The following is a 115,343-nucleotide window of genomic DNA, read 5'->3' as shown; positions in this document are numbered from 1 at the left end:
CGTCACCGAACGCCGGATCGCCTACGTGGCGGCCCTCTACGAGGAACTGGGTGCCACACCCGACCGCGCGCGGCAGCGGGCCCTGCTGGCCTTCTCCACCTGGCTCGGCTACACACAGCTCGTCCACGCGACCCCCGAGGCTCTGCCGCACGGCCCGGACGCCGAGGCCTACGTGGAGTTCGTCCTGGACCAGACCGTCACCCCCGAGGGGATCGACGACGGGGGCGGTCCCGCGAACGCTCAGTGAGTCCCCCGACCCCCGCGCCCGACCCCCGCCGGGCGTACCTCGCCGGGAGCCGGTGCTCAGGCTCCCGGCTCCCGGGTTCCCGGGCCCTCGGGGGCGGCGAACAGGACCAGGGCCAGGGCGGCCTCGCGGGGGACGGTCGGATCCAGGCCGGTCGCCTCGCGGAAGGCCTGGAGCCGGTTGACCACCGTGTTGCGGTGGCAGTAGAGCGAGGTCGCCGTCTCCTTGACCGATCCCGTCGCCGCGTAGTGGGACAGCGTCTCCACGAGCCGCGCGCGGTGCTCGGGGTCGAGTCGTTCCATGCCGCGCAGGTGCTCCCGGCCGAAACCGGGCAGCGCCTCACGGATCCGGTCGCGCGCCAGGGCCGACCACGCACGCGACTCCTGGACCAGCTCACCCGGGCGGGCGTAGCGGGCCAGCACCCGGGCGGCCTCCACCGCGGCCGGAACCGACGCCAGGCCGTCCGCCCCGGACACCCGCCCGCCGTTCACCTCCCGGGGGAGGGGCGGCCACCCCGCCCCGCCGCTCTCCCGGACCAGCGCGGTGCCCTCGTCGAACTCCCAGGTGAGGCACGGGTCGTGCTCGCGGTCCCGGACCAGGCGCCGCCAGGCCTCGTCCCTGGGCAGGCCGGTCACGAAGGCCACCTCGAACCGGCCCCGCTCGGGCAGGCCGAGGGTGCCCGCCACCTCGGAGGCCACCTCGGCGGCCCGGTCCCCGGCGTTCAGCAGACGGGAGAGGGCCTGCGCGGTGAGCGCGCGGGAGTCCCGCAGCAGTACGGCCTGTTCCTCCAGGAAGGCCACCTGCACGTCACCGATGTAGCGCTCCACGATGGTGAGGATCTCCTCGGCGTGCTGCACGAGGACGTCCGCCGAGCCCGCCCCTCCGGCGCGCGCCAGTCCGGCCCACAGCACGCGGAAGTCGAGCCGGACCGCCTCCAGCAGCCGTTCGCGCGCGACCCCCTGGCGGGCCCGGCGCCTGCCGAGCCGTACGGGCAGCCCGACCAGGTGGGCGGGGAGCGGCTGGCCCGCGATCTGGCGGATGAGCATGTCGAGGGTGTCGCTCGCGGTCGCGCGCAGGTCGGTGTCGGGCACCGTCCGTTCCCGGTACCCGCCGAGGCCGTCCAACCGCCGCAGGAAGTCGTCCACCAGGGCCTCACGGTCGGCGGCCAGCAGCGCGAGCGTGCGGGCCCAGGCTTCGGCGTCGGCACCGTCGGGCACCGGCTCGTGCTCGGAAACGTTACGCCCCGGCGACATGGCGGAAACACCAGTCTCCGGGGTCGGGCGCGGGGCGGCCTCGGCGTCCGAATCCGCCTCCACCAGGGAGTTCCGGGGGCGTTCGGGGTCCCGGTCGGGTCCGTCCGGTGACATGGCACTGTGCATTCGCACAGGGTAGCGGCGCAGAGCGTGGATGAATGCCGATTGATCCCCACCCACCACACCAGCACCATGAAGGCGAGACAAACGCGCTGTTTCCACAGCTCAAACGGAGACCCTCATGACCGCAAGCCCCAGCACCCCCACCGGTGTCGACCCCTCCTCGGGCCCGGCCCGACTCGAACCGGCGAAGATGCGGAAGATCGCCACCGCCAGCGTCATCGGCACCACCGTCGAGTGGTACGACCTCTTCCTCGTCGGCACCGCCTCCGCCCTCGTCTTCAACCAGGTCTTCTTCCCCGACCTCGACGGCGCCGTCGGCACCATCCTGGCCTTCCTGACCTTCGCGTCGGCCTACGTGGCACGAACCGCGGGCGCGGTCCTGTTCGGGCACTTCGGCGACCGCCTGGGCCGCAAGTCCATGCTGCTCATCTCCCTGATCACCATGGGCGTGGCCACCGTCGCCATCGGCCTGGTCCCCGACTACCGCGCGATCGGCGTCGCGGCCCCGCTCCTGCTGCTCACCCTGAGGCTCATCCAGGGCCTGGCCCTGGGAGGCGAGTGGGGCGGCGCGGTCCTCATGACCGTGGAGCACGCCCCGGTCCAGCGGCGCGGCTGGTACGGCTCGCTGGTGCAGGTCGGCGTGCCCGTCGGCACGCTCCTGGCCAACCTCGCCTTCCTCGGCGTCCTGGCCTCGGTCGACCACGAGGCCTTCCTGAACTGGGGCTGGCGCGTGCCGTTCCTGATGTCCGCGCTGCTCGTGGGCGTGGGCATCTACATCCGCCTGCACATCGAGGAGACCCCCAGCTTCCAGCAGGTCAAGGACCAGGGCGCCAAGGCCAAGCTCCCGTTCGCCCACCTGATGCGCAACTACTGGAAGCAGGTCCTGCTCGGCGGCGTCGCGACCCTGTCGACCGGGTCCACGTTCACGCTCCTGGTCACCTCCGGAGTCAACTACGGGACCACCGAGCTGGGCCACTCCGAGAACCTCATGCTGTGGGCCGTGCTGGTCGCCTGTTCCCTGGCGTTCGTGGCCATCCCCTTCTTCGGCCGCCTCTCCGACAGCCTGGGCCGCAGGCCCGTGATCCTGGCCGGAGTGGCCGCCGAGGCGCTGCTGGCCTTCCCGTTCTTCTGGATGCTCGACTCCGGGTCGGTGCCGCTGCTCTTCGTCGCCTACGCGATGATGATGCTGGCCTTCTCCGCGAACTACGGCCCCATCGCGACCTTCCTCGCCGAACAGTTCGGATCCAAGATCCGCTACTCCGGGCTGTCCGTGGCCTACATGCTCTCCGGCCTCCTGGGCTCCGCCGCCACCCCCGCCGCCACGGTGTGGCTGCTGTCCGTGTCCGGGCAGAGCTCCTCGATCGCCTGGTACATCGTCGCCGCGTCGCTGCTCTCGCTCGGCGCGCTGCTCCTGCTGCGCTCCCTCGCGGGCGGCAGCAGGTTCGACGAGGCCGAGGTGGACGCCAACGTCCGGAAGGCGGTGTGACGATGACCCCCGTCCGTATCGACGCGGTCGACGGCCTCGCCGCACCCGTGGGCGCGTTCTCCCACGCGGTGGTCGCCCACGGCTTCGTGTACACCTCCGGGCAGCTCCCGGTGGACGCCACCGGAAGCGCCCCGGACACCTTCGCGGAACAGCTCACCCGCACCCTCGGCAACCTCCGCACCGTCCTGGAGGCGGCGGGCAGCTCGCTCGACCACGTGGTCAAGGTCAACGGCTACCTCACCGACCCCGACCACCTCGACACCTACAACCGGGTCTACCGCGAGGTGTTCGGGCACACCCTCCCGGCCCGCACCACGGTGTGCGTCTCCCTGTGGGGCGTCGCCCTGGAGATCGACTGCGTGGCGGTCCTCGCGCACCGCGGGGAGGGGGAGCCCCGTGACTGAACCCGGCTCCGACACGCGGACGGCCGCGCTCCTGGCCGCCTTGGCGGACGTCGAGATCCCCACCCTCGGCCACGTGCTGGAGGAGGGGTTCTGCGACTCCGGCATCCGCCGCCTGACCCCGGTGCCCAGGATGGCCGGGGTGGCGCACACCGTCCGCCTGGCCACTCCCGACGCCCTCGCGGTCAACCGTGCCCTGGTCGGCCTCGCCCCGGGCGGGGTCCTGGTGGTCGAGGTGGTCGGCGGGGCGCACGCGCCCGTCGGGGCGGTCACCGTCGCCGCCGTGGTCGCCCGGGCCGGTGCGGGCGTGGTCGTGGACGGTCCCGTCACCGACCACTCCGCCCTGGCGGAGAGCGGACTGCCCGTCTACGCCCGGGGCACCACCTGCCGCACCACCAAGCGCCTGGGCACCGCCCTCGACGGGGTCGGCGCGCCCGTCACCGTGGGCGGCGTCCGGGTGCGCGGCGGGGACGTCGTCCTCGGTGACGAGAACGGGCTGCTGGTCCTGGACCCGCACACGTTCGACCCCGTCCTGGCCGAGGACGCCCGCCGCTCGGACCGGGCCGAACCGGAACTCCTCGCCCGCATCCGCGCCGGGGAACCGCTCGAAGGCCTCCTCGCCCTCTGACCCGCCGGCACCCGCGCCACCGCCCCCGCCCCGACACCACAAGGAAGGCCCCACCCACGATGTCCACCACAGGCCCCGCGCCGACGGACGCCGCCCGCTCCGCCGGTCACCTCATCGTCGCCCAGCTCGAACACGAGGGAGTCCGGCGCGTCTACGGGGTGCCCGGGGAGTCCTACCTCGACGTCCTCGACGGGCTGTACGACTCCGCCGTCACCACCGTGGTCACCCGCCACGAGGGCGGCGCCGGGTTCATGGCGCTGGCGGAGGGGCGGCTCACGGGTCTGCCGGGCGTGGCCATGGTCACCCGGGGGCCCGGCGCGGCCAACGCCTTCGTCGCGGTGCACACCGCGTACCAGGACGCCACCCCGCTCCTGCTGTTCGTCGGGCTGATCCCCGTCGCGGACCGGGGCAGGGAGGCGTTCCAGGAGTTCGACCTGACCGGGTGGTTCGGCAGCACGGCCAAGAAGGTCGTCACGCTCGACGACCCGGCGTCCGCCGCGCGGGTGGTCTCCGAGGCGGTCCACACGGCGCGCTCCGGCCGCCCCGGTCCCGTCGTGATCGGTCTGCCCGAGGACGTCATCCGGGTCCGGGTGCCCGGTGGAACCGTGGTGGAGCCGCGCACCGCCACGACCGGCCGCCCCTCCGCCGAGGCCGTGGCCGAGGTCGTCGCGCGGGTCGACCGCGCCGAGCGGCCCGTCATCGTGGTGGGTGGCGAGTCCTGGACCGACGCGACCGGCGCCGCGCTCACGGCCTGGGCCCGCGAGCGCCGGATCCCGGTGCTCGCGGACTTCCGCGCCTACGACGCCGTGCCCCACCGGGTACCGGGGGAACCGAGCCCCTACGCGGGCTCCCTCGGTTACGGCCGCGCCGACGCTGCGGCCGCCCTCTTCGACGGCGCCGACCTGGCCCTGTTCGTGGGCACGGCCCGCACCGACGTGCTCAGCGACGGCTACACCCTGGGCGGCGACGCCGAGACGATCCTCGTGCTTCCCGGTGACCCCCTCGGCCACAGCGGACGCGTCGACCAGCACCTGGCCGCCGCCCCCGCCGGGTTCGTCGCCGCGCTCACCGAGCACGGCGACGAGGCCGTCCGGCACGACGCCGACCGGATGGAGCGGGCCCGCGCCTCCCACGAGGCCTTCTCCACTCCCGAACCCGAGGGGACCGCCGACACGGAGGACGGTTTCGTCGACCTCACCGCCGTCATGGCGGTGCTGCGGGAGGAGCTCGACGGCGACGCCGTCGTCACCTACGGCGCGGGCAACCACGCGCTCTGGCCCGCCCGGTACCTGGAGCACCGCTCCAGCGGCTCCCTCCTCGCCCCACGCAACGGCGCCATGGGCATGGGCGTCCCGGCCGCCGTCGCCGCCTCCCTCGTCCACCCCGGGCGCCAGGTGGTCTCCGTGGCCGGGGACGGCTGCTTCCTCATGAACGGCCAGGAGATCGCGACGGCGGTCGGCTACGGCGCGTCCTTCGTCGTGATCGTCGTGGACAACGGCGTCTACGCCACCATCCGCGAACACCAGGAACACCACTACCCGGGGCGTCCCTCCGGCACCCACCTCACCAACCCCGACTTCGCCGCGTTGGCCCGATCCTTCGGCGGGTACGGAGAGACGGTGTCCACCACCGCCGACTTCCGCGCGGCCCTGCTCCGCGCGCGCGAGAGCGGCGGCCCCGCCGTCCTGCACCTGAGACAGGATCCCGCGGTCCGGTCTCCCTCCGCGTCCTGACCGCCCGCAGCCGACACCACCGTACGAACAGGGGACGACCCATGCCCACCAGCCGACCGACCACCGAGCCGACCCCGGCGCGGGACGAGGCCGACCAGCGCTTCCTGGACGACTTCGCGACCATGAGCACCTTCGGGGCCACCCCCGAGGGGGGCGTGGACCGCCAGGCCGCCACCGAACCCGACAACGCCCAGCGCCGGTGGTTCGCCTCCCTCATGGAGGAGAACGGCCTGCGTGTGGTCTACGACCGGATCGGCAACCAGTTCGGGCTGCTGGAGCGCGTCCCCGGTGCCCCCTACGTCGTCGTCGGCTCCCACATGGACTCCCAGCCCACCGCCGGTCGCTTCGACGGGGCCTACGGCGTGCTCGCGGCGGCGCACGCCGTGTTCCGCGTCGCTGCCGAGGAGCCCGCCCCGGCAGCCCCACCCGCGCACAACCTGGCCGTGGTCAACTGGTTCAACGAGGAGGGCTCCCGGTTCGAGCCCTCCATGATGGGCAGCGCCGTGTACACGGGCAGGCTCGACCTGGAGACCGCGCTGGCCACCCGCGACCGGGCCGGGACCACCGTGGCCGAGGCGCTGGAGCCCACCGGGTTCCTGGGTGACGGCGACGGCCCCCCAGCCGTCTTCTGCGCCGAGATCCACATCGAGCAGGGCCGGGTCCTGGAGGACTCCGGTTCCACGATCGGTCTGGTCAGCGCGTCCTGGGCGGCCAGCAAGTACGAGATCACCGTGCACGGGGAGCAGTCACACTCCGGGGCGACCGTCATGGCGGACCGTCGTGACGCGCTCCTGGGCGCCTCCCGCCTGGTCGTCGCCGCGCGGGAACTGGCGGACGCCTTCCCCGGCACCCTGCACACCGCCGTGGGAAAACTGGACGTCTACCCGAACTCACCGGTCGTGGTGGCCTCCCGGGTCACGCTCCTGCTGGACCTGCGCTCACCCGACGAGGACGTGCTGGCGCGGGCCAACGCCCTGCTGCTGGAGCGCGTGGCCGGGATCGAGGCGGAGAGCGGGGTGACCGTGGAGCGGCACCTGTCCCACTCCTGGGGTGTCAACCCCTACCAGCCCTCCGGCGTGGAGCTCGCCCGCACCAGCGCCGAACGCCTCGGGTTGAGCAGCGAGCCCATCATGACCGTGGCCGGGCACGACTCCATCAACATGAAGGAGCACGTCCCCACCGTGATGCTCTTCGTGCCCTCCGTCAGCGGCGTCTCGCACAACGTCGGAGAGTTCACCGAGGACGCCGACCTGCTCGCCGGGCTGGAACTGTTCACCGACGTGACCCGCCGCCTGGGCGCGGGCGAGCTCGGCCCCGCCACCACCTACGTCCCCGGAGAGGACCGTTCGTGACCGACTACGCCGTCACCGACCCGACCACCGGCCGTGTGGTCCGGCGCTTCCCCACCGCCACGGAGGCCGAGGTCGACGCCGCCGTCGCTGGGGCCGCCGCCTCCTTCCGGGACTGGCGCCGCCGCCCGGTGGCCGAGCGCGCCCGCTTCCTGGCGGCCGCGGCCGAGCTCCACCGCGAGCGGCGCGACCTTCTCGCGGCGATCATCACCCGGGAGATGGGAAAGACCACCGCCGAGGCGCTGGGTGAGGTCGACCTGTGCGCCGACATCCACGACTACTACGCCCGCAACGCCGCCGCGTTCACCGCCGACCGCGCCCTGGACGTGGCCGAGGGGTCCGCGATCGTGCGGACCGAACCGATCGGCGTCCTGCTCGGCATCATGCCCTGGAACTACCCGTACTACCAGGTGGCGCGGTTCGCGGCCCCCAACATCGCGCTCGGCAACACCGTGCTGCTCAAGCACGCGCCGAGCTGCCCCGAGTCCGCGGCGGCGATCGTCGACCTGTACGCCGACGCCGGACTGCCCAAGGGCGTGTACACCAACCTGTACGCCACCGAGGAGCAGGTGGCGCGCATCATCGAGCACCCGGCGGTGCAGGGGGTCTCGCTCACCGGGTCGGAGCGGGCGGGCCGGGCCGTCGGCGCGCTCGCCGGACGCGCGATGAAGCGGACCGTCCTGGAACTGGGCGGGTCCGACCCCTTCATCGTGCTGGCCGACGCCGACCTCGACCGGGCGGTGGACGCCGCCGTGGCAGGCCGCATGGGCAACGCCGGACAGGCCTGCACGGCCGCCAAGCGGATCATCGTGCTGGACGAGGTCCACGACGCCTTCGTGGCGGCCTTCGTGGACCGGGTCGCGGCCCTGCGGGTCGGCGACCCCGCCGAGGAGGGGACCGACCTGGGGCCGCTCTCCTCGGAGACGGCCGCGCGCCAGGTGATCGGGCAGGTGGAGGACGCCGTGGCCCACGGGGCGACCGTGCTGACCGGCGGCGACCGGCCGGACCGCGACGGGGCGTTCGTGCGGCCCACGGTCCTCACCGGAGTGGCTCCCGGAACGCGTGCCTACCGGGAGGAGATCTTCGGACCGGTCGCCGTGGTACACCGGGTCGGGTCCGTCGACGAGGCGGTCGAGCTGGCCAACGACACCCCGTACGGGCTGGGCAGCGTGGTCTTCGGCGCGGACGAGAAGGCGGCGCTGGCCGTCGCCGACCGGCTCGACGTGGGCATGGTGTCGGTGAACGCCCCCTCACGCACCCAGGCCGACCTGCCGTTCGGCGGGGTGAAGGCCTCCGGGATCGGCCGGGAGCTGGGGGAGTACGGCATGGCGGAGTTCGTGAACCGCAAGCTCCTGCGCGTGCCGTAGGGCGCGCACGCGAACGGGGGTCGGCGGGCACCAGCGTGCCCACCGACCCCCGTTTCGCGGTTGACGCGATGAGGCCGCCCGGACGTTCCCGGGGGACCGCCCGGTGAACTCGGGGAGTGGTCCGGGGACGAACCCCGGTGCGTCGACGACCTAGTCGTCGTCGCCGTCCGCGTCGCTGTCGGAGCCCTCGGGCTTGTCGGTGGAGGCAGCGGCGGCCTTCTTGGTGACGCGGCGCTTCTTCACCGGACGCGAGTAGTCGACGAGGGGCTCGTAGCGGGTCTCGTGCTCCTTGAAGCACTCCTCGCAGGAGTCGACCTCACGGACGGCACCCTCCCAGGCGAACTGGATGACCTCAGTCGCCTCGACCTTCTCCTCGCGGACGGCGTGGGGATCGCAGTACTTGCGCGTGAAGACCTCGGTGACCACGGCGGGGATTTCCCTTCGGTATCGCGTGAACTGTGCGGACCCTGTAATCATACACGTGTACGAACGCGGAAACGGGTGATGAGACCGGTTTCCGTGATGGGTCGGGGTCGCCCCGAAGCCTAGCGAAGTCGGAGGGGTCATCGCGCCGTCCGGTGGCGCGTGTGGCCCGGATGACCAGGCGGTCCATTCGGGTGACGATCCGTGATCCCGGTCTCCGTCGCGGGGCGCGGGCCTTCCGGGAACCGTTTCGCTACGCCGTTCCGTCCTTTCGTGTTCCGGTCCCGTATTCGTTCCAGCCGATTTGTGTATTTGGTGAACACGGCGCGGGGTCCGTGGTTAGTGTGAGTCCCATTCAGGGGTGAGGGGACGTCCGGTGACGGAGACGGGCCGCCCCGGGAAACCGGCCGTCGCGCCCCGTGCGGCGCGCGCCGAGGGAAAGGCCGGGTCCGTGGGGGAACGGATTCGGCGGCACACACAAGGGCCCCGCGTGCGCGGGGTGGATTCTCCGTGTTCGGGGGGACACTCGTGGTCGAGTACATGGAAGGCACGTCCAGAGGCCGTGGTGGTGACGCTGGGGAACCGCCCCGCGCCGGAGGCGGACCGGCGCGCGGTCGGGGCGGTGCGGAGAGGGCGCACGCGTGTGAACGCGTCTCCGTCGACCCGCGATTCGTGAAACTCCGAAGGAGATTCGCACTTCTGTCCTGGGCGGTGGTCGCCATCTTCCTGCTGAGTTACCTTTCCTATCTCCTCCTTTCCGCCTACGCGCGCGATTTCATGAGTGTGCGGATCACCGAGTCCGTCAACGTCGCCATGGCGATGGGGGTCGGGCAGTTCGCGCTCACCTTCGCGCTCGCCTGGGCGTACGGCCGTTTCTCCGCCCGCGCCATCGACCCCCTCGCGGAGGAGATCCGCGACCGTGCCCGGGCCGAGGAGACCCTCGACGGACGGGTGGCCGCCTGATGGACACCGTCCTGCTTCCGTTCACCACCGCGCTCGCCGGCCGGATCGAGGCCGCGCACGCCTGGACCATCGGCCTGTGCGCGGTGTTCGTCCTGGTCACCCTCGCCATCACGATCCGCGCGCGGCGCACCACCAGGGGCGCCGTCGACTTCTACGCCGGGGGGCGCGGCTTCTCCAGCACCCAGAACGGCCTCGCGCTGACCGGCGACTACCTCTCCGCCGCGTCCTTCCTGGGTATCGCCGGGATGATCGCCCTCCAGGGCTACGACGGCTTCCTGTACTCCATCGGCTTCCTGGTGGCCTGGCTGCTCGTGCTGCCCATGGCCCAGCTCACACGCAACACCGGCCGTTTCACCATGGCCGACCTCCCCGCCTTCCGCATGCGCCGGATGCGGGTGCGCCTGGCGTGCACGGTGTCGACGGTCACCGTGTGCGTGTTCTACCTGGTGGCGCAGATGGTGGGGGCGGGCGCCCTGGTCTCGGTCCTGCTCGGCCTGCACGACGGCGGCACCGTCCTGGGCCTGGACGCGGGCCGGGTCCGCACCGGCGCCATCGTGCTCGTGGGCGTGCTGATGATCGTCTACGTGATGTACGGCGGGATGAAGGCGGCCACCTGGCTCCAGATCATCAAGGCCGTGGTGTTGCTCACCGCGACCGGACTGCTCACCGTCCTCGTCCTGGCCCTGTTCTCCTTCGACCCGCGCGCGCTGCTCAGCGGGGCGGCCGAGGCCAGCGGCCACGGACAGGCCTTCCTGGAACCCGGACTGCGGTTCGGCGTCGAGGTCCCCGGAGACGCGGCCCGGACGCTCTTCAACAAGATGGACCTGGTCAGCCTGGGTCTGGCACTGGTGCTGGGCACCGTGGCCCTGCCGCACATCCTCATCCGCTTCTACACGGTGACCGACGGGCGCGCCGCCCGCTCCTCGGTCAACCGCACCATCGCCCTGGTGGGCGCCTTCTACCTGATGACCCTCGCCCTGGGGTTCGGCGCCGCCGCCCTGGTGGGGTCCGAGCGCATCACGGCCCTGGACCCCTCGGGCAACTCCGCCGTCCCCCTGCTCGCGGAGGAGGTGGGCCGCAGGGCCGCAGGGCCGGTGGGCGCGGCCGTGCTGCTCGCGCTGATCTCCGCCGTGGCGCTGGCCACCATCCTCGCGGTGATCGCCAGCCTCACCCTGGCCTCGTCCTCCTCGATCGCGCACGACCTGTTCGGCCACATCCTCATGTGGGGGCGTCCGCGCGAGTCCCAGGAGATGGGGGTGGCCCGCTTCTCCGCGTGTGTGATCGGCGCGGTCTCCATCGCCCTGGCGGTGGGCGCTCAGGGTCAGAACGTGGCCTTCCTGGTGGGGCTGGCCTTCGCGATCGCGGCCGCCGCCAACCTGCCGGTCATCGTCCTCACCATGTTCTGGCGCCGCTTCAACACACGGGGCGTGGAGTGGGGGATCTACGGCGGCCTCTCCGCGACCCTGCTGCTGATGCTGTTCTCCCCGGTGGTGTCCGGCAACACCGACCCCGTGACCGGAGAGAACCTGTCGATCCTGCCCGCCTGGATCGACATCCAGGTCTTCCCCATGGAGAACCCGGCCCTGGTGGCCGTGCCGATCGGCTTCGCCTGCGCGATCGTCGGCAGTCTGCTCTCACGGGAACGCGACAGCGCGCGCTTCACCGAGCTGCGGGTGCGCTCGCTCACCGGGTGGGGCGCCGACCGCGACTGACCGGCGGGGCCGGACGGCACCCTCAGCGGTGGTCGCCGGGGCCGGCGTCGGCGAAGGTGGCGGCCACGTCGTCGAGGAGGTCCGGGAGCCCCGGCAGGGCCCGGGCGAGGTCGTCCCACCCCTGCTGGAACGACGCGGCACCGGACTCCAGGGACCACTGCTCGGAGCGGCGCAGGGAGCGGCGCAGCGCCCACGCGGCCACCGCCACGATCGGGCGCGACAGGCCGACACCGTGCACATCCAACCGTCCCGTGACCGTCCACGTCCCGTCGGTTCCGGGCGAGGGGGAGGCCTCGCCGCGCGCCCGGACCAGCGGGTGCTCCACCTCCAGGGTCACCGGGGGAGGGGTCGCCGCGCCGGCGGCGGACGCGAACCAGCCGGGCAGGTCCAGCCGGACGCGTACCCGGGCGCGCAGCAGGTGCGAACCCCAGCGTGCCAGGGCACTCCGTACCGGGAAGCGCAGTTCCGCGTCGACGGCCAGGGTCTCCCGGGCGCGGTCGTGCACCACCCCGCCGGTGGTGGAGGGGGCCTCGCCGCCGTCCTCGGCGGAGGCCCCACCGGTCCCGGCCTCCTCACGCATGGCGAAGTCGACCGCGCACACCCCGCTCTCGTCCCACGAGGCCACGGTGAGGTCGGTGCCCACCCACCCCTCGCCGTCCGACGCGAAGACCGGCCGCCCCTCGGGATCGACCTCGGTGACCAGGTAGGTGCTGCCGGGTGCGAGGTGCTCCCCGGAGAGCAGTCGCAGGGAGGGTTCGGCCGCCTCGATCGCCGCCTCGTCCGCCAGGTCCTGGGCGGCGATCTCGCGCTCGGTGGAACCCGGCTCCCCGGTCCGCCCGGACTCCTCCCACGGGTCCGGCGTCCCGTGCTCGTGGGCGGTCCGCTCCCCCTGGTCGAGCGTGAGGCCCAGCTCCTCGGCCCGGAGCTCCAGGCGCCGCAGCTCCTTCTCCGACGGCAGGACCAGCAGGCCGTCCTCCCCGAAGCGCGCGCCGCGCAGGACCCCGTAGGCCGAGGACACCGTCCGTGCGAGGTCCGCGCGCCCCAGGGGTGTCAGGGCGAGGCTGTGGCTCAGACGGGGCATGGGCCCTCCGCTTCGAGTGGGTCGACAGTGGCCAGCCCATTGTGGTCCCCGCGTGTGGGGCCGGACAACCGTGGATCCGTCGTCGGCGTGGGGCACCATGACCGGTATGACCAGACACATCGTGCTGCTGCGCGGTATCAACGTCGGGGGACACCGCAAGGTGCCCATGGCCGACCTGCGCGCGCTGCTCACCGGGCTCGGGTACACGGACGTGGCCACCTACATCCAGAGCGGCAACGCCGTCCTCACCGCCTCGGAGTCCGACCCCGGGGTGGTGGAGGCGGCCGTGCGCTCGGCGCTGCGCGACCGTCTCGGTCTGGACGTGCCGGTGATGGCGCGCACCCTCGACCAGCTCCGCGCGGCGGTGGCGGCCAACCCCCTGACCGTGGAGAACCCCTCCGCGTTCATGGTGCTGTTCTGCTCGGAGCCGGTGGACACCGCCGCGCTCGCCGCGATCGACCCCGCCACCCACCCGCGCGAGCGCATCGCCGTCACCCCCACCGAGGTGTTCACCCACCACGAGCTCGGCGTGCGTGAGGCACGACTACCCGCCGTGGTCGCCCGGAACTGCCCGGGGGAGGTCACCGCGCGCAACTGGCGTACCGTCCTACGTCTGGTGGAGATGGCCGAGGACGCCTGAGGCGCCCGGATCCACGGGTGCGCGGCGACTGTCCGAGAGTAGTCATGGCAGGACGAGGACGGCGGCGGCGCCGTCACGACGAGGCGAGGGGTGGTGTCCGGTGCCCAGACGGTGGACCGTGATCCTGGGGGAGCGGGCGGACGCGGCGCGGCCGATCCGGCCCGAGGACTGCCACGGACTCCTGAACCGCTGGTGGCCGCAGCCGGAGTCCGAGCACGCGGCGGCCAAGCGCTGGGCGATGAACGGGTGGCCGACCCCCCTGGGCGACCGGCTCCATCACTGGACGCTCACCTGGCTGGACGACGACGCCCCGGCGCCCGTGGACCCCGAGGAGCTGGTCGGCCGGGTCCAGCGCGTCGGAGACCACCTGTTCGAACCCCTCTCGGTCACGCGGACCTTCGACACCCCGTACACCGCGATGCTCACCGCCGCGGACCGCCCGGTCGCCGTGCGCGCGGCCGAGGTACACACCCTCACCCCGGTGGTGACCACCACCCGCGACACCACGGGGGAGCGCGTCCCGCACGTGTGGCCCAACCCCCGGCGGCTCTTCGGGGCCGTGCACCGCTCCGGCGGCGGGATCGTCGGCGGCAGCGGCGCGGTGGGCGCGGTGGCTCGTTTCGCGCCGCCCGAACTCGCCACCCCCTGGCTGGAGGAGGCCCTGGCCGGACTGGACCGGGTCAGGCGCTCGGCGCTGCCGGGCGAGGAGGTGGGGCTGACCGAGCACCAGCAGGCGGAGAACCGGACCGCGCTGGGCTGGCGGGGCGGCCTGCGCCTGGACGTGGCCGACGGCCCGCTCAGCGAGGGCGCCGCCTTCGCGGTCCTCCTGGAGCTCCTGGAACTGGCCGGGATCGGCAAGCACACCGCACAGGGTTTCGGGGCGGTGCGGGTGGACACGGTCACCCGGGGCGGGGCGGCCGCGCGGGTCCCCGCCCCGCGTTCGGGCCGCCGCGTCGCGCACCGGATTCGACACAGCCGCCCGCGGCCGCTCGACAGCCGTGCCCGTGCGGCGTCCGAGGCGGAGGAGTTCGGGGGAACGCTGTTCGACTGACCCACAGACCGCCGGTTCCCGCCCGAGGACGGCGGGCGGGGACCGGTGCCCCACCCCGGCGGCCCCACGGCCGCCCTTCGCGGCTCCCACCCGGTGGACGGGGTGGGAGCCCCTTCTCGTCCCCGCCCGTGTCCCGACCCGGATGGTCACCCGGGTCGGAGAGTCAGGACGTGTGCTCGTGGGGTATCGGGCCCGGCGGGGTCCGCCCGTCACCCTCACGGAGGGTCCGGGCCAGCCCGAGCAGGTGCGGTACGAGGTCCTCCGGGGTCAGGGCGGGACCGGTCCGCTTGCCCGCCGAGGGGCGGTCGCGTTCGGATCGGGAGAGCCGGTCGTGTCTGCTCGGGGTCGCCATGGGGGGCCTCTCTGCTGTCGGGCGGGGGACGGTCCATGCACTGAGCTCTCTCGGACAGGGAACGGTGCCCTCCTGTCCCGGAGTGCGTGCGGGGGAAGGTGTGACCGGAAGGGGCCAACGGGGTGACGCGGGGCGGTGGCTGCTGGTATCGGTGGTGACGACGGCGTCACCGTCCGAGAGAGGTCAGCAGGACACCCGTTCCCGTGCGGCGCCCGCGCCGTTCCCGCCGTCCCCCGGCCACGAGGAGTCCGTCGCGGTGACCCAGGCCCCCGACCGCCGACCGACCGAACCCCACGACGACGCCCCGGACACCGGGGTGCTCGTCGGCGTCGACCTGCGCGGAATCCAGGCCTTCGTCTACAGCGGCCGACGCATCCTGGACGCCGTGGGCCGCGCGGCCCTGGTGGCCGAACTCACCGACACCTCCGACCCCGTCCACGGGGTCGGCGACCTCGTCCCCGAGGGCTGCCTGGTCCTGCGGGACGCGGGTGGGGCCCTGACCCTGGTGCTGCCCGACCTGGCGGCGGCCCGCCTCCTCACGGGGCGGTACACGCGCAGGCTCCGGGACCGGGCCGGGGGGTTGACCCCGGTGGTCGCGTTCGTCCCCTACGGGCGCGGGGCCGTCCCCGTCCCCGGGGAGCCGGTCGTACCGGACCTGGACGCGGCGCTGGCCGAGCTGCCCGTCCGGCTGCGCCGCGCCCGCCGCCACATGTCCGCGCTGCACACCCCCGCGCCGGGGTACGGGATCACCGCCGTGTGCTCGGTCAGCGGTGACCCGGCCGAGTCCGTGGACGGCAGCAGGCCCCTGGAGGACCCCTCAGGAACGGGCCGACGCCTGCACGAGCGGGTGACCGCCGACGTCGCCCGGGCACGGGGCATCGGCCGTCGCTGGCACCGCGCCCACAGCGACTCCTGGCTCGCGGGACTCGACGCGGACCTGGCCCTGCCGATGGAGGTGGACCGGCTCGGCCGCGATCACGGCGAGGTGAGCCGGGTCGCGGTGGTGCACGTGGACGTCAACGGTCTGGGGGAGCTCCTGGGGGAGTACCGCGAGAGGGCGGGCGTCCCCGGTGCGCCCGGATCCGGTGCGCTGGCCCAGCGGGAGCTGTCCACCCACATCGCCGGACTCACCGAGGGGCTGGCGCGGGCCCTCGTGCGCGCCGTGGCCGCCACGGTCCGGACCGCACCGGGGCGCCCGCCCGTGGTTCCCGGCGTCGGGACCGGCGGGGAACTCACCCTGGACCACCAGCCCCCCGGCCCGATCCTGCTGCCCGTACGGCCCATCGTCGTCGCCGGGGACGACCTCACGGTCCTCTGCGACGCGCGGCTGGCGCTGAGTCTCGTGAGGTACGCCCTGGAGTGGCTGGACACCGACCCGGAGCGGATCGGTGACCCCGGGGATCCCCGGGTGGCGCTGCACCGGGCGCTGTCCCGGGTCCGCCTGCCGGGCCGCACGGTGGTGGGCGCCGACGCACGCGCCCACGTCACGTGCGTGCCCACCGTGGGGGCGGGGATCGCGGTGCAACCCGTGGGCGCCCCGCTCTCGCTCGGCTACGACCTGTGCGAGGCCATGTGCGCCCTGGCCAAGGCGGGGCGGCGTACGGCGGTCGTCGCCGACCCCACCGCCGCCGAGGAGCACGCCGTGGCGTGGACCACCCGCTTCGACGGGGTCGACCGGGTCCTCGCTCGCACGGAGGCCGCCCGGGCCGCCGTGCCCGCGCGTACCGCGCTGCCGATGACGGGGTCCGCCTTCACCCGATTCCTGGACCGCTACCTCTCCCCGAGCGGCGGGCTGTTCTCGGACGGGGACTCCCACCACCGGGGCTGGCTGGTCTCGGCCCTGGTCCCCCTGCTGGAGTCCGGCGCCGACCCCGGCCCCGAGCTGGACCGCCGCTCCCGCGCGACCGGCCAGCCCGTGACGCTGCCCGAGGGGTGGACCCACGGTGAGCTCCTGGACGCGGTCGACGTGCGGGACCTGTACCTGGATCCGGGACTGACGGAGGGAACCCGATGAACGAGCCGGACCGGATCGTGGTGCGCCTGCACTCCCCGGCGCTGTTCGCGGGGGCCAGCGCGGACGGCACCGGTGCCGACACCGACGTGGTCACCGACGCGCACGGGCTCCCCCTTCTGCCCCGGCACCGGCTCGCCGCGCGTCTGCGCGTGGCGGCGGTCGGCGCCGCGACGGTCGCGCCCGACCTGTCGGGGGCGGTGGAACGGGTGTTCGGCAGGGAGGGCTCGCACGACGCGGACCGTGCGCTGCGCGTGGGGCACGCGCGCCCCGGGGACGCGGTGCGCGCCGCCGTCGCCCACGCCCTCGCGGGCCGTTCCGAGCCCGCGCGCGCCGCGCTTCGCAGGGCCGTCACCGACGCGCACACCACCCTGGAGTCGGGGGTGGAGATCGGACCGGACGGCGCGCCGGAGCCGGGCCGTCTGCGTACCCATCGCGTGCTCCTGCCAGGCCTGGTGCTCACCGCGCAGCTGACGTGGTCGGTACGCCCACGGGCGGTGGACTGGCGCTGTCTGGCCCGTGCCTGCCTGGCCACGGACCAGATCGGTCTGCGCTCCACCCGCGGGCGGGGGCGGGTCGACGTGTACCTGTCCGGGCCCCACGACCCCGACCCCCGCGCCACCACGCTCGCCCTGGCACGGCCCCCCGGACGACGCCCCCACCCGGAGGACCCGGGCGCGACCACCGGGCGCGGGACGCGGGCACCCGAGGCAGTACGGGGGGCCGGGACGTGAACACCGACCCGTACCAGGACCCGGCCGAACCCGTCAGCGCCTACCTGCCCCTGCGGTACGTGCTCACCGACTCCGTCGCGGTGCGGACCGGCTTCGACCCCCTGCGCGTCGACACCGAGACCACGGTGAGCGGGCGCGCCCAGCGCGGCATGCTCGCGGCGGCGCTTCGGCGCGCGGGCCTGGAGGAGGAGCTGCGCACGTGGGTCGCCCGTGGCGACCTGATCCGCTTCGCACCCGCGCACCCCCGGTTGGAGCAGCACGCCCGCCCCGGCGTTCCGGTGGTCGCGTATCCCCCGCCCGCGTACCTGTACTCCCCGGGCAAGGACGGCGACGCCCTCGTGGACCTGTTCGCCGAGGGAACCGACCGACCGGGGGTGCCCCACCGCGCGGTCCGGGACCCGCTCACCCCCGACCGCTCCCTGCGCGCGGCCGTGCGCACCACCGCCGAGCGCTACCTGGGCCGGGGCGCCCCCTTCTTCACGACCAGCATGGACCCGGGCCAGGTCTTCGAGGCCCGCTGGCAGCTGCGCGGCCCCGACCACGCGTACCTGCGCGGGCTCGCGGCACGCGTCATCGAGGTCCTCACCGCCGCTGAGGGCACCCTGACCCTGGGGTCCGGTGGAACGCGCGCCCACGGCGGGGTCACCGTCGAACCGGTGTGCCCGGACCGTCCGCTGTCCCCCGACCGCGTGGAGCGGACCGGCCCCGGCCGGTCCCCGCGCTCGGGCCAGGACGTGGACCTGGTCCTGCTCTCCCCTGCGCTCCTGGTGGGCGAGCAGGGTCAGGACCGCCCGCACGCCCTGGTCCCGGCCGTACGCGAACTCCTCGCCCGGCGCCTGCCGCACACCCCGGTCACGGTGGTCGCGGCGCACGTCGAACCGGTCCTGGTCGGGGCGTACCACCGGGGCTACCGGGGTCCGATGACCCAGCGCTGGGCGGCGGCCCCGGGGTCGGTGGTGCGGCTGCGTCCGGGCGGGGGACTGACGACCGCCGACGTTCGCGACCTGGAGGCCCACCCCCTGGGCGAGCGCCTGGTGGACGGCCACGGCCAGTTCGCCCTGCTGGAGCCGCCCCCGCCACGCCCCGTCGCGCTCGTACCGACCTCCGCGCCCCTCCCCGCGCGCCGGGCGGGCACCGTCACCCTCTCCGACGGGCGGGTCCTGCCCGACCCCACGCCCCTTGATCCGGGGCGGGACGCGGAGCTGGACTCCCTGTACGACGAACTCCTGTGGAACGCCGCCGCCGCCTCCGTGCGCGCCCACGCCCGTGCCCTCGCCTCCTCGGGCACACTGGCGCCGCTCACCCCCAGCCTCCTCGGGCGGCTGCGCGAGGTCCTGGTCCGCCCGCACGACACCCCCGACGAGGCGCTGACCGCGCTCGGCCACACCCTGGAGGGCTCGGACGAGGAGAGCGACACCGTCCACAAGGTGCTCAGGGAGAGGGCCGTGCGCGCCCTCCAGCGCGCCCGGGTGGCGCGCCCCGGACCGGGCCGTCCGCTCACCGTCCACACGTGGCTGACGGGGCTCTCCGCGGGACCCGCCGCCTGGTGGCGGGAGAACCGTCCCCGATTCGATCACGACTCCGCCTACGCCAGGGCGCTGGCCGCCGTGGACCTGGCCACCCCGGACGGACTGCCGTCCGGAACCCGGGAGAGCGGTCTCTCGGCTCGGGCCGAACACTGGGAGCGCCGCGCCTCGGCACGGCTGTCCCTGCTGCTGGTGTCGTCCTGGCTGGCCGAGGCGGCCCGGACGCTGCGCGCGGAACAGGACCGGACGTGACCGCCGACCACGACCCGCACGGGCCCGGCCCCACCGGAGTGGTCTGGGAGTGCGCGGTCCGGCTCCGCCTGCTCACCGACTCCCACGTCGGCGCGGCCCGGGCCGGGACCGGGCAGGTCGCGGAGAGTGACGTGGACCTGCGACTGGACCGGGATCCACGGGGCGGGGCGCCCCGACTGCGGGCCACCACCCTCGCGGGACTGCTCCGCCACGAACTCCTCGCGCGCACGGCCGATCCGGAGGGTGCCGCCGCGCTGCTGGGATCGGGGGACGCCCCGGGGGCGGGCGCCCGCTCCAGTGCGCTGGACCTGGACGACGCGTACGCGGTCCTTCCCGGGGGCGGGGCGGTGTCGGTTCGGGTGGGGACCCGCGTGGACCCGGCCACCGGCAGCGTGCACCCCGGGCGCATGTGGCAGTGGGAGGTCCTGCCCGCCGGAACCGAGTTCACCGCGCACCTCAGACTGAGAGCGGCCGATCCCGCCGGGGAGGCCCGACTGCTCACCCTGCTGGCCCTCGCCGCGCGGGGGCTGGCGGACGAGGGACCGGGCATCCGGATCGGGGGGCGCACGGGGCGAGGCCTCGGCGCGGTCCGTGCCACTCGCTGGGCCGTCCGCCGACACGACCTCACCGACGAGGAGGGGTGGTTCTCGTACCACGCGCGTGACTGGCCGACCCGCTGGCGTGAGGCCGACCGGGCCCTGGACGCCGCCGACCCCGACGCGGACCTGGTCGGGGGACTCCGCGCGGAGCTGAACGGGCACGGGCAGTGGGCCACGGCCGCCCTGTTGTCCGAGGCGGTGGTCGTGGACCGACGGCGCCGGGCCGAACTGCGCCTGGAACTGCACGTGGCCGAACGCCTCGATCCCGTGCCCTCGGGGCGGGACCCACGTCCCGCGACCCTGCTCATCGCGGACACCCCGACGGACACCCTCGCGGGCGAGCGCACGACCCCGGCCGACCGCGTCCACCGGCGGCGCCCGGCGGTCACCGGGGACGGCGAGGCGACACCGCTCCCCGTCCTCGGGGACACCGCCCTGTTCGCCCTGTTCAAACGGATCGGGGAACGGCTGGTACGGGACGCGGCCGAACACCTGTCGGGGGAGGGGACCCGCTGGCCGGAGTGGCACGCCCACTGGTGGGGCGGCGACACCGGCCGCTGGCCCGACTCCCGGCCCGCCCCCTCACGGATCCGTCTCCGCGCCACCCCGACCCTCACCGGCGGCGCCCCGGTGACCACCACACGCCTGACCGTCGACTCCCTCTTCGGGGACGCCGTGGACGGGCACCTGTTCACCACCGAGCTCCACAGCGGGGGTTCGGCCCCGGTCGTGCTGGACGTCACCGCCCCCGACGACGCCGTGCTGGGGCTGCTCGCCCTGGTCGTGCGCGAGCTGGCCACGGTGCCTTTGGACACCCTCGGGGCGGGCGCGGGCAGCGGCAGCGGACGCCTGGTCGCCACCCGGGCGGTTCTCGCCACCCACGAGGGGGACGGTTCACCACCCCACGAGGTGGACCTGGTCCGCGCCCTCACCGAACCGGACGGCCCGGACGCCGCCACCGCCCGTGGATGGCTCCCCGAACTGCACCGACAGATCACCCGTGCCCCACAAGCCGGGCCCGACGACGAGGGGGACCCCTCATGAACCCGCACCCCCACGAACCCCCGGCCCCGGTCGGAGTCGACGTGCGCCCGCTCTCCGAGGACGAGGTCGACGGGGTCCTCGACGACGTGTTCGTCCGGGGGCGGCGCTGCCGTGCCCTCGACGCCGCGGGTCCCCCGGACGGCCCGCAGTGGCTGCTGGCCGAACTCGGGGACGGGCGGATCACCGGTGCCTGTCCCGAGTGGCGGTGGCGCAGGTCGGACGCCCCGCCCACCGAGCACCTGTCGGCACCGTCGCTGGACCCCGGCGCCGACCGGTGGCGGGTCCTGGAGGTGCTGGTGTTCGGCCCGCACGCGCAGATCCGCCTGGGTGAGGGCGCGGAGGAGGGCTGGGTCGGCACCGACGCTCCGGAGCGGCCCCCGGAGTGGCTGCGCCCCCGCGACCGCTCCTTCCTGCTCCAGGGATGGGGCGGTCCCGAGTTCAGCCGCACCCTGGAGGGGCGGGTGCCGCTCGCGGTCACGCGGGAGCCCTCCGGGACCGAGGCGGTGCTCCCGGTGGCCTGGACCGACTTCTCGGGGCTGATCCGACCGCAAGGGGCGCTGGAGAGCACGGGCACCTGGCTGACGGTCCGGGAGTACTGGGCCGCCGACCCCGTGACCGGCGCGGTGGGTGTGGCCTACCACCGGCTGACCGGACTGACGTCCGGATCCAAACCCACCGGCCCGGAGTTCGACGTCGGTACCGGGACCCTGGTCGAACCCCGGGGCGGGGAGCGCTGATGGCGGGCCCCCGCCGCGCCACGGCCCCCTACGGTCTGGTCCGGTTGGCCGAGACCCCCGTCCCCGCCGCCGCCCTGCACCCGGACCACGACACCGCGTCCCTGCTCCGCTCGCACGACCGCACCGTCGAGGGGACCCACTCGGGCTGGATCGACCTCACCCTGACCACGCTCACCCCCACGTTCGTCGGCCAGGCCCCGGGCCGGGAGCGGGCGGCCTCCTCCGCCCGTCTCCCGCACGGGGACCGCTCCCTCCCCCTGATCCCCGGATCCACCCTGCGCGGACTGGTCCGCAACACGCTGCGCATGCTCACCAGCGGGGAGAGCGGCCCGGTCAACACGCCCATGCTGTTCTTCCGGGCACCGGTGCGCGTGGACTCCGGCGGTGCTGACGGCTCCCCCTCGACCCGCGCCCGCCAGGTCATGGCCCGGCAGCACGACCACTACCGCAGGCGCCGCGCCGGGCACCGCACCCGACAGGGCTTCCTGTACCGGGACCCCGACGACGGGGGCTGGTACGCCCTGGAGGTCCCCGCCACCGCGCTGGAACCCGAACCCGGCCGCGGCCTCAAGGTGTCCTTCGACGTGCTCCGGGAGAGCCTGCGCACCTGGGACTTCGGAGTGGCCGAGTTCCCCGACCCACCCCGGGACGGCACCTACGTCCCCACCACCCACGAACACCACGGGCGCCTCCAGCACCGCTGGGTGTACGCGGTCCACCTCCGGGGACGGCGCGGGGTCGCCGCCGTGGCCCCCGACGAACCCGGGGCGCGCGCCCACCTCGCCGCGCACGGCGGTTCCGGCGGGGTGATCCCGGCCCTGCTGGTCCTCACGGGAAGCGCGGCGCAGGAGCGGCGCAACGCCTACCTGTTCCCCCGCCCGGACGACCCGCGCGCCGGGCGCCTGCCCGTCCCGGAGTCCCTGGTGGAACTGTTCGAGTCGGCGGCGCAGGTGACCGGGTACCAGCGGGCCGCCTTCCCCGACACTCTGGGCACCACCGGCGAACGGCCCGACCGCCCTCCGGTCGGTGGGAGCACGGGCGGCGGACTGCCCCGGAGCGGCCTGGAACCCGTCTGGTTCGACCTCGACCCCTCCGGCCGGGTGGTCTCCTTCGGGAGGTCCGGCGGTTACCGGGTCGCGGTCAGCGACGACGACCCGATTCGCCGTGCCCTCCCTGCGGACGTGCTCGGGCCCCAGCACGGTGATCCCGACCGGCCGGACCGGGCCGGGCGGACGGTGGACGTGTGCCGAGCCCTGTTCGGTGACACCGACGTGTTCGCGGGGGAGGCCGGGGCGCTCAAGGGCCGGGTGTCCTTCGGAGACGCGCTGGGGGACGACGGCGACCCCGACTACCCCGACGGCGCCGCGCTCCGGGTGCGGCTCCTGTCCCCGCAGCGCGGCTGCTTCGCCAACTACCTCGTCCAGGGCCCCGAGACCCCGGGGGAGCGGTCGGACGTCATCACGTGGTCGCACGAGGGCCGCATCCGCCTGGGCGGGTACAAGACCTACCTGCACCGGCACGACCCCCGCCTGGGCTCGCCGGTGCGCTACGACGAACGCGCCCAGTCCGACCTCGGGCTCACGGTGCTGCCCCGGGGCTCCGACGTTGAACCGCCCCAGGACACCCAGCGCGACATCGTCCCCCTGCGCGACGGCCTCGCCCTGCGCTCACGCGTCCTCTTCACCAACCTGACCGACGCCGAACTCGGCGCCCTCCTGCGGGCCCTGTACCTGGGCAACCCCGTGGACGGGGGCGACCCGCGCGACCCCGAGCACGCGCACCGGATCGGGATGGGAAAGTCCCTCGGCATGGGTAGCGTCCACGTGCTCCCCGAACTCCACCTGGTGGACCGCCGGGCCCGCGCCGCCGACCTCTCCCTGGCCCCGACGTCCGGGGTGACCCGCGCCGCTCCCGCTCGGGTGGCCGCGTTCCTGGACGCCTTCTCCACGGCCCTCGCCCGCGACCGTTCCGCCGACGACTGGCGCGCGGTGGACCAGGTGGTGGACGTGCTCCTGGCCAGCCGGTGGCGGGGACGGCTGCCGTTCGAGGAGACCGCAGTGATGTCCCTGCGCCAGTTCGCCGAGTACCCCGTGCTGCCACCGCTCACCGAGCGGTTCGGGGTGCCGGGCACGCGGTGAGCCGACCCCCGCCCGTGGGCGCGCGGGGACCACGATGCCCCGGTCCTCGCCCGGAGGTCGAACAGGGTCCCGGACCTCGGAGACCGGTACCGGTCCGCACGCTCCTCGGGTGCGCCGGGCCCGAGCGTGCCGCCGGACGCCGGTCCGGCGAGCGCCGGTGCCGCGCCCGGCCGATGCCCCCTGGCTCGGTCCGCCCGGGTCAGCCGCTCACGTCGGCCAGGGCCTCCAGCAGGTCGGCCCGGCGGTCCGGGTCGTCCTGGGCGCCCCGCCACAGCATCGGCGCCTGGGGTCCCTCGTCCAGCAGACGGCACAGCAGGGCGTCCAGGGAGCCGCGCGGGTCGGCGTCGAAGGCGGCCCGGTGGGCCTGCGCCTCGGCGGCCAGCTCGCGGGCGAGCCAGACCAGCCACGCCCGCTCGGTCTGGCGCAGTACCTCGCGCCGGGGCCCGTACGGGTCCGGGTCCCCGTCACCGTAGGAGTCGCCGCCCTCCTCGTCGGGCAGGTCGGGGATGGGCGTGTAGGGGGCGCTGCGGGCCCGTCCACGGGCACGCTGCACCAGCTCGAAGTGGCCGGGCATCGCCACGGCCATCCGTCCCAGTACTCCGGTGAGCCGCCGGGCCAGGTCCTCGCCGCTCAGGCCCGGGAGAAGGGTGCGCAGGTGCAGGCGGCGTCGCTGGTCCGGGGTGCGTCCCGGGTCGGCGTCACGGCCCGCGGCCAGTTCGGAGAGCTTGCGCAGCAGGTAGTCACCGGTGGCGGTGGAGACCATCGGGGGCTCCCTGACCGCCGTGAGGGGCCGCCCGTGCAGGTCAGCGACGGGGACGGCGCTGCCGTCCTCGGTGAAGGACACCGACTCCCCGGGGTGGACGTCCTCCGGCAGGTCGGCGGCGGGGTTGCCCCATCCCGCGGTGAGCACCAGCAGGGCCAGTGCCTCCTGTTCCACCACGTCGGTGGCGACCCGCGCGACGTCGCGGCGCTGGGCCCAGCGCCGGGGACGCTCGGAGAAGGCGCAGCGGACCTTGCCGTTGGGCGCGGGCTGCGGGTAGACGCGGCGCAGGTTCTTGTACGAGCGGTCCCGGCGAACGTCGTCCAGGGCGTCCCGCAGTCGGTGCGCGGCGGTACGGTCCACGGACGCGCGCACGCCGGAGGCCTCCCTGGCCGTGCGCCCGCTCTCGGGCACGGCCTTGGCGCCGACGGCGTCCGCGTCCGGAAGGACGCTCCGGCCCCGCGTGGCCGCTCCGCCCGTGACGGTGGCCATGCGTGTGGCGATGACGCTGGTCGGCTCTCCCCGGTGCCTCGCGCACGGGCAGTGCTCGAAGCACAGGTCGACGTAGTCGAAGAACTGCTCGGAGTGACCGGCGCAGCCCTGCGCTGTTCCGTCCGAGGAGCAGGGCCCACACCCCAACACACGCGTGAACACGCGCAGGAAGGCGGCCGAACCGAACAGTTCCACGGCGGAGCAGTGGTGCTTGCTCACGAACTCTTCTCCCCGGGTGTGCCGGGGCCGGGACGCTCCCCCAGCCCTTCCGGGGAAACGCGTGGCGAGTCGTGAGCCTGCGGGTGACACTCCTGCGTGAACGGGAGGTCATGCAACAAAATATTGCCTTCGGGCACGCACTGTCAATTGTCGGTATGGGCTCTGAATGAGAAAGTGATTCGGTGTTATCCATAAAACGGTCACGAGTAACAGCGGCCCCAGAATTCACTGATCCGGTGTTCACCGGGCGAGCGGCAGGTGTCCGAGAGATGGCGGTGAGGGCCTCGGAGCGGGGTGCGTCGCGCCCGTCCCGGTGAAGCGGGCGGCCGACAGGGAACGAGTGGTACGGGAGGTCGCTGGATGTCCGTGGTCAATCTGACGCCGCACGAGGTGACGGTTGTCGACGAGCACGCCCGCGTGATCCGCACGTGGCGGGGATCGAGCGAGCCGGCGCGGGTCGAGGCGGTGCGGGTCCCCCTCAGCGAGGTGGAGGGGGTGCCACTGCTCGCGGAGGAACGCACCCGGGCACGGCTGCCCGCCCCGGCCGAGGGGGTCTGGTTCATCGTCTCCTCCGTGGTGAGTTCCGCCCATCCGGAAAGGGACGACCTGCTGGTCCCCTCCGACCTCGTGCGCGACGACAAAGGGGTGGTCACCGGGTGCCGTTCCTTCGTGCTCACCTCGGTTCCGGTGCGTGCCCACGGTTACCAGTGCGGGCCCGCGTGCAGGGTGGGAAAACCGGTTACCTGAGCCATTCTCGGAACGGGTGAGTACTGTGGTCCCGTTCCTGTCGTCGGGGGACGGCCGACATCGGTGCGTCCGGAAGGGAAACCGTGGACGCACCCCGAGTCGCCGTCGTCCTCGTGGGCCAGAACCCCACCCCCGCCCTCCTCTCCTCGCTGACCCTCCCGGTCGACCAACTGCTCCTGGTCTGTAGCGAGGGAACCCTGCCCGTGGCCCGCCGTGTCGCCGACGCGGTCGGCCGCATCGCCCGGGAACGGTCCGTGCGCGTCCTCAGCGTGGGCCCGGACCCGCACGACCCCGCCTCCGTCACCGGTCTCCTGGACACCGTCAGCCGTGCGCTCGGCCAGCGCCCCTGGTACCTCGACTACACGGGCGGCACGAAGGTGATGAGCGTGGCCGCCGCGCTGCACCACGAACGGTCGCTCCCGCCGCACGCCCGCGCCTGGCGGTTCTACCTGGACTCCCACAGCGACCTGCTCCGCAGCGCCGACTCCGCCCGCCCGGACCATCCGGTGAGCTGTCAGGGGGTCGACCTGCGGACCCTGGCCGGGGTGCACGGCGCCCAGTGGGTGAGCGACCGCGACCCCGCGCCGCTGCGCCGCTTCCTGCGCGGAGGGGACGCCGCCCTCGCGGACGCCCATCCGAACCTGCCCGAGAGCGAACGCAACGGGATCGCGGCCGAGGCGCGTGTCCTCTCCCACCTGCGCGGCCTGCTGGGCGGGCGGCCCGACAGCGAGGTGCTCGGCTCCCGTCGCGTGGCCGACCCCTACCGCCCCGGCGGGTCCGTCGCGGACTTCGACATCCTGGTACGCCACCGTCACCGGGTGCTGTGCGTGGAGGCCAAGACCCGGGCCGAGGACGTGGTGGCCCGCGCGGGCTGGACCGTGGCCAAGGCCCGCCGGGTCTTCGGCGGGGCCACCCTCGTCCTCTTCGTCTACTCCGGCCCCGTCGTCGAGGACCTGCGCGAACGGGTCACCGCCTACAACCCGGCGCTCACCGGCCGCAACGTCCACGTCTGGAACCTGGACGACCTGACCGAACGCGTCAGCACCTTCGCTGCCCTACGGGACGCCTTCTTCCCGAGCCTGGCCGACGCGCCCCCACCGCCCGCGGTCCCCGCCGTGCTCCCGAAGGCCGTCCCGCCCGCCACCGCCGAGGGTGACGGCCCGGACCGCCCCGACCCGCCCGAACCCCCCGCCCGGCACCCCGGCCCCAGGGACGGGCCACTCCTGGTCACACCTCTGGGCGGCAGCCGACTGGGCGCCCTCGCCGCACTGCACGCGCACCGCCCCTCCCGCGCCCTGGTCCTCCCCTCGCGCCAGAGCCTGCGGGCCCGGGTACGGGAGGCCGCCGCCGGGGCGCTGCGCGCCGCCGAACGCCCGGACGCGGCCCCGGCCGACGCGGACACACTGCGCTCCGAGGGCTACCGCGACCGGGTCCGGCTGCCCGCCCACCCGGTGGACGGCTACGACTCGGGAGCGGTCCAGCGGGCCGTCCAGGAGTGGATCGCACGCGAACGGAAGGGCGACCAACCGGTGGTCGTCGACATCACCACGGGGACCAAGGCGATGAGCCTCGGACTGGCCAGGGCCGCCCGGCACGGCGGCGCCTGCGCGACCTACCAACTGCCCCGGGACCGGGCCGTGGTGTGCCTGACCCACGGCCGGCGGGAGCTGGAGGGCCGTGCCCGGATCGACTGGTCGCTGGTGCTGTCCGGGTACGCGCCCCTCACCGTGCCCCTGGCGGAGGTGGTCACCGGTCCCGCCCGCGACCAGGTGGACGTGGAACTGCTCGACCTGGCCGCCACGGCGCTCGGGGCGGCCGCCTCGGGCACGACCGGCGTGTGGTGGGACGTCTCCCTGGCCGACGAGGAGGGGTTCCTCACCGCGCAGGAACGGCCCGGCCTGGTCCTGACCTTCGACGACCGCGCCGTCGGACTGGCCGCACCGGCGCGCAGGCGGCGTCGCACGGCCGACGGCCCCCTGCGCGACGTGAGCCCGGGGGCGTGGGCCCAGAGCGTGTTCGCGGCCACCACCCACCTGAACGTGCGCTGTGACGTCGCGGGCACCGTGGTGGCCCTGACCCGGCCCGGCCGGGACGTGAGCCGGGCCGGTGAACTGGTGGACTGGATCGCCCAGCCCGCACCGGACCGGGCCCCGGGCCTGCGCTTCGGGGATCCCCTGTACCCGCTCGTCGTCGAGGTCGACCCGGAGAACGGAGCCGACTCGTCCGGAACCCTCACCACGGACGCGAGCAGGCTCTGAGACCGGAGTGATCCACGTCCCTTTCCGGAACCGGTGCCCCGTTCGCGGTGTCCCAACCGGTGCCCCAGGATGGGGTCGCGGCCGTCCGGCCGCGCGTGGAGCGGAACGGCGGGGCGGGCGAGGCATGAGGATCACCAGGGGTCGTGTTCGGGGGAGTGCGCTGGGAGGCGTGCTCGTCCTCCTGCTCGCCGGGTGCACCGCACCGGACGACGGGGGAGCCCCGGCGGCCGGGCCGGAGGGCGTCGACTGGGCGCCCTGCCTGAGCCAGGAGGAGCTGGAGGAGGCGCCCGAGTGGGACGGTGACCCCGAGTGGCTGGAGACCCTGGAGTGCGGGACCCTCACCGTGCCCCTCGACCACGCCGACCCCGACGGTGACACCGTGGACCTCGCCCTCGCCCGGCGGCCCGCCAGCGGCGACGCGGACCAGCGGATCGGCTCTCTGGTGGTCAACCCCGGCGGCCCGGGCGAGTCCGGGGTCACGATGCTCGACCACCCCCTCTTCGACGACGAGGTCCAGGACGCCTTCGACCTGGTCGGCTTCGACCCGCGCGGAGTGGGCGACAGCGAGGGCTTCGCCTGCGGCGACTGGTTCGCGATGGACGACGCCCGCCAGGCCGTGGCCGACGCCGGGGACGTCACCGACGCCGACCTGACCGGCCTGGAGGAGTCCGCCCGCGCCTACGCCGACTCCTGCGCGGAGACCGTGGGAGAGGAGTTCCTCGCCAACATGGGGACCGTGAACGTGGTCCGCGACCTCGACCTGATCCGGGACGCCCTGGGTGACGAGCGGCTCAGCTATGTGGGCTTCTCCTACGGCACCTACATCGGGGCCCTGTACGCGGAGATGTTCCCTGAGAACACCCGCGCCCTCGTGCTGGACGGAGCCGTCGAGACCGAGCGTCCCAACGTGGAGGTCGCCGCCGACCAGGCCGAGGCCTTCCAGGGCGCCTGGGACCTGTTCGTGGACGAGTGCGCCTACGCCGCCCGTTGCCCGTTCGACGGCACGGCCACCGCCGACGCCCGCATGGGTGAGCTCCTCGAACGCCTCGACGCGGACCCGCCCACGGTCCGGGGGTGGACCGTGGACGGTGACACCCTGCTGACCATGGTGAGCCTCCAGCTCTATGACGAGGGCACCTGGCCCGAGCTGGCGGAGGTCCTCGCCGCGCTCGACGAGGACGTCGACGGCGCCGGACCCCAGTTGGAACGGCTCTACGACGACACCTTCGGCCAGGAAGAGGAGGGGACCGACGACCCCGAGTCCTCCGACGACCCGGAGTCCGCCGAGGAGCCGGGGGTCTTCGAGGACACCGAGGCCGCCCTGACCGCCGTCAACTGCGCGGACCGCGCCGACCCGACCGACGCCGACGTCTACCGGGACGCGGCCCAGCGCGCGTCGGCGGCCTCCCCGTACTTCGGTGCCGACCTCGTCTGGGAACAGCTGCCGTGCGCCTACTGGGTCGACACCGAGGAGGCGCCCACCGGCTTCTCCGCCCCCGACGCCCCGCCGATCATCGTGGTCGGCACGCTCGGTGACCCGGCCACCCCCTACACCTGGGCCGAGGAACTGACCGACCAGTTGGACACCGCGACCCTGGTCACCTACGAGGGCGCGGGCCACACCGCCTACGGCTACGGCATGGAGTGCGTGGACGGCCCGGTGGACGCCTACCTGCTGGACGGGGTGGTCCCGGAGCCGGGGCTGTCCTGCCCCGCCTGGTAAAACCCGACAGGACGGACTGTTTACCCGCCCTCCGGGATGTTCTGCCCGGATCCACCACCGAACGCTCGGAGGATGGAGCCCGGTGGCGGAGGACTCTGTGCGGGGGCGGGTGTTCGGGTGCGCGGCACGGGCGGGCGGGCTCTGAGGGTCGCGGGAGCGGCGTTGGCACTGGTCGTGACGGCGGGCTTCGCCCCCCTCGACGAGCAGGACCACGCACGCTCCTTCTACGGTCAGCACGTCGACTGGCGGCCGTGCCTGTCCCCTGAGGAACTGGCCGAGGCCGAACCGGTCGAGGGCGACCCCGACTGGAGGGCGCGGCTGGAGTGCGGCACCGTCACCGTCCCCGTCGACCACGGTGACCCCGGCGGAGCGACCATCGAGACCGCCGTGGTGCGGCACCCCGCCCAGGGTCCGGCCGACCAGTACCGGGGCTCCCTGGTGTTCAACTTCGGCGGCCCCGGCCGCGCGGGCGTGGCCCGGTTCGAGTCCGGGCCCCTCGCGCTCAGCAGGCGGGTCCGTGACTCCTTCGACCTCGTCTCCTTCGACCCGCGCGGCGTGGGGGAGAGCGCCGGGTTCACCTGTCCGGCGTGGGACGCCATGGAACGGCCGTTGGAGGAGGTCGCGGCTGCCGACGCGGTGGACCACGACCTGCTCAGGGACCTCGAACGGGCCGCGCGGAGGTTCAGGTGGAGCTGCGAGGAGGAGGTCGGGACGGACTTCCTCGCCAACATGGGGACGGTGAACGTGGTCCGGGACCTCGACCTGATCCGGGACGCCCTGGGTGACGAGCGGCTCAGCTACGTGGGTTTCTCCTACGGCACCTACATCGGGGCCCTGTACGCGGAGATGTTCCCCGAGAACACCCGCGCCCTCGTGCTGGACGGGGCCCTCCAGACCCAGCGCGGCGTGATCGCGGACGGCGTGGAGCAGGGTCAGGGAGCGCAGACCGCCTGGGAGTCCTTCGTGTCCTACTGCCTGGACCGGGCCCCGGAGTGCCCGTTCACCGGTGCGGAGGAGGCCCCGTCGGAGGCCGAGGCCCTCCTGACCGGGCTCGACGCCGAACCGGTCGTCGTCCGGGGCCACAGTGTCGGCCGCCCCGAAATGCTGGCGCTGCTCCGGGACTCCCTGAAGACCGAGCGGCAGTGGGAGAGCGTCGCACGCCTGCTGGCCCGGCTCGGACCCGGCGAGCGGGACCCCTTCGTCCAGGCCTACCTGGGGAGCCACGTCACCCGGCGGGACGACTCGGGCGCGACGGAGTCCGCCTTCACGGCGGTGCAGTGCGCCGACCACACCCGCCCCGGAGACGTCCACGCGTTCCAGGAGGGCGCCCGGCGCGCGGCGAAGGTGTCGCCGTTCTTCGGCGGTGACGAGGTCTGGTCCTTCCTGCCCTGCGCCTCCTGGCCGGACACCGAACTCGCGCCCGGCGACCTGAGCGCTCTCCTCGCACCACCGATCCTGGTCGTCGGCACCCGCCACGACCCCGCCACCCCGTACGTGTGGGCCGAGGAGCTGGCCGACCAGCTGGCCACCGCCACCCTGTTCACCTACGAGGGAGGCGGCCACACCGCCTACACGGGTGGACGCCCCTGCGTGGACGGCGTCGTGGACGCCTACCTCCTGGACGGTGTGGTCCCCGCCGACGGCGCCTCCTGCCCCGGGGAACTCTGAACGGACCTCTCCCTCCCGGGGAGGACCCGGTTCCCCCGAGCGGGGGAGGTGGGGCCGTGCCGAGCCGAGCAGACTCGTGTCACGAGGACGTCGGTGCGGAAGAGGGAGCGGTCATGGTGGAGCGGACGGAGAGTGGGTCGGCCCGGGCCCGGAACGGCGCGGTGAGGGCCGAACGCGGTCCGGAGCGGACCGCACCGGCGTGGCTCGGCCGTGCGGCCGCCGGTGCGCTCCTGGTGCTCGGGGTCGCGCACCTCGTGGTCACCGGCTGGCTGGCGGCCGACGCCGACCGAGCGATCGGGCCCGGCTACCTGGTCTGGATGGTCGGACCGCTGGTGGTCACGCTGGGCACGGCCGTCGCGGCGCTGGCCCTCGTGCGCCCCGGAGCGCCGCGCTGGCTGGGCTGGGTCACCGGAACGGCGGCGGTGCTGTGCTTCCTGCTCACCCTGCTCGGGTTCTCGTCCCTGGCCTTCGGCGCCAGTCCGGTATCACTCTTCCTGGGCCCCGGGCCGTACGCGCTTCCCGGCACGGTGTTCCTCACCGCCCTCACTCTCAGGGCGTGGGGGGCACGGCGGGCACCTGCGACTCCGTGAGGTCCCGCGCGGCCTCGCGGTACCGGCCGGGGGACCAGCCGAACTCGCGCTTGAACGCGTTGGCGAAGGCGAACTGGGACGAGTAGCCCACGCGGGTCGCCACCGAACTGATCGGCGCGTCCTCCTCACGCAGCAGCCGGGCGGCCGTGGTCAGCCGCCACCACGTGACGTAGGCCAGCGGAGACTGGTTCACCAGGGACGTGAACCTGCGGGAGAAGGCGGCGCGGGAGAGCCCGGCGCGTTCGCCCAGTTCCGCAACGCTCCAGGGGTGGGCGGGGTCGCGGTGCACGGCCTGGATCGCGGCGTGCACCCCGGGGTCGCGCAGCGCGCCCGCGAAACCGCAGCCCGCGCCCTCGTGCCCCTGCCAGAGCTCCTCCACGTAGGTGCGCAGGATGTACACGACCAGCATGTCCAACAGGTGCGGGATCAGCGTGTCGCCACCGGGCCGGTTCGCGCCCAGCTCCCGGCCCAACAGCCCCACGGCCAGGGGGAGCTCGGACCCGCGGCCGACCTTCGCGGGCACGTGCACCACGGAGGGGAGCTCGGCCAACAGCGGATGCGGAGTCGACGCGCTGGCGTCGTAGGAGCCGCCCACCGTGACGCAACTGGGTTCGCCGTCTCCGTCCCCGACCGTGGTGGCCCCGAACGCGGGCCCGGGCGGCATCTCCTTGGGGCGGGCCCATCCCCGCGAACACACCAGGGTGGGCACTGGCTCCGCGCCCGTCACCGCGTCACGCAGGGCGCGGGAGCAGTCCACACCGCCCTCGGCCGCGGGGGAGCTGCTCAGCAGGTGCTCTCGGCCGCGCGGCAGGAAGAGGACGTCGCCCAGGCCCAGCTGCAGGGGCTCCGCGCCCTCCGTCAGGAGCCACGTGGACCCCTGCAGCACCACCATGAACTTGGCGCCGGGAATCTCCGGGAACCGCGTGGCGTAGGGGGCGTGCCATTCGATCCGCGCCGAACGGGGCTGACCGGTGCGAACGGTCGAGATGACGTCGCTCAGTACATCCATGGCGTCATCGTACCCAGCAGTGGACGATCGCGTATAGATCAGAGTGGATCACGCATAGGAAGTCTCGCTCTCCCTGCGTAGGTTCGACACGTACCCCATCGCACCAGGGAAAGAGCCATGACCCGGAACCTGACCGAAACCCGAACCCCCGTCCGTCCGACCTGGAAGCCGCGCCTGACGGCCGTGCTCGTGGTCACCGCCGTCAACACCCTCCTCGCCCTCGCCGCGCCGCTGCTGGGCGCGGACCTGGTGGTCGCGCCCAGGGGGCAGGAGCCCGGGGCCCTCGCGTGGCCCGCCTTCACGCTCTTCACGGCCGTGTTCGCCCTGCTCGGATGGGGCGTGCTCGCCCTGGCCGAGCGCTTCCTGGGCCGACGCGGCCTCTTCGTGTGGACGGTCGTCGCGGTCCTCGTCACCGTGGCGATGTTCCTGCCGCCGCTCACCGTGGGGGCGACCGTCGCGACCGTCGTCGTCCTGCAGCTCTCGCACCTGGTGGTCGCCGCCGTCATCCCGGTGTACTGGCGGACCTCGCGGACCTGACGCTCGCGTCGACACGCCACGGACTCCTCTGATGAGGTCCGCCCAGCCTCATCAGAGGAGGCGGGGCCTGTCCGACGAGCGACCCGAGATCGCATCTCCCGCACTGGGTGACGGACGTGCCCGCGGCGGTGCGCCGGTACACCGAGGCGGGGTTCCCCGCCCACGCCAACGAGCCCTTCGACGGGTTCCGCAACGGGGCCTGGCGGCTGGACGAGCGCTACGTCGAGATCCTCACCGTCCTCGACGAGACCGCCTACGGGACCGGGGTCTTCAGCCGCGCCCTGAAGGTGTTGCGCCCCGCCATCGAGGACGTCTCCGCCCGTGGTCGTGGGGCGATGACCTTCGCGGTCAACGTCACGGACGCGGCCGCCTCGGCCCAGCGCCTCCGCCTCCAGGGACACCGAGTGGAGGAGGTCGTGGCCGCTCCCGAGGGCCGCGACGTGAGCTTCCGCGAGGTCTTCCTCCCCGATGCCCCCTTCTGGGCGCCCTTCCTCATCACCTACGATCCGCCCCGGGAGCAGATCTTCACCGAGTACGTCCAGGGCCGCTTCGACCCGGGCCACCACGACCTCCGGGCGATCGTCATCCAGACCGCCGACCCGGAGTTCTCCGCCCGTTGGCTGGCCACCCTCCTGGGAGTCCCGTCCCAGGGCACCGAGGTCCCGCTCCCCGGCGGCCACGTCTGCTTCGAGGAGGGTCCCGAGGACCGCATCGTCGCCGTCGTCACCACGGGCCCCGAAGCCGAGATCGAGGGCCTGGAGTTCCGCAGCACCTGAAGCGCCCGTCTTCCGGAGGCTCCAGAACCCCTCGGGGAGCCTCCGTATGGGATGTGAGCGCCGCCGACGGTGTCGCTCACACCGAGTCTGTTCGGTGGTCGGGCCCCGGGCTGCGAGACCCTGTTGTCTCCTACGTTCCGTTGGGGAGCCCTGACCAGGCGTGAAGCAAGCGAGGTCGCGGCGTGTGCAGTCTCCGCGAAAATCGCGGTGTGAAGCGTTCTCGGGTTTGGTTTACCAGTTTCGTGGCCGGATGCGGCCAGATCTGATTACCGCATGTCAAAGCTGGTTCCCGGTTCCACATTCTCGTGGTGAGGACTCCGAACGATTGTGGATCGATGTAAGTGCTGGTTAAAGTCCTGCCTTGATCCCAGGTGCGAGGGTTGTCCCCGGGTTCTCACATCCCCTTGACATGAACGGCAATCCCATGCGTCGCCCCTGGACCCGTGCGACGGCGGTCTCGACCGCCACTGCTCTGCTCCTGACCTTGACCATCGCTCCTCCAGTGGCGGCGCAGCCGCGCTCACCGGACCCCGACAGCTCCGAAGAGCAACAGGAGTTCGACGCGCTGGCCCTGGCGGAGCAGACGGGTGAACCGGTCGAGATCCCCGGGCTGACCGACGAGAAGACCCAGCACTTCGCCAACCCCGACGGCTCACTCACCGCCGAGATCTCCACGATCCCCCAGCGAGTGCGCTCCGACGAGGGCTGGGTGGACGTGGACACGACCCTGGTCAAGGCTGAGGACGGCGCGGTGCGTCCACGGGCCGCGGGCATGGACATCGCCTTCTCCGGCGGTGGCGACGACGCGATGGCCCACATCGGCATCGGTTCCAACAACGTCGCCCTGGGCTGGATCGACGACCTCCCCGAACCCTTCCTGGACGGGGACCAGGCCACCTACACCGACGTCCTTCGCGACGTCGACCTCGTCCTGACCGCCGGAGTCGAGGGCTTCAGCCAGGTCCTGGTCGTCCACACCCCCGAAGCCGCCCAGCTCCCCGAACTCACCGAGATCGCACTCCCGTTGCGCACCACCGGAGTGACCATGACAGCCGACGAGCACGGCAACCTCGACGCCACGGGCGACGCCGGCGGTCAGAGCGTGTTCTCCGCCCAGGCCCCGGCCATGTGGGACTCCACGGGCGAAGCCCACGAAGACGAGGACCCCACGGTGTCCGCGCCCTCGGGCGCGCGTGTGCTGACGGTCCCGACCTCGGTCGAGGTCGACAGCATCCGTCTCCTCCCGGACCAGGGGATGCTGGTGGACGAGGCCACCGAGTTCCCGGTCTACATCGACCCCTCCGTGAGCGCCAGCCGCCCCAACTGGGCCTACGTCGACTCCGCGTTCCCCGGCCAGGCCTACTACAACCCCAAGGTCGACGACGTGGGCATCGGCCGGGTCGAATGGGACCGGCCCTACACCCGACGCGCGTTCTTCCAGTTCACCGTGATGGCCAGGACGAACCATCCCAACACCATCATCAACTCGGCCACGCTGCGGACCGAGATCGAGTGGGGCTGGGACTGCACCAGCAACGCCCACATCCAACTGCACCGCACCGACGCCTTCACCAACAAGACCACCTGGAGCAACCAACCCACCACCCGCACCCTCCAGGACACCCAGAACGTACGCGGTGGCTGGGCGACCTGCCCCAAGAGCAGCGGTGTGGAGTTCGACGCCACCAACGCCTACCGCTGGGGCGTGAACAACAACGCCTCCCACATCCGGCTCCGGCTCAAGGAACGCGACGAGAGAGGCACGACCGCCTGGCGAAGGGTCAACACCAAGAGCAAGCCCCCGGTGCTGGTGGTGAACTACAACCACCCGCCGGAGAAGCCGGTGACCTCCACGATCTCCGACTCCCTGGGCGGCACCTGCCAGACCGACCGATCCGCTCCCCGGATGATCAACAACACCGAGGTCAGGTTCAACGCCCAGATCCGGGACCGAGACTCCTACTGGGTGGGTCAGCAGGTCAAGTCGCAGTTCGAGTGGAAACTCGCCGGTGTGGACGGTCGCGTCGGTACCGCTGACTCGGCCTACGTGACCGTGGGCAAGTGGTCCGGAGGCAGCTACCGTCCGGTGACCGCGAAGGACCTGCCCGAGCGCGAGTTGATCGCCTACCGGGTGCGTGGACACGACCGCTCCAACTGGGGACCGTGGTCGTCCTGGTGCTTCATCGAGGTCGACACCACCAAACCCGACTCCGGTCCCAAGGTGACCTCCACCGACTACCCGGCCGGAGACGAGCCCCATGGGTCCGTTGGACGCACCGGTGAGTTCACGTTCTCGAACAACGGCGTGGACGCGGCCACCGCTTACCACTACAGCGTCAACGACGCCAGCTGTTCGACCAAGGTCGACCTCGACGAACAGGGCGCGACCGTGACCCTGCCGATCTCCCCGCGCCGGGACGGCCCCAACCTGATCCATGCCCGCATCACCGACGCCTACGGCAACTCCTCCGAATGCGGACTGGCGTACACGTTCACCGTCGCCCCCGCCGCTGAGCCGGTCGCGCACTTCACACTGGATGAGGGTCAGGGCACGACCGCGACGGACACTGCGGACACGAGCCGTTCGGCCACGGCCTCCGGAGACGTCGCGTGGACGCGAGGTCGGGTGGGGGAGCGGACCGGCGGGAGCTACCGTCTGGAAGGTGCGGGCTTGGACACGTCCAGCGGCGAACGTCTGAGCACCCAGGGCCCGGTCGTCAGAACCGACGACGCGTTCTCGGTCTCCGCCTGGGTGCGGTTGGACGAGTCCGACCCGAGCCGCCCCTACACGGCGGTCAGTCAGGACGGTGAGCGACACGGCGGTTTCTACCTGGGCTACCAGCACACACAGGGCGGTCGGTGGATCTTCAAGCAGGCACCCTACGACGGGGACGCCACAGCGATCTCGGAAGCGGTGCGGTCCATTGAGCCCGCCCAGACCGGAGTGTGGACGCACTTGCTGGGGACTCACGACCCTGAGACCGGAGCGCTGACCCTGTACGTGGACGGTGTCAACCAGGGGTCGCACATTCAGAAGACCCCTTGGAACGCTGAGGGGCCGCTGATCATCGGCGGGGCCAAGTACCGGGGCACCTACAACGACTTCTGGCCCGGATCCATCGACGACGTGCGCGTGTGGGACCGGGTCCTGGTGGACGACTCCCTCGATGACGGCGAAGGAGCTCGCTCCGAGGTCTGGGAGCTCGCCAACCGACCCGCCGCGCTCGAGGGACGCTGGCAGCTGGACGAGACCTCGGGCACCGTGGCGACGGACACCTCCGACCACGATCTGGACGCCACCTTGGAAGGGGATCCGCTCACCGCCTGGAACCAGGCGATGAACGACGTCACCTTCGCCCCCGGCGTGAGCCTGGATCCGTCGACCCGGGAACACCTGTACACCAGTGCGCCCTCGGTACGCACGGACCGCAGCTACAGCGCCGCGGCCTGGGTGCGCCTGGACGAGGTCGGATACAACGCGGCCGCGGTGGCCCAGAACGGCACGGACCACAGCGCGTTCTACCTCAGCTACCAGCACACCTACGACTGGGACAACTGGGTGATGAAGCTTCCGCCCCAGGACCGCACCGGGGCCACCGGCTGGCACCGATCCCTGTCCGAGCACGCTCCCGAGTTCGGTAGGTGGACCCACCTGGCGGCCACCTACGACCACACCATGGGGGAGGCGACCCTCTATGTGGACGCAGTGGCCCAGGAGCCGGTGAAGGTCCCCGGTGCCTGGCACGCGAACGGACCGGTCATGATCGGCGGCTCCCAGTTCGAGAAGAGGTTCTCCGGTGCGTGGGCCGGAGACATCAGTGACGTTCACCTGTACCAGGGCGTGCTGTCCCAGGACGACATCCAGAACGTCTATGAGGGCATGATTCCGACGAGTTCTCCCTGACCACACCCACACCCCGCACCAATCCCATCCCTCGCTCACTGACCCCGGTGGCAACGACGACCACCGGGACGGAGGACTCCTGTGTCCAAGCACCCTTCCACCAGCCAAGACAACGTGCCCGAACCCGCTCCCAAGAGCCTCCGCATGCGCCGCGTATTCAGGCGAGGACTCGCCAACACGGTCGTCTTGGCAGTAGCGGCGACACTGCTCGCTGCGCCTTCTTCCCAAGCCACCCCTCAGAACTCGGAGCCAGAGGTCGAGGACGAACCCTGGATCGAGGGCAGCGAGGTCGTTGCCGCGGCCATCGAGGTGGACGACGCGGCAGACGAGGCTTCGATCGCCACGCTCGCGGAGGTGAGCTGGCCCGAAGCCCAAAGCTCTGAGCTGGTAGAGGGAGGGGATCAAGGCGAGTTGGCTGATCTCCTGTCCGCGATTCCCGACGATGCCGTGGTGGCGATTGGCGCGGTGCCAACTGAAGTCACGGATTCGTGGGAGATGCCTTTTCCCTTCGAGGAGCGTACGGAGGAATCGGCCTCTCAGGAGGAACGCCGTCTACCCCGAGAACCCGGAGGTGACGCTTCAACAGACGACAGCGATGAGGAGACCTCCGGGCAGGCAGCCGAACCGGATGAGGACACGGCCACCGAGCAGGTCCCTCCTCCTGAGGAAGCAGACGAGGACGAGGTATCCGATGACGAGGCCGAGGAGTCCGAGACCGCCGATGACCAGACTCCTCTACCGGTGGAATCAGCGCGGGTCGACCTCCTCAGCCAGGAAGAAGCCTCGGAGGCGGGGGTAGACGACGGGCTTCTCCTTGAGGTGACGCGTACGGACGGCATCGAAGCGGCCGGCCCCGTCGAGATCGTGCTCGACTACTCGGGTTTCGGCTCGGCCTTCGGTGGAGACTACGGATCAAGGCTCCGCCTCCTGGCCCTCGGCGATTGCGACAATGACCAGGAAGAGGAGTGCACTCAGGCATATGACCTGGGGTCGGTCAACGATCCGGCGACGCGGACCCTCAGCGTCATCGCACCGGCCACGTCCTCCGGCGTGAGGCTCATGGCCGCGTCCGGAGGGGACAGCGGCAACGGAGACTACAAGGCCAGTGACCTCTCGCCTTCGGCCTCCTGGGACGTGAGCCTCCAGACCGGGGACTTCGCCTGGACCTATCCACTCGAGGTTCCGGACGTCGCTGCTGACATGGCACCCGACATCGCCCTGTCCTACTCCTCCGGTTCCGTCGACGGCCGTACCGCCTCCACCAACAACCAGGCCTCCTGGATCGGTGAGGGATTCGACTACCATCCCGGATTCGTCGAACGTGCCTACATCCCCTGCGCCGAAGACGGGCAGAAGACCCCGAACAAGACCGGGGACATGTGCTGGAAGCGACAGAACGCCACTCTGTCCCTGAACGGCATGTCCAGCGAACTCCTTCAGGACTCCGACGGAACCTGGCGACTGCGCAATGACGACGGTTCCAAGGTCGAACGCCTGACCGGTGTGACCAACGGTGACAACGACGGTGAGTACTGGAAGGTCACCGTCACTGACGGCACGCAGTACTTCTTCGGCCGTAACCGCCTTCCCGGATGGTCCTCGGGCAAGCCCGAGACCAACTCCGCCTGGACCATGCCCGTCTACGGCAACGATTCCGGTGAACCCTGTAACAAGTCGAGCTTCTCCGACTCCTGGTGCCAGCAGGCCTGGCGATGGAACCTCGACTACGTCGTGGACGTGCACGGCAACGTCATGACCCTGCACTACACCAAAGAGGGAAACCACTACGGCCGCAACATGAAGGCGGACGACGCCACCCCCTACGACCGGGGCGGCTATCTGCGTCGGATCGAGTACGGCCTGACCACCGACGACGTCTTCGCCACGGCTCCGGCACGGGTGAACTTCACGGTCGCCGAGCGGTGCCTGAGCACGAGTTCCTTCGACTGCGCACCCGAAAAGCGCGAGAAGGCCAACGCCAAGCACTGGCCCGACGTCCCACTCGACCTGGACTGCAAGTCCGGGGCGAAGTGCACCGACAAGTTCTCACCGGCCATGTTCACCACCAAGCGTCTGGAGAAGGTCTCCACTCAGTTCCATGACGGATCGTCCTACTCCACGGTCGACTCCTGGAAGTTCGAGCACCTCTTTCCCGCACCGGGTGACGGAACTGACCCCACGCTCTGGTTGGACTCCATCACTCATACGGGACATGTGGGGGGCACGCTGACCCAGCCCTCCATGACGTTCGCCGGCACGCCCATGCCCAACCGAGTCGACACCAGCAGTGACGGGATCGCCCCGCTCAACAAGTGGCGTATCACCGCCGTCTACACCGAAACCGGAGGGCAGCTCGACGTCTCCTACTCCGCACCCGACTGCACTGCGGGGGCCACACCCACACCACACACCAACACCAAACGCTGCTATCCGGTCCGCTGGGTGCCGAGTGGGCGCGGTGACGACGACATCACTGACTGGTTCCACAAGTACGTCGTCACGCAGGTGGCAGAAGTGGACCTGGTCACCGACCAACCCGACGTGATTACCACCTATGACTACAGGGGTGGTGCTGGCTGGCGATACATGGAAGCGGACGGGTTCACCAAGGACGACAGGCGTACGTGGTCCCAGTGGCGCGGGTACGAAATCGTTCGGGTGATCTCCGGACTCGAGGACGAGACGCAGTCCGAGGAGGAGCACCGGTTCTTCCGAGGGATGCATGGTGATCACCTGCCCAGCGGCACGCGTAGCGCGAAGGTCACCGACACCGAGGGCGGCGAACACACCGATCACGATCGCTTCAACGGTCAGACCCTGGAGACGCTGACGCGTAACGGTCCCGGTGGGGAGGTGGTGGAGAAGGAGATCACGTTGCCCTGGAGCCGGAAGACCGGTTCCCGCGCCTACTCCTGGGGCACCGTGGAGTCCCACATGGTCGACACGGCCTCGGTCCGTAGCTACGAGCCCCTGGCCAGTGGTGGATGGCGCCAACATCGTGTCGACACCACCTTCGACGAATTCGGCCTGCCGATCGAGGTCTTCGATCGCGGTGACGTATCGGTGAAGGGAGACGAGGTCTGCGCTCGCACCACCTACAACCGCAACACCGATCTCCATCTACTGGATCTGTCATCCCGGGAGGAGCTGGTGTCCGTAGGGTGCGACACGTCTCCCGAGCGCCCCAAGGACGTGATCGGAGACATCCGGACCCACTTCGACGGGAAGGGATTCGGAACGACCCCTGTCAAGGGAGTGGAGACCGCCTCCGAACGTCTGGTCGGCTACGACGGATCCGTCCCTCGGTACCAGACCACCGAGACGTCAACCTTCGATCGGTATGGCCGCCAAGTCTCACAGACTGACGCGGAGGGTAACACCACCACTACCGAACACACCGATGTCGTGGTCGGTGGTGGTGCCACCAAGATCAGCACCACCAATCCGCTGGGTCACACTCAGACCGTCCATATGGATCCGGCGAGGGCACTCGCGATCGCCGAAGTCGATGTCAACGGCAAACGGACCGACCTGTCCTACGACCCCCTCGGACGGGTCACGGAAGTCTGGCTCGCAGACCGCGCCAAGGACCGGGTCTCCCCCAGCATGAAATTCGGATACCACCTGTCCAAGGAGGTTCCGACCTACGTCACCACGAGCACGCTCAACGCCGCAGGTGACTATGTCACGAGCTACCAGATTCACGATGGTTGGCTTCGACAGCGCCAAACTCAGAGCCCCTCCGTCGGTGGCGGGCGCCTGATCAGTGACCTACTGCACGACTCACGTGGACTCGCGGTGCAGACTCGTGCCGCCTATCCCAACGAGGAGGCACCCAGTGGAAATCTCCTCGGTGTCAACAACACCGACGAGATCCCGCGTTACACGCTCGCCGTCTACGACGGAGCGGAACGGTCCCTCGAACAGATCCACATGTCACGAGGGCAAGAGCAATACCGGACGTCGACCGAGTATGTGGGCGAACAGAAGCGGATGACTCCTCCAGAGGGGGGAACGGGCACCACCACGGTCACCGATCAGCGGGGGAACACGGTGGAGTTGCGTCATCACCACGGGCGCCAGCCCACTGGTGACTACGACGCGATCCACTACACATACACCCCCAGTCAAGAGCTGGAGACTGTTACCGACAGTGCGGGTAACGAATGGCGCTACACCTACGACATCAACGGCCGTCGCACGTCCAGTAGTGATCCGGATACAGGTACCACCACGTACACCTTCGACTCGTTGGACCGCCTGATCTCCAGCACGGACGCCCGTGATCAGACGCTGGTAACCACGTACGACGTGCTCGGACGTCAGGTGGCACTTCACGAAGAGTCCGCGGACGGGCCGCTGCGGATCGAGTGGGTATACGACACCCTGGTCAAGGGACACATCACCTCGACCATTCGCCACGACGGCGATCTCGCGTACAGCAACAGTGTGCTTTCCTACGACGACCTCTACCGTGCTATGGCGACTTCCGTCACCATTCCGGAAGGGGAGCGTGGACTGAGTGGAACCTACCGGTTCATCACCAGATACAACCCTGACGGAAGTATCCGCAACCACGTGTCCCCGGCTGCGGGCGGCCTGTTCCAGGAGAACATCAACTACACCTATGACGACCTTGGAAACGTCACTCACGTCACTGGCGACGGTTCCTACGTAACGGCTGCTGAGTACTCCAAAGTCGGCAACCTGGTGATGCGGACACTGGCGAGAACCAATAACAGCGCTACTCGCTATTGGCAGGCCTGGGACTACAGCGAGGCGACCAACCGCCTGAACGAGAGCCGGGTCGTTCCGCGGTTCGGCGAGGGATCGCTGCAGCACCTCCACTACTCCTATGACGACGCCGGAAACATTCTGTCGCTGAGGGACGAGCCCAGTGACAGCAAACGCCCAGCGGATGTGCAGTGCTACACCTACGACCACATGCGTCAACTCACCGAGGCATGGACTCCCGACGCCACCGGTCCGCAGGCCTGCGAAGCGAATCCCGCTGTGGGTGATCTTGGTGGGCCAGCACCCTACTGGCACTCCTATGCCTACGACACCATCGGCAACCGTGTCACGGAGACCCGGCGCGGGGGAGTCGGCGGCACGACCGAGCGCACCTACACGCACCCCGGCTCGGGGCAGGGCCAGTCACACACGCTCACGCAGGTCCACGAGAGCGGACCTGCGGGCGATCGGCTGGAGCACTACGGATATGACGAATCCGGCAACATGGTCTCTCGCGCCACCCCAGTCCACGAACAGGGCTTGGAGTGGGACGCCGAAGGGCTCCTGGTTCGCGTCGAAGACGCGGCGGCAGGGGTGACCACGTTCACTTACGACGCCAGTGGCGATCGGCTGATTCGTCGCGACGCCAGCGTGTCAACCCTCTATCTGCCTGGCATGGAGATCCACTACGAGCGTTCATCTCTCGTCACTCAGGCCCTGCGGTTCTACGAACACAATGGAGATCCCATTGCTGTTCGAGATGTCGACAACAATGTTTCCTGGACCTTTGCTGACCACCACGGCACCGGGCAACTGGCGGTGGAATCGGTGGGTGGACAGGTGACCCAGCGACGGTTCACGGCATTCGGCGCTGATCGTGGCACCGGAGGCGACTGGCCCAGCGAGCGCGGATTCGTCGGCGGTGTCATTGACGACTCCACCGGCTTGACGCAGATCGGGGCCAGGGCGTACGACGCAGCTCTGGGTCGCTTCATCTCACCGGATCCGATCGTTGACCTGACCGATCCGCAGCAAATGCATGGATACACCTACGCCAATAGTAATCCGGTGAGCTTCACCGACCCGGACGGGCTCTTCCTTCGAAAGACCTGGAACAAGGTGCGTCGTGCGGCAAGTCGAGTAAAGAACCGAGTACGGACATCCGTGCGCACGAGATGGAACAACTCGCGCGCACGGGTCATTCGGCAGACTATTCGGCGAACGACCATCGGGATTCAACGCCGTACGTTCAACCGGGTCGAGCGAGCGACGCGGAGGGTGCCCTTCAGGCGGCAGGCGTGGAACGCTATGTATGGGCTCACTGCTTCCGCTCAGAGAATCAATTCGAGCATGTGGGTTGCCGACGGGATATCCAGGACGATTGGACTTCCAACTCATAAGGAGACGTTCGAGAGGTTCGGAGGAGACAAGAACTCTAGATCCTTCCGGAGTGTCGAACTCGCCTTTGACGTGGGTATCGAAGTGGCAACCGGGCCCATTCCTGCGGGCAGCGCGATGCGGGCCCTGCGCAACGGTGACAAACTCAAGGATGTCTTCTCCCGGTTTCGCAGGGGCGGGAACTGCAACAGCTTCGCTGCGGGAACCCCGGTGGTGATGGCTGATGGAACCACCAAGCCGATCGAGGAGGTTCAGGTCGGTGACCAGGTGTTGGCCACCGATCCTGAGACTGGCGAAGAGGGTACTCGTGAGGTACTGGCCACGATCGTGGGGTCGGGTACCAAGACCCTCGTCGAGATCACCGTGGACACCGCTGTTCAGCTGGAGGTCACCGACGCCGGACACGGTGTGATCGATGAGGCGCTCGGTCGTCCCGGGCCGATGGTGCTGGGTGATGTCATCATCGCCACTGATGGGCACCCTTTCTGGTCCCCGGAGCTGGACGCCTGGATTGACGCGATCGACCTGGTCCCGGGCTTGTGGTTGCTTTCCTCCGAGGGCACCCTTGTCCAGGTCACCGGGGTCCAGACATGGAGTCAGTCCTCTACTGTCCACAACCTGACGGTTCAAGGAATCCACACGTACCATGTACTCGTAGGTGAGACGCCAGTCCTCGTCAGCAATTCAGGTGGACCTTGTTCCAGAGCGCTGGACGAGACCTACAAGTCAGCGAGTACACCAGCAAAGCTGGAACATGTCATTGATCCACAGAAGCATGGTTTTGACGGACTTGTTGCTCGCTCGGGAGGGCGAGAGCAGGCCATGCGGAGAATTGTGGACAGCCTGGGTGATGCAAACGACCTTCCATCGGCTGGAAGATTCGAAGTGAATCGAGTCATCGATAATGATAATGTAACCATTCGTGGTGCGGTTGTCAGGGGGGTCCCAAGAATTGGGACTGCCTTCATTCCAGATAAATTTCCTGGGGGAAATAGATGAGCCCTTTGTCGGATTCCAGGCCGCTTGCTGACGAGGAGCGATGTGTGATCGATCTTATTCTTCGAGAGGGATTTCCTGGGTCGGAGGAGCTGCGGTCTCAAATTGATAAGGCTCGTGTGGTATCTTCCTGGGGATCTGGTTCTGTGAGTGTCGATCTGGAGGTGGCGAGCGGTGTGTCCAGGTCAACTTTTTCCTCCGGAGTTGTCCCGGTGTCCTGTGTGGTGACTGATGATGACGGAGAACTCTTTGGAGAAATTCTGGTCTGGGTTACGTCGGGGATGCTGTCTGGTGTTGAATATGCTTGGTATGGTGATGAGTCGCCTACTGCATTCCCGCGTGTGGGGCAATTGAATATATCTCCTTCGTGAAGCCACAGAACTGGCCCGGTCGAATGAGTGTTCGGCCGGGTTTTCGCTGATTATGTCTTCGTGGGTGCAGGAGATTCGGCGCGGTCCCGGTGGCTGGGTTGCGCGACCGCATGCTTCTTGTTCTTCTCGTTCTGGTTTCCTGGGTTTTTTCTCAGTTGAGTCCGGATGTGAATGATTAGCTACGAGCGCGAAATGGTACGCCCATGGTCGTCGATGGAATGCGAGGGGTGTTCTTCTGTTGCTCAGGTGGATGATGTGGTCGCTTCAGCGAGCAGCACCCTGGATCAGGTGGGGCTGGGAGTGAGCGGGACGGGGGTGGCACCGCTGGGGTACGTTGGCTTGACCTTGCGGTAACCGCAACCCTGAGACTGGGCTCATGAGCCTTTCGATCAAGGATTTCAGCGAGATGAGCGAGCTCTCTCCCCAGACGCTGCGCTTCTACCACTCCGAGGGGCTGCTGGTCCCGGCCGTGGTCGACGAGGACACCGGGTACCGGTACTACGACTTCGAGCAGGTCCAGGACGTCCTGCTGGTCAGTGCCCTGCGGGGCGCCGGCATGAGCGTGCGGGACGTGCGGCGGGCGTTGGACGCGCCCGACACGGCTGCGGCGTTGCTCGACGAACACACCGAGGCGTTGGACCGCCAACGTGAGGCCGAGGACGAGGCGATCACGACCGCGCGCAGCCTTCTCACCTCGTGGCCCGAGGTGCGGCGGCGCGAGGTACCGGAGAAGACGGTGCTCTCGGCGGCGGTCACCGCGGTCCCCGTGGAGAAGCGGCGGGGTCAACCGGACCAGTACGACTGGGACGCGGTCACCGTGGCGGTGCGGGCCGCTGTGGCGGATCTCGGGGCCCTGGCCGTGGTGCACGGTGCCAAGGTGGCGGGCGTTCCCTGGTTCACCTGGGCCGGTGAGACCCACGACCAACGGGAGGCGGCGTTCACCACGGAGGGGCCGCACTGGCTGGCCAAGGTCCCCGTCTCGGCGGACGCCGCCCAGTTGGCGGCCCTCGCGGAACGCGTCGACGTGCAGACGTTCGAGGCCCGAGAGGAGCTGGCGATCCACCTGCCGGGCAGGCTCACCATGTCCAAGCACGCCACGGCCCAGCTCCGGCTGGTGACCCAGGTACCGGAGGGCCTCTTCCCCGACGCCTCCACGCAACGCCACATCCTGCACGAGGACGGGATCGAGACCGCCGTGCGCCTGAGTCCGCTCCGAGGGGCCCGCACCTGAGGAACGGCGACGCCCCCGGCCGTGACTCCGGCCGGGGGCGTTCGTAGGAACCGCTACAGCTGAGAGGCGGCGGCCTCGTCCACCCAGAACACGGTCCTCTCGCTGCCGCGCGCACCGGCCACCGGGGCCTCGTCCACGCTGCCACCGGCCACACCCAGGCGGACCGCGTCGGCCTTGGCCGCTCCGGAGGCCAGCACCCACACCTGGCGGGCGCTCCGGATCGAGGGCAGGGTCAGGCTGATCCTGGTCGGCGGCGGCTTGGGGGAGTCGTGCACCGCCACCGCGGCGGCCCCCTCCTCGCGGACCCCCGGCAGGCCCGGGAACAGCGAGGCCACGTGGTTGTCCGGGCCCAGGCCCAGCAGACACACGTCGAACTCCGGCACGGGGCCGCGACCGCGAGCCGCCACGGAGAGGGCGGCCGAGTAGTTGGTGGCCGCCCTCTCCGCCTCACCGTGGTCGGTGCCGTCCGACGACGGCATCGGGTGCACCTGGTGCGACGGGATGTCGATGTCGTTGATCAGCGCGTCGCAGGCCTGCGTCTCGTTGCGCTCGGGGTCGCCCTCGGGCAGGAACCGCTCGTCACCCCACCAGAGGTGTACGTGTCCCCAGCTCATCCCGCTGGCCAGCGCCTCGTCCCGCAGGACCCCCAGCGTCTGGATGCCCACACCGCCGCCGGTGAGGACGAGGTGGAACTCGCGTCCCTCGGCCTCGGCGCTCACGATCAGCTTCACCAGCCGCGACGCCGCGCTCTCCGCCAGCTGACGGGCGTCGGTGGTGCGGACGATCTCCGGTTCGGTCATCCTCATGCTCCGCTTCCAGCGAGCAGCGGACCCAGGTGACGGGCCGCGCTCGCGTACGTCTCGTCGGCGTCCAGGCGGCGCAGCTCCTCGGCCAGCGCCTGGGAGGCGCCCCGCCGGGCCAGCGCCACCGTCTGGTCCGGCTGCCCCGTTCGGGACAGTGTGGCCACCCGGCCGTCCACCCGGGAGACGGTGATGTCGCCCTGGTCGGTGGTCAGCCGGACCTCGGTCAAACCGGGGCCGTGCGAGGTGCCGCGTTCCACCTCCACCTCCAGCCGTTCGGACAGCCACGCGGCCAGCAACTCGGCGCTCGGGTAGTGCGGCTCCGCCGTCACCTTGGCCGAGGTCACCCAGCCGCACGGCTGGTCCATGGCGCTGGCCAGCAGCGATCGCCACGGGGTCAGCCGCGTCCAGGTCAGGTCCGTGTCACCCGGACGGTAGTGGGCTACCCGCTCCAGGAGGTCGGCTACCGGATCCTCGGCGCGCAGTGCGTCGGTGATCCGCCGTTGCGCCAGCTTCCCGACCGGGTCGGCGGCGGGGTCGGCGGGACCCTGCCCGGGCCACCACACGACCACGGGCGCGTCCGGGACCAGCAGGGGGGTCAGCACCGAGTCGGGGTGCTCGCCCAGTGGACCGTACAGGCGCAACAGCACCGCCTCACCGGGGCCGGACGTGCCCGGACGGCGGATCTCCGCGTCGATGGCCGGCTCGGCCCCCGGGTCGCGGCGGATCAGCGCCACCACCCGCGAGGGGTGCTCGCGTCCGGCCTCGGTCGCCGCGCGGACGGCGTCGTAGTGGTCGGCCTCGTCGGTGACGATGACCAGGGTGAGCACCATGTTCATGGCGCCCCCGCCCACGCTGAGCCGCTCGGCCATGAGCGCCTCGGTGATCTGCGAGGTCGTGGTGCGCGGCAGATAGAGCGTCATCTGTTCCTCCCGGCGTTCACGGGCGACGCCACTGGCGTCCGTCCCTGGCGAGCAGTTCCTCGGCGGACTCCGGACCCCAGGTGCCCGAACCGTACTGTTCGGGCTGGCCCGAGGCGGCCCAGTACTCCTCGACCGGGTCGAGGATCCGCCACGACAGCTCCACCTCCTCCTGGCGCGGGAACAGCGGCGGGTCGCCGATGAGCACGTCCAGGATGAGCCGCTCGTAGGCCTCGGGGCTGGCCTCGGTGAAGGACTGCCCGTACGTGAAGTCCATGCTCACGTCGCGGACCTCCATGGAGGCGCCCGGCACCTTGGACCCGAACCTCAGGGTGACCCCCTCGTCGGGTTGGATGCGCAGGACCAGCGCGTTCTGCCCGAGCTCGCTCACGTCGCCGCGCGCGAACAGCTGCTGCGGGGCGGCCTGGAACACCAGTGCCACCTCGGTCACGCGTCGGCCGAGCCGCTTGCCGGTGCGCAGGTAGAACGGCACACCCGACCAGCGCCGGGTGCCCACGTCCAGACGGAGCGCCGCGTAGGTCTCGGTCACCGAGTCGGACGGGATCCCGTCCTCCTCCAGGTAGCCCCGGACCGCCGCGCCGCCCTGCCACCCGGCCGCGTACTGTCCGCGCGCCGTGCCCCTGCCCAGGTCGTCGGGGAGGGTCACCGCCGAGAGGACCTTCTCCTTCTCCGCGCGGATCGCGTCCGCGCTGTAGGAGACCGGTTCCTCCATCGCGACGAGGGCCAGCAGCTGGAGCAGGTGGTTCTGCATGACGTCGCGGGCCGCGCCGATGCCGTCGTAGTAGCCCGCGCGCCCGCCCACACCGATGTCCTCGGCCATGGTGATCTGCACGTGGTCCACGTAGCTGCGGTTCCACAGCGGCTCGAACAGCGTGTTGGCGAACCGCAGCGCCAGGATGTTCTGGACCGTCTCCTTGCCCAGGTAGTGGTCGATGCGGAACACCGCCGACGGCGGGAACACGTCGTCCACCACCGCGTTGAGCTCCTTGGCGCTCTCCAGGTCGTGGCCGAACGGCTTCTCGATCACCACCCGGCGCCACGGCGTGATGCCCCCGGTGCCCTGACCCTTCTCGGGAGTGGCCAGACCGCTGCGCTTGAGCTGGGTGACCACGGTCGGGAACAGCTTGGGCGGCAGCGAGAGGTAGAACGCGTAGTTGCCGCCGGTGCCGCGTTGCGTGTCCAGCTCACGGACGGTCCGAGCCAGCTCGTCGAAGGCCTCGTCGTCGTCCAGGTTCCCCTGGACGAACCGCACACCCTCGCTGAGTTGGCGCCACACGTCCTCGTGGAACGGTGTCCGCGCGTACTTGCGCACCGCCTCGTAGGCCTCCGCCGCGAAGTCCTGGTCCTCCCAGTCGCGGCGGGCGAAGCCGACCAGCCCGAAGCCCGGCGGCAGCATCCCCCGGTTGGCCAGGTCGTAGATGGCGGGCAGGAGCTTCTTGCGGGCCAGGTCCCCCGTGACGCCGAAGAGCACCAGCACACTGGGCCCGGCGATACGGGGAAGCCTTCGGTCCAGGGCGTTGCGGAGCGGGTTGGGTACCGCCCCCGGCATCACCGGTTCTTTCACGGACTCCGTCTCTTCCTGTCGGGAACGGCCTGGTGGCTGGTGGCACCCGCGTCCGCGCGGCGCGCGGACGCGGGTCGGTGACCGGGAGGGGTCCGGGTCAGGAGAGCTCGTCGAGCTTCAGGGTGAGCTGGCCGAGCAGGCTCTCCCAGGAGTCGACGAACTTGACCACGCCGTCCTCCTCGAGGTGACGCGTCACGTCGTCCAGGTCCACGCCGACCTCGGCCAGCGCCGAGAGGTCGGCCTGGGCGGCCTCGTAGGTGCCCTGGACGGTGTCCCCGGTGACCTCGCCGTGGTCGGCGGTGGCGTCCAGGGTGGCCTGCGGCATCGTGTTGACGGTGCCGGGCGCGACCAGTTCGGTGACGTAACGGGTGTCCGCGTACGCGGGGTCCTTCACCCCGGTGGACGCCCACAGCGGGCGCTGCGGAGTGGCGCCCTCGGCGGCCAGGGCCTTCCAGCGCTCGGAGGAGAAGACCTCCTCGTGGTCGCGGTAGGCCAGGCGCGCGTTGGCGATCGCGGCGCGGCCGAGCAGCTCCTCGGCGCGCGGGGTGCCGACCGCCCTGAGGCGCTTGTCCACCTCGGCGTCCACGCGGCTGACGAAGAACGACGCCACGGACTGGATCCGGGACAGGTCGTGGCCGTTCTCGCGGGCCAGCTCCAGGCCCTCCAGGAACGCCTCCATGACCGCGCGGTAGCGCTCCAGGGAGAAGATCAGGGTCACGTTGACGCTGATGCCCTGCCCGAGCACCTTGGTGATCGCGGGCAGGCCCTCGACGGTCGCCGGGATCTTGATCATGACGTTGGGCCGGTCGACCAGCCACCACAGCGACTTGGCCTCGGCCACGGTGCGCTCGGTCTCGCGCGCGAGTCGCGGGTCCACCTCCAGGGAGACCCGGCCGTCCACGCGGTTGGTGGAGTCGTACACCGGGCGCAGGGTGTCCGCAGCCCAGCGGATGTCATAGGCGGTCAGCAGCCGGACCGCCTCGTCCACCGAGACCCCGCGCACACCCATCTCGTGCACCTGGATGTCGTAGGCGTCGCCCTCGGCCAGTGCCTTGTCGAAGATGGACGGGTTGGAGGTGACGCCGGTGACGTGGCGGGTCGACAGCAGTTCGGCCAGGTTGCCGGTGCGCAGCCGGTCACGGCTGATGTCGTCCAGCCATACGGACTGACCGGCGTCGGCCAGGTCCTTGAGAGCGGTGGTGCTCATGTGGGTCTCACGCCTTCCTGAATTCACACGGAGTGCGGGCCGCCGGGGGTCGTCCTGGCGGCCCGCGTCGTCAGCTACCGGCCTTGGCCAGGCTGTCGCGGACCGCCGCGACGACGGCCTCGGAGGTGATGCCGAACTTCTCGTAGAGCGTCTCGTAGGGGGCGGAGGCGCCGAAGTGCTCCAGGCTCACCGAGACGCCGGCGTCACCGACGTAGGAGCGCCACCCCATGCCGATACCGGCCTCCACGGAGACGCGGGCACGCACCGACGGCGGCAGGACCCGCTCGCGGTACTCCTGGCTCTGGGCCTCGAACCACTCGACGCACGGCATGGAGACCACGCGGGTGGGCGTACCGGCCTCCTCCAGCTCGGTGCGGGCGGCCAGCGCCAGCTGCACCTCGCTGCCGGTGGCGATGACGATCGCCTCGGGGCTCCCACCGGAGGCCTCGGCCAGGACGTAACCGCCCTGGGCGGCGCCCTCGGCGGACGCGTACTCGTCCCGGTCCAGGGTGGGCACGTTCTGGCGGGTGAGCGCCAGGGCGGAGGGCCGGTCGGCGTTGGCCACGACCTCGCGCCAGACCACGACGGTCTCGTTGGCGTCGGCCGGGCGGATCACGTCCAGGCCCGGGATGGCGCGCAGCGACCACAGGTGCTCGACCGGCTGGTGGGTGGGGCCGTCCTCGCCCAGGCCGATGGAGTCGTGCGTCCACACGTAGGTGACCGGCAGCTTCATCAGCGCGGCCAGGCGCACGGCCGGGCGCATGTAGTCGCTGAACACCAGGAAGGTGCCGCCGTAGGGGCGGGTCGGGCCGTGCAGGGCGATGCCGTTGAGGATCGATCCCATGCCGTGCTCGCGGATGCCGAAGTGCAGCACGCGCCCGTGCGGGTTGCCCGGGAACATGGTGCTGGCCCGGTCGAAGGGCAGGAAGGAGGGCTCGCCCTTGGGGGTGGTGTTGTTCGACCCGGCGAGGTCGGCGGAGCCGCCCCACAGCTCGGGCAGCACCGGGGCGATGGCGCTGAGCACCTCGCCACTCGCCTTGCGGGTGGCCACACCCTTCTCGCTGGCCTCGAACGAGGGCAGGGACTCCTCCCAGCCCTCGGGCAGCTTGCCCGACTGGAGACGGTCGAAGAGCTCGCCGTGCTCACCGGCGCCTCGGTGCCAGGCGTCCAGGGTCTGGTCCCACGCGGTGTGCTCCTCGCGGCCGCGGTCCAGCGCCTTGCGGGTGTGCTCGATCACGGCGTCCTCGACCGCGAACGGGGCGTCGGGCAGCCCCAGGATCTCCTTGGTGGCGGAGATCTCGGCGGCGCCGATCGCCGCTCCGTGGATGGCGCCGGTGTTCTGCTTGTTGGGCGCGGGCCAGCCGATGACGGTCCGCAGGCGGATGAAGGTGGGGCGCTCGGTCTCGGCCTTGCCGCGCAGGATCGCCTGGTAGAGGGCGTCGACGTCCTCGACGTACTCGCCGGTGGCGGTCCAGTCGACCTCCTCCACGTGCCAGCCGTAGGCGGCGTAGCGGGCCACGACGTCCTCGCTGTGCGCGATGCGGGTGTCGTCCTCGATCGAGATCTGGTTGTCGTCCCAGATCATGATGAGGTTGCCCAGGTTCTGGGTCCCGGCCAGGGCGCTGGCCTCGTGGCTCACGCCCTCCTGGACGTCGCCGTCGGAGCAGAACGCGTAGACGTGGTGGTCGAAGGGGCTGGCGCCGGGACCGGCCTCGGGGTTGAACAGGCCGCGCTCGCGGCGGGCCGCCATGGCCATGCCGACGGCGTTGCCGACACCCTGGCCGAGGGGGCCGGTGGTGGTCTCCACTCCGGCGGTGTGGCCGACCTCCGGGTGACCCGGGGTCAGGCTGTCCCACTGGCGCAGGCCGCGCAGGTCGTCGAGGGTGAGACCGTACCCGGCGAGGTAGAGCTGGATGTACAGCGTGAGGCTGGAGTGGCCGATCGACAGCACGAAGCGGTCCCGGCCCACCCAGTCGGGTGCGGCCGGGTCGTGCCGCATCACCTTCTGGAAGAGGAGGTAGGCGGCGGGCGCGAGGCTCATCGCGGTGCCGGGGTGACCGTTACCCGACTTCTCTACCGCGTCCATGGCCAGCGCCCGAACCGTGTTGACGGCGCGGAGGTCGAGGTCCGACCAGTCCAGGTTCTTCGGGGTGTGGGCGTTCACGGACTTGTCTGCTCCTTCTCGGCACCCGTGCACCCGGTTCCGGGGCGGGCGTGGGTTGTGTGTGCGGGCTGTACGGCCGGGCACCCCGTCGGCGGTCCGCCGGGTCGGGCGGGTCGCGGGGGAGGGCGGGATCGGCTTCGACGGCTGGCGCGGCACGGCCCCATGGCGCGGGGCTCGGGCCGCTGAGCCGGTGCGACAGCGTCTGGGTCACGGTGTCCGGAGCTCGGTCCCCGTGGTGACGGGGGCGAGAACAGGGCCCACCGCGAGCCTATCGTCCGTGGCCGGAGATGTCGTTTCCCGACACTTCTGACTACCGGCGGGTAGGGGCCGTGTGCGCCACTTCGGCCCCGGTCGTCGGGACCCCCGGGGCACCTCGCCCGGCGGCCCGCGACTTTCGGGACTCGGGCGCCGGTGTGCCCTGTGCCCCGAGGGCGCGCGGCGGACCGCGACGCGTGGCACGGTGGAAGCGTGAAGGGGCCTGTGCGACCCTTCTGTACACGCGAGCGGGAGTCCGGCGCCCGGGTCGGTCGGCCGTCAGGGGCCTGAGGCCACCCGTACGGAGGGGGCTGGTCACCGATCCGGACAGGTAAGTACTACACTTTGTCGTTGACGGGGTTTTCGCTGATCCTGCCGCTTTGTCGGTCCGATCGACCCCGCGTGGCGAGCAGTGTCGAATCCCAAGAGTTGTCGAGGTATCCGCGTGTCTGAAACCGTGCCGGCCCCCCAGGGGACACGAGTGCCTCCGGACGTGAGGGCGCCGATCTGATGGCCCTCACCAACCGCGCACCCCACACCGGTGAGTCCGACACCCAGGCGTCCGCCGCCCCCGAGGCCCCCCGCAAGGCCTCCTTCGGCGACCACGCGCGTGCCTACGTCGCTCTCTCCAAGCCCCGTGTCATCGAGCTCCTGCTCATCACCACCATCCCGGTGATGTTCGTCGCCGCCGGGGGCGTGCCCCCGCTGTGGACCGCCGTCGCCACGCTGGTGTTCGGCACGATGTCCGCCGCGAGCGCGAACGCGATGAACTGCTACATCGACCGTGACATCGACCGTGAGATGCGTCGCACCCGACAGCGTCCCGGCGCGATGGACCTCGTCACCCCGCGAGGAGCCCTCACCTACGGGCTGATCCTGGCGATCGGCTCCACGGTCGGCTTCCTCGTGCTCGTGAACGTGCTCTCGGCCGTGCTGTCGGTCTTCGCGATCGCCTTCTACATCTTCGTCTACACGATGCTGCTCAAGCGGCGCACCGCGCAGAACGTCGTGTGGGGCGGCATCGCCGGCTGCATGCCGGTGCTGATCGGCTGGGCCGCCGTCACCAACAGCCTCGACTGGGCCCCGTTCGTGCTCTTCCTGGTGGTGTTCTTCTGGACGCCGCCGCACACCTGGACGCTGGCCATGCGCTACCGCGAGGACTACGCGGCAGCCCAGGTCCCGATGCTGCCCGTGGTCGCCAGCGACCGCCGGGTGCTGCTGGAGTCGGTGCTCTACACCTGGGCGACCGTGATCGTCTCCCTGATCTTCTGGCCGGTGGCCGGGACCACCTGGTTCTACGGCGTGGTCGCGCTCGTGCTGGGCGCCCTGCTGGTCGTCCAGGCCCACCGCCTGCTCAGCCGCTCCAAGGCGGGGGTCACCGGAGCCCAGCTGAAGACGATGAACTTCTTCCACCTCACCAACGCCTACCTGGCGCTGCTGTTCGTGGCGGTCACCGTCGACCCGCTCATCGCGCGCTTCCTCTCCTAGACGTCCTGGCCCGCGGGGCGTGTCCGCGAGCCCTCCACGAGCGGCGCTCCTCCACACGGGGGAGCGCCGCTTCGTAGGGGTCCACACCGCCCTGACGCGGGCAGCGCAACCACCTCCCCGGGGCGGCGGCCACTCCTTCCCCCACGCCCCGGACACGCGGCCGAGCGCCGGCCCCGTCGCGGCCCCGGCTGCTCTGGCGATGGCCGACACCCGTGCCCGCACCGCCGTGGAGAGCCGCCTGCCCCACGCCCTCCACTCGCACAACAACCCCACCATCCAGATCACCGACACCCGTGCGGACCTCCCCGCCTCAGCCGACGCCGGAGCCCCGCCCGTCCGGGGTTCCCGACGCTTCCAGTCTCCCCAGACGGAGCCGGGCGCGGCGGTTGTCCACAGGGTCGATTTCCGGGCGGCGGCCTCACGGTCCCGGGGGTCGCACTCCCGGTCCCGGAAGCCGTCGCTTCCACGGCCCGGGGGACCCTCCGGTGGCGGACCCGCGATCGGGTCAGCTCGGGTCGGGGCGGCGCCACACCAGGACCGCCGACCACACGACGGTGGACACCAGCAGGAGGGCCAGTGGTACGTGGGCCTGGAGCGGACCGTAGGTGCCCAGGGCCGCTTGGGGAAAGCCCAGCAGGAACGCCAGCAGGCTCACCAGCGCCACCAGCCGGTCGTGCGCGGGACCGGAGCGGGATCCGGCACCGGGGAGGCGCCAGACCAGGACGGCGGCCAGCAGCTGCACACCGGCGGTCACGTGCACCGCGAAGGCCCCTCCCCAGTGCAGCGGCAGGGCGGCCATGTTGAACGTGATCAACTGCCCCGCCGTGAGGAACTCCCACAGGAGCGCGGCCAGGCTGGCGCCCACCGCGACGCGCAGGAGCAGGAGCCAGCGTGAGCTACCGGTCTCGGTCTTCGAGTCCATACCGTGCCTCATCTCCGTGTCGGACGAACGGTCCGATCCTCTCGTACCCGGCCGCTCCCGGGTACGGGACCGGAGGCGGGCCGCGTGCCGGGCCGGCACGACTCCGACCCCGCCTCCCACCCGCTGACCCGCTACGATCTGTGCTCATGCCCCGACTCGACAGCAGGGCGATCCTGCAAGGACGCCGCTCCCGGTACTCGATGACCCTCATCCTGGGCACCACCGTCAGCGTGGTGTGCATGATCGGTATGCTCGCGTACCTGTGGACGCTGGCGGTGGCCGGGGGAGCGGCGGCGGGGATCGACGGCGCCACCGGGTTCCTCGTCAGCCTGGTCGCCGCGATCATTCCGGTGACCATTCTCGTGCCGCTCATCCTCATGCTGGACCGGCTCGAACCCGAGCCCGGCTGGGTGCTGTTCTTCGCGTTCGCGTGGGGCGCCGGGGTGGCGGTCGTGGCGTCGTTCCTGCTCAACAGCTGGGGGCTGACCTACCTCACCAAGCCGGTGTTCGGTGAGGGCGTGGCCGACTTCCTCAGCACGTCACTGGTGGCCCCCGTGGTGGAGGAGAGCGCCAAGGGCATGGTCCTGCTCATCCTGCTGTGGCGGCGCCGCAACGAGATCGACACCTTCACCGACGGCGTGGTCTACGCCGGGATGGTGGCGACGGGGTTCGCCTTCACCGAGAACATCCTGTACTTCCTCAGCGCGTTCTTCGACAACACCCTCGTCGCGACCTTCGCCATCCGGGGCCTCATCGCGCCGTTCGGGCACCCCGTCTACACCGCGATGATCGGTCTGGGCGTGGCCTACGCGGCCATGCGCACCGGCCGGTTCCGCTTCCTCGCCCCGATCGGGGGATGGGTTACGGCGGTGCTGCTGCACGGCATGTGGAACGGTTCGACCTACTTCGGCTGGACCGGCCTGGGCGTGGCCTACCTGGTGCTCTTCGTGTTCCTGCTCGGGATCCTCGGGATCGCCGCCCACGACCGGCGCGGCCAGGTGGCGGCGATCGACCGCTACCTGCCGCCCTACATCTCCACGGGCCTGGTCACCCCGGCGGACATCACCATGCTCAGCTCGATGACCGGCAGACGCCGGGCCCGTGAATGGGCGGCGCGCAACGCGGGGGCCCGGGGCCGCGCGGCGATGAAGGACTACCAGCTTGCCGCCACCGAGCTCGCGCTCCTGCACCAGAAGCTCGACGCCGGGCTGCCCCGTGACGACTGGAAGGTCAACCGGGACTCGTTCCTCGCGCTGATGCACGTGGCCCGCGACACCTTCCTCGGGCGCGTCCCCCAGCCGGTGACCCCCGGCTGGGCGGAGAACCCCACCGACTCGGGCTTCCTGCGCCGGGCCGACTTCGCCCACGTCATCGCCCAGGCGCGGGCCGAGCAGCCGACTACCCCGCAGACGCAGCGGAACTACGTTCCCCGGCACGGTCAGCCGCCGCGGTGACCTCCTCGCCCGGCGGGACCAGGCGCGTGGTGGCGAAGTACAGGCGGGAGACGGCCACCCAGGTGAGCGCGGAGCCCAGCACGTGCAGCACCACCAGGCCCTCGGGCAGTTCGAGAGCGTACTGGGTGTAGCCCAGGACCCCCTGGAGGAGCACGATCACCAACAGGGCGACGCTGCTCGTCCGGGCGATGCGGGAGGCACCGCTGCGGAAGGCGATGACGGTGGCCAGGACGCTGCCCGCGAGGACCAGCCAGCCCAGCACCGAGTGGACGCGGGTGACGGCGGAGAGGTCCAGGTTCCAGCGCGGAGCCGCGGCGTCGCCGCCGTGCGGCCCGGTGCCGGTGACCACGGTTCCGGCGATCAGCAGGAGGAACCCGACCACGACCAGGCCGATGCTCACCGTGTGCAGCATGGGCCCCACGGCCAGCTGGGGCCGCCCCTCGGGCTCCTGGCAGCGCACGTACAGCGCCACCGTGACGAAGACCATCACCATGGACAGCAGGAAGTGGGTGGCCACCGAGGCCGGGTGCAGGTCGGTCCAGACGGTGATGCCGCCGACCACGCCCTGCCCCAGGACACCGAACGGGATGATCGCGGCCAGTCGGACCAGGTCGCGGCGGCGCGGGGCCATGCGCAGCACCGCCACGAGGGTGATCACGGCGACGGCCAGCACCACGAAGGTGAGGGTCCGGTTGCCGAACTCGATGGCGGCGTTGAGGGCGGCGTGACCGGTGTCGATGGGCACGAAGCTGTCAGGTGTGCACTTGGGCCACTCGGAACATCCCAGGCCCGAGGAGGTGACCCGCACGGTCGCTCCGGTGACGGCGATCCCGGCGTTGACGGCGATGTTGCCCAGAGCCCAGGCGCGGAGCGACTTCTGGGTGGGGTTCCAGATGGTCCTGGCGAGCAGGACCAGCGCGAGGACGCCGACGGCGGCCACGGCGATCTGCCAGCCCCAGAGCGGGACTCCGAGGAGGACGATGTCCTCCATCTCGTCCGCCGCGAGCGGGGGGATCGTGTTGAGGGCCGTCGTCGCGGAGGCCGGGGATGCAAACATACGACAGACTGTAGTACATCCTCCGAGGGAGGGTGAGGCGCCCTCCGTCCCTGCGGTGGCCTGCGAAAACCCGGTGATTCCGACGCCCTCCACGCGGTGCGCGTCGGCCCGTGCGTCCACGTGGGCTCGGTCACTCAGCGGGCGCGCTCAGGCGGGACGCCCCGCCTCGGGCAACCGGTCGGTGCACAGGGCGCGGGAGACTTCCCCGACGGCGGTGACCGCCGCCGCGACTCGGGGGTTCTCACGGGAGCCGTGGCGCAGGGCGAGCAGCACGCGGCGCCGGGGGACCTGGCCCCGGGTGAGCGGGACCTGGACCACCCCGGGGTGGGGGACGGTCATGGCGAGCCTGGGCACGGCGGCGACGCCCAGCCCGGCGGCGACCAGCGCGGCGGTCGCGGTGAGTTCGCGCGCGAAGTGCGCCACGCGCGGGGCGTAGCCGACCGCCCGGGTCGCGGTCAGCAACTCCCGGTAGGCGTCCTGGTGCGGATGTCCGGAGACCCACTCCTCCTCCGCCGCGTCCTCCAGCCCGATCTCCGTACCGTGGGCGAAACGGTGCCCCTCCGGGACGAGCAGGTCGATGGGGTCGTCGAGGACTCCGGAGACCTCCACGTGGCTGGCCGCGACACGGCTGGTGGCCTCGTCGGCCACCAGGAGACCGAGGTCGACCCCGCCCGACTCCACGGCGTGGAGCAGTTCGCCGGACTCGATCTCGTGGACGACCGGTTCCAGCATCCGGTGCCGGCCCCTCAGCCGGAGCGCGACCGGAGCGAGGATCGACGGGATCGACGTGGGGAACCCCCCGAGGCTCAGGGGGCCGCACAACTGGCGGGCCGCGGCCGTGGTGTCGCTCAGTGCCGCCTCCCACTGCGCGTGGAGCCTGCGGGCGTGGGTGACCAGGCGCTGCCCGGCGGGGGTGAGCCGCACGCGACGGCCGTGGCGTTCGAGCAGGTCCACGTCGAGTTCGGCGGCCAGGTCCTTGAGCTGCCTGGAGACTCCGGAGGGGCTGCGGAACAGCGCCTCGGCGGCGGCGGTGACGGTGCCGTGCTCGGAGACGGCGACCAAAAGACGCAACCGGGGATCAATCATGCACTCATAGTGCACGGTTTCGGTGAGAAACTGAACCTGGACGCCACCCAACAGCCGAACTAGAACGGGAGTACGTCCCTTTCCTCCAGCAATCGGTGGTTTCCTTCATGGCCGCAACGACCGCTCCCACGCGTCGCCGCACTTCCCACGCGATCCTCGCGCTGTTCGGCACGGTGATGCTCGTCGGGGGCACGGACCTGTCCAAGGTGACCGTCGCCCTGCCCGAGCTCACCGGGGCACTGTCCCTCGGCACGACCCAGACCCTGTGGACCGGCGACGTCCACCCCCTCGCTGCCGGGGTCGCGCTCATCCCCGGCGCGGTGGCGGCCGACCGGTTCGGGCGCAGACGCGTCTACCTGATCGGCCTGGTCGTCGCGGTGGTCGGGGCCGCCGCGGCCGGTCTGGCCGCCAGCGGGGCCCTGCTGATCGCCGCCCGCGTCGGGCAGGGGGTCGGCTCCGCTCTGCTCATCGCCGGGACGGTCGCCATCATCCGCGTGATCTTCCCCGACGTCGGGTCACGCGCGCTGGCCTACGGCGTCTGGGCCGCCGGATTCAGCACGGGCTCGGCCCTGGGGCCGCTGCTGGGAGGCGCGCTCGTGGAGTACGGGGACTGGCGGTGGGTGTTCTGGGTCAACGTTCCCGTCCTGCTGGCCTGCCTGGTCGCGGCCGTGCTCGTGCTGCCGGAGTCCACCAACCCGGACCCGCCGAGTCTGGACGCGGTGAGCGCCGTGCTGTCGGCCTCGGCGGTCGGCCTCCTCGTCGCCGGTCTGAAGGACCTCACACAACCGGACACGGCGCCCTGGCTGGCCCCGGCCGTGATCGTCGCGGGCGCTCTCGCGGCGCTGGGGTTCGTGGTCAGGCAGCTGCGCATGCCGCGCCCGTTCCTGGACGTGCGTCTGTTGGGCGACGGCACGCTGGCGAACGCGGCACTCGTGCTCGCGGTGACGGTGGGCGTGCTCAACGGCACGCTCTACCTGCTGACACTGCGCTTCCAGGTCGTCGACGGGCGCACGGCCATCGCGGCGGGGGTCGCCCTGCTCCCTCTGGCGGTGGCGACGGCGGTCGGCGCGTTGCTGGGTCCCCTGCTGGGGAGGTGGTTCGCCCAGCACCTCGTGGTCGTCGCGGGCCTGTTCGCGGCGGCGTCCGGCTTCCTGACGGTGGCCACCGCACCGGAGGCTGGTGCCCTGGTGGGGATGGCTTCACTCGGGCTCGGGGCGGGGGTCATCATGGCGATCGGAGCGAACGTCGTCATGAGCGCGGCGCCGGAGGAGCGCACCGCCGACGCCGGTGCTATCCAGGAGAGCGCCTTCGCCCTGGGGGCCGGGGTCGGCATCGCGGTGCTCGGCGTCACGGCCGTCCGCTTCGCGGCCGCGTCCGGTGCGGGCACCGCTCCGGAGGCGGTCCACGGAGTCGGCACGGACGGCGCCCTGGGGGTCGCCGCCGTCCTCTACGTGTTCTTCGGGCTCGCCGCGGGCATCCACCTGATCGCCTCGTCCCGGGGGCGACGCGGCGGGCGGGAGCCCCTCGCGAACCCTGTGTAGATCGGCGGACCACGCACGGACGGGGGCCCCGGAGCGTGCTCCGGGACCCCCGCCGTGGGATCGTGGGTCAGGCCTGGTGATCCACTACTTGTTGTGGCTGTTCTGGGCGATGCACTGGTTCAGCAGGTCCAGGTTGAGGTTCAGCAGACCGAGCTGCTGCTGCTCCTGGACACACTGGTGGTAGACCGAGGAAGACTCCGCGGAAGCGGCCCCGGCGCCCAGCCCGAGGAGGCTGGCGGAGAAGAACGCGGTCAGGGCGAGCTTGGCGGCGATACGCATGGGTGTCCCCTTTTGAGTGCGAGTGCTCAGGAATGGGTCGGCCGTCCCAGAGGCAAGAATTGCCGGTCGCGGCCGGACGGAAACTCCTGACGGACGAGGTTTGCCGGATCCGTGGCAGTGATCTTCCGTCCCATGGACGCGGGCGCACGGCCTTGGCCTCTAGTTGTCCCCACTCGCATCCGTGTTGGTCTGGTCACGTTCCGTCCGCTCCCGGGCCTCGCGGTTGGCGGAGGTCCGGGTCGCACCCGCACTCGCGGTGATCACGCACCCCACCGCCAGCCACTGCCACACGCTCAGCAGTTCACCCAGCAGCACCAGTCCCACCAGGGCGGCGGCCGCGGGCTGGAGGCTCATCAGCACCCCGAAGACCCTCGGCGGCATGCGGCGCAGCGCGTTCAGCTCCAGCGTGTAGGGCACCACGGAGGAGAGCACGCCGACGGCCAGACCGATCAGCAGCAGGCGCCAGTCCAGCAGGGCCGCGCCGCCCTCGACGATCCCGGCCGGGGCCAGCACCACCACGCCCACGACGCTGGCGATCGCCAGCCCCGAGGCGCCGCTGAACCGCTGTCCCGTGGCCGCGCTCAGCAGGATGTAGCCCGCCCACGCGGCGGCGGCCAGCACCGCGAACAGCACGCCCACCGGGTCGAGCTCACGGAACTCGACGCCCAGCGCGGCCACGCCCAGTCCGGCCAGACCCGCCCACAGCAGGTCCACGCGGCGGCGTGAGCCCAGGATGGCGATGGCCAGCGGGCCCAGGTACTCGATGGTGACCGCGATACCCAGCGGGATGCGCGCGAAGGCCTGGTAGATGAAGTAGTTCATCGAGGCCAGGGCGACGCCGTAGCCGATCACCACCATCCAGTCGGCACGGCTGCGCGCCCGCAGCGCGGGCCGGACCAGCAGGCACAGGAGTACCGCCGAGGTGAGCAGCCTCAGCCACACGACGGCGGCCGGAGGAAGGACCTCGAACAGGTTCTTGGCCACGCCCGCGCCGGTCTGCACCGAGACGATGCTGACCATGACCAGCCAGACCGGGGGCAGGGACCCCAGGACGGCGCCGGGGGAGAGGAGGCTCGTGGAGCCGCTCCGGGAACTCATGTTGAGTCATCCTACGTTTTGTGGCGCCCTCTCCGCCCCATGGGTCCCCTCGTTCCCCGAGGCCACGGGCGAAACCGCACCGGCCCGGGGCTGGGACACCAGCGCCAGCAGGAGCAGCAACCAGGCCAGGACCTCCGTGGCCGGTTGCAGCAGCGTCATCACCAGTCCGATCACCGTGAGGTCGCCCCGCCCGGTGAGGATCTGGACCCCGATCCACAGGAACGGAAGCGCGGCCGCCACCAGGTTCACCGCGAGCCCCGCCCAGACGAGCCAGGCCCGGGCGGGCCGTCGCCACACCAGAAGCGCCCCGCCCGCCAGGAGAAGGAACAGGGGCGGTCCCAGGTGGCGGACCACGATGAACCAGGGGACTCCGATGGCTTCCATGGTCGGTCACCCTATCGAGGGCCAGACGGCCGCCGCCGTGCCGTACCGGGAGGAACGGGACGGGAGTGCTCAGGCGGCCCGAACGTGCGCCGAGGTGGACCCGTGGTGTGAAATGGTCCGAGCCCGAGACCACGGGCGGCCCCGTTCCCGCAGGAGAGTCTCCGCCATGTCCTCCCGACGCAGTGCCCAGCGACCCGCCAGCCAGGAGTCGTACGTACCCCGGTGGCCGATCCTCGCCGGTGCCCTGGCGTTGGTCCTGGCGGTCGGGCTCGGCGGCTACGTCGCCGGGATGTTCGTCGCCGAGGGCGACGAGCCCGAGGAGATGTCGGTGACCTCGGGCATCCTCGTCGAGCCCCCGGGCGGTCCCGACGACGAGGACGAGCCCGAGGAGGAAGAGGAGGAAGAGGAGGAGGTCGCCCACCCGGCGGGCCTCGACCCCGAACTGGTCTACGTCCTCCAGAGCGTGCACGGCGACCGCGTCATGGACGTGGCGGGCGGCTCCGCCGAGAACGGCGCCCCGGTCCACCTGTGGGACCGCCACGACCAGCCCCACCAGCAGTGGCGGTTCACGCACGTGGAGGACGACTACTACGAGATCGTCGGCGTGGGCAGCGGAAAGCTGCTGGAGATCCCCTCCGACGAGGCGGCCCAGCCCGGATCGGCCCTGCTCACACGCACCGGCGAGCACAACCAGCAGTGGCGTGTGGTCGAGAGCGGCGAGGGAGAGATCCGCCTGCTCAACCGCGCCTCCGGCCTGGCCTTGGAGGGGCAGGGCGGCGCTCCCGACAACGGCACCCTGGTCGCCCAGGCCGAGGACGGCGGCCACGCCCACCAGAAGTGGCGCCTCCTCCCGATCGAGGGATGACGGGAGGGCGACCGCCGCGATGACGACCGGCCCCCGCTTGCTACCCTCGTGAGCATGTTCTCCCCTCGTGCGTAGACCGACGCCCCGACCACGGCCGAGCCCGTGGCCCCCCGGCGTCCACGCACCTCGCGGCGCCCCGCGCGCCGCCCGTCCCTGACGGAGAACATCCATGACCCCGCCCCACCGGGCGCCGACCTACCGTGCCGTCCTGCGCGTCACGGGGGTCCCCCGTTTCCTCGTCCCCGCCCTCCTGGGCCGCCTGTCGTACGGCATGGTCTCGCTGGCCCTCGTCCTGTCCGTCTTCCGCACCACCGGGTCCTACACCGACGTCGGTCTGGTCGTGGGCCTGTTCGGCCTCACCGCCACCGTCCTCTCGCCGTCACGGGCCGCGCTCGTCGACCGATACGGTCCGCTCCGGGCCCTGACCCCCATGGCGGGCCTCCACGGGCTGGCCCTGGTGGGGCTCGCGGCGGCCTCCTGGCACCCGGGCGGGCACCTCGGGCTCCTGGCCGCTCTCACCTCGGTCGCTGGGGCCAGCGCGCCCCCGCTCGGACCGGTCACCCGCACCGTCTGGAGCCGACTGGTACGGGACCGGGACCTGCTCCAGCGGGCCTACAGCCTCGACACCGTCGCCGAGGAGCTGATCTTCCTCACCGGTCCACTGATCCTGGGCGCACTGATGCGGGTCGGCCCTCCCGCGGCCGGACTCACGCTCGGGGCGCTCCTCGTCGTGGTCGGGACGGTGGGCCTGGTGACCTCACCGGCCGCGCGTCGCCCGCGTGCCGTCGGTCGCGCACCCGCCGCCCGGTCCGTGGCGGAGGTACGGACCGCACCCGGCGGTCCGAGCCGGAGCCTCCGCGCCTCACCGCACGCGGGGGCTTCCTCTCCGCCGTCGCGACCTCCGCGGCCACCGGGCTGACCCTGGGCTCGGTCGGCCTGCTCAACGTCGCGTTCGCGGAGCGGACCGGCGCTGTCGAGGCCGTGGTCCTGGTGGAGGCCGCCCAGGCGGCGGGCAGCGCGCTCGGGGGTCTGGCCTACGGGGCCCTCACCTGGCGTACCGGACCACGGGTCAGGCTGACCCTGCTCGGGCTGGCCCTGGGCGGCGGCGTCGCGGCGGCCGCGCTGGTCCCGGGGGTCTCCGCGCTGGCGGCGCTGCTGTTCGTGGTCGGCGCGTGTACGGCGCCGATCATCACGACGGCCTATCTGCTCGCGGACGCGTCGGTGCCGGACGGGTACCGGACCCGTGCCGGGAACTGGGTGAACACCGCGCACAACGCGGGTGCGTCGGTGGGTGCGGCGGGCGTGGGCCCGTTCCTCACCACGGTCCCCGCGGAGGCGGGCTATTCGCTGGCCGGGGCGGTGCTGGTCGTCGTGTCCGGGGCCGTGCTCGCAGCGGGGGCCACCGGGCGGGCTCGGTTCAGTGAGCCAGCAGAAGTGACCGGGCCGTCCGCCACGTCCGCTCGTCGGCGGCGGTGAGCAGGAGCCGTCCGGCCTCGTCGGGGCGGTACGGGGCGCCTCCCGGCCGCAGGCTCACCCCGCCCGCCTCCGAGAGCAGCAGCCCCCCGGGCGTGTGGTCCCAAGGCAGGGGATCGGCGAACAGCATGAAGTCCAGCTCACCCGCGAGGAGTCGCGGATAGTCCACCCCCGCGCAGCCGGAGCCGCCGTCCAACCGGGCGAAGTCAGGGGCGGCGGTCTCCACGCGCTCGCGTTCCTCCGGGGACAGGAAGCGGCGCTGGGCCATGCCCCGCAGGTCGGCCGGGGCGGCGGGGGAGGGCGCGCGGCGCAGCCGCGTCCCGTCGAGCCAGGCACCCGAACCGAGCTCGGCCGCGTGGACGGCGTCCTCGGTCGGCCGCAGGATCCAGGAGGCCACCGCCCGGCCGTCGCGGACCAGCGCCACCATCACGGCGAACCGGTCGTCACCCTGGGCGAAGTTGCGGGTGCCGTCCACCGGGTCGACCACCCAGGCGGAGGGCTCCTTGCTCAGGGCTCCGACCAGTTCCGGGTCGGCGGAGGTGGCCTCCTCACCCACGACCGGCGCGTCGACCAGCTCGCGGAGCCTGCGACCGATCAGGACCTCGGCCTCGCGGTCGGCCACGGTGACGAGCTCGCCGGGCGACTTCTCCGACACCTCGTCCTCGGACAACGCCCCGAAGCGGGGCAGGATCGTGGAGGCGGCGGTCTCGCGGAGGATCGCGGTCACCGCGTCGATGTCGATGGTCATGACCGACACCCTAGGGCGCGGACCCTCCGTGACGGAGACCGGACCGGAATGCCGTCGCTACTCCCAGCGGAAGAGGCGGGAGGCCAGGAAACCGGTGACCAGCGTCCACGCGGCCAGTACGGCGAAGGCGCCGAGGCCGGGCAGGGACCCGTCGGTGAACACGGCGCGCAGACCGGCGCCGAGCGCGGTGATCGGCAGGACCGACACGGCCTGCTCCATCGGGCCGGGGAAGCTGCTTGTGGGGAACAGGACCCCGCCCAGACCCAGCATGAGCACGTACACGAGGTTGGCCCCGGCCAGGGTGGCCTCCGCGCGCAGCGTGCCCGCCATCAGCAGGGCGAGTGAGCTGAAGGCGGCCGTGGCCAGCAGTACCAGGGCGAGCACGGAGAGCACGCCCACGGGCTCCAGCGACGGCGCCCAGCCCAGGAACAGCGCCACCACGCACAGCACGGTGATCTGGATGGCCTGCACGCCGAGCACGGCGATGGTCTTGGCGGCCAGCAGCCCGAACCGCGACAGCGGGGTGGCGCCGAGGCGTTTGAGGACCCCGTAGCGGCGCTCGAATCCGGTCCCGATGGCCAGACCGGTGAAGGAGGTGGACATGATCGCCAGCGCCAGCACTCCGGGGGTCAGCGCGTCCACGCGCGCCCCCTCGCCGACGTCGAGGACGTCGACCAGGCTGAACCCCACCAACAGCAGGACGGGGATGACCATGGTCAGCAGGAACTGCTCGCCGTGGCGCAGCATGACCCGCAGTTCCATCCCGGCCTGGGCGGCGATCATCCGCCACATCGGGGCGGCGCCGGGAGACGGGGCGAACAGGCGCGCGTCGAGGGCGGGCGTCGGGGCGTCGGTGACGGCGGACGCGGCCGTCCCTGAGGTGTGCTCGGTCATCAGTCGCGCAGTTCCCGGCCTGTGGTTTCGAGGAAGACGTCTTCGAGGGTACGCCGACGAACGCGCAGGTCCTCCGCGAGGACGCCGGACGAGGCGCACCAGGCGGTGACCGCGGCCAGGAACTCCGGGCCGAGGTCGTCGGGGTCGTCGGTTGCCACGGAGTACTCGTGCCGACCGCCGGTGTCGGTGGCGCTCACACGGCCACCGGGGGGCAGGGCCGCCTCCAGCGCCCCGGCGTCCACCGGAGCGGAGGTGGAGAAGCGCACCTCGCGCCGTCCCTGGGTGAGTTCGGCGGGGGTGCCCTCGGTGACCACCGCGCCCCGGTCGATGATGACGACGTGGTCGGCCAGCCGCTCGGCCTCCTCCATGTAGTGCGTGGTCAGGATCACCGCCACCCCGGCCTCGCGGAGCGCGGCGACCAGGTCCCAGGTGGCCATACGCGCCTGGGGGTCGAGCCCGGCGGTGGGTTCGTCCAGGAAGACCAGCTCCGGGCGGCCGACCACGGCGCAGGCCAGGGAGAGGCGCTGCTGTTGGCCTCCGGACAGGCGGCGGAAGGGCGTGCCGGACACGGAGGTCAGGCCCAGGCGCTCCAGGAGGAGGTCGGGGTCGACCGGCGTGGCGTGGAAGGAGGCCATCAGCCGCAGCCACTCGGCGGCGCGGGCTCCGGTGGGCACCCCGCCGGACTGGGGCATCACGCCCACGCGGGGCTTGAGCTCCGTCGCGTCGGCGACCGGGTCGAGCCCCAGGACCCGTACCTTCCCGCCGTCCGCGTGGCGGAAGCCCTCACAGATCTCGATGGTGCTGGTCTTGCCCGCGCCGTTGGGGCCGAGCAGGGCGGTCACCGCGCCGCGGCGCGCGGTGAACGTGAGGCCGGTGACGGCCGTGGTGGCGCCGTAGCGCTTGACCAGGTCGACGACCTCGACGGCGGGTGTGTCCATGGGGCCTGAGTTTACGTGCGTCGGGCCTCCGCGCTTCACCACCCCGCCTTTCGGGGAGACGACCGGGATCGGGAACGGACCGAACGTCCCACTTCGGACAACCGGAACACGGGGTGCGTGTGGTGCTGATGGTGGAAGAATGGCGCATGGTTGCTGGTTGTGACCTGGGTGGCCGTGGTGTCGACCGCGTGGGGGTGGCGCGCCGGACCGGGGCTCCCGCCAGGTTTCTCCCGGCGTTCCGACCACGACAATGGTCGGATGGTGATACCGCGGTCTCGCTGAGTGGGAAAGCGGTTCGACTGCGGGGTGGCCGAAAAGGGTGTCCGTGTGTGACCTTCGCGTGAAGTCCCAGATTAGGCAAGCCTGACCTTCGTGATCAAGCGCATCGAGCCGGGTTTGCCTAGGTGGACTTATTTAAGCCACACTGATGTTGTCTAAACCGAGAGCCGAGTGACGAGCGGGAGGGGAACACTGTGTCGGACCTGTCCGGTACACCCGGTGCGCCCCGACCCCTGAGCGGACCCGACCACGGGACCCGCGCCCGCGTCGCCCGGCTCATCCTGGAGAAGGGTCCGATCACCGCCTCCTCGCTGGGGGAACGGCTCGGACTCACCCCGGCGGCCATCCGCCGCCACCTCGACAACCTGACCGTCGAGGGCATGGTCGAGGCCCGTGACGCGCGGCCCACGCACGGCCGTCGTCGCCGGGGCCGCCCCGCCCGGGTCTTCGCCATCACCGAAGCCGGGCGTGACGCCTTCGTCCACGCCTACGACGATCTCGCCTCCAACGCCCTGCGCTTCCTGGCGCGGACCTCCGGTCCCGAGGCGGTCGGCGAGTTCGCCCGGAGTCAGGTCGCTGACCTGGAGCAGCGCTACAAGCCCCTGCTGGACGCCGTTCCCCAGGAACAAAGGGTCCGGTTGCTGGCCGAGGCGCTCTCCAACGACGGCTACGCCGCCACCGCGGGCCAGGCGCCCGCGCCGGGTGGCGGCGACCAACTGTGCCAGCACCACTGCCCCGTCGCGCACGTGGCCGCCGAGTTCCCGCAGCTCTGTGAGGCCGAGATCGAGGCCTTCGCGCGGCTACTGGGCACCCCGGTGCGCAGGTTGGCCACCATCGCCCACGGCGACGGTGTGTGCACCACGCACGTCACCCCACGGGGGGACGGGGCGAGCGGGGAGGACGGCACCCCCGCGTCCAAGAAGGCCATCCGCCAGCGGGCGGGCGGCTCAGTTCACCAGAGGGACGTCTGAGTCCAGGAGGAGTCCGCGCATGACTTCTGTCGCGCACCCCGAGCTCGAAGGGCTCGGAACATATGAGTACGGCTGGGCCGACTCCGACGTGGCCGGAGCCTCGGCCCGTCGTGGCCTGAACGAAGAGGTCGTCCGGGACATCTCGGACAAGAAGAGCGAGCCGGAGTGGATGACCAAGCTCCGCCTCAAGTCGCTGAAGCTCTTCGGCAAGAAGCCCATGCCCGACTGGGGCGCGGACCTGTCCAAGATCGACTTCGACAACATCAAGTACTTCGTGCGGTCCACGGAGAAGCAGGCCACCTCCTGGGAGGACCTGCCCGAGGACATCAAGAACACGTACGACAGGCTGGGCATCCCCGAGGCCGAGAAGCAGCGCCTCGTCGCCGGTGTCGCCGCCCAGTACGAGTCCGAGGTCGTCTACCACCAGATCCGCGAGGACCTGGAGGAGCAGGGTGTCATCTTCCTGGACACCGACACCGCCCTCAAGGAGCACCCGGAGATCTTCGAGGAGTACTTCGGCTCCGTCATCCCGGCCGGTGACAACAAGTTCGCCGCGCTGAACACCGCCGTGTGGAGCGGCGGGTCGTTCATCTACGTGCCCAAGAACGTGCACGTGGAGATCCCGCTCCAGGCCTACTTCCGGATCAACACCGAGAACATGGGCCAGTTCGAGCGGACGCTGATCATCGTCGACGAGGGCGCCTACGTCCACTACGTCGAGGGCTGCACCGCGCCGATCTACAAGTCGGACTCGCTGCACTCCGCGGTCGTCGAGATCATCGTCAAGAAGAACGCCCGCTGCCGTTACACGACCATCCAGAACTGGTCGAACAACGTCTTCAACCTGGTCACCAAGCGCGCCATCGCCGAAGAGGGCGCGACCATGGAGTGGGTCGACGGCAACATCGGCTCCCAGGTCACCATGAAGTACCCGGCCGTCTACCTGATGGGCGAGCACGCCAAGGGTGAGACCCTCTCGATCGCCTTCGCGGGTGAGGGCCAGCACCAGGACACCGGCGCCAAGATGGTGCACTGCGCGCCCAACACCTCCTCCAAGGTCGTCTCCAAGTCGGTGGCGCGCGGCGGCGGCCGCTCCTCCTACCGCGGCCTGATCCAGGTCCAGGAGGGCGCCCACCTCGCCAAGTCCTCGGTGGAGTGCGACGCGCTGCTGATCGACACCATCAGCCGTTCCGACACCTACCCCTACAACGACCTGCGCGAGGACGACACCGAGCTCGCGCACGAGGCCACCGTCTCCAAGGTCAGCGAGGACCAGCTCTTCTACCTGATGAGCCGGGGGATGGGCGAGGAAGAGGCCATGGCCATGGTCGTCCGAGGATTCGTGGAGCCCATCGCACGGGAGCTCCCGATGGAGTACGCACTGGAGCTCAACCGTCTGATCGAGCTCCAGATGGAAGGATCGGTGGGATAAGTTGACGACCGCGAACACAGAGCCCAAGCCGCACAGCCACGGGCTGGGGCAGATTCCTGTCTCGAAGCTCGACACGCACGGCTCCAAGGACGTGGAGGCCTTCCCCGTCCCGAACGGGCGTGAGGAGGAGTGGCGGTTCACCCCGCTGCGCCGCCTCAAGGGGCTGCACGACTGGAAGGGCTCCGCCGACGGCGCGGACGAGGTCTCCGTGGACGCCCCCGAGGGCGTCACCGTCGAGACGGTCGGCCGTGACGACGAGCGTCTGGGCAAGGCGGGTCTGCCCGTCAACCGCGTGATCGCGCAGGCCTACACCTCGTTCGAGAAGGCCACCGTCGTCACCGTTCCGCAGTCGCTGGCCGCCGACAAGGCGATCACCATCGACCGCAAGGGGCTGGGCGGCACCGCGTTCGAGCAGCTGCTCATCGACGTCAAGCCGCTGGCCGAGGTCACCGTGATCATCACGAACACCGGTAGCGGTGTCCGTGCGGGGAGCCTCGACGTCCACGTCGGCGAGGGCGCCAAGCTCACGCTGGTCACTCTCCAGGAGTGGGACGACGACGCCGTCGAGGTCAGCCAGCACAACGCGCGTGTCGGCAAGGACGCCAGCTTCCGGTCGATCGTCATCACCCTCGGCGGGAACCTCGTGCGTCTGTCGCCGCGCGTGTCCTACGACGACCGCGGCGGCAACGCCGAGCTCTACGGGCTCTACTTCGCCGGCGACGGTCAGCACCACGAGCACCGCTCGCTGATCGACCACAACGTCTCCAACACCCGCTCCCGGGTGGACTACAAGGGTGCGCTGAGCGGCAAGGACGCCCACGCGGTCTGGATCGGTGACGTGATCATCGGCGAGGGGACCACCGGTACGGACTCCTACGAGAACAACCGGAACCTCCAGCTCACCGACGACACCCGTGTCGACTCCGTGCCGAACCTGGAGATCTTCACCGGTGAGGTCGCGGGCGCCGGGCACGCCAGCGCCAGCGGGCGGCTCGACGACATCCACCTCTTCTACCTGCGTTCGCGCGGTATCCCGGAGGAGGAGGCCCGCCGCCTCATCATCCGCGGCTACTTCCTGGACATCGTCAACCGCATCGACGACCAGGACCTGCGCGACCACGTCATGGAGAAGGTCGAGCGAAAGCTTGCCGCACATGAGTGAGCAGGGCGGTTGGGTCAAGGTCGCGGAACTCGACGAGATCCCCGAGGAAGGTGTCCTGGGGATCGAGACCGACGACGAGACCCCCATCGCGCTGGTGCGCACCGAGGGTGAGGTCTACGCGCTGCGGGACGTGTGCTCGCACGCGGAGGTCCGCCTCTCGGAGGGCGAGGTCGAGGACGGCACCCTCGAGTGCTGGCTCCACGGCTCCTGCTTCGACCTGCGCTCGGGGGCGCCGGTCAACCCGCCCGCCACCCAGCCGGTCCCCACCTACGACGTGAAGATCGACGGCGACGACGTGCTCGTGTCGCTGGATGACAAGAATTCCTGAGGCCTGAAATGACGAAGTTCGAAATCCGCGGTCTGCGCGCCGACGTCCTCATCAACGAGGACGAGCGGCAGGAGATCCTCAAGGGCGTTGACCTCACCATCAACTCCGGTGAGACCCACGCCATCATGGGCCCCAACGGCTCCGGCAAGTCCACCCTCGCCTACGCGATCGCGGGTCACCCGCGTTACGAGATCACCGAGGGCGAGGTCCTCCTCGACGGCGAGAACATCCTGGAGATGGAGGTGGACGAGCGGGCCCGTGCCGGCGTCTTCCTCGCCATGCAGTACCCGGTCGAGGTCCCGGGTGTCTCCATGTCCAACTTCCTGCGCAGCTCCGTCAGCGCGGTGCGCGGCGAGGCTCCCAAGCTCCGCCAGTTCTCCAAGGAGCTCCAGGGCGCGATGAAGGACCTGTCCATCGACTCGTCCTTCGCCGCCCGCGGCGTGAACGAGGGCTTCTCCGGCGGTGAGAAGAAGCGCCACGAGATCCTTCAGCTGGAGCTGCTCAAGCCGAAGGTCGCGATCCTGGACGAGACCGACTCCGGCCTGGACGTCGACGCGCTCAAGATCGTCTCCGAGGGCATCAACCGCGCCCAGGAGAGCAACGACCTCGGCGTCATGCTGATCACGCACTACACCCGCATCCTGAAGTACGTGCAGCCCGACTTCGTGCACGTCTTCTCCGGCGGCCGCATCGCCGAGTCCGGCGGTTCGGAGCTGGCCGACGTCCTCGAGGCCGAGGGCTACGAGCGGTTCGTGAAGGCGGGCGCGTAACCATGACCCTCCGCGAGCCCGGTCAGCCCGACACGGCTCCGCTCGACACGAAGGCGATCCGGGAGGACTTCCCGATCCTCTCCCGGACCGTCCGTGACGAGCGCCCGTTGGTGTACCTCGACTCCGGGGCGACCTCGCAGAAACCGCGCCAGGTGCTCGACGCCGAGCGCGGGTTCTACGAACGCCACAACGCGGCGGTGCACCGTGGGGCGCACCAGCTCGCGGAGGAGGCCACCGACGCCTACGAGTCGGCGCGGGAGACGATCGCCAGGTTCGTCGGCGCCGACGCCGACGAGGTGGTCTTCACCAAGAACGCCACCGAGGCGGTGAACCTGGTCGCGTACGCGATGAGCAACGCGGCCACGGCGGACGAGGGCCTGCGCCGCTTCCAGGTCGGTCCCGGCGACGAGATCGTCGTGACCGAGATGGAGCACCACGCCAACCTGGTGCCCTGGCAGCAGCTCTGCCAGCGCACCGGCGCGACGCTGCGCTGGTTCCCGGTGACCGACGAGGGCCGACTGGACCTGTCGGACCTGACCGAACTGGTCAACGAGCGCACGAAGCTGGTGGCGTTCGCGCACCAGTCCAACGTGCTCGGGACCGTCAACCCGGTGGCCCCGATCACCGCGCGGGCCCGTGAGGTCGGCGCGCTGGTGCTGCTGGACGCCTGCCAGTCGGTGCCGCACATGCCGGTGGACGTCCGTGAACTCGACGTGGACTTCCTGGCCTTCTCGGGGCACAAGATGCTCGGTCCCAACGGGATCGGCGTGCTCTGGGGGCGCCGGGAGCTGCTCGCGGCCATGCCGCCCTTCATCAGCGGCGGCTCGATGATCGGCGTCGTGCACATGAGCCACTCGACCTGGGCGGATCCGCCGCAGCGCTTCGAGGCCGGTGTGCCGATGGCCCCGCAGGCCGTCGGCCTGGCCGCGGCGTGTGACTACCTCTCCGAGGTGGGCATGGACCGGGTCGCCGCGCACGAGCACGAGCTCACCGCGTACGCGCTGAAGCGGGTGGGCGCGATCGAGGGCGTGCGGATCGTGGGCCCGACCGAGGCGGTCGACCGGGGCGGCGCGGTGTCGTTCGTGGTGGACGACATCCACCCGCACGACCTCGGCCAGGTCCTGGACGACCGTGGCGTCGAGGTCAGGGTGGGCCACCACTGTGCCTGGCCTCTGCACCGCAAGCTCGGTATCGTCGCGACCACACGCGCGTCCTTCTACCTCTACAACACGCTGGAGGACGTGGACGCGCTGGTGGAGGCCATCGGGGCCGCCCAGAGGTTCTTCGGAACCCGGGACTAGTACGAGGATTCTGCCTGACCATGCAGTTGGACGCGATGTACCAGGAAATCATCCTGGACCACTACCGGAACCCGCACCACAAGGGGCTGCGCGATCCGTACGACGCCGAGGCGCATCACATCAACCCCACGTGTGGGGACGAGGTGACGCTCCGGGTGACGCTGACCCCTGCCTCCGGTTCCGAGCTGGACGAGAAGGCCGTCGTCAGTGACGTCTCCTACGAGGGGATGGGCTGCTCGATCAGCCAGGCCAGCACCTCGGTGCTGACCGACCTGCTCATCGGCCGGACCGTCGCCGAGGGGATGCGGACCCTGGACGCGTTCACCGAGCTGATGCAGTCCAAGGGCAAGGGTGAGCCGGACGAGGACGTGCTGGAGGACGCCGTCGCGTTCGTCGGCGTGTCCAAGTACCCGGCTCGGATCAAGTGCGCCCTGCTGGGGTGGATGGCCTGGAAGGACGCGGTGTCGCAGTCCTTGGAGAAGGAAGGCGCCTGAATGAGTGACAACGAGACCACGAACACCGAGACCGCCGAGAAGCCCGAGGCCGCTCCCCGCTCCCCGGAGCAGGAGGCGCTGGCCGAGGAGATCGGTGAGGCGCTCAAGGACGTGATCGACCCCGAGCTCGGCGTGAACATCGTCGACCTGGGGCTGGTCTACGGGGTGAACCACGACGACGAGTCGATCACCCTGGACATGACCCTGACCAGTGCGGCCTGCCCGCTCACCGACGTGATCGAGGACCAGGCCAACAGCGCCCTGGACGAGTTCGAGCGCGAAGTGAAGATCAACTGGGTCTGGATGCCGCCGTGGGGTCCGGACAAGATCACCGACGACGGGCGTGACCAGCTGCGCATGCTGGGCTTCAACGTCTGATCCGACTCCGTCGGAGCGCGGGCCGGGACCCTTCGGGGTTCCGGCCCTTCGCGTGTCCGGACCGCCCCCGGGCTGCGCGCGGTGCCCCGGGCGTTCTCTGAGGGGCCGACGGTGCCGGGCGCGTTCGCCGCGCGGGTCAGCACTGGTGCCGGTCGAGCCCGGCCATCTCCTGGACCTCGTGGGCGACGTCGTGCGGGGTGCACGCGGGTCTTCTGAAGGGGATACGAACGTCGTGGTCGCCGTCCGGGCCCTCCAACCGCAGCCGCAGGCCGTGCCGGTCCACGCCGAGCGGCCGGGGACGCCCCGGAGGGAGCTGGACGCCGCAGCGGCTGACCAGGGCCCAGAGCACGTCGGGGTGGTCGTCCTCCAGGTGGCGCAGCCAGGGCCCCTCCCAGCGGCCGAAGGGGTCCGCCGCCGCGTCGGTGAACTCCTCGGGGTTCAGCAGGTGACAGCCCTCGTGGTCGGAGTGGATGATCAGGTGGGGGGTCATCACGATCAGGGTGCGCCCGTGGCCCAGGTCGAGCAGGCGCTCGTCGGGGTCGTCGGCCAGGGCGGCGAGCGCGCGGTCGCGAGCCTCACGTGGGGAGGGGGCACGCAGCTCGCCGCTGATCCACAGCAGGGAGCGGGTCGGGTCGCGCAGGTCCACCGGGGCCGTGTCGGTGAACTCGACGGTGGCCTCCAGGGTGCCCTCACCGATCTCGGCCAGCACGCGGTGCTGGTCGGGGACGAGCAAAGTGACCTCGCCCTGGAAGGTGGTGTGGCAGACGGCTCCGGTCAGGTGCAGGGAGACGTCGTTGCTGGTGACCGTGGCCGGGTTGGGCCTGGACAGGACGGAGCGCGCCCGTTCGGCGGGGGAGGGCGTGAGGGAGTTCGGGTACGGCAGCAGGAGGACCACCTCAAATCAATTAGGTAAGGCTAACCTACATCCTCCCGGTCTCATGGGGAACCCCCGGCCCTGGGAACGACGTCCCCGCGCACGAAGAAGGGGGCCGCCCCGGAACGTGTCCGGTGCGGCCCCCTCCGAGCGGTCGTCCGCTGGTGCCTGGTCAGGTGCCTAGTGCGTGGCGAACATGGCCGAGCGCAGCTCGCCCGCGATGTCCTCGTCGCCGCGCAGCGACAGCGCCTCCAGCAGCGCCTGGGGTTCGGCCAGCGACTCGTCGCCGTGGTCGGTGATCCGGCGCGACAGGATCCTGAGCGCCTCCTCCGTGGCGGCCGGGGCCGTGTAGCCGATCAGGTGCAGCGCGCGTGCGGCCGGAGGATGCCCGCTGAGGTCCCCGGCGGGCAGTTTGCGCGCGTCCAGCCGGTCACCCGAGACCGTGATGAACATGCGGTCGCCCGGCTGGGCGGCCTGGCGGCGCAGGAGTGGGCGCAGGGAGTCGAAGGCGGGCTGGTCGCGCCAGACCAGCACCAGCAGGTCCGCGCCGGGAGCCGTGAGGCACAGCAGACGGCCGGGCTGCAACCCCAGGTGGGTCGCGTAGCCGGTGGGCACCGCCACGGGAGCGCCGTTGAGGTGGTCCGCGGTGATGTCGATGCGGTGCCACCAACGGCCGTCCGGGGCGCGGAAGCAGCGGGCCGAGGCGGCAGGGTCGCTGGCCCCGGGGCGGACCGGACCGTGGTGCGTCGTACGGCTCACCGGAGGCATCGGCGGGGACGACGGAAGGGGCGGTGAGACGGGCCCGAACCCGTTCTGCTCGGGGTCGGATCGGTGCTGGTGGAGCGGTTCGGCGCCGTGGGCGACGGGGTCGGCCGGGCCGGGCTGGCCGTCGGGGCGGCGCCGGATCGGCAGGCCGTTCTCGGTGGTGGCGCCGGACTCCTCGGTGGCGTGACCGTCGTGCGGAGCCTCCATGGGGACGGAGGTGTCCACGTACACGCTTCCGTCGCGCAGGCTCACCCCGGGGGTGCTCAGCAGCCAGGCGCGCAGTTCCTGCGGGCGGATACCGATCCGGCCCAGCCGGATGCCCGCCTCGGTCAGGTTGGGGCCGTCGCCCAGCAGCTCGCGGGTCTGCCAGCGCAGCTTGCTGGGGTCGTCCGCGATGAGCCAGCCGTTGTGCATGCGCCGGTCGGTGAAGAGCGTGATGATCACGCGCCACAGCGGCGTGTGCAGCGTGGGCACGTCCACCGGGTGGTCCGGGTGCGCGTTGATGAGCCGGTCGATGGTGGTCGCGGAACCGAGCTGCTCGGAGAGTTCGCGCAGGTGCTTGGTGATCGCTGCTCCCTCGGGCGAACCCAACCAGCGCAGGAGGCGTTCCTCCACCTTGCGCTGCGCCCCGCGTATCTCGGTCACGTCCACCGAGATCTGCTCCGAGAGGACCCGGATGCTGATCGGGTCGGTGGCGAAGAGCCGTTCGGCGGCCACCGTCCGCTCCAGCTCGGGCCAGGAACGGAACATCTCCTCGACCTGGTCCACCAGCGGGTGCTGGCCCAGGACGGGCGCCGGGGGCTCCTCCACGCGTTCGGGGGCGGGCGCCTTGGTCCGGCTGAAGCTGGGGCGGCGCAGCGTCCGACCGGGGCCCAGGAGCGAGCTGCGGAACTGCGAGCGCAGGTCCCCGACGCCGCTGGTCGCGGTCTCCACCGCCGCACTGCTGACCGTCTCGGCGCTCAGGGCCGAGCCCGGGATCATCGCCGCGGAGCTGACCATGCCGCCGACCGCAGCCGCGGGGGCCTCCGCCACGGGGACGGACCCCGGCTCCGCGGGCTGTTCCACGGTGGGCTGGTCCTGGTCCCGCTGGGCACGCAGGGCGCGCAGGGTCCGGATCGCTCGGGTGGCGGGGGTCTGCGGTGGATACGCGGAGTCCCCGGAACCACCGTTCCGGTCGGGCGCGCCACCGGAACCGGTGGCGCTCTCCAGGTAGTCCAGCGCGCTGCGCACGTGATCGGGGGCGGAGTCGGGGAGCCAGTGCGCGATGGTCCGCACGGCCTCCGTCATCAGCGCGGGGGAGGGGGTGGGCCCGCCGGGGAGTTCGCAGCAGGGCTGGAGGGCTCGCCAGGCGACGGTGCTCACGATGTCCAGGACACCACAGCCCGGCAGGCGCCAGTCGTGCATCTCCTGGGGGGTGGACGCGATGAGGCGGTCCCAGTCACCAGCGGTGTTGACCACGGCGCCCCTGACCGGTTCGGCCAGGTCGGAGCAGTCCACCGGCTGGGTGCGCAGGCTCGGCAGGAACTCCGAGAGGGCGATGTGCCCCCAGTGTTCGACCGCGAGGCGCGCCAGACCGTTCGCCAGCCAGGGCGGGCCGGCGATGTCCAGGACACGGGTGACGGGGAGCGAGTGCCACCAGCCGTCGATGAGACGGTCGTGCTGGAGCAGGGGCGCCACGTCCGGCGATCTCGACCACCGCAGGGCGGGCGCGAGGTCGACGAGGCAGATCGGAGAGACGGCGTTCATCCGCTGGGGACCTCGACCTCCTGGTGTCTGCACGTGAATTGGGGAGGAACCGCACGGGCCTTCGGTTCGATGCACCACAGTACGCGCCCTTGACCCGGGAGAGGACGGATCTTGAACCGACTCGGTCGTCCGCGTGGGGGCACGGCGGGCCGAGGGACAGGGGTGCCGTGAGCACTTCTCCGAGATCGTACGTGCCCCGGGCCCACATGGGTAGTCCCGGGCGGACGGGGTGTGCCGATACCCGGAGGTGACCTCCGCGTGTGATCACCGTGACCAAGGAGATTCCCCCTCAGAGGCCACTTCGAGTTGTGATCTACCTCATAAGGGACTTCTGGCTCTTCTCGGGTCCTCCGGGCGTTGTTCCCTCGGTGCCCCAGCAGCACGCGCGAGCCCGGCACGCTGACGTCGGTCGCGGGTATGCTGGACGGGCACTGTCCTCTCCCGAGCGCCCCTCGGCCGGGTGTCCGCGACGCGGCTCACCTCGGGGCCGACGGTGCTCGGACACTCGGGCCAGCGGCAGACCGCGACCCGCCAAGACTTCCGTCCCACGCACCCCGGCGCATGGCAGGCGCGGGACGGTCGATCCGGATGATTGGTTGACGTGACAGACCTTGAGATGAATCCCCCCGCTGCTGCGCCCGTGGACAGACCGGAGCTCATCCGGTCCTACGTGGCGATCGGTGACAGCATCACAGAGGGGATGCTGGACGACAGCGGTCCCGGCGGTGAGTACCGGGGGTTCGCGGACCGCCTCGCGGAACACCTGGGCACGCTCTCCCCGGACTTCCGCTACGCCAACCTCGGCGTCCGAGGACGTCGGATGAAACACATCTTCGGTGAACAGCTCGAACAGACCCTCGCGTGGAAGCCCGACCTGGTCACCGTGCTGGCGGGCGGCAACGACGTCCTCCGCCCCGGCGGGGACCTCGACGCGCTGGCCGAGAAGTTCGAGTGGGGCGTGCGCCAGCTGCGGGACGCGGGCATCCGCGTGGTGATCCTGGCGGGCCACGACACCGGATGGATCCCGGTCCTGCGCCTGTACCGGGGCCGGATCGCGGTGTTCAGCATGCACATGCGGGCCGTGGCCGAGCGCACCGGCACCGAGATCGTGGACCTGTGGGCCCTCAACGCCCTCAACGATCCCCGGGCCTGGAGCGACGACCGGCTGCACCCCAACGGCGCCGGACACCAGATCGTCGCGGCCCGCGTCGCCGACCTGCTCGGCCACCCCATGGGTCCGCCCGAGTCCTGGACCGACCCGTGGGCCACCCCGCCCCAGCAGCTGCCCCGCATCCTGCGTCGCAGGGAGGGCCGCCGCTGGGCCCGCCAGTACCTCGTGCCGTGGCTGCGCCGGCGCGCGATGGGCCGCTCCTCCGGTGACGGCCTCCTGCCGCGCCGGCCCGAGCTGGACTACCTGCACGACGAGCAGACCCGCGAACAGCTGCGGGAGGAACTGCGCAGGTCCGGAGCGGACACGCACTACAACGACTACTCGGCGGACGACACGCCCCCGACCAGCAGCCCTTCGGGCACCAAGGGCCCCGAGCCCCTGCGCTGACCGCGCCGGGCCCGCCAGCCCTCACTGTGGCCGCGTTCCCGCTTCTTCGGGGAGCGCGGCCACCGTGCTGTCCGGGGTCGTGGTGCCGTCCGGGTCACTGCCGGGACAGCGACTGGATGAGGTCGCTCACGTGCACGACCCCCACGCACTGGCCGTAGGGGTTGGTCACGATCAGGTCGTCGTAGACCCGCTCACGGTCCTGCCCCGCCACCCGCAGCGCCGAGATCGCGGACATCCACGCGGGCACCGTCCGGGGCGACTCCGCCAGCCGCAGCGCGGGGCGCTTGGCGTGCAGGGCGTGCCCGTACCTCCCGGTGACCGACAGCAGGAACCGGGTCCGGTCGATGACCCCCGTCGGCCGCTCCCGGTGGTCGATGAGCACCACGCTGTTGAGCGCGGTGTCCCCGGTGAACGCCTCCAGGACGTGCTCACCGGTGGACTCCGAGTCGAAGTCCAGCGGCGGCACCATGAACTCGGTGACCCGGGGGCCCGCGTCGGTGTCGTCCAGGGAGGTGGCCGCCGGTTCCGGCACCGGCGTCACCTTCTCGCCGGGCCGCCAGGCGGGGTCCGCGAAGTACGCGCCACAGCCCAACCGCACCCCGCACGCGCGCAGGCGCACGATCTCCTCGCTCCGGGCCACGCCGTCGGCCATCGCGTACACGCCGCTGCTGCGCCCGATCCGGGCCAGCCCGTCCACGATCCCCCCGTTGCGCTGGTCTCCGTCGATCCCCGAGACCAGGACGGGGTCCATCCGGACCAGGAACGGGGTGGCCTCCACGACCAGGTCGGGCCGGGCCATCGCGGTCCCGAACCCACAGCGGAAACCCAACGAGCGCAACCCGGAGACCGCTGTCAGGACGGAGGCCCGAGGCAGCTCCACGAGGTCGGGCGTGAGCATCAGGGTCACGTCGCGCGGCCGACGTCCGGCCCGGCGCAGCGCGCTCTCGACCAACCGGGGCAGGTCGGTGCCGTCGACGAGGGCGGCCGAGGGCAGGGGCAGGACCAACGGCGACAGGCTCTCCACGCCGGCACCGGCGCGCACCAGGGAGGCCAGCCACTCGGCCACCAGAGCGGAACCACCGCCCCGTCCGTCGGGGCGGCCCAGCCCCGCGGGAACGGCGGCGACGACCTCCACGGCCACCACGGCGCCGGAGTCCAGGTCCACGACAGGACGGAAGGCCGGGCCGCGACGGCGGCGTCCGGGCTGGTCATCGGCGGTGGGAGCCGGGCGGGTGTGGGAGCGAGGCAGGGTGGACACGTCTGCCATGGTCGCGCGTGGGACACGCCCGTATGAAGACCCGGGCGGCGGAGTTCGCCCGTTCTTGGGACACGGGCCGCCGGGCGTTCACGAACGGTCGACGGGGGTCACGGACACGACAGTGGGCGTCACCCTACGGTGACGCCCACTGGAGGATCCGACGCCGCGTGCGGCCCGAAGGATCAGGCGCGGCGGAAGGCCACGGCGATGTTGTGGCCGCCGAACCCGAAGGACTCGTTGATGGCGGCGACGTCCCCGCTCGGCATCTCCCGGGGCTTGTCGCGGACGATGTCCACGGCCGCCTCCGGGTCGAGCTCGGAGATGTTGATGGTCGGCGGGATCTGGCCCTCGTGCAGCGCGAGGATCGTCGCGATCGACTCCACCGCCCCGGCGCCGCCCAGGAGGTGGCCCGTCATGGACTTGGTGGAGGTCACCGCGACCCGGTCGGCGGCGGACTCGCCCAGGGCCGAGCGGATCGCGCGGGTCTCACCGACGTCCCCGGCCGGGGTCGACGTGGCGTGCGCGTTGACGTGCACGATGTCGCTCGGTCGGAGGTCGGCGTCGGCCAGCGCCTGGGTGATGGCACGGGCCTGGCCCGCGCCCTCCGGGTCCGGCATGACGATGTCGTGGGCGTCGTCGGTGTAGCCGACACCGGCGGCGTGGGCGTACACGTGCGCGCCGCGCCTGGCGGCGTGCTCGGCCGACTCCAGGACGAGGATGCCCGCGCCCTCGCCCATGACGAAGCCGTCGCGGTTCCTGTCCCAGGGGCGGGACGCGGTCTGCGGGTCGTCGTTGCGCGTGGACAGCGCGCGCATGGAGGCGAAGGAGGCGATGTTCAGGGGGTGGATCGCGGCCTCGGTACCGCCCGCGATCACCACGTCGGCCCGGCCCGCGCGGATCATGTCCACACCGTTGGCGATCGCCTCGGCGCTGGAGGCGCAGGCGCTGACCGGGGCGTGGGCGCCCGCGCGCGCGGTGAACTCCAGGGCCACGGCGGCGGCCGGGCTGTTGGGCATGAGCATGGGCACGGTGAACGGGGAGACCCGCTTCCAGCCCTTCTCACGGAAGGTGTCGTACTGCTCCAGGATGGTGAGGATGCCACCGATGCCGCTGGAGACCACCACGCCGAGACGGAGGGGGTCGACGTCGGGGGCGCCCGCGTGGTCCCAGGCCTCCTGCGCCGCGATCAGGGCGAACTGCTGGGTCCGGTCGAGGCGGCGCAGCCGGGGGCGCGGCAGCTTCTCCGAGGGTTCCTGCGCGATCTGCCCGGCGAAGTGCACCGGAAGCTTCTCGTGCCAGTCCTCCGGCAGCATGCTGATTCCGGAGCGGCCGTCGAGGAGCGCGGACCATGTGGTCGCGACGTCACCCCCGAGGGGGGTGGTGGCGCCGAGGCCGGTGACGACGACATCGGTCTTGGACATGATCCGATCGCCCTTCTCGTGGGTCGATCCCGGCTCGGTGCCGGGAGGCGTGGCGAATGAGTGGGTCTGGGGTGTCCTTGGTGGGGACGGGTCGGGCCGCCGGACCGGGGTGCGGACCGGCGGCCCGGACGCGCTACTTCTGGATGAAGTTGATGACGTCCTGGACCGTCTTGAGGTCCTTGAGCTGGTCGTCGGGGATCTCCACGCCGAACTTGTCCTGCGCGGCGACGGCGATCTCGACCATGGACAGCGAGTCGATGTCCAGGTCGTCCACGAACGACTTCTCGGGGGTGACCTCGGCGGGCTCCGTGCCGACGATCTCCTCGACGATGTCGCCGAGGCCCTTGAGGATGTCCTGCTCGCTGTGGTCGGCCATGTCGTGTTTCTCCTTGCTTGACGAACGTGGTGTCGGTGACGTTCCCGAACGGGGCGGGCGGGCCCGCGTCCGCTGGGATCGGATCATCGGATCAGGGGATGCGGATCACCTGTGCGGCGTAGACCAGGCCCGCACCGAATCCCAGGGTGAGCACGGTGCTCCCCGACGGCAGCTCCCCGCGTTCGACCATGCGCGACAGCGCGAGAGGGATCGAGGCGGAGGAGGTGTTGCCAGCGGTGACGATATCGCGGGCCACGAGTGCCTGGGGTGCCCCCAGCTTGCGCGCGATGGACTCGACGATCCGCAGGTTGGCCTGGTGGGGCACGAAGGCGGTGAGCTCGGACGGCTCCACACCGGCGCGCTCCAGCGCCTCCAGGGCCACCTTGTACAACTCGGTGGTGGTCCACCGGAAGACGGCCTGACCCTCCTGGTGGAGGTACTTGCCCTCACGCAGGTGGATCGTGTCGGCGCGCTCGCCCGAGGAACCCCAGACGACCGGACCGACGGCGTGCTCCTCGGAGGCCGAGACCACGGCGGCCCCGGCACCGTCGGCGAAGATCACACAGGTGGACCGGTCCTCCCAGTCCACCCAGTCGCTGAGCTTCTCCGAGCCGATCACCAGGACGTTGCGCGAGCTTCCGGCCCGGACCGAGTCCGAGGCCAGCCCGAGCGCGTAGACGAAGCCCGCGCAGGCCGCGTTGACGTCGAAGGCACCCGGAGCGGAGATGCCGAGCCGCGCGGCGACGGTCGCCGCGGTGTTGGGGATCTGGTCCTGCACGGTGCAGGTGGCCACGATCACCAGGTCGATGTCCTCGGGGGAGAGCCCGCCCGCCGCGAGGGCCTTGCCTCCGGCGGCGACGGCCATGCTCGCCACGGAGTCCTCGGGTCCGGCGACGCGACGCTCCCTGATGCCCACACGGCTCTGGATCCACTCGTCGTTGGTGTCGACGCGGGCCTCCAGATCGGCGTTGGTCACGACCCGCGACGGCTGGTACCCGCCGAAGGAACGGATCGCGGCACCGCCGGGCGCACTGGGGACGTTGAACATGCTCAGCCTTCCTGCTGGCTGCTCGCGGGGGAGGGGGTCCCCGCGTGCTCCTTGATGAGAGCGCTGGCGCGTTCGAGGTCGTCGGGGGTCTTCACCGCGAGGATCTCGATGCCACGCAGCGCGCGCTTGGCGAGGCCACTGAGCGTGCCCGCCGGGGTCAGCTCGATGAACGCGGTCACCCCGAGGTCGGAGAGGGTGTCGGTGCAGGCGTCCCAGCGGACCGGCGAGGAGATCTGCGAGACCAGGCGGTCCAGGTACTCGGCGCCGCTCTCGACCACGGCTCCGTCGGCGTTCGACAGAAGACGGACGCTGGGGTCGGCGGTGGCCAGGCTCCGGGCGGCGTCCCGCACCCGCTCCACGGCCGGGGCCATGTGCTCGGTGTGGAAGGCGCCCGCCACGGACAGGGGCCGCAGCCGGGCCCGCTCGGGCGGGTTCTCGGCGAACGCCGCCAGCTGGGCGGTGGTTCCGGCGGCCACGATCTGACCGGAGCCGTTGTCGTTGGCCGGGGTCAGCCCGGCGGCCTCGATGGCGGCCAGGACGGCCTCGCGCTCACCGCCCAGGATCGCGGTCATCCCGGTCTCGGTGCGGGCGGCGGCGTCGGCCATCCCACGGCCGCGCTCGGCCACCAGGGCCAGCGCGTCCTTGGGGGAGAGCACACCGGCCAGCGCGGCGGCGGTGAACTCACCGACGCTGTGCCCGGCCGTGGCGTCCACGAGGGAGGGCGAGGCGGGCAGCGGGGCGCCGGGGGCGGTCAGCGGGCCGAGCAGCGCGGTGGCCGCGGCCAGGCCGGCGCTCACCAGGAGCGGTTGGGCGACGGCGGTGTCGCGGATCTCGTCCGCGTCCGCCGTGGTGCCGTAGCGCACGAGGTCGAGACCGGTCACCTCGGACCACGAGGAGAACGTCTCGGCCATGCCGGGGAGTTCGAGCCACGGGGAGAGGAAACCGGGAACCTGGGCGCCTTGGCCTGGAGCAACGATTACAAGCACGACATCAACCTTGCCCTGTAGGAGATCACCAGCTGGATGGTGGGAGACACGAAGTTCACCGAAGTCCTTTTGTAGGTAATCCACAAAAAGCCACCGGTGATGTCCCCACAAACCCGAAACGGGTGGAGGAGATCACTTTCCGACGGTACGCGGGCCCCCTCACGCCTCGCCCCCGGACCGCCCGGTGCGGGGCGTGACGGCCGACACGGAGGCGAACTCCGGATCGGGTGCGGAGAGGATGCGAACCTAGACGAGTGAACACCGAACCCCGACCGACCGAGGACGGCGCGAGCGCGCCGACCGGGAACGGCGCCCCTCAGGACCAGATCCGCGCCGAGACCGTCCGACGCCTGGAACGCTCCATGGGGGCGCTGGGCACCGCGGCGGTCAGCCGTATGGAGGAGCGACTCGGCTGGTTCCGCCGGATGTCGGCCCAGGACCGGTCGTGGATCGGCCTCGTGGCGCAGTCCGGAGTGGCGGCCTTCGTGGACTGGTTCCGTGACCCGGAACGCGGTCGTCCCGCGATCACGGTGGAGGTCTTCGGCACCGCCCCGCGCGAACTGACCCGGTCGGTCTCCCTCCAGCAGACCGTCGACATGATCCGGGTGGTCATCGAGGTGGTCGAGAACCAGGTCGACGACCTGGCCGCCCCGGGCGGCGAACAGCAGCTGCGCGAGGCGATGCTCCGCTACACGCGCGAGGTGGCCTTCAGCTCCGCCAAGGTCTACGCCCGCGCGGCCGAGGCCCGTGGCGCCTGGGACGCCCGGCTGGAGGCGCTGATCGTCGACGCGCTCCTGCACGGGGACCAGGTGGAGGGGCTCCAGACCTGGGGGTCGGCGCTGGGCTGGTCGCACACGCCGGTGATCGCGGTGGCCGGGGACATCGGTGACGAGGACGGCGGCAAGGTCATGGACGACCTGCGCTCGGCCGCCCGCCGCCTGGGCTACGACGTACTGGCGGGCATGCAGGGGCGTCGCGTGGTCGTGGTGGTCGGGGTGGGGGACCGCCATCCGGTCGACGACCTCCCGATCGAGCCGGTGGAGCCCCTGGCGGGGCTGTTCGGAGACGGACCCGTGGTGGTGGGCCCGGCCGTGGCGGACCTGCACGCGGCGGGATCGTCGGTGCGGTCCGCGGTGAACGGTCTGCGGGCCGCCGTCGCGTGGCCCGACGCGCCCCGGCCGGTGCTCGCCGACGACCTGCTGCCGGAGCGGGCCCTGGAGGGTGACACGGAGGCCCGCCACCAGCTGGTGACGGAGGTGTACCTGCCGCTCCAGGGCGCCGGTTCCCCGCTGCTGGACACGTTGTCGGTGTACCTCGAGCACGCCTCGTCACTGGAGGCCACGGCGCGCATGCTCTTCGTGCACCCGAACACGGTGCGCTACCGGCTGAGCCGGATCTCCGAGCTCACCGGGCACATCCCCTCGGACGGGCGCGGCTCCTTCGTGCTTCGGGTGGCGGTGGCTCTGGGCCGATTGTCCGAAACCCGGGACTGATCCTCCCGGTGGCCGGTGTCGGCCACGCTCGGGGGCGTGACCTCCGCCACGTCGTAATCTGATCGTTGCCTCCCTTTTCGGCTGGTTTATGGAAGTTTCACCAGCGTCGGGTATGTGTGTAACTCACCGTGTGCGCCCGGGGACTACGCGAAAAGAGATAGCTTTGATACGGGCAGGTTGCAGGTGGAGCCAGAGACGACGAAAACCCTCGGGCGTCGCTCCCCGCACCGCTCCGTCACGACGTTCTTGGGGGGTCCAACGCTGTGGTCGAGCGACCGAGGAAGAGGTTCCGGATACTACGCCCGGTGATCGATTTCGTACTCCAACCCACGCAGGAGGGTGAGCTGCGCAGGCGCGTCCTGTTCTGGCTCCCCGCGCCGGTCCCGGTCCTGGGCCTGGTGTACCTGCTGGTGGGCGGCGCGATGTCCGCCGCCGGATGGACCATCCTGCTGGCCGCGAGCGTGGGTGTGGGAACGCTGCTGCTCGCCGTGATCGTGCAGCCCACCCCGCTTCCCGAGGGGCTGGCGCCGCCGGTCTCGGCCCGCCGCTCCCTGCACCGCTTCCGGCAGTTCACCCAGCTGCGGGTGGCGCTGGCGCTGGTGCCGGTGGTCATCGGCGCCGCGGCCGCGATCGCGGGCGGCGGCATGTACCCGCTGTTCGCCGCGCTGGCCCTGGCCTGGCCGCAGCTGCTGCTCGCCATGCCCACCTTCTTCACCATCACCAGGGCTCGCAGGGCCATGGAGGCCTGGGGTACCACCGCCTACCTCTGGCACGCCCTCTCCCGGCCCGCCAGGGTCACCTGGCCGGTGGTCACCCCGCTGGTCCGCTCCTACCGTGCGTGGCGCACCGACCGCGCCCGCCGTCTGGAGCGCCAGAAGCAGGAGGACCAGCAGCAGGACCAGGCGTGGAAGGAGGCCGTCGACGAGGAGAAGCGCAACCCCACCGAGCCGCAGGCGCCCGTCGAGGAACCGCCCGCGACCGAGGGGCCACAGCTCCAGCGCACCCGCAAGCTGCACGCGCTCCCCGAGGAACTCGACGATCAGGACAACGAGCCCACCACGCTCCTGCCCAAGCCCGAGCTGGGCGAGACCGAGGACGCCCCCGCGGCCACCAGGTCGCGCGGCACCGTCAACAGGGCGGCCCGGGAGCTCCTGGAACAGGGCGGGGCGCTCGGCCTGAGCGTACGCAACCGGCGCCGGGGACACGCGAGTCGGCGTCCGCCCTCGCACAAGCCCTAGGGCCCGGCCGCCCTCCGGCACGAGACTCCGCGACGCACTCCGGCGGCGCCCCCACGGGCGCCGCCGGAGCCGTGTCACGGGTCAGATGACGGCCCGGCGGCGGACCTCGGGCAGGGCGTCGTCCCCGCCCTGCGGGCAGTGGTACCAGCGCGCCTCGGCCTCGCGGCCGTCGAAGACCACCTCACCGATCGTGTTGCCGAAGTAGGGGCGCTCCGAGAGCCCCCAGGAGAGCGGGGCGCGACGCACCCCCGCCAGCCGCGTCAGGACGCTCCCGGCCAGCCGCAGGGGCCAGCTCGCGGACACCGTGGCCGCGCGGCGCAGGTTCGGGGAGAGCTGGTTGCACAGCGCGGAGGAGACCAGCTGGGCGACCCGGGAGGTCGTGTGCCCCGCACGGGCCCGCGCGCGGGCCAGGTAGGAGAAGTGCACGTCTCCGCTGAGCAGCAGGACCGTGGCGGGAGCCGGACCCCTGCCGCCACGGGCGACGTCGAGCACGGCGTCCGCCAGGCGGTGGAAGGAGTACTGGAAGGCGCCCCAGTGCTCCAGGTCCAGGGCCTGGCGCAGCCGCTCGGCGGGGGTCCTGGCCGCCGCACCCCAGGCGCCCGCGCACACCGCCTCGTTCCACGCCTCCAGGTGGTGCACGGAGGGCGGCAGCAGGACCGGGACGGTGGAGGCGACCACGAGGTGGTCGGGGCCGCCGGTCAGGTGCTCGTCCAGCCAGTCGTGACCGTCGGATCCCAGGATGGACCGTGAGCCGCCGGGGAGGTCGTTCTCGTCCAGGTCCCGGCCGCAGCGGGTGTCGGCCACGAGGACCCGTACGCCGCCCACGTCGTGGTGGTGGCTCCACCGGTAGGAGGAGGGCTCGTCGTGCGCGCGCCACGCGAACGCGTCCAGCGCGTCCCCGGCGTCGGTGCCGCGCTCGCGGTGGTCGCGCACGGCCGCCCACAGCGGGTCCTTGGCGCGCGCGTCGGGGGAGAGGTTCCCCACGTGCTGGTACACCCAGTAGGCGCCGAGTCCGCTGGTCACCCGGGTGCGCCACCACGGGTACCCGTCCATCGCGCCGCGCCAGGCCGCCGAGGTGTTCCAGTCGTCGCGGATGTCGTGGTCGTCGAAGACCATCAGTGTGGGCACGGTCGACAGCAGCCACCGCACCTGGGGGTCGGACCAGGCCTGTCGGTAGAGCTCGGCGTACTCGTCGAAACGGACGACCTCGCCCTCCGGTGCGCCGTCCGGGTCCTCCGCGCCGCGCCTCTCCCGGAGGAAGGCCCGCATGGGCTCCTGGACCTCGTCGGCGTAGACCTGGTCGCCGATGAGCAGCAGGACCAGGTTGTCCTCGGTCGGGTCCTCACGGGCCAGGCGGCGGGCGGTGGCACGGAGCATGTCGGGGCCGTAGCGGACCAGGCCCTCGGGAGTGTCACCGGTGGGGGTGTGGCAGGAGCCGTACAGCAGCCGGGTCGGCGCGTCCGGGGACAGGGTGCGCAGGACGCTGGGCGGCAGCGGGCTGTCGGGTTCGGGCCACACCCGGTCCTCACCGAGGAAGACCTCGTAGGGGAGGACGGAACCCGGCGTCAGGCCCTCGATTTCGCACACGGCGTAGTGGTGGCCGTGGACCGTGAAGGTGCGGCTGGCCGAGACCGGCCCGCCGTCCACGCGAACCCGGACGTCACAGGGGGCGTCCGTCTCCACCCACACCGTCGCCGTGGCGGGGCCCACGTGGCGAAGCACGGGCCCCAAAAGTAACGAGACAGTCACCCTTATCCCTTCTTTCGTCCAGTTTCACACACGTCGAGGAGGAGTATGGCCCCTTCGCGGGGGTTCGGTCACCTGCGGATCCACGCGTGATGGTTGCACCGGGGGCCAGGCTGCGCGAAGGTGTCGCTATGCGGACACTGATCCTTGAGCTGCACACCGGCGGATCGGAGAGCGTCACCGACATCACCGAGCAGTGCCGAGAGTTCGTCGCCCGGAGCGGCGGCGACGGCCTGCTCAACGTCTTCGTCCCGCACGCGACGGCGGGCGTGGCCATCATCGAGCTGGGCGCGGGGTCCGACGACGACCTCCTGGCCTCCCTCGACGACCTGCTGCCAGCCGACGACCGGTGGCGGCACCGGCACGGGTCCCGAGGACACGGACGCTCACACGTCATGCCGGCGTTCGTCGCACCGCAGACCACACTGCCAGTACTATCCGGCAGACTCGAACTGGGCACGTGGCAGTCCGTCGCGATCGTGGACCTGAACGTGGACAACCCGGATCGGCAGGTCCGGTTGTCCTTCCTGGAGTCCGGATGAGCTGATTCGAACGCGAGCCGGGTTCGGACGCGCGTTGACGGGATATGCCACTAGCGTGTGAACTAGGCCATCAGCGATGGTTACGGACCCACGTGACGGGCGACAAAAAATGCCCGGCATCGTTGTGACAACTGCTTCGTGCAGGCAAGATTGAGAAAAACCATCTGTGGAGGAGAACTTTCGTGAGCGCGACCGCGGGCCAGGCACAAAGCGAACGCGGCTTGGCTGACCGACTCGGATTCAAGCCGGGTCAGGTGGTGCAGGAATTCGGGTTCGACGACGACGTCGATGAGGGACTGCGCGCTTCCATCGCCGAACTCACGGGCGAGGCACTGGTCGACGAGGACTTCGACGGCGACGTCGACGCGGCACTGCTGTGGTGGCGGTCCGACGAGGAAGGCGACCTCACCGACGCTCTGATGGACACGGTGACGACCATCGCCGACGGAGGGACCATCCTGGTCCTGACCCCGAAGGCCGGTCGTGAGCTGCACGTGTCACCCAACGACGTGGCCGAGGCCGCCACTACTTCGGGCCTGTCGCAGACCAGCGCGGTCAGCATCGGCGCCGACTGGTCGGGCACCCGCCTGGTCGTTCCCAAGCGGTGACGGACACCACCCGCACCGGGTGAGTCGTCCGGCGTCGCGCGCCTCGGAAAGCACGGGCGCGCGGCGCTGAGGGGTGCCCGTCGACCGACGGGCACCGGTACCGGCCCGCGCGGTCGGCCGACACGAACGTGAGCATGACCGACACCGTCTCCGTGGGCGCCCGCGCGCCCGAGTTCAGCCTCCGGGACCAGTACGGCCAGGACACCGTCCTGAGCGCCCTCCGAGGCGGCCCCGTGCTCGTCGTGTTCTACCCGTTGGCCTTCTCGGGGGTGTGCTCGGGAGAGCTCGCGGACCTGCGCGACCACCACGACGAGCTCCGGGACCTCGGGGTCACGGTGCTGGCGGTGTCGGTGGACTCCACCTTCGCCCTGCGCACCTGGTCCGACCGGGAGGGGTTCCCCTTCGCGCTGCTCTCGGACTTCTGGCCGCACGGCGGGGTCGCCCGGGAGTACGGGGTCCTCGACGAGGGGCGCGGAGTGGCCCGGCGGGGCACCTTCCTCATCGACGCCGAGGGCGTGGTCCGCTGGACCGCGCACACGGCCGTCGACCGACCCCGGGACGTTGAGGAGTACGTGGCCCAGGCCCGCCACCTGGCGGGATGAGCCAGGCGCGAGAACCACCGCGAAGCGGTATGATCTCTCGCGACGCACACACGGGCGCGTAGCTCAGTTGGTTAGAGCAATTGCCTTACAAGCAATAGGCCAGGGGTTCGAGTCCCTTCGCGCCCACTCCACCCAGGAACGACCCCGCTCGGGGGAGGTCCTCCGTCCGCGCCGGGTCGTTCCGTCGTCTCCTCTGGGGACGGCCCCCGGAGTCCCGACGCGGGGCCACGCCGTCCCGCCGCCGGACGGTCGGAGGCACGACGGGTTCCGCCCGGACCGCGGCCCGGGGTGACCGGCGAACGCCGCGAGTTCCACCTCGACGACCGCGCGGGAGCGCCCCCGAGAGCCCTGAGAGGCCGCGCACCATCCTCAGACAGCCCGTCACGGACCGTTGACGGGGGCCCGGGCCGTCAGCCCGGGATGACCACGACCGGGCACCTGGCTCGCACGGTGAGCCTCTGACCGACGGACCCGCGCAGGAGCCCGGCGGTCAGCCCCAGACTCCGGGTCCCCACGACGATCAGGTCGGCCTCGGCCGAGCGCTCCACGAGGAGGTCGACCGGGTCCCCGCGCCGCTCCTCCTCACGGACGCGCACGTCCCGGCCCGACCCCTTCGCCTCCTCGACCGCGGCCGTCCCTGAGCGCTCGTTCGGGGAGGAGTCTCCGATCGCTCGGAAGAGCAGGAGCTCCGCGCCGCGTATCCGGGCCTCTTCCAGGGCGTAGGACACCACGGCGCCGGTGGAGGGGCCACCGTCGACCCCCGCGACGACGCGGCCCCGTCCCTGTGAGGCGGCCCCGGAGACGACGGCGACGGGGCCGGGGGAGCGGCCGATCAGTCTCCGGCTGACGGATCCCGCGATGGTCCCGGACAGGAATCCCAGTCGGCGCGTGCCGACCACCAGCGGTCCCCCCTCCGCGGCGGCGAGCAGCGCGTCGACGGGGTCCCCGGCGACGACCCGCATCTCGATGCGGTCCTCCGGTACGGCCCCCACGGCGCGGGAGAAGGCCGCCTCCGCCCTGCGCCGGAGCCGCTGGTTGGTCTGGAACTCCTCGCGGGAGATCTGCCTCCGGGAGTCCGAGACCGGACCCCTGCGGGCCGGGCCGGAGGCCCCCACGGTCACGATCCGGAGTGAGGCCTCCCAGAGGCGCGCGTAGGCACTCGCCCACTCGACGGCGTCGAGACTGGCACGGGAGCCGTCACCGCCCACGGTCACGGTCGATCGGGCGTTCACGTTTCCTCGCATCAGAACTCGGCCTCCGCGTGCCGTGCGTCGCTCGGCCGACGCGGTCGGTTCACCGTCAGCACGCGCTCTCCTGTTTCTCGGCGGTGACGCCGCCGAGGTCGTCGGTGATGGACAGGTCACTCCCGGAGGAAGAGCCGCCGAAGCCCTCCCAGTCCGATCCGGCGACGAGTTCGAGGGTCTGTTCCAGGCCCTCGGCCTCCTCGGTCTGGGCGTTGGTGAGGCTGTCCGCGAGCAGCTTGGCCGCGGCCTCGTCCCCCGGACCGTGGTACACGGTGGTCGCGTCGGGGGCGCGTTGGTCGGGGTTGCCCGTGCCGGTGACCACGAAGCCCTCCTGGACCAGGACGGCCTGGATCTCCAGGGCGAGGCCGTCGATTCCGGTGTTGTTGGCGATCTCGACCGAGACGTCGCCGGGCTCCACGGAACTCTCACCGGGCCCTCCGTCATCCTCGTCGTCGCCGTCGCCGCCGAGGTCCTCGCCGTTGTTGATCGCCTCGAACAGGGCCGGGGCCGCGTCACTCATGATGATGCGGTTCTCGTCGGCCGGGTGGGCGCCGTTGGGAACCGTGACGAACTGGACCCGGTCCAGGTCGACCTCGCGCATCGAGATCGCGATGTCGGCCATGGTGTCCACCGTCAGTCCCTCGTCGGTGGTGATGGAGTCGGTGACGGCGCCCAGGAACCGGGTGATCGTGACGGGGCTGGTCATCACGTCACTGCTCAGCACCTCGCGGAGCATGGCGCCCATGAACTCCTGCTGACGGTCGATCCGCGACAGGTCGCTGCCGTCCCCCTGGGCATAGCGCGAGCGGACGAAGCCGAGCGAGTCCTCACCGTCCAGGGTCTGGAGCCCGGCGTCGAGCACCAGGTGCGCCTTGGGGTCGTCCACCGGCTCGGGGATGCACATCTCGACGCCGCCGATCGAGTCCACCATGTCCTTGAAACCGACGAAGTCCATCATCAGGAAGTGGTCCAGGTGCACACCCGTGACCTGCTCGACGACCTGCCACTGGCAGCCCACCCCGCCGAAGGTCATCACCGAGCTGATCATGCCCTCCTGCGGACTCATGCCCTCGTAGCCCTCCGTCGCCTCGCAGCCGGGCAGGTCGACCATGAGGTCGCGGGGCAGGTTCACCAGGGTCGCCGCGCCGTTGTCCACGTTGATGCTCGCGATGAGCATCGTGTCCGGCCTCGCACCCTCTGCGGCCCCGTAGTCGGCGTTCTCCCCCGAGCGCACGTCCGAGCCGATGACGAGGATGTTCATGACGCCCTCGACGCTCGTGGGCCGGTCCCACTCGTCGGTGTCCACCTGGGCGGTCGTGATGTTGCCGACCAGTCCCTGGTACCAGCCGTAACTCAGCAGACTCGCGATGATGACCAGCGCGGTCGCGACGCACGCGACCCACTTCCCCGTGGAAAGCCGCTGGGATGACGGACCCGACAAATCCCCGTCTCCTCTCTCGTCTCGACGCAACCGGGACAGCGTGTCAGTGGTTTCTGAGCGCTTCCTGAGGTCAACCTGAAGACGCCCCTCAGGTTGGTCGGGACCGTGTCGGTACGGGCTTCGGGGTCAGTCGTGGGGGCGAACGTCCTCGATCCCGGCGGAGACGTCGAGGATCACCTCGTAGTCCTGTCCGTCCGCCCCCCGGACCAGGACGGACCACCCCGGCCCGCCCTCCTCGTCGCGCTCGACGGCGGTGGCGCGGGACCCCTCTCCGACCGCCTCCTCGGCAGCGGCGGAGACCTCCTCCCGGTCGGCCTCCCGACGGGCTTCGGGGTCCTCCCACGGCGCGGGCCCGCCGTCGGCGTCCCGGAACTGCACTCCGTTGACGGTGAACACGCCCACCCCGTCGCGGGCCGCGTCCTCCTCGGAGCCGTAGCGCACCCCCAGCGTGACCTCGGTACCCTCCAGGGCGCGCAGCTCCTCCAGGATCGTGCCCGCCGTGCCGTCGCCGTCGAAGTCCTCCAGCACGGGATCGGTGAGCAACCACGCGCGAGGACCGAAGTCCACCCCCACCCCGGCGACGTACCAGTCCTCGGCGGCGCCGCCGGAGCGCAGTTCACCGATCAGCTGCTCGAAGCCGTCGACCGGCCGTGACGTGCCCTCCCCGACCGGCGAGCGCAGCGTGGGGGCGCCGGTGAAACCGTCGAGCCGGATCGTCTCCACCGCCAGGTCCGGGTCCTTGAGCACGACGTACCCGCCCGCGCCCAGGATCGACAGGGCCACCGCCGCGCACGAGACCAGGATCGTCGTGCGGTGTCGCGTCATCGGTCCCTCCAACGGCGGGTGTCGAGAGCATCCATTGTCCACCAGCCCGATGATGGGAACCTGAAAGCAGCCTGAAGACGGCTTTCAGGTTTCCTTCATCAAGGGCTCAGCTTCCAACGGCATGCTGGGCTGGTCCAGGGAAACGGGAGGGTTGCGCGCGGTGGCGATTCTGGTGGTGGAGGACGAGGAGGGCATCGTCTCCTTCGTCCGGCGCGCTCTGGAGAACGCCGGGCACACGGTGGTGACCGCTGCGGACGGTATCGACGGGCTGGTCATGGCGCTGTCGACCGACGTCGAGCTGGTCATCCTCGATCTGGGACTACCGGGCCTGGCGGGCGAGGAGGTCCTGCGCCGCCTCCGCCTGCGCCGTCCCTCGGTGCCGGTGATCGTGCTCACCGCCAAGGACGCGGTCGGCGATCGGATCGCCAACCTCGACGCCGGGGCCGACGACTACGTGGTCAAGCCGTTCAGCGTCAACGAACTGCTGGCCCGGGTCCGCGCCAGGCTGCGCACCAGCGGCTCGGACCGGGCCGACGGCGTGACCGCCCGGGGCGTGACCCTGGACCTGGGGAGGCACACGGCCTTCGTGGACGGAGCCGTCGTCCCCCTGTCCGCACGGGAGTTCGCCCTCCTGTCGGTCCTGCTCCACCACCCCAACCAGGTCTTCTCCCAGGCCCAGCTGCTCGACCTGGTCTGGGGCTACGACTTCGACGGCGCCTCCAACGTGGTCGAGGTCTACGTCAGCCAACTGCGCCGCAAACTCGGAGCGGACCGCATCGAGACCGTGCGGGGCGTCGGCTACCGGTTGAGCGGCGGCGAGGGGTGAGCCTCACCCGGCGCCTGGTCCTCCGGGCCCTCATGGTGATGGTGCTGGTGGTCGGCGGTGTCACCGCCCTGACCCATGAACTGGTCCTCGTCTCGGGCCGTAACGACGTGGACGACCTGCTGCGGGAGGAGTCCGCGCTGCTGAGCGACACGTTGGGCGACCAACTGCCCGCCGCGGCGGGTCTGGACGGCATGGTGTCGGGGCCCGAGGCCGAGCGAGCGGCGCAGCGTGCGCTGTCGATTCGCCCCAGCGGCCCCCGGCACGTGTCGCTGGTGCACGTCGACGGGGTCCGTCTGCAGAGCACCGGCGGCCCCGCCGAGGTCGCCGGGCTGATGCGCGGTGACGACGCGCCCGTCTCCGCGCCCGGGGTCGCGCGCACCGTGGACACCGACGTCGGTCGGGTCCGGGTCCTGGACACCCCCGTCACCGACGCGGCCGACGAGAAGATCGCCGTCATCACCGTCGCCGCGCCGTTGGACACCGTCCAGGACACGGCCGCCACGGTCCTACTGTTCACCGCCCTGGCGGGAGGCATCGGCATCGGTGGGGGAGGGGCCGCGCTGTGGCTGGTGGTGCGGCGCACCCTGGCACCGGTGCGGAAGGTGTCGGCGGCGGCACAGCGGATCTCACCGACCGAACTGGCCACCCGCGTTCCCGTCCCGGACACCGGGGACGAGATCGCGGAGCTGGCCACCGAGATCAACCGCATGCTCACCCGCATCGAGCAGGCGGAGACGGGACGGCGCCGCTACCTGGCGGCGATCTCGCACGAGGTCCGCACGCCCCTCGCCGTCGCGGAGGGACACCTGGAGCTCCTGGGCGGCCCGGAGGCGGAGATCGTGCACGCCGAACTGGAGCGGTTGCGGCGCGTGCTGGAGGACCTCATGGCCGTGGCGCGCGGCGGTGACGGGATCGACGCCGACCGGGGTCCCGTGTTCCTGCCGGACCTGTTCGACGCCGTCCGGGCCAGGGTGGGGTCCCTCTCCTTCGCGCGGTCCGTGGTCTTCCACGAGGCCGCCCCGCAGGTCGTGCTCGGAGACGAGGCTCGGTTGGAGCAGTGCCTGATGAACCTGGTCTCCAACGCGATCGACCACAACCCGCCGCACGTCGTCGTGGACGTGGCCACCAGGGTCGAGGGGGACACGGTGGCCCTGACCGTCACGGACGACGGGGACGGGATCGACCCGGACGTGCTCCCCCTGGTGTTCGAGCCGTTCGTGACGACCCGTCCCAACGAGGCGGGAGGGCTCGTCGGCCTGGGACTGTCGATCGTGCGGTCCCTGGTGACGGCACAGGGCGGTGACGTGGACGTCCGGAGCGGTCCCGAGGGGACCACGGTCCGGATCCTCCTGCCCGTCGCCAGGGCCTGACCGGGCCCCGAGCGACGCTCTTCTCGGTTTGGGGCTGCCGGGGCCGAGCCCCAACCCCTATCGTCGGTTCCGTCGGCCCGGACCGCCGTCCCCACAGGGGACCGTGGTTCCCGGACCGGCGTACCCCCCAACACAGAGACCCAGGGACACGCATGGTGGCATGGGAGACGGCGGCGCTGAAGGTGGCGGGCACGGTCGGCAGCAAGGCGGGTCGAGCCTGGCTGTCTCAGAGGTCGGCAGCCGCAGACCGGGACAAGGACCTCACCGAGCTCATCCGGACCACCTTCCGGGACGCGGTCGCGCGCCGGAAGGTCGAGCACCAGTTGGACGGGATCGCCCTTGCGGTGATGGAACGGCTCCAACCCCTTTGTGAGCAGGAGTTTCGTGGGCTCGGCGACGCCGACAGGGCCTCGGTGCTGGCCGAACTGGCCGACACCCTGGAACGCGCAGACCTGTCCGACGACGCTGTGCTCGGCGCCGACGCCGACCCGACCGAGCTGGTACGGCGGATACGCGCCCAGGTGTCGCGCCGACGGTTGGTGCTGGAGCTGGGCGAGGCCGGGGCGCGGATGTTCGACGTCCTCCTGGAGGAGTGCTGCGAGGACTTGCTCCAGATCGTGGTGACACTGCCGCAGTTCACCCCGCGCGCCGCCGCCGAGACGCTGTCGCGGCTGACGGGGATCTCGGAGCAGGTCGCCGCAGCCCTCGCGCGGATACCCCGGCGCACCCTGGACGCCCCCGACGGTGAGGACGACGACGAGGACTTCGGCCGCAGGTACACACGGCACGTCAGCCAGGTGCTCGACAACGTGGAACTGTTCGGAGTCCAGGTCAAGCGATACCGGCCCCGTACCCCCCTGAGCGTGGCCTACATCAGTCTGTCCGTGTCGACCCGGGCGCGGGGCCGGGACCGTGACGCGGAGGCACGGGGGCACCTGACGCTGACGGGGGAGGAGGGCTCCGGGCGGGGAGAGGCGAGGACGGCCACCATGCGGGTGGAGAACGCCCTCGGGAACACCCGGAGGATGCTGGTCCGTGGCGAGGCCGGTTCGGGTAAGAGCACCCTGCTGCGCTGGCTGGCGATCACCGCCGTCCGCGAGGGCTTCGACGGCGACCTGGAGGAGTGGAACGGCTGCACGCCCTTCCTCGTGAAGCTGCGCAGCCACGCACGGGGGGATCTGCCAGGACCGGAACGCTTCCTGGAGGGCACCGCCGATCCCCTGGCCGACCTCATGCCACGGGGATGGGTCCACCGGCGACTGCGTTCGGGTCGCGCGTTGTTGCTGGTGGACGGGGTGGATGAGCTCTCCACGGCCCAGCGCAGGAAAGTGCCGAACTGGCTCCGTGACCTGCTGTCCGCCTACCCCGGGATGCGGGTGATCGTCACCAGCCGACCGGCGGCGGCCAGCGCCCGGTGGTTGTCGAGCGAGGGGTTCGGGACCGCGCACCTGGAACCCATGGGGCCTTCGGACCTGCGCGAACTGATCCGGCAGTGGCACCGGGCTATGGCGGAGGTGCCCCAGCTGCCGTGCGCGGTGGAGGACCTGCCCGGGTACGAGTCGGCGCTCCTGGCGAGGTTGGAGGGGGCACCCCACCTGCGTTCCCTGGCCGCGACCCCGTTGCTGGCGGCGATGCTGTGCGCGCTGAACCTGGACCACAGGACGAGGCTGCCCCGGGACCGTATGGGGTTGTACGCGGCCACGCTGGAGATGCTGCTGGACCGGCGTGACGACGAGCGCGACATCCCCTCCTTCCGTGACGTGGAACTGGACTACGGGCAGAAGCTACGGCTGCTCCAGGACCTCGCCTGGCGGCTGTCGCTGTCGCAGCGTTCCGAGCTGCCGACGCCGGTGGTGCTGCGGCAGGTGGAGGAGCGCCTGTCGACCATGCCGGGGGTGAGGGGGCAGGCGGAGGCGATCACCGAGTTCCTGTTGCAACGGACCGGTGCGCTGCGGGAGCCGGTGGAGGGCCGGGTGGACTTCGTGCACCGGACGGTGCAGGAGTATCTGACCGCCAAGCAGGCGATCTACGACCACGACGTCGAACTGTTGGTGGCGAAGGCACACCTGCCGAGCTGGCGGGAGACGGTGATCATGGCGGCGGGGCACGCCAACCGGCCGCAGCTGGAGGAGTTGCTCGGTGGTGTGTTGGCGCGGATCGGGGTGGAGTCGCAGCACGCTCGGAAGCTGAAGCTGCTGGTGGCCGCGTGTCTGGAGACGGCGCCCACGGTGCCGGTGGGGCTCCGGGACGGGATCGACGCCTGCGTGGACGATCTGGTCCCACCCAGGGACATGGCCACGGCCCGTTCACTGGCCACAGCGGGGGAGATGGTCCTGGACCGGCTGCCGAGGAGCCTGGAGGGGTTGTCGGACGCGCAGGCGAGGGCGACCGTGCGGGCGGTGGCGTTGGTCAACGGAGACCGGGCACTGGAACTGCTGGCGGGAGACGGATACCGAAAGGATCCGAGGAGGGTCGTCCAACGCGAACTGCAGGAGGTGTGGGGCTACTTCGAACCGGACGAGTATGCCCGTAGGGTGTTGGCGGAAGCGCCTTTGGTGGACGGACAGCTGGTCGTCGAGACCCTGGGCCAGATCAATGCTGCGAAACAGATCGCGCGACTGCGAGGCCTGCACAGTCGGGTGACTGCATTGGATGACCTTGGGTTCCTTGGAGGCCTGCCGCCACTGGAGTCGCTGAGATTGGGCAATGGACCTGTCTCTGACATCTCCGCACTCAGTGAGGACGGAGTCGACATCAAGGATCTTTACGTCTCCCTGGCGGCTCGTGCAAGCCTTGATCCCTTGACTCGAATGCCGGAGATTCGCGATCTCGGCGTGGACCTGGACGGTCATGGAGACCTGGGATTCATCTCAGGCCTGCCGAAGCTGAAGTGGTTGAACCTGCTGAACCTTGGCCATGTGGTGGACTACTCTCCCCTCTTGAGTCAGGCTGGTATCGAGGGGTTGTGGCTTGTGGGCTGCACGTACCTGGATGATGTGGATCAGATTCCGCTGAGTCAGGCGATGGATCGGCTCGCACTGGCTGGATCCACGCTTGAGTGTGATCTCGCTGAAGTGTTCTTCAGGGCGCCCAACCTCACTTCCGTGAACCTCAGCGGCTGCTCCTGGGTTCGCGACCTGAGGCCTTTCTCCGATCTCAGACTTAAGAGGCTGTATCTCGAATACGTGGACGCGGTGGAGGATTTGGAGTTCCTTTCCGGACAGTCGGACCTAGTGCAGTTGAACTTGCAGAACACACCCGTTCGTGACCTCAGCGCTTTGGCCCGGTTGGGGAGGCTTGAAACTCTGATGATTGGTGGTTGCAAGAATCTGTCTGACCTGTCGCCACTGGAATCCCTGGAATCCCTGGAACTGCTCGCTCTGGAGAACATGGGATCCGAGATCGATCTGGCCCCGCTTGCGGACAATAAAGATCTTCATATCTGGATCAGTCCTGGCCAGCGTGTCCTCAATCGGAAGGCGTTTCCGGGGAGGATCCTGGAAGTCGGTTGAGGTCCGGCCGGAGCATCCGACGCAGAGGCCTGGGGTCGGAATCGGGGAACCACTGACCTCTCCAGGGCGGTTCGGGTCGTCGTGCCCCAGCGGGCCATCGAGTACCCACGCCCTGTCGGACACCACGGGGCCCCCGAAGAACCTCACACCGCCGCTCCTGGGAGATTCGGTCACCTCCCTCGCGCACCCTCCGACAGCACGCCAGATCCGTGCGGTTGTGGCAAACCTCGCGTCTGGCGACCCCCAGGGCCCCCTGGCGAGACGGTTTTTGTGGAGATCCCACAAAGCCACGGCCACGGCATGAGCAATTCGGGACATTGGTGTACTCCAGCTGATCCACCAAGCTAGAAGCAGGTGCAGGCGGCGCTCCGAGATCCGGACGTCGCCTTCTGCGTTGCAGTACTTGGGAGGGGCATTCGGTGTTCAGTCGTGTCGCCATCGTCAACCGTGGAGAGGCCGCGATGCGGCTCATCCACGCCGTCCGGGACCTCTCGGCGGAAACCGGGGCACGGATCGAGACGGTCGCCCTCTACACCGACGCGGACCGCAACTCGACCTTCGTGCGTGAGGCCGACGTCGCCTACGACCTGGGTCCGGCCTCGGCCCGTCCCTACCTCGACCTCGCGGTCCTCGAACGCGCCCTGTTGGAGACCAAGGCCGACGCCGCCTGGGTCGGCTGGGGCTTCGTCGCGGAGGACCCCGCCTTCGCGGAGCTGTGCGAGCGGATCGGCGTCACCTTCGTCGGCCCCAGCCCCGAGGCGATGCGCAAGCTCGGTGACAAGATCGGCTCGAAGCTGATCGCGGAGGAGGTCGGCGTCCCCGTCGCCCCCTGGAGCCGGGGCGAGGTCGCCACCCTGGAGGAGGCCCTGCGCGCGGGCGACGAGATCGGCTACCCGCTGATGCTCAAGGCGACGGCGGGCGGCGGCGGACGCGGCATCCGCATGGTCGCCTCCGCCGAGGACCTGACCGACGCCTACGAGCGCACCAGTCAGGAGGCGCTGCGCGCCTTCGGGTCCGGCGTGGTCTTCCTGGAGCGCCTGGTCACGGGCGCCCGACACGTCGAGGTGCAGGTCATCTCCGACGGCCAGGGCACCGCGTGGGCGCTGGGCGTGCGCGACTGCTCCGTGCAGCGCCGCAACCAGAAGATCATCGAGGAGTCCGCCTCCCCGGTCCTGGACCCCGATCAGGCCGACGAACTCAAGGCCTCCGCCGAGCGCCTCGCCGTGGCCGTCGGCTACCGGGGCGCCTGCACCGTCGAGTTCCTCTACCACCCCGGTGAGCGGCTGTTCGCCTTCCTGGAGGTCAACACCCGCCTCCAGGTCGAGCACCCCATCACCGAGATCACCACCGGCACCGACCTGGTCCGCATGCAGCTGTTCGTGGCCTCCGGCGGGAAGCTGGAGGGCACCCAGCCCGCGGAGGTCGGGCACGCCGTGGAGGCCCGGCTCAACGCCGAGGACCCCGACCGCGACTTCGCGCCCTCCCCGGGCCGCATCACCCGCCTGGACATGCCCTCCGGCCCCGGCATCCGCGTCGACACCGGCGTGCGCGAAGGCGACAGCATCCCCGCCGACTTCGACTCGATGATCGCGAAGATCATCGCCTACGGCCGCGACCGCGACCAGGCGCTGGGCCGCCTCCGCCGCGCCATGTCCGAGACCACCGTCATCATCGAGGGCGGCGCGACCAACAAGAGCTTCGTCCTCGACCTGCTCGACCAGCCCGAGGTGATCGACGGCAGCGCCGACACCGGGTGGATCGACCGCGTGCGGGCCGAGGGCCGCCTCGTCGCCCACCGGCACTCCGGCGTCGCCCTGGCGGCGGCCGCCATCGAGGCCTACCGCGACGAGGAGGAGGCCAGCCGCCAGCAGCTGCTGTCCACCGCGCACGGCGGCCGTCCCCAGGTGCAGCACGACACCGGCCGACCCCTGGACCTAAAGCTCCGTGGCGTGAGCTACCGGGTGAGCGTCGCCCGGATCGGGCACAACCGGTTCCGTGTCGGAGTCTCCGGCGGCGGCGACGTCCACCCCGCCGACGTCGACGTGGAGCGGTTCGACGACCACAGCGGTCACATCACCGTCAACGGCCGCCGGTTCCGGCTCGTGTCAGCCACGCACGGCCCGGTCCACCTGGTCGAGATCGACGGCGTCACCCACCGGGTCAGCCGCGACGAGGGCGGCGTCGTCCGCTCACCCGCCCCCGCACTGGTGGTCGCCACCCCGCTGGCCGTCGGTGACGAGGTCGAGTCTGGCGCACCGATCCTGGTCCTGGAGAGCATGAAGATGGAGACGGTGCTGCGCGCGCCGTTCCGCGCCCGCGTGCGCGAGTGCCCAGTGGCGGTCGGCGGCCAGGTCGAGACCGGCGCCCCGCTGATGCGTCTGGAGCCCCTGGGCGACGACGACGCCGAGGACACCGACGCCCGGGACGAGGTCGTCGAGATCGACCTGCCCGCACCGGTTCCGGCAGCCTCCGCCGGTGCCCGCGCCGACCAGGGCCTGAGCGACCTGCGCGGCCTGCTGCTGGGCTTCGACTTCTCCCCGGAGGAGCGCACGCGTGTGCTCGCCGACTACCTCACCGCACGGGAGGAGCTCGGCGCGGAGCCGATCGAGGGCGAGCTCGACCTGCTCACCGTCTTCGCGGACCTGTCCGAGCTGAGCCGCAACAAGCCCGGCGGCGCCGTCGACGCCGAGCAGGACCACCGGGTGCACAGCCCCCGCGAGTACTTCCACAGCTACCTCCAGAGCCTCGACGTCGAGCGCGCCGGGGTGATCGAGGGCTACCAGAACAGGCTCACCCGGGTCCTCTCCCACTACGGCGTCACCGACCTCGACCGCACCCCGGAGCTGGAGGACGCGGTCTTCCGGATCTTCCTCGCCCAGCAGCGCATGGGCGGCTACGTCACGATCGTGGCGGAGCTGCTGCGCCGCTGGCTCGCGGACGCCCCGCCGCAGGAGCCGCTGGGCGAACGCGCCGGGCTCGCCCTGGAGCACCTGATCGAGGCCACGCAGGTCCGCTTCCCTGCCGTGTCCGACCTCGCCCGAGGCGTGGTGTTCCGCTGGTTCACCCAGCCGCTGCTGCGCCGCAACCGCGCCAGGGTCTACGCGGCCGTCCGTGACGAGCTGCGCCACCTGGACCGCGAACCGCACTCCCCGGACCGCGCCGACCGAATCCAGACCATGGTCGCCAGCTCCGAGCCGCTGGTGCGCCTGATCGGTCAGCGGATCGGCCGACCCGGCAAGGACCACGCCCCGCTGCTCGAGGTCCTGACCCGCCGCTACTACGGCAACCGCGGCCTGTCCGAGGTCACCGCGAGCCAGAGCGGCGGCTGCCAGCTCGTCACCACCGAGCACACCAACGCCCACGGGGTGACCCGTGTGGTCGCCACCGCCGTGGACCTGGCGGACCTGCCCGACGCCCTCGGGGCCGTCGCGGAACTGGCCGCCGACGCCCCGGAACACGGTCTGGTCGCCGACCTGTACGTGACCTGGGAGGACCAGCCGGACGCCGACGCCATGGCGGTGCGGCTCGCCGGGATCCTGGCCGACCACACGCTGCCCAAGGGCGTTCGCAGGGTTACCGCCACCGTCGCCGGGACCAGCGGCGCGGTCATGCACCACCACTTCACCTTCCGTCCGGAGGACGGGGCGCTGGTCGAGGACCGCCTGATTCGGGGCCTGCACCCGCAGATCGCGCAGCGGCTCCAGCTCCAGCGGCTACGCGAGTTCGACCTCACCCGTCTGCCGTCCGCCGACGAGGAGGTCTACCTGGTCAAGGCCGTGGCGCGCAGCAACCCGTCCGACGAGCGGCTGATCGCGCTGGGCCAGGTCCGTGACCTCACCCCGCTCCGCGACGCCGACGGACGCCTGGTCGCGCTTCCGGCCGTGGAGGGCACGCTCGCCGCCTGCCTGGACGCCATCCGCAACATCCAGGCGCAGCGCCCGCACAACAAGCGCTTCGACACCAACCGCATCCTGATGTACGTGTGGCCGCCCACCGAGCTGAGCATCGATGAGCTCAACGCCCTGGTGGAGCGCATCCTGCCGACCACCGACGGCGCCGGGCTGGAGGAGGTCCAGTTCGTGGCCCGCCAGCGCACCGAGGCGGGCGAGCTCACCGAGATGGCCGTGCGCGTGGCCCTGGACCCGGGCAGCGACGCCCGCGTCCACGTCGGAGAACCGTCCACCGAGCCGGTGCTGCCGCTGGACGACTACCGCCAGAAGGTCCTGCGGGCCGCCCGACGCGGAACCGTCTACCCGTACGAGCTCACCGACATGCTCACCGGGCCCGAGGGCGCCTTCGTCGAGCACGACCTCGACGAGAACGGCCTGCTGGTGCCGGTGGACCGGCCCCGGGGGCGCAACACGGCGGCGATCGTGGCCGGTGTGGTCACCACACCCACCGAGCGCCACCCCGAGGGCGTCACCCGCGTGGTCCTGCTCGGTGACCCGACCAAGGCGCTGGGCGCGCTGTCCGAGCCGGAGTGCTCGCGGGTCATCGCCGCGATCGACCTGGCCGAGAACATGCGGGTGCCCCTGGAGTGGTTCGCCCTCTCCGCCGGTGCGCGCATCTCGATGACCTCCGGCACCGAGAACATGGACTGGGTCGCGGCCGCGCTCAAGCGGATCGTGGAGTTCACCCAGGACGGCGGCGAGATCAACATCGTGGTCGCGGGGATCACCGTCGGAGCCCAGCCGTACTGGAACGCCGAGGCGACGATGCTCATGCACACCAAGGGCATCCTGGTGATGACACCGGACTCCGCCATGGTGCTCACCGGCAAGCAGTCGCTGGACTTCTCCGGCGGTGTGTCGGCCGAGGACAACTTCGGTATCGGCGGCTACGACCGGGTGATGGGCCCCAACGGCCAGGCGCAGTACTGGGCGCCGAACCTGCCCGCCGCCCGCGACGTGCTGATGGCGCACTACGACCACACCTACGTGCTGCCGGGCGAGGAGGGTCCGCGCCGGGCGGTCACGAGCGACCCCGACCACCGGGACGTCTCCGACTTCCCGCACTCCGTGGAGGGCAGCGACTTCACCACGGTCGGGGAGATCTTCTCCGCCGAGCACAACCCGGACCGCAAGAAGCCGTTCGACATCCGCACGGTGATGCGGGCCCTGGCCGACCAGGACCACCCGGTGCTGGAGCGCTGGGCCGGGATGGCCGACGCCGACACCTCGGCGGTGCAGGACGCGCACATCGGCGGTTGGCCGGTCTGCCTGGTGGGCATCGAGTCCCGTTCGGTGGCGCGGCGCGGGTTCCCGCCCACCGACGGTCCCGACACCTACACGGCGGGCACGCTGTTCCCGCGCTCGTCCAAGAAGACCGCGCGCGCGATCAACGCCGCCTCGGGCAACCGCCCGCTCGTGGTGCTGGCCAACCTGTCCGGGTTCGACGGTTCGCCGGAGTCGATGCGCAAGCTCCAGCTGGAGTACGGCGCGGAGATCGGCCGGGCGATCGTCAACTTCGACGGCCCGATCGTGTTCTGCGTGATCTCCCGCTACCACGGTGGCGCGTTCGTGGTGTTCTCCAAGGCGCTGAACCCGAACATGACGGTGCTGGCCCTGGAGGGGTCGTTCGCGTCGGTTCTGGGTGGTGCCCCGGCCGCGGCGGTGGTGTTCGCCGGTGAGGTGAACAAGCGCACCGCGACGGACCCGCGCGTGACCGCGTTGCAGACCCGGGCGTCGGAGGCCGGAGCCGCCGAACGCGCCGAGCTCAACGCGGAGCTGTCCGAGGTGCAGGCCTCGGTCCGCGCCGAGAAGCTGAGCGAGGTCGCGACGGAGTTCGACGGCGTGCACAGCATCCAGCGCGCGGTCGAGGTGGGTTCGGTCGACGCCATCATCAGCGCCGCCGAGCTGCGCCCGAGCATCATCGACGCCATCGCCAAGGGCATGAAGCGCTAGAAGGTACCGGAGCGGCCAGCCCCCTCTCCGGGGGCTGGCCGTTCCCGCGTTCGTCGGCCGGTCCGATGAACAAGAGGAGATGGCGGACCGCACCGTCGCAGGTCAGTAACCGTGAGCCCCGCGCACGCAGGGATGGACCGGGGATCGCGACGATCCGGGCGCGGATCAACGCGTGAGCCCCGCGCGCCCGTGGTGAGTGCCGACTTCAGGTAGCCGGGCCGCCCCTGCGACGTCACGATGACGCAGCGTCAGCCGGGCAGTTCGGTCGCGAGTCGGCGGGTGGCCTCGATGCCGTCCGGGCCGGGCAGCTGCAGGTCGAGCAGGGCCGAGTCCGGACGGACCCGCAGGGTCGTGGCCAGGGGCCGAAGCGGCCGGGCCGATCACCTCGAGGTCCTTTTCCAGGACAGGCGGCCCTACGACGGCGTCCCGGATGAGGTGTTCGTTGTCAGCTTCGAGCAGCCGGATCACGTGGAGCCTCCGCGCAGCGGGACCGTGGCCTCCAAACGGAACCAGGCGCCTTCGTGGCGGGCTGTGACCCGGCCCCCGAACGCGCCCATCCGTTCGGACATCGTGTTCAGCCCGGTTCCCTCGGTGGTCCGCGTGGGGATCCGACCCCGGCGGACCGGTCCACCACGGCACTGCCTAGGTCCGTGTGCACGGCCGTGGCGAGGAGGAAGGTGGCCGTGTTCAGCAGCGCGTCGAGGACGACGGCGACTTCCAGGCCTCCGGGCCGCCAGGTGATGACGGCCAGGCTGACCGCGAGCGTGAAGTACCAGAGCGACCGCGCCGCCATCGAGACCGCGGCAGGACGGGAGGCCTCCCTCGCCGGGCACGCCGAGGTGGGGTTCGAGCACCTCCTGCTGGGTGCCGTGCCCTCGTCAGCGGCGGTCCCGAAGCCCGTTCCCTGATGGACGCCGGGCTGGGTCTGACGAAGGCGCGCGCCGCCGTCAGCGCCCTGGGGCCGCCGCCTAGGGTCCGCCCAGGAGGGTGGACACCCGCTCGGCCTCGGCGGTCAGGAGGGACCCCAGTTCCTCCACGCGGGCCTGGTCCAGGCGGTAGGCGGGGCCCACCACGCTGAGCACGGCGACGATTCCCGTGGCCGCGTGTACCGGGGCGGCGATGGCCATGACCTCGGGTTCCACGGTGGAGGTCGCGGCCGTGAACCCCTCGGGCGGAAGGGTGCCGCGCAGGACCCGGCCGACGGCCGAACCGTCCTGCGGGAAGCGGTGCCCCACCCAGCTGACGTGCCGGATCGTGTGGCTGCCCTCGGCCTGGGCGATGTACAGGACCCCCTGGTCCGGGGTGCCCACACAGAGGTAGCTGGACTCGCCTGTGGCCCTTGCCAGCTCCGCCAGGGACGGCTGGGCGAAGGTGACCAGCGAGTCGTGGCTCAGGGCCTTCGCGCCGATGCCGATCAACCGGTGGCCCGGGCGGAACGCGCCGTCCTCCCCTCGGAGGGCGAACCCCGTGGACTCCAGGGTGCGGAGCAGGCGCAGCGCCGTGCTCGGCGCCAGGTCGGTCCGGCGCGCGCACTCGGTGAGTGAGGCCTCTCCCTCTTCGGCGACGACCGCCAGGAGTTCCAGGGCCCTTTCGACGGTCCGGGTCGACTGCTCAGCCACGGGCTTCCTCCGCTGAGAAATCCGCCCGGGAGACGGGCGAAGATCGGGTTGTTTTCATACAATGGAACCATGCTGCCATCTGATGGCAGAACCTGGAGGGAGGCGGGCATGCTGAGCCTGGACGGATCGCCTCTGGACCGCGGTCGGATCACGCGTGTGGCCCGGTTCGGGGAACCCGTCTCGATCACCTCCGAGGCCTGGGCCCGGGTGGCGGCCGCGCACCGTGCGGCCGAGCGGGCCGCCGGACGGGGGCCCGTGTACGGACGCAACACGGGGGTGGGGGCCAACCGGGACGTCGCCGCCGGGGTGGACGGGCACGGCCGACGCCTGCTGCGGAGCCACGCGGCCGCGGGCGGGGCTCCGTTGCCGGAGGACGCGGTCCGCGCGATGCTCGTCGTGCGGATCAACCAGATCGCGGTGGGTGGCTCCGGGGTGTCCCCGCGAACGACCCGGGCGCTGCTGAGGATGCTGAACACCGGTGCCCTCCCCGAGGTCCGCGAGCACGGCGGCGTGGGCACGGGCGACCTCGCGGCGCTCGCCGGGACGGGGCTCGCTCTGCTGGGGGAACGCCCCGCGAGCGCCCCCTGGGTTCCCATGGGACGGTTCCCCGGGACGGACGCGCTCGCGCTGGTCAGCAGCAACGCCCTGACCATCGGCAGGGCCGCGCTCGTGGTCGCGGACCTGGAACCGCTGCTGCGGGTGGCCACGGTGACCACGGCGTTGTCGGCCCTGGCCTGCCGCGCCAACCCGGAGGCCTTCTCCGCGGAGGCCGCCCGCGCGGCCGTCGCGCCGGGCGCGGCCACCGTCGCCCGGGACCTGCGGGAACTCATGGGCCCCGTCCGGCCGGCCCGGGTCCAGGACTCCTTCGGGTTCCGTGCCGCGCCCCAGGTGCAGGGGGTCGTCGTCGACGCCCTGGCCGACCTCGCGGCGCACGTCGGCGCGCTGACCGCCACCGCGCAGGAGAACCCGCTCGTGGTGGGGGAGGGGGTCGTGCACCACGGCGGGTTCCACATGGCGGCCCTGACCCTGCGCCTGGACGCCCTCCGGCTCGCCCTGGCCCAGGCGGCCCCGGCGTTGCTGGGGCGCCTGCGGGCCCTGTCCGACCCGGAGGTCACCCGACTGCCCGCCTTCCTCGCCACGGGATCGGCGGGCTCCTCGGGCACGATGATCGTCGAGTACACGGCGGCCTCCGCCTACGGTGTCCTGCGCGCCGCCGCCGCTCCGGCGTCCCTGGAGACCGTGGTCCTCTCCCGGGGCGCGGAGGAGGACGCGAGTTTCGCCCCGTTGGCCGTGCGGCAGTCGGAGACCGCCACCACGGCCCTGCGCACTCTGCTGGCCTGCGAACTCCTCACGTCGCTGCGGGCGCTGGCGATGCGGGGGAGCGACACGGCGGTGTTCCACCGGGCCTGGCACGCCTTCCGCGCGCAGGGCGGTGGCGACGCGGACACCGATGACCGCGACCTCCAGGCGGACCTGGACGCGGCCGAGCGCGCGCTGCCGCAGCTCGGTGCACCGCCGGTACCGCGGTCGGACCCGGTTCCGGAGCGGTCGGAGGCGAGCGGGTTCTGACCGGAGTACGGGACCGGGGGAGTGTCGGGTGGGTGCGCCCCACCCACCCTCACGACTTCCGGCCCGGACCGCCCCGGCCTAGCCTTGAGCCATGGGCATCGACCGTAGCTCCGATCCCCGGTCCCACCTCGGGGAGTTCCTGAGCGCCAGACGTTCACGGCTGCGCCCCGAGGACCTCGGACTGGTCGTGTACGGCCGCCGCAGGGTTCCCGGTCTCCGCCGCGAGGAGGTGGCGCTTCTGGCCGGGGTCAGCACCGACTACTACATGCGCCTGGAACAGGGCCGCGAACGCCACCCCTCCACGCAGGTGGTCGAGGCGCTGGCCAGGGCGCTGGACCTGGACGGGGACGCCACGGAGCACCTGCGTCGACTCGCGCGCGCCGGAGGACGCCCGAGCGGGCGGGCCCGCCGGGACACACGGGTCTCCCCGCACCTGGCCCGCCTCCTCGAACGCTGGAGTGACACTCCGGCCTTCGTGCTGGACCACCCCCTGGACGTCCTGGCGCGCAACCGCCTCGCCGAGGCCCTGCACGCCGACTTCACGCTGGACGACAACCTGGCGCGTATGGTCTTCCTCGATCCGGCGGCGCGGCGCTTCCACCGTGAGTGGCGCCGGACCGCCTCGGCGACCGTCGCCGAACTCCACCGCGCGGCGGGCCTGACCCCGGACGATCCCCGGCTGAACGAGGTCGTCGGCGAGCTCGCGCTCAAGAGCGAGGAGTTCCGTTCCCTGTGGGCACGGCACGACGTGCGGGGCAAGACGGGCGACGCCAAACCGCTGCACCACTCCGAGGCGGGCGACCTGGACCTGCGTTACGACAGCTTCACCGTCAACGGCGCCCCCGGCCAACAGCTGATCGTCTACCAGGCGGAACGGGGCAGTGCCTCGGAGGGTGCGCTGGCCCTGCTCGGCTCCCTGCACGCCGATCCCCACGTCGGGGGCGACCAGGCGGTCCGGGACCGGAACGGTCGGCGCCGGTTCGAGTGAGACCGGGGCCCCGGGCGGCGCCGCCCCGTCACTGGGAGTCGCGCACCAGGGATGACGGCGACCTGGTCGCCTCGGCCCGGCGGGACGAGACTTCGGGTGACGGCGGTGGAGCCCCCTCCACCGCGCCGCACTCGACGGAGGAGACACTCCATGAGCTCCGAGACCACCACACACCACCCGGGGAGTCCCCTCGCCCTGGAGGAGATCCGGCGCCGGGCCGACGACCCCGGGCGTCGCGTCCTCTTCACCAACGCGACCGTCGTCACCATGGACCCGGAGATCGGGACGCTGGAACGGGCGGACGTCCTGGTCGAGGGGGACTCGATCGCCCGGGTGGGTCCCGTCCCGGAGGCGGGGGACGCGGTGGTGATCGACGCGACGGGCACGATCATCACTCCGGGTTTCGTGGACACCCACCGGCACGCCTGGCAGTCCCAGCTGCGCCGGATCATGCCGGACGTGGACGACCTCGTGGACTACGTGACCACCACCCTGGCCGGGTACGCGCCCCTCTACGAGCCCCGGGACATGTACGTCGGCACCCGGCTGGCCGCCCTGTCGGCGATCGACGCCGGCATCACCTGCATGCTCGACTTCTCGCACAACTCGAGGTCGCGCGAGCACTCCGACGCGGCGGTCCGGGCCCTGGTGGACAGCGGCGTCCGCGGGGTCCACGCCGCGATGGGGCCGCACTTCGGTGACTGGGACCAGCAGTGGCCCGGGGACCTCGCCCGACTCCGTGAGGAGTACGGGGGCGGGTCGGACCGGATGCTGACCCTGCGGGTCGGGGCGCTGGCCACCGACGAGATCGCCGGGCCGTCCCTGGCCTACGGGCCCGGACTGGCGCGCGTCGCCAGGGAGCTGGACGTCGGGGTCAGCGTCGACGCCGTCCTCGGCGCCTCGTCCTCCCGTGCGGTGCGGGACTGGGCCCGGCAGGGGCTCCTGGGCCCGAACGTCACCCTGATCCACGCGACCGGCCTGACCGACGAGGCGTGGAGGCTGATCGGGGAGACCGGGACCACGGTCTCCCTGGCGCCGACCTCCGACGCCCAGATCGGTCTGGAGACCGCGGTCCCCGCCGTCGACGAGGCACTGGCCGTGGGTGTGCGCCCCGGGCTCAGCGTCGACGTGGAGGTGGCCCTGGCCGGGGACATGTTCACCCAGATGCGGGCCCTGCACACCGTGCAGCGGATGCGCGCGGTCAACGCCGCCTACGGCACCGACGCCGAACCGGTCCGGATCGGCGTGGACGACGTGCTGGACTTCGCCACCCTCCAAGGCGCACGGACCAACGGTCTGGCCGGGGTGACCGGGTCGCTCACCCCCGGCAAACGCGCCGACCTCCTGGTCATCGCCGCCGAGGACCTGAACAACATGCCGCTGAACGACCCGGTCGGCACCGTGGTCCTGGGCGCGGACGCCCGCAACATCGTCACCGTCCTTGTCAACGGCGAGCCGCGCAAGTGGGGCGGGAGGGTGCTGGACGTCGATCTGGACGCCCTGCGGGGAGAGGTCCGCGTCTCACGGGACCGGCTCCTCGGCCCGGCGGGGTCCGGGAGAGGACCGCGCGAGCGACACCGTACGAACGCCCGACGCGTGAACGCCACCGGGCGAGGTCAGGACACACGGAGCAACACGAACGGCCTCCCGACGACCGCTCCCGAGTCGAGCGCCCCGAGCCCCGCGACCCGGCCGGGTCGCGACGAGGCGTTGCTGGCCCGATTGGGCGACCCGGGCGGACACCCGGTGCTGCTGACGGGCGGCGTCGTCATCACCAACAACCCGCTGATGGGCGACTGGACGCGGGCGGACGTCCTCATCGGAGGAGGGGTGATCGTCGGGGTCGGTCCGGGCCTGCTGACGGCGGCTGGCGACGACGGCATGATCGTGGTCGACTGCTCGGGCACCGTCGTCCTGCCCGCCACCCTCGATCTCACCCGCGACGACGCGGGGGGCACCCTGACCCCGGGCGGGCCCGCGGACGTCGCCGTGTTCCGGTACGCCGACGCGCCCGGTGCCCCCGAGGGAACCGCCCCGGCCGGGGACGGCCGCCTCGACGTGCAGATCACCGGCGGGCGGGTCCGCGTCTGGGACGGGCGGCCGGTCCAGGAGCCGGACGCCGACCCGGGTCGGGTGAAGGAGCCCGTCCACGACCCGCTCCACCCCCACACGGGGCTGTGGGTGGAGGAGAACGGGTTCGTCCGCCAGGAGCTGCTGCCGAACGGTCGCTACGACGAGGCGCGTGGAGACAGGGAGAGCGCCTACACCGGCCGGTACTGGGTCGACGGATCCCGGATCGACTACCTCGACGACCTGGGTTTCTGGGCTTTCGGGGAGTTCGACGGAGACGTGCTGCACCACGCGGGGTACCGCTTCACCAGGCGCTGAGGTCTCGCGGACACAGGCGAACGGTCACGGTTGGAGGTGGACGGTGCCGCCCGGGGCTCAGCGGAGGACGTCGAAGACCTGCTTCTGCACGCCGTTGGCGTACACCTCGTGTTCGACGAGGCCGAGCCGGGTGAGGTCCTGGTCGGTGTCGCTGAACAGGCGCCTGCCCGCTCCCAGGAGCACCGGGAAGACCAGCAGGTGGTAGCGGTCGACCAGTCCGGCATCGGCGAGGGAACGGCCCAGCGTGGCGCTGCCGTGGACGGAGAGCGGTCCGCCCTCGGTCCGCTTGAGTTCCGCGACGTCCTCGACGGTCCGCAGGATCGTGGCGGGCCAGCGCGGGTCCTCCTCGGTGAGCGTGGTGGACACGACGTAGCGGGGCTTGGAGTTGTATCCCGCGAACTCCTCCCTACGGGGCCAGATCGGGGCGAACGCCTCGTAACTGCGCCGACCCAGGAGCAGGGCACCCGCCTCGTCCTGTTCACGGCCCTTGATCTCGAAGGCCGCCTCGTCCATCTCCACGGAGCTCACGGTCCAGCCGGAGTTGCGGTATCCGGGCTCCCCTCCCGGGGCCTCCATGACCCCGTCGACGGAGACGAAGGCGGTGACGATCAGGTCGCGCATGCGGGTTCCTCACGCTGGGGTGCCGCTGTCCCGAGATGTGTACCACCGACCGCGGACCATCCGGGGAAGGAGCGCCTCCACGGGGGTGGCGTGCCGAACACGCCGGGCGCCGACGTGGGTTGATCCGGGTGTCCGTGGGTGACAGGCTCCTGCACGAGGAGGCCGCCGCGACAACGGCGTCGCGGCGGCCCCCTCCTCGGTCAGCTCTCGGTCGGCGGTTCCTCACCGAGGAAGAAGGCCGTGGTCCGGTCCCGCGCCGCCTCGGCGTCGGGTCGCGGGGTTCCGATCGTCACGCTGCACTCCGCCCAGCGGGCGCTGCTCGCCGTGACGAAACGGCGGCCCTCGTCCGTGGCCTCCCACCCCTCGGCCTCCTGGGGCATGTTCGTGCCCGTGCGCAGGTACTGCGCCAGTCCGAGCAGGGCCAGGTCCCAGCCCACACCGGTGGCCCCCGGACCGAACTGCCGCCAGAACTGGGCCTCCATGTCCGCGTACGCGCTGTGTTCGAGGGTCAGCCGCGCCTGGTCGCCGTCGGGGTCCACCCGGACCGCGATCCAGCTGACGCCGCCGCCGAACTCCCAGGTGGCGGTGAAGGAACGCGGTGGCTGACAGGTCTCGATGGTCCCGTTGGCGTTGCCCTCCACCTGGTAGTGGCCGCCCTGGCGCAGGTCGCCCGTGACCGGTGCGAACCAGCGGGGGAGCCGTTCGGTGGAGGTGCACGCGTCCCACAGGTCCTCGACCGTGGTGGCGTAGCGCTGGCTGATGGTGGACACCAGCGTCGGCTGTCGGTCGCGTTCCCCGGTGTCCAGCCTGCGGGAGACCGCCTCGATCTGTCCGTCCACGTCGACGGGTGTGCGCTCACTCATGGTCACTCCTGGGTGCGTCGTTGTCGCTTTCCCCGCGCGATCTCGGTCTCCAGGGCCGCGAGGCGCGGCACCCAGAAACGGCGGAACGGATCCAGCCAGTCATCCACGGGCCGCAGCGCCTCGGCGTCGACCGAGTACAGCCGCCGGGTGCCTTCGGCGCGCACGGTGGCGAAGCCGTGGTCCCGCAGGACCCGCAGGTGCTGGGAGACGGCGGGCTGGCTGATGCCGAACTCCTCGCGGACCACCGTGGTGAGTTCGCCGGAGCTCAGCTCCCCGTCGGAGAGCAGCTCGAGGAGCCGCCGTCTGACCGGGTCACCGAGGACGTCGAAGGCATGCATGACCAGAGTATATCAATCTACGCTTATATAAGTGGATGCTGA

General features: G+C 71.4%; 91 protein-coding genes and 1 tRNA gene (1 of these 92 running past the window's edge). 57 read left to right on the top strand and 35 right to left on the bottom strand.

The features are described from left to right. Nucleotides 1-247 carry the final stretch of a TetR/AcrR family transcriptional regulator gene (locus ACRWK8_RS08590; protein WP_378739172.1) on the top strand. 374 nt of this gene lie to the left of the window's left edge, so the window shows 247 of its 621 coding nt (coding positions 375-621); its start codon lies beyond the left edge, outside the window; the stop codon is at nt 245-247. A gap of 56 nt (nt 248-303) precedes the next feature. On the opposite strand, the gene ACRWK8_RS08585 is transcribed toward ACRWK8_RS08590, so the two are convergent. Continuing rightward, nucleotides 304-1,623 carry an RsbRD N-terminal domain-containing protein gene (locus ACRWK8_RS08585; protein ID WP_378739174.1) on the bottom strand — a complete coding sequence of 440 codons (1,320 nt, stop codon included), beginning with the start codon at nt 1,621-1,623 and terminating at the stop codon, nt 304-306. Between the two features lie 115 nt (nt 1,624-1,738). Between ACRWK8_RS08585 and ACRWK8_RS08580 the strand changes: the two genes are divergently transcribed. Genes ACRWK8_RS08580 through ACRWK8_RS08555 form a run of 6 tightly spaced genes read left to right on the top strand, consistent with a single transcriptional unit; the run spans nt 1,739 to nt 8,584 of the window. After that, nucleotides 1,739-3,106, top strand: coding sequence for an MFS transporter (locus tag ACRWK8_RS08580; RefSeq protein ID WP_431869439.1), 1,368 nt, complete (start codon nt 1,739-1,741; stop codon nt 3,104-3,106). Between the two features lie 2 nt (nt 3,107-3,108). Continuing rightward, complete coding sequence (locus tag ACRWK8_RS08575; RefSeq protein WP_431869437.1) at nt 3,109-3,510, top strand: RidA family protein; 402 nt, start codon at nt 3,109-3,111, stop codon at nt 3,508-3,510. After that, nucleotides 3,503-4,135, top strand: a complete 633-nt coding sequence (locus ACRWK8_RS08570) for an RraA family protein (protein ID WP_378739180.1) — start codon at nt 3,503-3,505, stop codon at nt 4,133-4,135. Before ACRWK8_RS08575 ends, ACRWK8_RS08570 begins: the two co-directional genes overlap by 8 nt. A 59-nt stretch (nt 4,136-4,194) precedes the next feature. Then, on the top strand, nt 4,195-5,868 hold the full coding sequence (locus ACRWK8_RS08565) for a thiamine pyrophosphate-dependent enzyme (protein WP_378739182.1): 1,674 nt from the start codon (nt 4,195-4,197) through the stop codon (nt 5,866-5,868). 41 nt (nt 5,869-5,909) lie between these two features. Beyond that, nucleotides 5,910-7,220 carry a M20 family metallo-hydrolase gene (locus tag ACRWK8_RS08560; RefSeq protein ID WP_378739184.1) on the top strand — a complete coding sequence of 437 codons (1,311 nt, stop codon included), beginning with the start codon at nt 5,910-5,912 and terminating at the stop codon, nt 7,218-7,220. Further along, nucleotides 7,217-8,584 (top strand): NAD-dependent succinate-semialdehyde dehydrogenase, encoded by a 1,368-nt coding sequence (locus tag ACRWK8_RS08555; RefSeq protein ID WP_431869434.1) that lies wholly within the window; start codon nt 7,217-7,219, stop codon nt 8,582-8,584. Before ACRWK8_RS08560 ends, ACRWK8_RS08555 begins: the two co-directional genes overlap by 4 nt. Nucleotides 8,585-8,734: 150 nt before the next feature. Here the strand turns inward: ACRWK8_RS08555 and ACRWK8_RS08550 are convergent, their stop codons facing one another. Continuing rightward, a complete protein-coding gene (locus ACRWK8_RS08550) occupies nt 8,735-9,010 on the bottom strand; it encodes a hypothetical protein (protein ID WP_378739188.1) in 276 nt (91 codons plus the stop codon). A 537-nt stretch (nt 9,011-9,547) separates the two neighbouring features. Here ACRWK8_RS08550 and ACRWK8_RS08545 point away from each other — a divergent pair. Together ACRWK8_RS08545 and ACRWK8_RS08540 are read left to right on the top strand one after the other, a co-directional pair. After that, the gene (locus ACRWK8_RS08545; RefSeq protein WP_431869498.1) at nt 9,548-9,970 is read left to right on the top strand and encodes a DUF485 domain-containing protein; all 423 of its coding nucleotides are present in this window, start codon (nt 9,548-9,550) and stop codon (nt 9,968-9,970) included. Beyond that, nucleotides 9,970-11,682 carry a solute symporter family protein gene (locus ACRWK8_RS08540; RefSeq protein ID WP_431869432.1) on the top strand — a complete coding sequence of 571 codons (1,713 nt, stop codon included), beginning with the start codon at nt 9,970-9,972 and terminating at the stop codon, nt 11,680-11,682. The genes ACRWK8_RS08545 and ACRWK8_RS08540 overlap by 1 nt, the downstream gene beginning before the upstream one ends. Nucleotides 11,683-11,704: 22 nt before the next feature. On the opposite strand, the gene ACRWK8_RS08535 is transcribed toward ACRWK8_RS08540, so the two are convergent. Next, complete coding sequence (locus ACRWK8_RS08535; RefSeq protein WP_431869428.1) at nt 11,705-12,763, bottom strand: hypothetical protein; 1,059 nt, start codon at nt 12,761-12,763, stop codon at nt 11,705-11,707. A 97-nt stretch (nt 12,764-12,860) separates the two neighbouring features. Here ACRWK8_RS08535 and ACRWK8_RS08530 point away from each other — a divergent pair, with 97 nt between their 5' ends. Beyond that, nucleotides 12,861-13,403, top strand: coding sequence for a DUF1697 domain-containing protein (locus ACRWK8_RS08530; RefSeq protein ID WP_431869426.1), 543 nt, complete (start codon nt 12,861-12,863; stop codon nt 13,401-13,403). Nucleotides 13,404-13,503: 100 nt separating this feature from the next. Next, complete coding sequence (locus tag ACRWK8_RS08525) at nt 13,504-14,454, top strand: CRISPR system precrRNA processing endoribonuclease RAMP protein Cas6 (protein ID WP_431869424.1); 951 nt, start codon at nt 13,504-13,506, stop codon at nt 14,452-14,454. Nucleotides 14,455-14,617: 163 nt separating this feature from the next. Here the strand turns inward: ACRWK8_RS08525 and ACRWK8_RS08520 are convergent, their stop codons facing one another. After that, nucleotides 14,618-14,806 carry a hypothetical protein gene (locus ACRWK8_RS08520; protein ID WP_378739199.1) on the bottom strand — a complete coding sequence of 63 codons (189 nt, stop codon included), beginning with the start codon at nt 14,804-14,806 and terminating at the stop codon, nt 14,618-14,620. 256 nt (nt 14,807-15,062) lie between these two features. Between ACRWK8_RS08520 and ACRWK8_RS08515 the strand changes: the two genes are divergently transcribed. Genes ACRWK8_RS08515 through ACRWK8_RS08490 form a run of 6 tightly spaced genes read left to right on the top strand, consistent with a single transcriptional unit; the run spans nt 15,063 to nt 23,847 of the window. Beyond that, nucleotides 15,063-16,820, top strand: coding sequence for a hypothetical protein (locus ACRWK8_RS08515; protein WP_378739201.1), 1,758 nt, complete (start codon nt 15,063-15,065; stop codon nt 16,818-16,820). Continuing rightward, nucleotides 16,817-17,551: a hypothetical protein gene (locus ACRWK8_RS08510; protein ID WP_378739203.1), complete on the top strand. Its 735-nt coding sequence runs from the start codon at nt 16,817-16,819 to the stop codon at nt 17,549-17,551. The genes ACRWK8_RS08515 and ACRWK8_RS08510 overlap by 4 nt, the downstream gene beginning before the upstream one ends. Beyond that, on the top strand, nt 17,548-19,329 hold the full coding sequence (locus ACRWK8_RS08505; protein ID WP_431869421.1) for a hypothetical protein: 1,782 nt from the start codon (nt 17,548-17,550) through the stop codon (nt 19,327-19,329). The genes ACRWK8_RS08510 and ACRWK8_RS08505 overlap by 4 nt, the downstream gene beginning before the upstream one ends. Continuing rightward, a complete protein-coding gene (locus ACRWK8_RS08500; protein ID WP_431869419.1) occupies nt 19,326-20,972 on the top strand; it encodes an RAMP superfamily CRISPR-associated protein in 1,647 nt (548 codons plus the stop codon). The genes ACRWK8_RS08505 and ACRWK8_RS08500 overlap by 4 nt, the downstream gene beginning before the upstream one ends. Next, nucleotides 20,969-21,709: a hypothetical protein gene (locus ACRWK8_RS08495; RefSeq protein ID WP_431869417.1), complete on the top strand. Its 741-nt coding sequence runs from the start codon at nt 20,969-20,971 to the stop codon at nt 21,707-21,709. Before ACRWK8_RS08500 ends, ACRWK8_RS08495 begins: the two co-directional genes overlap by 4 nt. Next, a complete protein-coding gene (locus tag ACRWK8_RS08490) occupies nt 21,709-23,847 on the top strand; it encodes a TIGR03986 family type III CRISPR-associated RAMP protein (RefSeq protein ID WP_378739211.1) in 2,139 nt (712 codons plus the stop codon). The genes ACRWK8_RS08495 and ACRWK8_RS08490 overlap by 1 nt, the downstream gene beginning before the upstream one ends. Nucleotides 23,848-24,046: 199 nt before the next feature. On the opposite strand, the gene ACRWK8_RS08485 is transcribed toward ACRWK8_RS08490, so the two are convergent. Continuing rightward, on the bottom strand, nt 24,047-25,318 hold the full coding sequence (locus ACRWK8_RS08485) for a hypothetical protein (RefSeq protein WP_431869415.1): 1,272 nt from the start codon (nt 25,316-25,318) through the stop codon (nt 24,047-24,049). 360 nt (nt 25,319-25,678) lie between these two features. On the opposite strand from ACRWK8_RS08485, the gene ACRWK8_RS08480 reads away from it, so the two are divergent. The 5 genes from ACRWK8_RS08480 (at nt 25,679) to ACRWK8_RS08460 (ending at nt 32,304) form a co-directional block, all read left to right on the top strand. Beyond that, nucleotides 25,679-26,065, top strand: a complete 387-nt coding sequence (locus ACRWK8_RS08480) for a hypothetical protein (RefSeq protein WP_378739216.1) — start codon at nt 25,679-25,681, stop codon at nt 26,063-26,065. Between the two features lie 83 nt (nt 26,066-26,148). Next, the gene (locus ACRWK8_RS08475) at nt 26,149-28,323 is read left to right on the top strand and encodes a CRISPR-associated protein (protein ID WP_431869413.1); all 2,175 of its coding nucleotides are present in this window, start codon (nt 26,149-26,151) and stop codon (nt 28,321-28,323) included. Nucleotides 28,324-28,447: 124 nt separating this feature from the next. Next, the gene (locus tag ACRWK8_RS08470) at nt 28,448-30,046 is read left to right on the top strand and encodes an alpha/beta hydrolase (protein WP_431869411.1); all 1,599 of its coding nucleotides are present in this window, start codon (nt 28,448-28,450) and stop codon (nt 30,044-30,046) included. A gap of 162 nt (nt 30,047-30,208) precedes the next feature. Further along, nucleotides 30,209-31,714, top strand: a complete 1,506-nt coding sequence (locus ACRWK8_RS08465) for an alpha/beta hydrolase (protein WP_431869409.1) — start codon at nt 30,209-30,211, stop codon at nt 31,712-31,714. 113 nt (nt 31,715-31,827) lie between these two features. Continuing rightward, a complete protein-coding gene (locus tag ACRWK8_RS08460) occupies nt 31,828-32,304 on the top strand; it encodes a hypothetical protein (protein WP_431869407.1) in 477 nt (158 codons plus the stop codon). On the opposite strand, the gene ACRWK8_RS08455 is transcribed toward ACRWK8_RS08460, so the two are convergent. Next, nucleotides 32,264-33,313: an AraC family transcriptional regulator gene (locus tag ACRWK8_RS08455; RefSeq protein ID WP_431869405.1), complete on the bottom strand. Its 1,050-nt coding sequence runs from the start codon at nt 33,311-33,313 to the stop codon at nt 32,264-32,266. The genes ACRWK8_RS08460 and ACRWK8_RS08455 overlap by 41 nt on opposite strands. Nucleotides 33,314-33,430: 117 nt before the next feature. Here ACRWK8_RS08455 and ACRWK8_RS08450 point away from each other — a divergent pair, with 117 nt between their 5' ends. The 6 genes from ACRWK8_RS08450 (at nt 33,431) to ACRWK8_RS08425 (ending at nt 47,260) form a co-directional block, all read left to right on the top strand. Then, the gene (locus ACRWK8_RS08450; protein WP_378739229.1) at nt 33,431-33,850 is read left to right on the top strand and encodes a DUF6069 family protein; all 420 of its coding nucleotides are present in this window, start codon (nt 33,431-33,433) and stop codon (nt 33,848-33,850) included. A gap of 50 nt (nt 33,851-33,900) precedes the next feature. After that, nucleotides 33,901-34,626: a VOC family protein gene (locus ACRWK8_RS08445; RefSeq protein WP_431869496.1), complete on the top strand. Its 726-nt coding sequence runs from the start codon at nt 33,901-33,903 to the stop codon at nt 34,624-34,626. A 409-nt stretch (nt 34,627-35,035) separates the two neighbouring features. Further along, complete coding sequence (locus ACRWK8_RS08440) at nt 35,036-38,530, top strand: LamG-like jellyroll fold domain-containing protein (protein WP_431869402.1); 3,495 nt, start codon at nt 35,036-35,038, stop codon at nt 38,528-38,530. Between the two features lie 81 nt (nt 38,531-38,611). After that, entirely contained in the window at nt 38,612-45,661 is a 7,050-nt protein-coding gene (locus ACRWK8_RS08435; protein WP_431869400.1) for an RHS repeat-associated core domain-containing protein, read from the top strand. A 44-nt stretch (nt 45,662-45,705) separates the two neighbouring features. Beyond that, complete coding sequence (locus ACRWK8_RS08430) at nt 45,706-46,029, top strand: hypothetical protein (protein ID WP_431869398.1); 324 nt, start codon at nt 45,706-45,708, stop codon at nt 46,027-46,029. 376 nt (nt 46,030-46,405) lie between these two features. Further along, a complete protein-coding gene (locus ACRWK8_RS08425) occupies nt 46,406-47,260 on the top strand; it encodes a MerR family transcriptional regulator (protein WP_431869396.1) in 855 nt (284 codons plus the stop codon). 53 nt (nt 47,261-47,313) lie between these two features. Here ACRWK8_RS08425 and pgl read toward each other — a convergent pair whose 3' ends face one another. The 5 genes from pgl to tkt form a co-directional block, all read right to left on the bottom strand. Then, nucleotides 47,314-48,060: a 6-phosphogluconolactonase gene (pgl, locus tag ACRWK8_RS08420; RefSeq protein WP_431869494.1), complete on the bottom strand. Its 747-nt coding sequence runs from the start codon at nt 48,058-48,060 to the stop codon at nt 47,314-47,316. A gap of 2 nt (nt 48,061-48,062) precedes the next feature. Further along, nucleotides 48,063-48,983, bottom strand: a complete 921-nt coding sequence (locus ACRWK8_RS08415) for a glucose-6-phosphate dehydrogenase assembly protein OpcA (protein WP_378739233.1) — start codon at nt 48,981-48,983, stop codon at nt 48,063-48,065. Between the two features lie 16 nt (nt 48,984-48,999). Continuing rightward, on the bottom strand, nt 49,000-50,550 hold the full coding sequence (gene zwf, locus ACRWK8_RS08410; RefSeq protein WP_378739767.1) for a glucose-6-phosphate dehydrogenase: 1,551 nt from the start codon (nt 50,548-50,550) through the stop codon (nt 49,000-49,002). A 112-nt stretch (nt 50,551-50,662) separates the two neighbouring features. Further along, nucleotides 50,663-51,772 (bottom strand): transaldolase, encoded by a 1,110-nt coding sequence (gene tal / locus ACRWK8_RS08405; RefSeq protein WP_378739235.1) that lies wholly within the window; start codon nt 51,770-51,772, stop codon nt 50,663-50,665. Nucleotides 51,773-51,842: 70 nt separating this feature from the next. Further along, the gene (gene tkt / locus ACRWK8_RS08400) at nt 51,843-53,936 is read right to left on the bottom strand and encodes a transketolase (protein ID WP_431869393.1); all 2,094 of its coding nucleotides are present in this window, start codon (nt 53,934-53,936) and stop codon (nt 51,843-51,845) included. Between the two features lie 765 nt (nt 53,937-54,701). Here tkt and ACRWK8_RS08395 point away from each other — a divergent pair. After that, on the top strand, nt 54,702-55,679 hold the full coding sequence (locus ACRWK8_RS08395) for a heme o synthase (protein ID WP_378739239.1): 978 nt from the start codon (nt 54,702-54,704) through the stop codon (nt 55,677-55,679). Between the two features lie 505 nt (nt 55,680-56,184). Here ACRWK8_RS08395 and ACRWK8_RS08390 read toward each other — a convergent pair. After that, a complete protein-coding gene (locus ACRWK8_RS08390) occupies nt 56,185-56,601 on the bottom strand; it encodes a hypothetical protein (protein ID WP_431869391.1) in 417 nt (138 codons plus the stop codon). Between the two features lie 146 nt (nt 56,602-56,747). Between ACRWK8_RS08390 and ACRWK8_RS08385 the strand changes: the two genes are divergently transcribed. Beyond that, nucleotides 56,748-58,055, top strand: coding sequence for a PrsW family intramembrane metalloprotease (locus ACRWK8_RS08385; RefSeq protein WP_378739243.1), 1,308 nt, complete (start codon nt 56,748-56,750; stop codon nt 58,053-58,055). Here ACRWK8_RS08385 and ACRWK8_RS08380 read toward each other — a convergent pair. Both ACRWK8_RS08380 and ACRWK8_RS08375 read right to left on the bottom strand, forming a co-directional pair. Beyond that, nucleotides 58,000-59,112, bottom strand: a complete 1,113-nt coding sequence (locus ACRWK8_RS08380) for a COX15/CtaA family protein (RefSeq protein ID WP_378739245.1) — start codon at nt 59,110-59,112, stop codon at nt 58,000-58,002. The genes ACRWK8_RS08385 and ACRWK8_RS08380 overlap by 56 nt on opposite strands. A gap of 147 nt (nt 59,113-59,259) precedes the next feature. Further along, complete coding sequence (locus ACRWK8_RS08375; protein ID WP_431869389.1) at nt 59,260-60,198, bottom strand: LysR family transcriptional regulator; 939 nt, start codon at nt 60,196-60,198, stop codon at nt 59,260-59,262. 107 nt (nt 60,199-60,305) lie between these two features. Between ACRWK8_RS08375 and ACRWK8_RS08370 the strand changes: the two genes are divergently transcribed. Further along, the gene (locus ACRWK8_RS08370) at nt 60,306-61,739 is read left to right on the top strand and encodes an MFS transporter (protein ID WP_431869387.1); all 1,434 of its coding nucleotides are present in this window, start codon (nt 60,306-60,308) and stop codon (nt 61,737-61,739) included. Between the two features lie 84 nt (nt 61,740-61,823). On the opposite strand, the gene ACRWK8_RS08365 is transcribed toward ACRWK8_RS08370, so the two are convergent. From ACRWK8_RS08365 to ACRWK8_RS08355, 3 genes are all read right to left on the bottom strand, one after another. Further along, a complete protein-coding gene (locus tag ACRWK8_RS08365; RefSeq protein ID WP_017545115.1) occupies nt 61,824-62,018 on the bottom strand; it encodes a hypothetical protein in 195 nt (64 codons plus the stop codon). Nucleotides 62,019-62,177: 159 nt separating this feature from the next. Continuing rightward, entirely contained in the window at nt 62,178-63,116 is a 939-nt protein-coding gene (locus ACRWK8_RS08360) for an EamA family transporter (protein ID WP_431869384.1), read from the bottom strand. A gap of 6 nt (nt 63,117-63,122) precedes the next feature. After that, entirely contained in the window at nt 63,123-63,500 is a 378-nt protein-coding gene (locus tag ACRWK8_RS08355; protein WP_431869382.1) for a hypothetical protein, read from the bottom strand. Between the two features lie 166 nt (nt 63,501-63,666). Here ACRWK8_RS08355 and ACRWK8_RS08350 point away from each other — a divergent pair, with 166 nt between their 5' ends. The 3 genes from ACRWK8_RS08350 (at nt 63,667) to ACRWK8_RS08340 (ending at nt 65,841) form a co-directional block, all read left to right on the top strand. Continuing rightward, a complete protein-coding gene (locus tag ACRWK8_RS08350) occupies nt 63,667-64,365 on the top strand; it encodes an RICIN domain-containing protein (RefSeq protein WP_378739255.1) in 699 nt (232 codons plus the stop codon). Nucleotides 64,366-64,534: 169 nt separating this feature from the next. Further along, nucleotides 64,535-65,284: an MFS transporter gene (locus tag ACRWK8_RS08345; RefSeq protein WP_431869380.1), complete on the top strand. Its 750-nt coding sequence runs from the start codon at nt 64,535-64,537 to the stop codon at nt 65,282-65,284. Nucleotides 65,285-65,346: 62 nt separating this feature from the next. After that, nucleotides 65,347-65,841, top strand: a complete 495-nt coding sequence (locus ACRWK8_RS08340; RefSeq protein ID WP_431869378.1) for an MFS transporter — start codon at nt 65,347-65,349, stop codon at nt 65,839-65,841. On the opposite strand, the gene ACRWK8_RS08335 is transcribed toward ACRWK8_RS08340, so the two are convergent. From ACRWK8_RS08335 to ACRWK8_RS08325, 3 genes are read right to left on the bottom strand one after another with little or no spacing between them, the layout of a single operon-like run. Further along, a complete protein-coding gene (locus tag ACRWK8_RS08335; protein ID WP_378739259.1) occupies nt 65,783-66,586 on the bottom strand; it encodes an inositol monophosphatase family protein in 804 nt (267 codons plus the stop codon). The two genes, ACRWK8_RS08340 and ACRWK8_RS08335, sit on opposite strands and share 59 nt — an antisense overlap. Nucleotides 66,587-66,643: 57 nt before the next feature. Further along, nucleotides 66,644-67,480 carry an ABC transporter permease gene (locus ACRWK8_RS08330; RefSeq protein ID WP_431869375.1) on the bottom strand — a complete coding sequence of 279 codons (837 nt, stop codon included), beginning with the start codon at nt 67,478-67,480 and terminating at the stop codon, nt 66,644-66,646. Beyond that, nucleotides 67,480-68,418, bottom strand: coding sequence for an ABC transporter ATP-binding protein (locus ACRWK8_RS08325; RefSeq protein WP_431869373.1), 939 nt, complete (start codon nt 68,416-68,418; stop codon nt 67,480-67,482). Before ACRWK8_RS08325 ends, ACRWK8_RS08330 begins: the two co-directional genes overlap by 1 nt. Nucleotides 68,419-68,891: 473 nt before the next feature. On the opposite strand from ACRWK8_RS08325, the gene ACRWK8_RS08320 reads away from it, so the two are divergent. The 8 genes from ACRWK8_RS08320 to ACRWK8_RS08285 are packed head-to-tail and all read left to right on the top strand — an operon-like array spanning nt 68,892 to nt 75,533. Next, a complete protein-coding gene (locus ACRWK8_RS08320; protein ID WP_378739268.1) occupies nt 68,892-69,668 on the top strand; it encodes a helix-turn-helix transcriptional regulator in 777 nt (258 codons plus the stop codon). 19 nt (nt 69,669-69,687) lie between these two features. Beyond that, a complete protein-coding gene (gene sufB / locus ACRWK8_RS08315) occupies nt 69,688-71,100 on the top strand; it encodes a Fe-S cluster assembly protein SufB (protein ID WP_378739270.1) in 1,413 nt (470 codons plus the stop codon). Nucleotide 71,101: 1 nt separating this feature from the next. Beyond that, nucleotides 71,102-72,262 carry a Fe-S cluster assembly protein SufD gene (sufD, locus tag ACRWK8_RS08310; RefSeq protein WP_431869370.1) on the top strand — a complete coding sequence of 387 codons (1,161 nt, stop codon included), beginning with the start codon at nt 71,102-71,104 and terminating at the stop codon, nt 72,260-72,262. Further along, nucleotides 72,255-72,590, top strand: a complete 336-nt coding sequence (locus ACRWK8_RS08305; RefSeq protein ID WP_378739274.1) for a non-heme iron oxygenase ferredoxin subunit — start codon at nt 72,255-72,257, stop codon at nt 72,588-72,590. Before sufD ends, ACRWK8_RS08305 begins: the two co-directional genes overlap by 8 nt. Before the next feature lie 8 nt (nt 72,591-72,598). Then, nucleotides 72,599-73,360 (top strand): Fe-S cluster assembly ATPase SufC, encoded by a 762-nt coding sequence (gene sufC / locus ACRWK8_RS08300; protein WP_378739276.1) that lies wholly within the window; start codon nt 72,599-72,601, stop codon nt 73,358-73,360. A gap of 2 nt (nt 73,361-73,362) precedes the next feature. Further along, nucleotides 73,363-74,661 carry a cysteine desulfurase gene (locus ACRWK8_RS08295; protein WP_431869367.1) on the top strand — a complete coding sequence of 433 codons (1,299 nt, stop codon included), beginning with the start codon at nt 73,363-73,365 and terminating at the stop codon, nt 74,659-74,661. 20 nt (nt 74,662-74,681) lie between these two features. Then, nucleotides 74,682-75,155, top strand: coding sequence for a Fe-S cluster assembly sulfur transfer protein SufU (gene sufU, locus ACRWK8_RS08290; protein WP_378739280.1), 474 nt, complete (start codon nt 74,682-74,684; stop codon nt 75,153-75,155). Next, a complete protein-coding gene (locus tag ACRWK8_RS08285) occupies nt 75,156-75,533 on the top strand; it encodes a metal-sulfur cluster assembly factor (protein ID WP_378739282.1) in 378 nt (125 codons plus the stop codon). It abuts the gene before it with no gap. Between the two features lie 136 nt (nt 75,534-75,669). Here ACRWK8_RS08285 and ACRWK8_RS08280 read toward each other — a convergent pair whose 3' ends face one another. Beyond that, nucleotides 75,670-76,428 (bottom strand): DUF2470 domain-containing protein, encoded by a 759-nt coding sequence (locus tag ACRWK8_RS08280; protein WP_431869364.1) that lies wholly within the window; start codon nt 76,426-76,428, stop codon nt 75,670-75,672. Nucleotides 76,429-76,587: 159 nt separating this feature from the next. After that, nucleotides 76,588-78,918, bottom strand: a complete 2,331-nt coding sequence (locus ACRWK8_RS08275; protein ID WP_431869362.1) for a hypothetical protein — start codon at nt 78,916-78,918, stop codon at nt 76,588-76,590. A gap of 616 nt (nt 78,919-79,534) precedes the next feature. On the opposite strand from ACRWK8_RS08275, the gene ACRWK8_RS08270 reads away from it, so the two are divergent. Continuing rightward, on the top strand, nt 79,535-80,476 hold the full coding sequence (locus ACRWK8_RS08270) for an SGNH/GDSL hydrolase family protein (protein ID WP_378739288.1): 942 nt from the start codon (nt 79,535-79,537) through the stop codon (nt 80,474-80,476). 94 nt (nt 80,477-80,570) lie between these two features. Here ACRWK8_RS08270 and ACRWK8_RS08265 read toward each other — a convergent pair whose 3' ends face one another. The 5 genes from ACRWK8_RS08265 to ACRWK8_RS08245 form a co-directional block, all read right to left on the bottom strand. Beyond that, a complete protein-coding gene (locus ACRWK8_RS08265; RefSeq protein ID WP_431869360.1) occupies nt 80,571-81,743 on the bottom strand; it encodes an EAL domain-containing protein in 1,173 nt (390 codons plus the stop codon). Nucleotides 81,744-81,916: 173 nt separating this feature from the next. Beyond that, nucleotides 81,917-83,155: a beta-ketoacyl-ACP synthase II gene (fabF, locus tag ACRWK8_RS08260; protein WP_378739291.1), complete on the bottom strand. Its 1,239-nt coding sequence runs from the start codon at nt 83,153-83,155 to the stop codon at nt 81,917-81,919. A gap of 133 nt (nt 83,156-83,288) precedes the next feature. Then, nucleotides 83,289-83,531 (bottom strand): acyl carrier protein, encoded by a 243-nt coding sequence (locus ACRWK8_RS08255; RefSeq protein WP_357764252.1) that lies wholly within the window; start codon nt 83,529-83,531, stop codon nt 83,289-83,291. A 91-nt stretch (nt 83,532-83,622) separates the two neighbouring features. Beyond that, complete coding sequence (locus ACRWK8_RS08250) at nt 83,623-84,579, bottom strand: beta-ketoacyl-ACP synthase III (RefSeq protein ID WP_378739293.1); 957 nt, start codon at nt 84,577-84,579, stop codon at nt 83,623-83,625. A gap of 2 nt (nt 84,580-84,581) precedes the next feature. Beyond that, the gene (locus tag ACRWK8_RS08245; RefSeq protein WP_431869492.1) at nt 84,582-85,490 is read right to left on the bottom strand and encodes an ACP S-malonyltransferase; all 909 of its coding nucleotides are present in this window, start codon (nt 85,488-85,490) and stop codon (nt 84,582-84,584) included. Between the two features lie 329 nt (nt 85,491-85,819). Between ACRWK8_RS08245 and ACRWK8_RS08240 the strand changes: the two genes are divergently transcribed. Next, nucleotides 85,820-87,058, top strand: a complete 1,239-nt coding sequence (locus tag ACRWK8_RS08240; RefSeq protein ID WP_378739297.1) for a PucR family transcriptional regulator — start codon at nt 85,820-85,822, stop codon at nt 87,056-87,058. Nucleotides 87,059-87,363: 305 nt separating this feature from the next. After that, entirely contained in the window at nt 87,364-88,296 is a 933-nt protein-coding gene (locus ACRWK8_RS08235) for a hypothetical protein (protein ID WP_378739299.1), read from the top strand. Nucleotides 88,297-88,377: 81 nt separating this feature from the next. On the opposite strand, the gene ACRWK8_RS08230 is transcribed toward ACRWK8_RS08235, so the two are convergent. After that, on the bottom strand, nt 88,378-90,045 hold the full coding sequence (locus ACRWK8_RS08230; RefSeq protein ID WP_378739302.1) for an alkaline phosphatase D family protein: 1,668 nt from the start codon (nt 90,043-90,045) through the stop codon (nt 88,378-88,380). Nucleotides 90,046-90,173: 128 nt separating this feature from the next. Between ACRWK8_RS08230 and ACRWK8_RS08225 the strand changes: the two genes are divergently transcribed. The 4 genes from ACRWK8_RS08225 (at nt 90,174) to ACRWK8_RS08210 (ending at nt 91,920) form a co-directional block, all read left to right on the top strand. After that, complete coding sequence (locus tag ACRWK8_RS08225) at nt 90,174-90,584, top strand: secondary thiamine-phosphate synthase enzyme YjbQ (RefSeq protein ID WP_352388094.1); 411 nt, start codon at nt 90,174-90,176, stop codon at nt 90,582-90,584. Nucleotides 90,585-90,766: 182 nt separating this feature from the next. Then, a complete protein-coding gene (locus ACRWK8_RS08220; RefSeq protein ID WP_026129353.1) occupies nt 90,767-91,192 on the top strand; it encodes a DUF3052 domain-containing protein in 426 nt (141 codons plus the stop codon). A 134-nt stretch (nt 91,193-91,326) separates the two neighbouring features. Then, nucleotides 91,327-91,794, top strand: a complete 468-nt coding sequence (locus ACRWK8_RS08215) for a peroxiredoxin (RefSeq protein ID WP_431869355.1) — start codon at nt 91,327-91,329, stop codon at nt 91,792-91,794. Nucleotides 91,795-91,846: 52 nt separating this feature from the next. Next, nucleotides 91,847-91,920: transfer RNA gene (locus ACRWK8_RS08210), tRNA-Val, on the top strand. Between the two features lie 284 nt (nt 91,921-92,204). Here ACRWK8_RS08210 and ACRWK8_RS08205 read toward each other — a convergent pair. From ACRWK8_RS08205 to ACRWK8_RS08195, 3 genes are all read right to left on the bottom strand, one after another. Beyond that, nucleotides 92,205-93,026: a universal stress protein gene (locus tag ACRWK8_RS08205; RefSeq protein WP_378739307.1), complete on the bottom strand. Its 822-nt coding sequence runs from the start codon at nt 93,024-93,026 to the stop codon at nt 92,205-92,207. 67 nt (nt 93,027-93,093) lie between these two features. Next, nucleotides 93,094-94,479 carry an LCP family protein gene (locus ACRWK8_RS08200; protein WP_431869353.1) on the bottom strand — a complete coding sequence of 462 codons (1,386 nt, stop codon included), beginning with the start codon at nt 94,477-94,479 and terminating at the stop codon, nt 93,094-93,096. A 126-nt stretch (nt 94,480-94,605) separates the two neighbouring features. Next, nucleotides 94,606-95,304 (bottom strand): hypothetical protein, encoded by a 699-nt coding sequence (locus ACRWK8_RS08195; protein ID WP_431869351.1) that lies wholly within the window; start codon nt 95,302-95,304, stop codon nt 94,606-94,608. A gap of 160 nt (nt 95,305-95,464) precedes the next feature. On the opposite strand from ACRWK8_RS08195, the gene ACRWK8_RS08190 reads away from it, so the two are divergent. The 5 genes from ACRWK8_RS08190 (at nt 95,465) to ACRWK8_RS08170 (ending at nt 107,823) form a co-directional block, all read left to right on the top strand. Beyond that, nucleotides 95,465-96,130: a response regulator transcription factor gene (locus tag ACRWK8_RS08190; protein WP_378739315.1), complete on the top strand. Its 666-nt coding sequence runs from the start codon at nt 95,465-95,467 to the stop codon at nt 96,128-96,130. Next, the gene (locus ACRWK8_RS08185; protein WP_431869348.1) at nt 96,127-97,500 is read left to right on the top strand and encodes a sensor histidine kinase; all 1,374 of its coding nucleotides are present in this window, start codon (nt 96,127-96,129) and stop codon (nt 97,498-97,500) included. The genes ACRWK8_RS08190 and ACRWK8_RS08185 overlap by 4 nt, the downstream gene beginning before the upstream one ends. Nucleotides 97,501-97,652: 152 nt before the next feature. Further along, complete coding sequence (locus tag ACRWK8_RS08180; RefSeq protein ID WP_431869346.1) at nt 97,653-101,012, top strand: NACHT domain-containing protein; 3,360 nt, start codon at nt 97,653-97,655, stop codon at nt 101,010-101,012. Nucleotides 101,013-101,431: 419 nt separating this feature from the next. Next, entirely contained in the window at nt 101,432-106,915 is a 5,484-nt protein-coding gene (locus ACRWK8_RS08175; RefSeq protein WP_431869344.1) for an ATP-binding protein, read from the top strand. Nucleotides 106,916-107,655: 740 nt separating this feature from the next. Further along, nucleotides 107,656-107,823 (top strand): hypothetical protein, encoded by a 168-nt coding sequence (locus tag ACRWK8_RS08170; protein WP_431869342.1) that lies wholly within the window; start codon nt 107,656-107,658, stop codon nt 107,821-107,823. Between the two features lie 60 nt (nt 107,824-107,883). Here the strand turns inward: ACRWK8_RS08170 and ACRWK8_RS08165 are convergent, their stop codons facing one another. Further along, the gene (locus ACRWK8_RS08165; RefSeq protein ID WP_378739323.1) at nt 107,884-108,534 is read right to left on the bottom strand and encodes an IclR family transcriptional regulator; all 651 of its coding nucleotides are present in this window, start codon (nt 108,532-108,534) and stop codon (nt 107,884-107,886) included. Nucleotides 108,535-108,603: 69 nt separating this feature from the next. Between ACRWK8_RS08165 and ACRWK8_RS08160 the strand changes: the two genes are divergently transcribed. The 3 genes from ACRWK8_RS08160 to ACRWK8_RS08150 all read left to right on the top strand — a co-directional run bounded on the left by ACRWK8_RS08160 (nt 108,604) and on the right by ACRWK8_RS08150 (nt 113,479). Then, nucleotides 108,604-110,103, top strand: a complete 1,500-nt coding sequence (locus ACRWK8_RS08160) for an aromatic amino acid lyase (protein ID WP_431869340.1) — start codon at nt 108,604-108,606, stop codon at nt 110,101-110,103. A gap of 91 nt (nt 110,104-110,194) precedes the next feature. Next, nucleotides 110,195-111,091, top strand: coding sequence for a helix-turn-helix domain-containing protein (locus ACRWK8_RS08155; RefSeq protein WP_431869338.1), 897 nt, complete (start codon nt 110,195-110,197; stop codon nt 111,089-111,091). A 150-nt stretch (nt 111,092-111,241) separates the two neighbouring features. After that, nucleotides 111,242-113,479: an Atu4866 domain-containing protein gene (locus ACRWK8_RS08150; protein WP_431869336.1), complete on the top strand. Its 2,238-nt coding sequence runs from the start codon at nt 111,242-111,244 to the stop codon at nt 113,477-113,479. Nucleotides 113,480-113,536: 57 nt separating this feature from the next. On the opposite strand, the gene ACRWK8_RS08145 is transcribed toward ACRWK8_RS08150, so the two are convergent. The 3 genes from ACRWK8_RS08145 to ACRWK8_RS08135 form a co-directional block, all read right to left on the bottom strand. After that, the gene (locus ACRWK8_RS08145) at nt 113,537-114,100 is read right to left on the bottom strand and encodes a dihydrofolate reductase family protein (protein WP_431869334.1); all 564 of its coding nucleotides are present in this window, start codon (nt 114,098-114,100) and stop codon (nt 113,537-113,539) included. A 200-nt stretch (nt 114,101-114,300) separates the two neighbouring features. Continuing rightward, on the bottom strand, nt 114,301-114,963 hold the full coding sequence (locus ACRWK8_RS08140) for an SRPBCC family protein (RefSeq protein WP_431869332.1): 663 nt from the start codon (nt 114,961-114,963) through the stop codon (nt 114,301-114,303). 2 nt (nt 114,964-114,965) lie between these two features. Continuing rightward, nucleotides 114,966-115,301 carry an ArsR/SmtB family transcription factor gene (locus ACRWK8_RS08135; protein ID WP_378739335.1) on the bottom strand — a complete coding sequence of 112 codons (336 nt, stop codon included), beginning with the start codon at nt 115,299-115,301 and terminating at the stop codon, nt 114,966-114,968. Nucleotides 115,302-115,343: the final 42 nt, after the last annotated feature.

It is taken from the genome of Nocardiopsis eucommiae (assembly GCF_965344335.1).
In the GTDB taxonomy this organism is placed as follows: domain Bacteria; phylum Actinomycetota; class Actinomycetes; order Streptosporangiales; family Streptosporangiaceae; genus Nocardiopsis; species Nocardiopsis eucommiae.
The sequence above is the reverse complement of the archived record's forward strand: the minus strand, read 5'-3'. Positions and strand labels throughout refer to the sequence as shown.

Coding starts and splice junctions, on each gene's coding strand:
- ACRWK8_RS08490 (WP_378739211.1), top strand. CDS start 21,709: ATGGCGGGCCCCCGCCGCGCCACGGCCCCCTACGGTCTGGTCCGGTTG.
- ACRWK8_RS08270 (WP_378739288.1), top strand. CDS start 79,535: ATGAATCCCCCCGCTGCTGCGCCCGTGGACAGACCGGAGCTCATCCGG.
- ACRWK8_RS08350 (WP_378739255.1), top strand. CDS start 63,667: ATGTCCTCCCGACGCAGTGCCCAGCGACCCGCCAGCCAGGAGTCGTAC.
- ACRWK8_RS08335 (WP_378739259.1), bottom strand. CDS start 66,586: ATGACCATCGACATCGACGCGGTGACCGCGATCCTCCGCGAGACCGCC.
- ACRWK8_RS08585 (WP_378739174.1), bottom strand. CDS start 1,623: ATGCACAGTGCCATGTCACCGGACGGACCCGACCGGGACCCCGAACGC.
- pgl (WP_431869494.1), bottom strand. CDS start 48,060: ATGACCGAACCGGAGATCGTCCGCACCACCGACGCCCGTCAGCTGGCG.
- ACRWK8_RS08395 (WP_378739239.1), top strand. CDS start 54,702: ATGGCCCTCACCAACCGCGCACCCCACACCGGTGAGTCCGACACCCAG.
- ACRWK8_RS08540 (WP_431869432.1), top strand. CDS start 9,970: ATGGACACCGTCCTGCTTCCGTTCACCACCGCGCTCGCCGGCCGGATC.
- sufC (WP_378739276.1), top strand. CDS start 72,599: ATGACGAAGTTCGAAATCCGCGGTCTGCGCGCCGACGTCCTCATCAAC.
- ACRWK8_RS08255 (WP_357764252.1), bottom strand. CDS start 83,531: ATGGCCGACCACAGCGAGCAGGACATCCTCAAGGGCCTCGGCGACATC.
- ACRWK8_RS08375 (WP_431869389.1), bottom strand. CDS start 60,198: ATGATTGATCCCCGGTTGCGTCTTTTGGTCGCCGTCTCCGAGCACGGC.
- sufU (WP_378739280.1), top strand. CDS start 74,682: ATGCAGTTGGACGCGATGTACCAGGAAATCATCCTGGACCACTACCGG.
- ACRWK8_RS08460 (WP_431869407.1), top strand. CDS start 31,828: ATGGTGGAGCGGACGGAGAGTGGGTCGGCCCGGGCCCGGAACGGCGCG.
- ACRWK8_RS08345 (WP_431869380.1), top strand. CDS start 64,535: ATGACCCCGCCCCACCGGGCGCCGACCTACCGTGCCGTCCTGCGCGTC.
- ACRWK8_RS08150 (WP_431869336.1), top strand. CDS start 111,242: ATGAGCTCCGAGACCACCACACACCACCCGGGGAGTCCCCTCGCCCTG.
- ACRWK8_RS08275 (WP_431869362.1), bottom strand. CDS start 78,918: ATGAACGCCGTCTCTCCGATCTGCCTCGTCGACCTCGCGCCCGCCCTG.
- ACRWK8_RS08170 (WP_431869342.1), top strand. CDS start 107,656: ATGACGGCCAGGCTGACCGCGAGCGTGAAGTACCAGAGCGACCGCGCC.
- ACRWK8_RS08560 (WP_378739184.1), top strand. CDS start 5,910: ATGCCCACCAGCCGACCGACCACCGAGCCGACCCCGGCGCGGGACGAG.
- ACRWK8_RS08495 (WP_431869417.1), top strand. CDS start 20,969: ATGAACCCGCACCCCCACGAACCCCCGGCCCCGGTCGGAGTCGACGTG.
- tal (WP_378739235.1), bottom strand. CDS start 51,772: ATGAGCACCACCGCTCTCAAGGACCTGGCCGACGCCGGTCAGTCCGTA.
- ACRWK8_RS08370 (WP_431869387.1), top strand. CDS start 60,306: ATGGCCGCAACGACCGCTCCCACGCGTCGCCGCACTTCCCACGCGATC.
- ACRWK8_RS08145 (WP_431869334.1), bottom strand. CDS start 114,100: ATGCGCGACCTGATCGTCACCGCCTTCGTCTCCGTCGACGGGGTCATG.
- ACRWK8_RS08425 (WP_431869396.1), top strand. CDS start 46,406: ATGAGCCTTTCGATCAAGGATTTCAGCGAGATGAGCGAGCTCTCTCCC.
- ACRWK8_RS08535 (WP_431869428.1), bottom strand. CDS start 12,763: ATGCCCCGTCTGAGCCACAGCCTCGCCCTGACACCCCTGGGGCGCGCG.
- ACRWK8_RS08245 (WP_431869492.1), bottom strand. CDS start 85,490: ATGGCCGAGACGTTCTCCTCGTGGTCCGAGGTGACCGGTCTCGACCTC.
- ACRWK8_RS08450 (WP_378739229.1), top strand. CDS start 33,431: ATGACCCGGAACCTGACCGAAACCCGAACCCCCGTCCGTCCGACCTGG.
- ACRWK8_RS08265 (WP_431869360.1), bottom strand. CDS start 81,743: ATGGCAGACGTGTCCACCCTGCCTCGCTCCCACACCCGCCCGGCTCCC.
- ACRWK8_RS08285 (WP_378739282.1), top strand. CDS start 75,156: ATGAGTGACAACGAGACCACGAACACCGAGACCGCCGAGAAGCCCGAG.
- fabF (WP_378739291.1), bottom strand. CDS start 83,155: ATGTCCAAGACCGATGTCGTCGTCACCGGCCTCGGCGCCACCACCCCC.
- ACRWK8_RS08455 (WP_431869405.1), bottom strand. CDS start 33,313: ATGGATGTACTGAGCGACGTCATCTCGACCGTTCGCACCGGTCAGCCC.
- ACRWK8_RS08360 (WP_431869384.1), bottom strand. CDS start 63,116: ATGAGTTCCCGGAGCGGCTCCACGAGCCTCCTCTCCCCCGGCGCCGTC.
- ACRWK8_RS08355 (WP_431869382.1), bottom strand. CDS start 63,500: ATGGAAGCCATCGGAGTCCCCTGGTTCATCGTGGTCCGCCACCTGGGA.
- ACRWK8_RS08365 (WP_017545115.1), bottom strand. CDS start 62,018: ATGCGTATCGCCGCCAAGCTCGCCCTGACCGCGTTCTTCTCCGCCAGC.
- ACRWK8_RS08330 (WP_431869375.1), bottom strand. CDS start 67,480: ATGACCGAGCACACCTCAGGGACGGCCGCGTCCGCCGTCACCGACGCC.
- ACRWK8_RS08390 (WP_431869391.1), bottom strand. CDS start 56,601: ATGGACTCGAAGACCGAGACCGGTAGCTCACGCTGGCTCCTGCTCCTG.
- ACRWK8_RS08415 (WP_378739233.1), bottom strand. CDS start 48,983: ATGACGCTCTATCTGCCGCGCACCACGACCTCGCAGATCACCGAGGCG.
- zwf (WP_378739767.1), bottom strand. CDS start 50,550: ATGCCGGGGGCGGTACCCAACCCGCTCCGCAACGCCCTGGACCGAAGG.
- sufB (WP_378739270.1), top strand. CDS start 69,688: ATGACTTCTGTCGCGCACCCCGAGCTCGAAGGGCTCGGAACATATGAG.
- ACRWK8_RS08225 (WP_352388094.1), top strand. CDS start 90,174: ATGCGGACACTGATCCTTGAGCTGCACACCGGCGGATCGGAGAGCGTC.
- ACRWK8_RS08470 (WP_431869411.1), top strand. CDS start 28,448: ATGAGGATCACCAGGGGTCGTGTTCGGGGGAGTGCGCTGGGAGGCGTG.
- ACRWK8_RS08195 (WP_431869351.1), bottom strand. CDS start 95,304: ATGACGCGACACCGCACGACGATCCTGGTCTCGTGCGCGGCGGTGGCC.
- ACRWK8_RS08305 (WP_378739274.1), top strand. CDS start 72,255: ATGAGTGAGCAGGGCGGTTGGGTCAAGGTCGCGGAACTCGACGAGATC.
- ACRWK8_RS08135 (WP_378739335.1), bottom strand. CDS start 115,301: ATGCATGCCTTCGACGTCCTCGGTGACCCGGTCAGACGGCGGCTCCTC.
- ACRWK8_RS08575 (WP_431869437.1), top strand. CDS start 3,109: ATGACCCCCGTCCGTATCGACGCGGTCGACGGCCTCGCCGCACCCGTG.
- ACRWK8_RS08215 (WP_431869355.1), top strand. CDS start 91,327: ATGACCGACACCGTCTCCGTGGGCGCCCGCGCGCCCGAGTTCAGCCTC.
- ACRWK8_RS08580 (WP_431869439.1), top strand. CDS start 1,739: ATGACCGCAAGCCCCAGCACCCCCACCGGTGTCGACCCCTCCTCGGGC.
- ACRWK8_RS08440 (WP_431869402.1), top strand. CDS start 35,036: ATGAACGGCAATCCCATGCGTCGCCCCTGGACCCGTGCGACGGCGGTC.
- ACRWK8_RS08295 (WP_431869367.1), top strand. CDS start 73,363: ATGACCCTCCGCGAGCCCGGTCAGCCCGACACGGCTCCGCTCGACACG.
- ACRWK8_RS08140 (WP_431869332.1), bottom strand. CDS start 114,963: ATGAGTGAGCGCACACCCGTCGACGTGGACGGACAGATCGAGGCGGTC.
- ACRWK8_RS08160 (WP_431869340.1), top strand. CDS start 108,604: ATGCTGCCATCTGATGGCAGAACCTGGAGGGAGGCGGGCATGCTGAGC.
- ACRWK8_RS08520 (WP_378739199.1), bottom strand. CDS start 14,806: ATGGCGACCCCGAGCAGACACGACCGGCTCTCCCGATCCGAACGCGAC.
- ACRWK8_RS08530 (WP_431869426.1), top strand. CDS start 12,861: ATGACCGGTATGACCAGACACATCGTGCTGCTGCGCGGTATCAACGTC.
- ACRWK8_RS08510 (WP_378739203.1), top strand. CDS start 16,817: ATGAACGAGCCGGACCGGATCGTGGTGCGCCTGCACTCCCCGGCGCTG.
- ACRWK8_RS08325 (WP_431869373.1), bottom strand. CDS start 68,418: ATGGACACACCCGCCGTCGAGGTCGTCGACCTGGTCAAGCGCTACGGC.
- ACRWK8_RS08250 (WP_378739293.1), bottom strand. CDS start 84,579: ATGTTCAACGTCCCCAGTGCGCCCGGCGGTGCCGCGATCCGTTCCTTC.
- ACRWK8_RS08545 (WP_431869498.1), top strand. CDS start 9,548: ATGGAAGGCACGTCCAGAGGCCGTGGTGGTGACGCTGGGGAACCGCCC.
- ACRWK8_RS08565 (WP_378739182.1), top strand. CDS start 4,195: ATGTCCACCACAGGCCCCGCGCCGACGGACGCCGCCCGCTCCGCCGGT.
- ACRWK8_RS08385 (WP_378739243.1), top strand. CDS start 56,748: ATGCCCCGACTCGACAGCAGGGCGATCCTGCAAGGACGCCGCTCCCGG.
- ACRWK8_RS08155 (WP_431869338.1), top strand. CDS start 110,195: ATGGGCATCGACCGTAGCTCCGATCCCCGGTCCCACCTCGGGGAGTTC.
- ACRWK8_RS08480 (WP_378739216.1), top strand. CDS start 25,679: ATGTCCGTGGTCAATCTGACGCCGCACGAGGTGACGGTTGTCGACGAG.
- ACRWK8_RS08380 (WP_378739245.1), bottom strand. CDS start 59,112: ATGTTTGCATCCCCGGCCTCCGCGACGACGGCCCTCAACACGATCCCC.
- ACRWK8_RS08180 (WP_431869346.1), top strand. CDS start 97,653: ATGGTGGCATGGGAGACGGCGGCGCTGAAGGTGGCGGGCACGGTCGGC.